General features: G+C 67.9%; 102 protein-coding genes, 1 tRNA gene, 1 pseudogene and 1 riboswitch (1 of these 105 running past the window's edge). Of the genes and pseudogenes, 41 read left to right on the top strand and 63 right to left on the bottom strand.

Annotation, left to right across the window (positions count from 1 at the left end; translation table 11 throughout):
- Positions 1-2166, bottom strand: the 5' portion of a protein-coding gene (locus tag RZE79_RS20460) for an FtsX-like permease family protein (RefSeq protein ID WP_319356422.1). 420 nt of this gene lie to the left of the window's left edge; only the first 2166 of its 2586 coding nucleotides appear in the window; the start codon lies at positions 2164-2166; its stop codon lies beyond the left edge, outside the window.
- A gap of 65 nt (positions 2167-2231) precedes the next feature.
- Here RZE79_RS20460 and RZE79_RS20455 point away from each other — a divergent pair, with 65 nt between their 5' ends.
- Positions 2232-3671 (top strand): serine hydrolase domain-containing protein, encoded by a 1440-nt coding sequence (locus tag RZE79_RS20455; RefSeq protein WP_319356420.1) that lies wholly within the window; start codon positions 2232-2234, stop codon positions 3669-3671.
- A gap of 3 nt (positions 3672-3674) precedes the next feature.
- On the opposite strand, the gene RZE79_RS20450 is transcribed toward RZE79_RS20455, so the two are convergent.
- The 5 genes from RZE79_RS20450 to RZE79_RS20430 all read right to left on the bottom strand — a co-directional run bounded on the left by RZE79_RS20450 (position 3675) and on the right by RZE79_RS20430 (position 8432).
- Entirely contained in the window at positions 3675-4931 is a 1257-nt protein-coding gene (locus RZE79_RS20450) for a DUF6596 domain-containing protein (RefSeq protein WP_319356418.1), read from the bottom strand.
- Positions 4928-5302 (bottom strand): YciI family protein, encoded by a 375-nt coding sequence (locus RZE79_RS20445; RefSeq protein ID WP_319356416.1) that lies wholly within the window; start codon positions 5300-5302, stop codon positions 4928-4930. The genes RZE79_RS20450 and RZE79_RS20445 overlap by 4 nt, the downstream gene beginning before the upstream one ends.
- A gap of 168 nt (positions 5303-5470) precedes the next feature.
- On the bottom strand, positions 5471-6832 hold the full coding sequence (locus RZE79_RS20440) for a Gfo/Idh/MocA family oxidoreductase (protein ID WP_319356414.1): 1362 nt from the start codon (positions 6830-6832) through the stop codon (positions 5471-5473).
- A 5-nt stretch (positions 6833-6837) separates the two neighbouring features.
- Positions 6838-7713 (bottom strand): phytanoyl-CoA dioxygenase family protein, encoded by an 876-nt coding sequence (locus tag RZE79_RS20435; protein WP_099790947.1) that lies wholly within the window; start codon positions 7711-7713, stop codon positions 6838-6840.
- A complete protein-coding gene (locus tag RZE79_RS20430) occupies positions 7710-8432 on the bottom strand; it encodes a GntR family transcriptional regulator (protein ID WP_319356410.1) in 723 nt (240 codons plus the stop codon). The genes RZE79_RS20435 and RZE79_RS20430 overlap by 4 nt, the downstream gene beginning before the upstream one ends.
- 115 nt (positions 8433-8547) lie before the next feature.
- On the opposite strand from RZE79_RS20430, the gene RZE79_RS20425 reads away from it, so the two are divergent.
- Positions 8548-9513, top strand: a complete 966-nt coding sequence (locus RZE79_RS20425) for a threo-3-hydroxy-L-aspartate ammonia-lyase (protein WP_319356409.1) — start codon at positions 8548-8550, stop codon at positions 9511-9513.
- 3 nt (positions 9514-9516) lie between these two features.
- Here the strand turns inward: RZE79_RS20425 and RZE79_RS20420 are convergent, their stop codons facing one another.
- The 4 genes from RZE79_RS20420 to RZE79_RS20405 all read right to left on the bottom strand — a co-directional run bounded on the left by RZE79_RS20420 (position 9517) and on the right by RZE79_RS20405 (position 12855).
- Positions 9517-10182, bottom strand: coding sequence for a hypothetical protein (locus tag RZE79_RS20420; protein ID WP_319356407.1), 666 nt, complete (start codon positions 10180-10182; stop codon positions 9517-9519).
- 42 nt (positions 10183-10224) lie between these two features.
- On the bottom strand, positions 10225-10875 hold the full coding sequence (locus RZE79_RS20415; RefSeq protein WP_319356405.1) for an ABC transporter ATP-binding protein: 651 nt from the start codon (positions 10873-10875) through the stop codon (positions 10225-10227).
- Positions 10872-11858: a tRNA (adenosine(37)-N6)-dimethylallyltransferase MiaA gene (gene miaA / locus RZE79_RS20410; protein WP_319356403.1), complete on the bottom strand. Its 987-nt coding sequence runs from the start codon at positions 11856-11858 to the stop codon at positions 10872-10874. The genes RZE79_RS20415 and miaA overlap by 4 nt, the downstream gene beginning before the upstream one ends.
- Before the next feature lie 64 nt (positions 11859-11922).
- On the bottom strand, positions 11923-12855 hold the full coding sequence (locus RZE79_RS20405) for an AraC family transcriptional regulator (RefSeq protein ID WP_319356401.1): 933 nt from the start codon (positions 12853-12855) through the stop codon (positions 11923-11925).
- 204 nt (positions 12856-13059) lie between these two features.
- Here RZE79_RS20405 and RZE79_RS20400 point away from each other — a divergent pair, with 204 nt between their 5' ends.
- The 3 genes from RZE79_RS20400 to RZE79_RS20390 are packed head-to-tail and all read left to right on the top strand — an operon-like array spanning position 13060 to position 16207.
- Positions 13060-13422, top strand: coding sequence for a c-type cytochrome (locus tag RZE79_RS20400; RefSeq protein ID WP_319356399.1), 363 nt, complete (start codon positions 13060-13062; stop codon positions 13420-13422).
- Positions 13423-13459: 37 nt separating this feature from the next.
- Positions 13460-13933: a (2Fe-2S)-binding protein gene (locus RZE79_RS20395; protein ID WP_101489744.1), complete on the top strand. Its 474-nt coding sequence runs from the start codon at positions 13460-13462 to the stop codon at positions 13931-13933.
- A gap of 9 nt (positions 13934-13942) precedes the next feature.
- Complete coding sequence (locus RZE79_RS20390) at positions 13943-16207, top strand: xanthine dehydrogenase family protein molybdopterin-binding subunit (protein WP_319356396.1); 2265 nt, start codon at positions 13943-13945, stop codon at positions 16205-16207.
- A 41-nt stretch (positions 16208-16248) separates the two neighbouring features.
- On the opposite strand, the gene RZE79_RS20385 is transcribed toward RZE79_RS20390, so the two are convergent.
- Positions 16249-17247 carry an alpha/beta fold hydrolase gene (locus RZE79_RS20385; RefSeq protein ID WP_319356394.1) on the bottom strand — a complete coding sequence of 333 codons (999 nt, stop codon included), beginning with the start codon at positions 17245-17247 and terminating at the stop codon, positions 16249-16251.
- Between the two features lie 215 nt (positions 17248-17462).
- Entirely contained in the window at positions 17463-18266 is an 804-nt protein-coding gene (locus RZE79_RS20380) for a helix-turn-helix transcriptional regulator (protein ID WP_319356392.1), read from the bottom strand.
- 103 nt (positions 18267-18369) lie between these two features.
- Here RZE79_RS20380 and RZE79_RS20375 point away from each other — a divergent pair, with 103 nt between their 5' ends.
- Entirely contained in the window at positions 18370-19935 is a 1566-nt protein-coding gene (locus tag RZE79_RS20375) for an MFS transporter (RefSeq protein WP_319356390.1), read from the top strand.
- A 3-nt stretch (positions 19936-19938) separates the two neighbouring features.
- Here RZE79_RS20375 and mutL read toward each other — a convergent pair whose 3' ends face one another.
- On the bottom strand, positions 19939-21834 hold the full coding sequence (mutL, locus tag RZE79_RS20370) for a DNA mismatch repair endonuclease MutL (RefSeq protein ID WP_319356388.1): 1896 nt from the start codon (positions 21832-21834) through the stop codon (positions 19939-19941).
- A gap of 260 nt (positions 21835-22094) precedes the next feature.
- On the opposite strand from mutL, the gene RZE79_RS20365 reads away from it, so the two are divergent.
- From RZE79_RS20365 to RZE79_RS20355, 3 genes are all read left to right on the top strand, one after another.
- Positions 22095-23885 carry an IlvD/Edd family dehydratase gene (locus RZE79_RS20365; protein WP_192192597.1) on the top strand — a complete coding sequence of 597 codons (1791 nt, stop codon included), beginning with the start codon at positions 22095-22097 and terminating at the stop codon, positions 23883-23885.
- Positions 23886-24203: 318 nt separating this feature from the next.
- The gene (locus RZE79_RS20360; RefSeq protein ID WP_319356385.1) at positions 24204-25025 is read left to right on the top strand and encodes a fumarylacetoacetate hydrolase family protein; all 822 of its coding nucleotides are present in this window, start codon (positions 24204-24206) and stop codon (positions 25023-25025) included.
- A gap of 46 nt (positions 25026-25071) precedes the next feature.
- A complete protein-coding gene (locus RZE79_RS20355) occupies positions 25072-26424 on the top strand; it encodes an MFS transporter (protein ID WP_153283103.1) in 1353 nt (450 codons plus the stop codon).
- 4 nt (positions 26425-26428) lie between these two features.
- Here RZE79_RS20355 and RZE79_RS20350 read toward each other — a convergent pair whose 3' ends face one another.
- Together RZE79_RS20350 and RZE79_RS20345 are read right to left on the bottom strand one after the other, a co-directional pair.
- Positions 26429-27370, bottom strand: coding sequence for a LysR family transcriptional regulator (locus RZE79_RS20350; protein WP_319356382.1), 942 nt, complete (start codon positions 27368-27370; stop codon positions 26429-26431).
- A complete protein-coding gene (locus RZE79_RS20345; protein WP_319356380.1) occupies positions 27367-27876 on the bottom strand; it encodes a GNAT family N-acetyltransferase in 510 nt (169 codons plus the stop codon). The genes RZE79_RS20350 and RZE79_RS20345 overlap by 4 nt, the downstream gene beginning before the upstream one ends.
- A 49-nt stretch (positions 27877-27925) precedes the next feature.
- Here RZE79_RS20345 and RZE79_RS20340 point away from each other — a divergent pair, with 49 nt between their 5' ends.
- Complete coding sequence (locus tag RZE79_RS20340; protein WP_319356378.1) at positions 27926-28591, top strand: DedA family protein; 666 nt, start codon at positions 27926-27928, stop codon at positions 28589-28591.
- Positions 28592-28662: 71 nt separating this feature from the next.
- Here RZE79_RS20340 and RZE79_RS20335 read toward each other — a convergent pair whose 3' ends face one another.
- Both RZE79_RS20335 and RZE79_RS20330 read right to left on the bottom strand, forming a co-directional pair.
- A complete protein-coding gene (locus RZE79_RS20335) occupies positions 28663-28962 on the bottom strand; it encodes a glycine zipper domain-containing protein (protein ID WP_319356376.1) in 300 nt (99 codons plus the stop codon).
- Positions 28963-29120: 158 nt separating this feature from the next.
- Positions 29121-29558 (bottom strand): helix-turn-helix domain-containing protein, encoded by a 438-nt coding sequence (locus RZE79_RS20330; protein ID WP_319356374.1) that lies wholly within the window; start codon positions 29556-29558, stop codon positions 29121-29123.
- An 84-nt stretch (positions 29559-29642) separates the two neighbouring features.
- Here RZE79_RS20330 and RZE79_RS20325 point away from each other — a divergent pair, with 84 nt between their 5' ends.
- Positions 29643-30515, top strand: coding sequence for a class I SAM-dependent methyltransferase (locus tag RZE79_RS20325; protein ID WP_319356373.1), 873 nt, complete (start codon positions 29643-29645; stop codon positions 30513-30515).
- Positions 30508-31008 carry a DUF2938 domain-containing protein gene (locus tag RZE79_RS20320; RefSeq protein WP_319356371.1) on the top strand — a complete coding sequence of 167 codons (501 nt, stop codon included), beginning with the start codon at positions 30508-30510 and terminating at the stop codon, positions 31006-31008. The genes RZE79_RS20325 and RZE79_RS20320 overlap by 8 nt, the downstream gene beginning before the upstream one ends.
- Before the next feature lies 1 nt (position 31009).
- Here the strand turns inward: RZE79_RS20320 and RZE79_RS20315 are convergent, their stop codons facing one another.
- Entirely contained in the window at positions 31010-32503 is a 1494-nt protein-coding gene (locus RZE79_RS20315) for an N-acetylmuramoyl-L-alanine amidase (protein WP_319356369.1), read from the bottom strand.
- The gene (gene tsaE / locus RZE79_RS20310) at positions 32500-32994 is read right to left on the bottom strand and encodes a tRNA (adenosine(37)-N6)-threonylcarbamoyltransferase complex ATPase subunit type 1 TsaE (RefSeq protein ID WP_153283109.1); all 495 of its coding nucleotides are present in this window, start codon (positions 32992-32994) and stop codon (positions 32500-32502) included. Before tsaE ends, RZE79_RS20315 begins: the two co-directional genes overlap by 4 nt.
- Here tsaE and queG point away from each other — a divergent pair.
- Positions 32980-34041: a tRNA epoxyqueuosine(34) reductase QueG gene (queG, locus tag RZE79_RS20305; RefSeq protein ID WP_319356366.1), complete on the top strand. Its 1062-nt coding sequence runs from the start codon at positions 32980-32982 to the stop codon at positions 34039-34041. The genes tsaE and queG overlap by 15 nt on opposite strands.
- A 4-nt stretch (positions 34042-34045) precedes the next feature.
- Here queG and arsC read toward each other — a convergent pair whose 3' ends face one another.
- From arsC to RZE79_RS20235, 14 genes are all read right to left on the bottom strand, one after another.
- On the bottom strand, positions 34046-34426 hold the full coding sequence (gene arsC / locus RZE79_RS20300) for an arsenate reductase (glutaredoxin) (RefSeq protein WP_319356364.1): 381 nt from the start codon (positions 34424-34426) through the stop codon (positions 34046-34048).
- A 24-nt stretch (positions 34427-34450) separates the two neighbouring features.
- Complete coding sequence (locus tag RZE79_RS20295; protein WP_319356362.1) at positions 34451-35149, bottom strand: glutathione S-transferase family protein; 699 nt, start codon at positions 35147-35149, stop codon at positions 34451-34453.
- Between the two features lie 44 nt (positions 35150-35193).
- Positions 35194-35706, bottom strand: coding sequence for a 6,7-dimethyl-8-ribityllumazine synthase (locus tag RZE79_RS20290; RefSeq protein ID WP_319356360.1), 513 nt, complete (start codon positions 35704-35706; stop codon positions 35194-35196).
- A 113-nt stretch (positions 35707-35819) separates the two neighbouring features.
- A riboswitch (FMN riboswitch) is annotated at positions 35820-35978 on the bottom strand.
- Between the two features lie 98 nt (positions 35979-36076).
- Positions 36077-38257, bottom strand: a complete 2181-nt coding sequence (locus RZE79_RS20285; protein ID WP_319356358.1) for a TonB-dependent siderophore receptor — start codon at positions 38255-38257, stop codon at positions 36077-36079.
- Positions 38258-38574: 317 nt separating this feature from the next.
- Positions 38575-39669, bottom strand: a complete 1095-nt coding sequence (locus RZE79_RS20280; RefSeq protein WP_319356355.1) for a DNA glycosylase AlkZ-like family protein — start codon at positions 39667-39669, stop codon at positions 38575-38577.
- A 313-nt stretch (positions 39670-39982) separates the two neighbouring features.
- On the bottom strand, positions 39983-40861 hold the full coding sequence (locus RZE79_RS20275) for a sugar phosphate isomerase/epimerase family protein (RefSeq protein ID WP_319356353.1): 879 nt from the start codon (positions 40859-40861) through the stop codon (positions 39983-39985).
- A gap of 8 nt (positions 40862-40869) precedes the next feature.
- The gene (locus RZE79_RS20270; protein ID WP_319356351.1) at positions 40870-42057 is read right to left on the bottom strand and encodes a dihydrodipicolinate synthase family protein; all 1188 of its coding nucleotides are present in this window, start codon (positions 42055-42057) and stop codon (positions 40870-40872) included.
- Between the two features lie 13 nt (positions 42058-42070).
- Complete coding sequence (locus RZE79_RS20265) at positions 42071-43234, bottom strand: Gfo/Idh/MocA family oxidoreductase (RefSeq protein WP_319356349.1); 1164 nt, start codon at positions 43232-43234, stop codon at positions 42071-42073.
- A 32-nt stretch (positions 43235-43266) separates the two neighbouring features.
- Positions 43267-44697 carry an enolase C-terminal domain-like protein gene (locus RZE79_RS20260; RefSeq protein WP_319356347.1) on the bottom strand — a complete coding sequence of 477 codons (1431 nt, stop codon included), beginning with the start codon at positions 44695-44697 and terminating at the stop codon, positions 43267-43269.
- A 9-nt stretch (positions 44698-44706) separates the two neighbouring features.
- The gene (locus RZE79_RS20255) at positions 44707-45486 is read right to left on the bottom strand and encodes an ABC transporter ATP-binding protein (RefSeq protein WP_319356344.1); all 780 of its coding nucleotides are present in this window, start codon (positions 45484-45486) and stop codon (positions 44707-44709) included.
- A 22-nt stretch (positions 45487-45508) separates the two neighbouring features.
- Positions 45509-46516: an ABC transporter substrate-binding protein gene (locus RZE79_RS20250; RefSeq protein WP_319356342.1), complete on the bottom strand. Its 1008-nt coding sequence runs from the start codon at positions 46514-46516 to the stop codon at positions 45509-45511.
- Positions 46517-46556: 40 nt separating this feature from the next.
- Positions 46557-47330 (bottom strand): ABC transporter permease, encoded by a 774-nt coding sequence (locus RZE79_RS20245; protein WP_319356339.1) that lies wholly within the window; start codon positions 47328-47330, stop codon positions 46557-46559.
- Positions 47331-47361: 31 nt separating this feature from the next.
- Positions 47362-48354: a tripartite tricarboxylate transporter substrate binding protein gene (locus tag RZE79_RS20240; protein ID WP_153283121.1), complete on the bottom strand. Its 993-nt coding sequence runs from the start codon at positions 48352-48354 to the stop codon at positions 47362-47364.
- A 174-nt stretch (positions 48355-48528) separates the two neighbouring features.
- The gene (locus tag RZE79_RS20235; protein WP_153283122.1) at positions 48529-49185 is read right to left on the bottom strand and encodes a TetR/AcrR family transcriptional regulator; all 657 of its coding nucleotides are present in this window, start codon (positions 49183-49185) and stop codon (positions 48529-48531) included.
- A gap of 95 nt (positions 49186-49280) precedes the next feature.
- Here RZE79_RS20235 and RZE79_RS20230 point away from each other — a divergent pair, with 95 nt between their 5' ends.
- A complete protein-coding gene (locus tag RZE79_RS20230; RefSeq protein WP_319356337.1) occupies positions 49281-51005 on the top strand; it encodes a thiamine pyrophosphate-binding protein in 1725 nt (574 codons plus the stop codon).
- Here RZE79_RS20230 and RZE79_RS20225 read toward each other — a convergent pair.
- Positions 50971-51264: a hypothetical protein gene (locus RZE79_RS20225; RefSeq protein ID WP_319356335.1), complete on the bottom strand. Its 294-nt coding sequence runs from the start codon at positions 51262-51264 to the stop codon at positions 50971-50973. The two genes, RZE79_RS20230 and RZE79_RS20225, sit on opposite strands and share 35 nt — an antisense overlap.
- A 223-nt stretch (positions 51265-51487) precedes the next feature.
- Here RZE79_RS20225 and RZE79_RS20220 point away from each other — a divergent pair, with 223 nt between their 5' ends.
- Positions 51488-51949 (top strand): AraC family transcriptional regulator, encoded by a 462-nt coding sequence (locus tag RZE79_RS20220; RefSeq protein ID WP_319356333.1) that lies wholly within the window; start codon positions 51488-51490, stop codon positions 51947-51949.
- A 40-nt stretch (positions 51950-51989) separates the two neighbouring features.
- On the opposite strand, the gene RZE79_RS20215 is transcribed toward RZE79_RS20220, so the two are convergent.
- Positions 51990-52439: an SWIB/MDM2 domain-containing protein gene (locus tag RZE79_RS20215; protein ID WP_153283126.1), complete on the bottom strand. Its 450-nt coding sequence runs from the start codon at positions 52437-52439 to the stop codon at positions 51990-51992.
- A gap of 155 nt (positions 52440-52594) precedes the next feature.
- Positions 52595-53524: a DMT family transporter gene (locus RZE79_RS20210; RefSeq protein ID WP_319356330.1), complete on the bottom strand. Its 930-nt coding sequence runs from the start codon at positions 53522-53524 to the stop codon at positions 52595-52597.
- A gap of 35 nt (positions 53525-53559) precedes the next feature.
- Between RZE79_RS20210 and RZE79_RS20205 the strand changes: the two genes are divergently transcribed.
- The 12 genes and pseudogenes from RZE79_RS20205 to RZE79_RS20150 all read left to right on the top strand — a co-directional run.
- The gene (locus RZE79_RS20205) at positions 53560-53982 is read left to right on the top strand and encodes a gamma-glutamylcyclotransferase family protein (RefSeq protein ID WP_319356328.1); all 423 of its coding nucleotides are present in this window, start codon (positions 53560-53562) and stop codon (positions 53980-53982) included.
- Between the two features lie 205 nt (positions 53983-54187).
- Positions 54188-55519, top strand: a complete 1332-nt coding sequence (aceA, locus tag RZE79_RS20200; RefSeq protein ID WP_153283129.1) for an isocitrate lyase — start codon at positions 54188-54190, stop codon at positions 55517-55519.
- Between the two features lie 329 nt (positions 55520-55848).
- Complete coding sequence (gene thrS / locus RZE79_RS20195; protein ID WP_319356325.1) at positions 55849-57756, top strand: threonine--tRNA ligase; 1908 nt, start codon at positions 55849-55851, stop codon at positions 57754-57756.
- Between the two features lie 101 nt (positions 57757-57857).
- Positions 57858-58481, top strand: a complete 624-nt coding sequence (gene infC, locus RZE79_RS20190) for a translation initiation factor IF-3 (protein WP_319361234.1) — start codon at positions 57858-57860, stop codon at positions 58479-58481.
- A 153-nt stretch (positions 58482-58634) separates the two neighbouring features.
- Positions 58635-58838, top strand: coding sequence for a 50S ribosomal protein L35 (gene rpmI, locus RZE79_RS20185; protein WP_007832497.1), 204 nt, complete (start codon positions 58635-58637; stop codon positions 58836-58838).
- A gap of 24 nt (positions 58839-58862) precedes the next feature.
- Positions 58863-59222 (top strand): 50S ribosomal protein L20, encoded by a 360-nt coding sequence (gene rplT / locus RZE79_RS20180; RefSeq protein WP_007832499.1) that lies wholly within the window; start codon positions 58863-58865, stop codon positions 59220-59222.
- A 112-nt stretch (positions 59223-59334) separates the two neighbouring features.
- The gene (gene pheS, locus RZE79_RS20175) at positions 59335-60411 is read left to right on the top strand and encodes a phenylalanine--tRNA ligase subunit alpha (RefSeq protein ID WP_056579739.1); all 1077 of its coding nucleotides are present in this window, start codon (positions 59335-59337) and stop codon (positions 60409-60411) included.
- Between the two features lie 45 nt (positions 60412-60456).
- Positions 60457-62898, top strand: coding sequence for a phenylalanine--tRNA ligase subunit beta (gene pheT, locus RZE79_RS20170; RefSeq protein WP_319356305.1), 2442 nt, complete (start codon positions 60457-60459; stop codon positions 62896-62898).
- Between the two features lie 2 nt (positions 62899-62900).
- On the top strand, positions 62901-63275 hold the full coding sequence (locus RZE79_RS20165; protein WP_319356303.1) for an integration host factor subunit alpha: 375 nt from the start codon (positions 62901-62903) through the stop codon (positions 63273-63275).
- A gap of 73 nt (positions 63276-63348) precedes the next feature.
- Positions 63349-63807: a MerR family transcriptional regulator gene (locus RZE79_RS20160; RefSeq protein WP_153286002.1), complete on the top strand. Its 459-nt coding sequence runs from the start codon at positions 63349-63351 to the stop codon at positions 63805-63807.
- Between the two features lie 26 nt (positions 63808-63833).
- Positions 63834-63910, top strand: a tRNA-Pro gene (locus RZE79_RS20155).
- 92 nt (positions 63911-64002) lie between these two features.
- Positions 64003-64441, top strand: a pseudogene (locus RZE79_RS20150) (NmrA family NAD(P)-binding protein); the annotation flags it as partial.
- 130 nt (positions 64442-64571) lie between these two features.
- Here the strand turns inward: RZE79_RS20150 and RZE79_RS20145 are convergent.
- Entirely contained in the window at positions 64572-65567 is a 996-nt protein-coding gene (locus tag RZE79_RS20145; RefSeq protein ID WP_319356301.1) for a LysR family transcriptional regulator, read from the bottom strand.
- A gap of 431 nt (positions 65568-65998) precedes the next feature.
- Between RZE79_RS20145 and RZE79_RS20140 the strand changes: the two genes are divergently transcribed.
- Entirely contained in the window at positions 65999-67213 is a 1215-nt protein-coding gene (locus tag RZE79_RS20140) for a fumarylacetoacetate hydrolase family protein (protein ID WP_319356299.1), read from the top strand.
- A 125-nt stretch (positions 67214-67338) separates the two neighbouring features.
- Positions 67339-70203: an endo-1,4-beta-xylanase gene (locus RZE79_RS20135; protein ID WP_319356297.1), complete on the top strand. Its 2865-nt coding sequence runs from the start codon at positions 67339-67341 to the stop codon at positions 70201-70203.
- A gap of 22 nt (positions 70204-70225) precedes the next feature.
- Here the strand turns inward: RZE79_RS20135 and rrtA are convergent, their stop codons facing one another.
- Positions 70226-70837, bottom strand: coding sequence for a rhombosortase (gene rrtA, locus RZE79_RS20130; protein ID WP_319356295.1), 612 nt, complete (start codon positions 70835-70837; stop codon positions 70226-70228).
- 446 nt (positions 70838-71283) lie between these two features.
- Here rrtA and RZE79_RS20125 point away from each other — a divergent pair, with 446 nt between their 5' ends.
- Positions 71284-73371 carry a TonB-dependent receptor domain-containing protein gene (locus RZE79_RS20125; protein WP_319356294.1) on the top strand — a complete coding sequence of 696 codons (2088 nt, stop codon included), beginning with the start codon at positions 71284-71286 and terminating at the stop codon, positions 73369-73371.
- 16 nt (positions 73372-73387) lie between these two features.
- Here RZE79_RS20125 and nikR read toward each other — a convergent pair whose 3' ends face one another.
- From nikR to RZE79_RS20100, 5 genes are all read right to left on the bottom strand, one after another.
- Positions 73388-73870 carry a nickel-responsive transcriptional regulator NikR gene (gene nikR, locus RZE79_RS20120; RefSeq protein ID WP_153283413.1) on the bottom strand — a complete coding sequence of 161 codons (483 nt, stop codon included), beginning with the start codon at positions 73868-73870 and terminating at the stop codon, positions 73388-73390.
- Between the two features lie 80 nt (positions 73871-73950).
- Positions 73951-75102: a HupE/UreJ family protein gene (locus RZE79_RS20115; protein WP_319356291.1), complete on the bottom strand. Its 1152-nt coding sequence runs from the start codon at positions 75100-75102 to the stop codon at positions 73951-73953.
- Between the two features lie 11 nt (positions 75103-75113).
- Complete coding sequence (locus RZE79_RS20110) at positions 75114-76307, bottom strand: tetratricopeptide repeat protein (protein WP_319356290.1); 1194 nt, start codon at positions 76305-76307, stop codon at positions 75114-75116.
- A 5-nt stretch (positions 76308-76312) separates the two neighbouring features.
- On the bottom strand, positions 76313-76612 hold the full coding sequence (locus RZE79_RS20105; protein ID WP_319356288.1) for a hypothetical protein: 300 nt from the start codon (positions 76610-76612) through the stop codon (positions 76313-76315).
- Positions 76613-76622: 10 nt separating this feature from the next.
- On the bottom strand, positions 76623-78107 hold the full coding sequence (locus RZE79_RS20100) for a DUF4331 domain-containing protein (protein ID WP_153283415.1): 1485 nt from the start codon (positions 78105-78107) through the stop codon (positions 76623-76625).
- A 243-nt stretch (positions 78108-78350) separates the two neighbouring features.
- Here RZE79_RS20100 and RZE79_RS20095 point away from each other — a divergent pair, with 243 nt between their 5' ends.
- From RZE79_RS20095 to RZE79_RS20080, 4 genes are all read left to right on the top strand, one after another.
- Positions 78351-79370, top strand: coding sequence for an AraC family transcriptional regulator (locus RZE79_RS20095; protein ID WP_153283416.1), 1020 nt, complete (start codon positions 78351-78353; stop codon positions 79368-79370).
- A 146-nt stretch (positions 79371-79516) separates the two neighbouring features.
- Positions 79517-80257, top strand: coding sequence for a nitroreductase (locus RZE79_RS20090; protein ID WP_319356286.1), 741 nt, complete (start codon positions 79517-79519; stop codon positions 80255-80257).
- Positions 80254-81906 carry an AMP-binding protein gene (locus RZE79_RS20085; protein WP_319356284.1) on the top strand — a complete coding sequence of 551 codons (1653 nt, stop codon included), beginning with the start codon at positions 80254-80256 and terminating at the stop codon, positions 81904-81906. The genes RZE79_RS20090 and RZE79_RS20085 overlap by 4 nt, the downstream gene beginning before the upstream one ends.
- Positions 81899-82345, top strand: a complete 447-nt coding sequence (locus RZE79_RS20080) for a MaoC family dehydratase (RefSeq protein WP_153283419.1) — start codon at positions 81899-81901, stop codon at positions 82343-82345. The genes RZE79_RS20085 and RZE79_RS20080 overlap by 8 nt, the downstream gene beginning before the upstream one ends.
- Before the next feature lie 72 nt (positions 82346-82417).
- On the opposite strand, the gene RZE79_RS20075 is transcribed toward RZE79_RS20080, so the two are convergent.
- Genes RZE79_RS20075 through RZE79_RS20045 form a run of 7 tightly spaced genes read right to left on the bottom strand, consistent with a single transcriptional unit; the run spans position 82418 to position 87831 of the window.
- Entirely contained in the window at positions 82418-82855 is a 438-nt protein-coding gene (locus RZE79_RS20075) for a nuclear transport factor 2 family protein (protein WP_319356281.1), read from the bottom strand.
- 41 nt (positions 82856-82896) lie between these two features.
- Entirely contained in the window at positions 82897-83451 is a 555-nt protein-coding gene (locus RZE79_RS20070) for a VOC family protein (protein ID WP_319356279.1), read from the bottom strand.
- A 32-nt stretch (positions 83452-83483) separates the two neighbouring features.
- A complete protein-coding gene (locus RZE79_RS20065) occupies positions 83484-84254 on the bottom strand; it encodes an SDR family NAD(P)-dependent oxidoreductase (RefSeq protein ID WP_319356277.1) in 771 nt (256 codons plus the stop codon).
- The gene (locus tag RZE79_RS20060) at positions 84247-85218 is read right to left on the bottom strand and encodes a tripartite tricarboxylate transporter substrate binding protein (RefSeq protein ID WP_319356274.1); all 972 of its coding nucleotides are present in this window, start codon (positions 85216-85218) and stop codon (positions 84247-84249) included. Before RZE79_RS20060 ends, RZE79_RS20065 begins: the two co-directional genes overlap by 8 nt.
- A gap of 38 nt (positions 85219-85256) precedes the next feature.
- Positions 85257-86039 carry a glucose 1-dehydrogenase gene (locus tag RZE79_RS20055; RefSeq protein WP_319356272.1) on the bottom strand — a complete coding sequence of 261 codons (783 nt, stop codon included), beginning with the start codon at positions 86037-86039 and terminating at the stop codon, positions 85257-85259.
- On the bottom strand, positions 86036-87097 hold the full coding sequence (locus RZE79_RS20050) for a substrate-binding domain-containing protein (protein ID WP_319356271.1): 1062 nt from the start codon (positions 87095-87097) through the stop codon (positions 86036-86038). The genes RZE79_RS20055 and RZE79_RS20050 overlap by 4 nt, the downstream gene beginning before the upstream one ends.
- Positions 87094-87831 (bottom strand): carboxymuconolactone decarboxylase family protein, encoded by a 738-nt coding sequence (locus tag RZE79_RS20045; RefSeq protein ID WP_319356269.1) that lies wholly within the window; start codon positions 87829-87831, stop codon positions 87094-87096. Before RZE79_RS20045 ends, RZE79_RS20050 begins: the two co-directional genes overlap by 4 nt.
- A 120-nt stretch (positions 87832-87951) precedes the next feature.
- Here RZE79_RS20045 and RZE79_RS20040 point away from each other — a divergent pair, with 120 nt between their 5' ends.
- A complete protein-coding gene (locus RZE79_RS20040; protein WP_319356267.1) occupies positions 87952-88335 on the top strand; it encodes a hypothetical protein in 384 nt (127 codons plus the stop codon).
- A 66-nt stretch (positions 88336-88401) separates the two neighbouring features.
- On the opposite strand, the gene RZE79_RS20035 is transcribed toward RZE79_RS20040, so the two are convergent.
- The 5 genes from RZE79_RS20035 to RZE79_RS20015 form a co-directional block, all read right to left on the bottom strand.
- The gene (locus RZE79_RS20035) at positions 88402-89868 is read right to left on the bottom strand and encodes an amidohydrolase family protein (protein ID WP_319356265.1); all 1467 of its coding nucleotides are present in this window, start codon (positions 89866-89868) and stop codon (positions 88402-88404) included.
- Positions 89869-89929: 61 nt separating this feature from the next.
- Complete coding sequence (locus RZE79_RS20030) at positions 89930-90691, bottom strand: sulfite exporter TauE/SafE family protein (RefSeq protein ID WP_319361233.1); 762 nt, start codon at positions 90689-90691, stop codon at positions 89930-89932.
- A 2-nt stretch (positions 90692-90693) separates the two neighbouring features.
- Positions 90694-91947 (bottom strand): MFS transporter, encoded by a 1254-nt coding sequence (locus RZE79_RS20025; RefSeq protein WP_319356263.1) that lies wholly within the window; start codon positions 91945-91947, stop codon positions 90694-90696.
- An 83-nt stretch (positions 91948-92030) separates the two neighbouring features.
- Positions 92031-92918 carry a polysaccharide deacetylase family protein gene (locus tag RZE79_RS20020; RefSeq protein ID WP_319356261.1) on the bottom strand — a complete coding sequence of 296 codons (888 nt, stop codon included), beginning with the start codon at positions 92916-92918 and terminating at the stop codon, positions 92031-92033.
- 28 nt (positions 92919-92946) lie between these two features.
- Entirely contained in the window at positions 92947-93666 is a 720-nt protein-coding gene (locus RZE79_RS20015; protein ID WP_319356260.1) for a fumarylacetoacetate hydrolase family protein, read from the bottom strand.
- A gap of 122 nt (positions 93667-93788) precedes the next feature.
- Here RZE79_RS20015 and RZE79_RS20010 point away from each other — a divergent pair, with 122 nt between their 5' ends.
- Positions 93789-94766, top strand: a complete 978-nt coding sequence (locus RZE79_RS20010) for an AraC family transcriptional regulator (RefSeq protein WP_319356258.1) — start codon at positions 93789-93791, stop codon at positions 94764-94766.
- Positions 94767-94909: 143 nt separating this feature from the next.
- Here RZE79_RS20010 and RZE79_RS20005 read toward each other — a convergent pair whose 3' ends face one another.
- Complete coding sequence (locus tag RZE79_RS20005) at positions 94910-95851, bottom strand: LysR family transcriptional regulator (protein WP_319356256.1); 942 nt, start codon at positions 95849-95851, stop codon at positions 94910-94912.
- A 136-nt stretch (positions 95852-95987) separates the two neighbouring features.
- On the opposite strand from RZE79_RS20005, the gene RZE79_RS20000 reads away from it, so the two are divergent.
- Genes RZE79_RS20000 through RZE79_RS19990 form a run of 3 tightly spaced genes read left to right on the top strand, consistent with a single transcriptional unit; the run spans position 95988 to position 101935 of the window.
- Entirely contained in the window at positions 95988-97466 is a 1479-nt protein-coding gene (locus RZE79_RS20000) for a TIGR00366 family protein (RefSeq protein ID WP_319356254.1), read from the top strand.
- Between the two features lie 16 nt (positions 97467-97482).
- The gene (locus RZE79_RS19995) at positions 97483-100950 is read left to right on the top strand and encodes a molybdopterin-dependent oxidoreductase (RefSeq protein WP_319356252.1); all 3468 of its coding nucleotides are present in this window, start codon (positions 97483-97485) and stop codon (positions 100948-100950) included.
- 40 nt (positions 100951-100990) lie between these two features.
- On the top strand, positions 100991-101935 hold the full coding sequence (locus RZE79_RS19990) for an ornithine cyclodeaminase family protein (RefSeq protein WP_319356250.1): 945 nt from the start codon (positions 100991-100993) through the stop codon (positions 101933-101935).
- 21 nt (positions 101936-101956) lie between these two features.
- Here the strand turns inward: RZE79_RS19990 and RZE79_RS19985 are convergent, their stop codons facing one another.
- On the bottom strand, positions 101957-102925 hold the full coding sequence (locus RZE79_RS19985) for a LysR family transcriptional regulator (protein ID WP_319356248.1): 969 nt from the start codon (positions 102923-102925) through the stop codon (positions 101957-101959).
- Between the two features lie 102 nt (positions 102926-103027).
- Here RZE79_RS19985 and RZE79_RS19980 point away from each other — a divergent pair, with 102 nt between their 5' ends.
- On the top strand, positions 103028-104023 hold the full coding sequence (locus tag RZE79_RS19980; RefSeq protein WP_319356246.1) for a tripartite tricarboxylate transporter substrate binding protein: 996 nt from the start codon (positions 103028-103030) through the stop codon (positions 104021-104023).
- A 24-nt stretch (positions 104024-104047) separates the two neighbouring features.
- Positions 104048-105679, top strand: a complete 1632-nt coding sequence (ggt, locus tag RZE79_RS19975; RefSeq protein WP_319356245.1) for a gamma-glutamyltransferase — start codon at positions 104048-104050, stop codon at positions 105677-105679.
- 34 nt (positions 105680-105713) lie between these two features.
- On the opposite strand, the gene RZE79_RS19970 is transcribed toward ggt, so the two are convergent.
- The 6 genes from RZE79_RS19970 to RZE79_RS19945 all read right to left on the bottom strand — a co-directional run bounded on the left by RZE79_RS19970 (position 105714) and on the right by RZE79_RS19945 (position 111957).
- Positions 105714-107078, bottom strand: coding sequence for an FAD-binding oxidoreductase (locus RZE79_RS19970; protein ID WP_319356243.1), 1365 nt, complete (start codon positions 107076-107078; stop codon positions 105714-105716).
- 8 nt (positions 107079-107086) lie between these two features.
- On the bottom strand, positions 107087-107905 hold the full coding sequence (locus tag RZE79_RS19965) for an ABC transporter permease (protein WP_319356241.1): 819 nt from the start codon (positions 107903-107905) through the stop codon (positions 107087-107089).
- Complete coding sequence (locus RZE79_RS19960) at positions 107902-108738, bottom strand: ABC transporter ATP-binding protein (protein WP_319356240.1); 837 nt, start codon at positions 108736-108738, stop codon at positions 107902-107904. Before RZE79_RS19960 ends, RZE79_RS19965 begins: the two co-directional genes overlap by 4 nt.
- 13 nt (positions 108739-108751) lie before the next feature.
- On the bottom strand, positions 108752-109738 hold the full coding sequence (locus tag RZE79_RS19955) for an ABC transporter substrate-binding protein (protein ID WP_153283455.1): 987 nt from the start codon (positions 109736-109738) through the stop codon (positions 108752-108754).
- Between the two features lie 61 nt (positions 109739-109799).
- Positions 109800-110666, bottom strand: a complete 867-nt coding sequence (locus tag RZE79_RS19950; RefSeq protein WP_153283456.1) for a creatininase family protein — start codon at positions 110664-110666, stop codon at positions 109800-109802.
- A gap of 19 nt (positions 110667-110685) precedes the next feature.
- A complete protein-coding gene (locus RZE79_RS19945) occupies positions 110686-111957 on the bottom strand; it encodes an amidohydrolase family protein (RefSeq protein ID WP_319361231.1) in 1272 nt (423 codons plus the stop codon).
- Between the last annotated feature and the right edge of the window lie 179 nt (positions 111958-112136).

Genomic DNA, 112136 nt, shown 5'->3' with positions numbered 1-112136 from the left:
GCGCAGCGAGGTCGCGCGGATCTGGCCGACGGACGCAAGCTCGACCGCGCCTTCGCGTGAGGTCCGCGATGCGAGTGCGCGCACGGCCGCTTGCACTTCTGCTTCGGACGCACCGGGCGCGAGCCACAGTGCCACGTCGCTCACGTCGTGCTCGCCGGTGATGCGCTCGAAGTCGCGCGCGTCCATCGCGATGGCGCCGAACTGCCGCGCGTAGTCGCGCCACACGCCGGCCACGAAGAACACCTGCGGCGTCGCCGTGCGCATCGCATCGGACAGCGGCGCGAACGCGGTGCCCGGCTTCGCGCCGTACAGCTCGACCATCGGCTCGCTCACGTAGATGCCGGTCTGCCCGGGCGGCACGGGCAGCGCCTCGCCGACCAGCGGCAGCCCGCGTACCACGCCGCCTTCGAGGCTGCGCGCAATCAGCGTCACGGCGGGCTGTGCGGGGTCGAGCTGCAACGATTGCGTGCGCAGCGTGCCGGTGCGCGCCACGCCGGGCAACTGCGCCAGCGCCTGCACGAAGGCTGGCGCGAAGGTCGCGGTGTCGGTGCTGCTGGTGCCGCCGCTGTTGCCGCTGCCGCGCCCGCCCGAGGTGGCGCGCACGTACAGGTCGGCCGGCAGCACCACGTCGAGCCAGTGCGTGACCGATTCGCGAAAGCTCGCGACCATCACCGTGAGCGCGACCGCGAGGCTCAGGCTCGCGACCACGCCGCTCACCGCCACGGCCGCCGTGCCGCGCATGCGGCGCGCGCGCTCGACGGCGAGCATCGGCAGCACGCGCCGCGCGAACGCGGGCGCCACGCGGTCGTACAGCAGCGCGATGAGCCAGGGCAGGGCGGTGATGCCGCCCACCAGCAGGCAGGCCACCGACAGGTACGCTGCCACCGGAATGCCGCCGATCGCCGGCAGGTTGGCCAGCGCTGCGCCCGCGGCGATGAGCCCGAGTGCGAGCCAGTGGTGGCGGCCTTGTGCGGGTGCGGCGCCCAGACCCTTGAGCGTCTGCGCCTCGGGCAGTGCTTGCGCGGCGCGCGCGGGCCACCAGCCGCCCACGAGTGCAGCGACCACGCCGAGCCCGCCGTACAGCAGCGCAGCGGCGCCGCTCCAATGCAGACGGGGTGCGACGCCTTCGAAGTAGCCGCCGCCCAGGTCGCCGCCCAGCACGCGCAGCGCGAAGGCCGCGAGCGCGGTGCCGAGTGCCAGGCCGGCCGCGCTGCCGATGATCCCGAGCACCAGCGATTCGGCCAGCACCAGCCGCAGCCGTTCGCGCGGCGTGAGGCCCAGCACGCCGAGCAGCGCGAACTGCTGCGCGCGCTTGGCCACGCTGAGCGCGAGCACCGAGAACACCAGGAACGCGCCCGTGAACAGCGCCACCAGCGCCAGCACCGTGAGGTTGACGCGGTAGGCGCGCGACAGGTTGCTCACGCGTTCGGCCGCATCGCCGGGCTCGGCGAACTTCAGGCCCGCGGGCCAGTCGGGCGACTTTTCGAGCGCGGCGACGAAGGCCGCGCGGTCGGTACCCGGCGCAAGCCGCAGGTCGATGCGGCTCAATTGGCCGAGCTGGCCGAACAGCTCCTGCGCGGCGGCGATGTCCATCACCGCCAGCGCCGCGCCGCCGGCCGTCACGTGGCCCGACACCGCGAGGCGCTGCCACGCGGCACCGCTGCGCAGCTGCAGGCTTTCGCCGGCCACGGGCTGCAGCGGTAGCTGCAGCGCCTGGCGCGCTGCCGCGTTGAGGAACACATGGCCGGGCGCGAACAGCGCGAAGCGCTCGGCGCCGGCGGCCGACTGCGGCATCAGCGCGGGCGCAATGGTGGGCAGCGCGAGCGCATCGACGCCGATCACGCGCAGCGGCAGCTGGCGGCCGTCGCCGCCCAGCGCGAGGCCCTGGAACTCGAGCACCGGGCTCGCCAGCGCCACCTCGGGCCGGCGTACGAGCCGGCCGAACACGGCCTCGTCGAAGCCGCCTTGCGCGGCGCGCACTTCGAGGTCGGGCTGGCCGTTCACCGAGCGCACCGCGCTGGAGAACTCGTCGAGTGCCGAGGCGTTGATGAGCTGCACCGAAAACGCCAGCGCCACGCCCAGCATCACGGCCAGCACGGCCGCCGCGTTGCGCCAGGGGTGGTGGCGCAGTTCCTGCCAGGAGAAAGTCGAAAGCAATGCACGCATGGGGTCATTGTGGCCGCCGTGGCAGGATGGCGGCTGTTCCGACTTCACGTCCGAGGATTCCGACGATGCGGCTTCTGCCCTCCGCCTGGTGCCGCCGTTGGCTGGCACCCTGGCTTCTCGCGCCCTGGCTGGCGGGCGCGGCGAGCGCGCAGCTCGTACCGCCGTCCGCACCCGCCGCACCGCTCTCGCTGGCCAGCGACCCGGCCGTGCTGGCCCGCACCGCGCTCGGCGCCGAACGCGGCACGCTGGTGGTCGGCGTGCTGCGCGGCGACAAGGCCGGCTACGGCATCGCCCACAACCCCGAGCCGCTGGTGGCACGCGCCATTGCGCCCGCCAGCGCGGAGCAGCCGATGTTCGAGATCGGTTCGGTCACCAAGGTCTTCACCGGCCTGCTGCTGGCGCAGGCCGTGGAGCGCGGCGATGTGGCGCTCGACGACAGCGTCGGCAAGCTGCTGGCCGGCCATGCCGGAGGCGTGCCGCCCGCCGTGGCCGCGATCACGCTCAAGCAGCTCGTCACGCACACCGGCTGCCTGCCCGTGATGGCCGACGGCGTCACCGGCGGTGCCGCGCTGGCCGAGCAGTTCCGCAGCTTCGACCTGCCGATGTTCTGGGCCGCGCTCGCGCGCATCCGACTCACCGCCGTCGCGGCGCCGTGCGAGGCGCGCTACAGCAACTTCGGCATGGCGCTGCTCGGGCAACTGCTGGCGCTGCGCTACGGCACCTCGTGGGGCGAGCTGGTGCGGGCGCGCATCACCGAACCGCTGGGCATGAACGACACCGTGATCCCGCTCGGCGACAAGGCCTCGCGCATGGCGCCGCCGTTCGCGGGCGACCAGCGCCAGCAGCGCTTCGACATGCATGCCTACGCGCCGGCCAGCGCACTGCGCTCGACCGCCGCCGACATGCTGGCCTTCAGCCGCGCGATCCTCGCGGGCGCCCAGGGCCCGCTGGGCCCGGCCGCCGCACGCCTGCTCACGCCGCTCGCGCGCTACGAAGGCGCCGAGATCGGCTATGCCGTCATGGTGCGCGGCCCCGAGACCGGCCGGCGCACCTACTACCACGCGGGCGTCACCGAGGGCTACCGCACGCTCTGGCTGCTGGCGCCCGACACCGGCGAAGCGCTCATCGTGCTCGCCAGCAACCAGCGCGCCCCGCTGCAGCCCGTGATGCTCGCCATCGGCAAGAGCCGCTACCCGGTGCCCACGGCGGAAGTGCCGATCGATCCGAAACGCCTGGCCGACTACGCGGGCGAGTTCCGCGTCGGCAAGGCGCAGGTGCTGGGTTTCACCGTGCGCGACGGGCGTTTGCTGGCACGTGAGTCGGGCAAGGGCTACAACGGGCTCACGCCGACCGGGCCTGACCGCTTTGCGGTGACGGCCATCGGCGCGCAGTTCGTGTTCCGGCGGGGGGATGCTGGCGAAGTGAATGGGGTCACGCTGACGCAAGGTGGCAGCCGGCTTGAAGGGCGGCGGGTCGGGGTTGCGGCCACGGCGCCGCAGGACTGAGCCTCAGGCCCGTTCCGACATCGCGTGCAGGTACGCCCGCACCGCCCCATTGCTGCTCAGCCCGATCGCCCGATCGTAGGCCTGCCGCGCCGCCACGCGCGCGCCACCGGCCGCGAGCAAGTGCGCGCGTGCCGCCCAGAACGGCTGGTAGCTCGCCACTTCATCCGACGGAATCGCATCGAGCGCGCGCAGCCCGGTCTCGGGTCCGCGCGCATTCGCCAACGCACACGCCAGGCTGACCTGCGCGCCGATGCTGGGCCGCAGCGCGAGCAGGCCTTCGTACAGCGACACCAGCACTTCGGGCGGCACCGGTGCGCCGGCGCGGCGTTCGCAGTGGGCCGACTGGATCGCGGCCTCGAGCTGGTACGGCCCGAGCGACTGCATGGCCGACGCGATGCGCAGATGGTGCTCGGCCTCGGCCAGCAGTGCGTGGTCCCAGCGCGTGATCTCCTGCTGGTCGAGCGGCACGTAGGCGCCGGTCTCGGTGCGGCGCGCGGCGGTGCGCGCCTCGCAGAACAGCATCAGCGCGAGCAGGCCCAGCGGCTCGGGTTCGGCGGGCATCAGGCGGCACAGGATGCGGCCGAGGTCGATGGCCTCGGTCGTCAGGCCGCGGGGCAGGGCGTCGGCGCCGTCGACGTCGTCCCAGCCGGTGCCGTAGGCGGCGTAGATGCCGTCGAGCACGTCGCGCAGCCGGTGCGGCAGGTCGCGCGCCTGCGGATACTCGAAAGAGATGCCGGCTGCGCGGATGCGGGCCTTGGCGCGCACCAGCCGCTGGCCCAGCGCGGAGGGCGAGGTGAGGAATGCGCCGGCCATGCGCGCGGCATCGAGCCCGAGCACGGTCTGCAGCATGAGCGGCGCGCGCGCGGCGGCGTCGATGGCCGGGTGCGCGCAGACGAAGAGCAGGCGCAGCCGTTCGTCGGGCACGGTGGCGGCATCGGGGTCGGCCTCGTCCATCTCGCCCGCGAGCAGCAGCAGCGTCTGCGTGGCGCCGTCCTGCACGCGGCTGTGGCGCCAGGCGTCGAGCTTGCGGTGCCGCGCGACGCTCAGCAGCCAGGCGTCGGGCTGCACCGGCACGCCGTCGGCGGGCCAGCGCTCGAGCGCGCGGGCGAAGGCGTCGGCCAGGGCGTCTTCGGAGGCCGCGATGTCGTGCGTGCGCGCGGACAGGATGGCGAGCAGCCGCCCGTACGACGCGCGTGCCGCGCGTTCGGCTGAAGTGTGTGCCGCGCGTTCGGCGGCGTCATATGCCGCCGGCGTGGTCACGTCTGGCTCGTGCCCGCCGCTGCGGTGGCGGTGAAGACGGGCCGCACTTCGACCCCGCCGCTGGCGGCGCAGGGCGCGCGCGCGGCCCATTCGAGCGCGGCGTCGAGGTCGGGCACGTCGACCACGAAGTAGCCGCCGAGCTGCTCCTTGGTGTCGGCGAAGGGGCCGTCCTGCACCTGGCGCTTGTCGCCGCGCACGCGCAGCGTGGTGCCGGTCATGGGCGGCAGCAGTCCGTGGCCGCCGAGCGCGACGCCCGACTGGCGCACCGCGTCGGCGTACGCGACCCAGCTGGCGCGGTAGGCCTGCGACGAGGCGTCGTTGCGTTGTTCGAATTCGGCCGCGGGTTGGTAGAACATCAACATGTACTGCATGGTGTTTCTCCGTGAAGGAAAAGCTTGCCGAGCAAGAGCGCTCACCACAATGACGGCCCGCAACCGGTCATTTCGACACCGGAGCGGTGCCGAGCAGAAGATTCTTGATCTGTTCGCCCTTTGGCGCAACGAGAGGCCCCGCGGCTGCGGGGCCCGTTCAGCCGGTGCTCAGGCGGCGCGGGCGTGCACCGCGGGCGTGAACAGCGTTTCCATTTCCTGGCGCAGCCGGTAGGCGGCGGTGCTGGTGTCCATTGCCACGTCGGCCCAGCTCAGGCTCTGGCCCTTCTTCACGGGGCGCACGAGCTTGACGTTGTGCGCCAGCCCGAGCGGCAGGCCGCCCAGGCGCAGCGAGCGCTCGGCCGGCAGCAGCTTGCCCCAGACGGTGTAGCCGCCTTCGCCGTCGAGCATCTCGCCCGCCGCGAGGTCGCGCTTGGCGGTGGCGACCACGTCGGCGTTCCAGCCGGTGGCCACGCCGGTGGGCTCGCCGCGCAGCGCCACGCTGGCGACCGACATGCCGACTTCGAGCCCGATCAGGTGCCAGCGCTTGTACAACGTGAAGTAGCGCCCGCTCGGGTCGGTGTGGGCGTTGTATTCCTCGAAGCAGTTCTTGATGTAGTCGGTCTCGGCCTCGACCGTGACCCACACGCCCATGCGGATGTCGTAGGGAATCTTGCGGCCGTCGGCCTCGAGCGACGAGATCACCTCGACCATGCCCTTGCGCTCCAGCACGCCGCCTTCGCTGCGCGGGCGGGTGACGAAGGGAATGTCTTCCACGCTCGCGGGCGGATAGAGCAGGCCGTCGGAAGGCACGCCCAGGCCGGTCGCGTTGGCCACGGCCGAGCTTTCGATCGAGGGCTTGGAGCCATCGAGGAAGCTGTTGAACATCTTCGGGTTGAGCCCGCCGCGCTTCGCCTGCTCGGGCGTGAGGCCGTAGTTGCCCCACACGGTTTCGGGCGTCGATTCGGTGAAGTGCGGCAGCCACTTATGGCCGCGCCCGGCCGCCACCACCGGAAAGCCGCAGGTGCGCGCCCAGTCGACCAGGTCGCAGATCAGCGCGGGCTGGTCACCGAAGGCCAGCGAATACACCACGCCGGCCTGCTGCGCCTTGTGCGCGAGCAGCGGGCCGCAGAAGGCGTCGGCCTCGACCGTCACGTTGACCACGTGCTTGCCGTGCGCAAACGCATCCAGGCAATGGTCGACCGCGGCAATCGGGTTGCCGGTGCACTCGACCACGATGTCGATGCTGGGCTCGCGCGTCACGGCCTGCCAGTCGTCGGTGATCCAGGTGGCGCCGGTCTTCAGCGCCTCGTGCACCGAGCCGGCGTTGCTGCGCTCGGCCAGCCAGCCCACGCGCTCGAGGTTGACGCGCGCGGCGGCGGGCGAGAGGTCGGCAATGGCGACCAGTTGCACGCCGGGCGTGCGCGGAATCTGCGCCAGGTACATGGCGCCGAACTTGCCGGCACCGATCAGGCCGATGCGGATGGGGCGGCCTTCGGCGGCGCGTTGTTGCAGGCGGGTGTGCAGGCTCATGGTGTTCAGGCTTCCACGGAATCGATGACGTCGAGCGAGGTGCGCAGCGCGCTCTCGGGCAGACCGTCTTTCCACGGCACGTCGACGGGGTAGGGCTGGCGCAGGCAGTCGTCGGGCAGCATCTCGATCGGCGTGAAGTCGCGATGCGCGATGTACTCGGGCCGCTTGTGGCGGCGGATGTGGTTGCTGACCGCGCACAGGCTCAGATACACGGCCACGCGGTTGAAGGGCGACAGGTTGCTGCCCGAGGCATGCACGAGGCAGCTGTGGAACAGGATCATCGAACCGGCCGGCCCCTTGGGCGAGACGATGCCGCCCTGCGTGCCGCCCGCGCGATCGACCAGCTGGCGGATCAGGTCGTTGTCGACCGTCCACAGCGGGTAGCTGGTGGTCGTGAGGTCATGCTTGGCATCGACCACGCCCTTGCGGTGGCTGCCCGGAATGAACATCAGCGGGCCGTTGTGCTCGGTCACTTCATCGAGAAAGATGGCCACGTTCATCGCGCGCTCGGTGGGCATCAGGTCGTCGTTGAGCCAGGTGCCGTAGTCCTGGTGCCACTGCCACACGTCGCCTTCGAAGGCCATCTTGCCGTTGATCTTGAACTGGTGCATGTAGACCGCTTCGTCGAACAGGTCCATCACCGGCCCGACCATGCGCGGGTGCCGCGCCAGCCGCGCGAAGGGCTCGCTGATGAGGTGCGCCGCGAAGTTCGTGCGCACGGCGTCGGAGCCCTTTTCGCGCACGTTGAAGGCTGCGCGCTTGCTGTACAGGTCGGGCACCGCCTCGGTCAGCACCTTCGTCTCTTCGGGTGAGAAGTGGCCGGGGAAGAACAGGTAGCCCTCGCGCTCGAACTGCGCGCGTTGCTCGGGGGTCAGCTTCATGCCTTGTCTCCTTTTTTGGTGGGGGTTGCAGATGCGGATGCGGATGCGGATGCCATGCGCGCCAGCTGCTGCGCGAGCCGTTCGGCCAGCGCGTCGCTGGCGCGCGAGACGTGCTCGTCGCTCAGGCGCGCGGCGCGTTCGACGTCGCCCGCTGCAATGGCGTCGGCAATGGCTTCGTGCTCGTCCCACAGCGACTCGCGCTGCGGCTCGGCCTGCAGCACCGCGCCCATCGCGCGGCGCAGGTGGCGCCAGTGCGGGTCGGCGCTCTGGCCGATCAGCGGGTTGCCCGAGGCGGCGTAGATGGCCTGGTGAAAAGCCACGTCGGCATCGATCATGGCTTCGACATTGCGCCCGCGCGCCGCGCGCCGGCCGCGTTCGATGAGCTTCGGGTCGATGCGAAAACGCTGCTGCGCCGCCAGCCGCGCGGCCAGCACGTCGAGCGCGCCGCGCACCTGGTAGACCTTGCGCATCGCCTCGGCCTCCAGCGGTGCCACCAACACACCGCGGCCGGGCGCGTCCTGCACGAAGCCGTCTTTCTTGAGCAGCCGCAGCGCCTGCAGCACCGGCTGGCGCGACACCGAAAGCCGCGCCGCAATGTCCTCCTGCGTGAGCCGCTCGCCCGGCGCGAGCGCGCCGCTGCTGATGGCGCCGAGCAGGGCGCGGTAGACCTGATCGACGAGGTCGGGAGCGACTTCGATGCTGAGCAACTGGGCGGGCATGGTGGGCCTTTTTTGAACTCTGTATACAGAGTACGGAGTTCCGGCGCCGGACGCATCCCCGGGTTTTTACCCATCGGGACTGTAAGGAAGGGGGCGCCGCCGCTAAGCTCGATGCATGCAACTCCCTACCTACGACGACGTCATCGCCGCGGCCGCGCGGCTCGAAGGCCATGCCCACCGCACGCCGGTGCTGCAATCGACCACCGCCAATGAACGCTGGGGCGCGCAGTTCTTCTTCAAGTGCGAGAACTTCCAGCGCATGGGCGCGTTCAAGTTCCGCGGTGCGTTCAATGCGCTGTCGAAGTTCGACGCGGCGCAGCGCAAGGGCGGCGTCATCGCGTTCTCGTCGGGCAACCACGCGCAGGCCATCGCGCTGTCGGCGCGGCTGCTGTCGATGCCGGCCGTGATCGTCATGCCCAAGGACGCGCCCGCCGCCAAGGTCGCGGCCACGAAGGGCTACGGCGCCGACGTGGTGATGTACGACCGCTTCACCGAAGACCGCGAGGCGCTGACGAAGCGGCTCGCGCAGGAACGCGGCATGACGATGATTCCGCCCTACGACCACCCCGATGTGCTGACGGGGCAGGGTACGGCGGTGAAGGAACTCATCGAAGAGACGGGCCCGCTCGATCACCTGTTCGTGTGCCTCGGCGGCGGTGGGCTGCTGTCGGGCTCGGCCCTGTCGGCGCGCGCACTGTCGCCCGAGTGCAAGGTCTACGGCGTGGAGCCCGAAGCCGGCAACGACGGCCAGCAGTCACTGCGCACAGGGAAGATCGTGCACATCGAAACGCCCAACACCATTGCCGACGGCGCGCAGACACAGCACCTGGGCGAATACACCTTCGGGATCATCCAACGCGATGTCGATGACATCTTCACGGTGACCGACGAGCAGCTCGTCGAGGCGATGCGCTTCTTCGCGGAGCGCATGAAGATGGTGGTGGAGCCGACGGGCTGCCTCGCGTTCGCGGGCGCCATTGCGGCTGCGAAGGCCATTGAAGGCCAGCGCGTGGGCATCGTGATCAGCGGCGGGAACGTCGACCTGTCTCGCTATGCCGCGTTGTTGAGCGGCACGGCCTGAGCCTTACGGCGTGCGCTGCCACACGACGCGGCGCGCGTTCTCGCCGCAGTCGAGCAGCTGACGGTAGCCGGCTGCATCGAAGTCCGGCAGCGCCAGCAGCCAGGCCTCGAGTTGTGTGAAGTTGTCGGCGAGCGTGCCGACCTCGGCAGCTGGGGCGTCGCGGTCGCTGTCGGCCCACAGCTCGATCCACACGTGCGGCAGGTTGTCGACCTTCGTGTGCGAGCGCACCGCGATCCGCTTGATGGCGTCCAGCGCGACGCGCACCTCAGGGCGTCGGTAGCGAATCAGTGAGAGATGGCCGTGGCGCAGCGTGACGCGCGCGCCATCGGGCGGTCCGCCGACGCGGCGCGATCGCTGGAAGGCCTTCAGGTTCTGGCTGCGGACGATGTAGAGCGTGCCCGCGGCGAAGAAGGCCGTCATGAGAGAAAGGTAGGCGAGCCTGGATGCCGAGACGCCGACTGCACCGTGCCGGGCAATGATCCACAGGGCGTACAAGCACGCGGCCGTGGCCACCGCGCTCGCGATGCCCCACAGCCCGGCCGCCCATGGGCTGCCACGCAGCGCCGCACGGAACACGAAGGCATAGACCAGGATGCGCACGCCGACCATGAGCGTGGGGCGTGTGGCGAGTTGCCACAGCTCGGTGGCCAGGTAGAGCACGGCGATCATCACCAACGCGCCCGGAACGGGTGTCGATGGGCGCTTCACCCGTCAGGCCCGGATACCGCTCACCGTCAGGTGCAGCAAGCGGTCCGCACGCGCCGCCGCGCTCTCCGAGTGCGTCACCAGCACCAGCGACGCGCCATGCTCGCGTGTCTGGCCGATCAGCAGGTCCATCACCTTCGCGGCGGTGGACGGGTCGAGGTTGCCGGTGGGCTCGTCGGCCAGCAGCAGCGCGGGCCGATGCACCAGCGCGCGTGCGATGGCCACGCGCTGCAGCTGACCGCCTGACAGTGTCTGCGGCAGCCGCGCGCCCATGCCGGGCAGGCCGACGGCGTCGAGCATGTGGGCTACGCGTGCGTCTTCGCGCGGACGGCCGAGCAACATCAGCGGCAGCGATACGTTCTGCGCCACGTCGAGGTGCGGCAGCACATGGAAGGCCTGGAACACGAAGCCCACATGCTGGCGGCGCCAGAGTGCGCGGGCTTCGCCGTCGAGCGCGCCGATGTCGGTGCCGTCGTGTGACACGCTGCCTTCGTCCCAGTTGTCGAGGCCGGCCATGCAGTTGAGCAAGGTCGACTTGCCCACGCCCGATTCGCCCACGATGGCGACGAACTCGCCGGGCTCGACCTGCAGGCTCACGTGTTCGAAGACGGGCGCGTCGCCGTAGTGCTTGCCGAGGTTGGAGAGGTGCAGGGTCATGCGGGCGTCGCCCCGCGTGCAATGTGCGCGATGTGCTGCACGGCGGTCTGCACCGCGTCGGGCGCATCGCAGGCGATGACGGTGCGTTGCGGCATGCTGCGCAGCCAGGTGATCTGCCGCTTGGCGAGCTGGCGCGTGGCGGCGATGCCGCGCTCGCGCAACTCGTTCAGGGCCTTGGCATCGGGCGGTGCGTCGCCGCAGGCGTCGAGCATCTCCCAGGCCTGGCGGTAGCCGACGCAGCGCATCGAGGGCAGGTCGGGCGACAGGTCGCCGCGCGCGCGCAGCGCCTTCACCTCGTCGAGAAAACCGCCTGCGAGCATGGCGTCGAAGCGTTCGGCAATGCGGCCGTGCAGCCAGGCGCGGTCATTGGGTTCGAGCGACACGAGTACGCCACCGTCGACGGCCTTGGCGGCCTTGGTGTCGCTCGCATGGAAGCTGGACAGCGGCTGACCGCTGCTTTCCCACACCTCGAGCGCGCGCTGGATGCGCTGGCTGTCTTGCGGCGCGAGCCGCGCGGCCGTGACGGGGTCGACCTGCGCGAGCCGCGCATGCATCGCGGGCCAGCCGAGCGCGGCGGCTTCGGCATCGAGGCGCGCGCGCACGGCGGGGTCGGCAGCGGGCATGGCGTCGATGCCGTCGAACAGCGCCTTGAAGTACAGCATGGTGCCGCCCACAAGCAGCGGCAGCGCGCCGCGCGCGCGGATGGCGTCGATAAGCCGTGTGGCGTCGGCCACGAAGGCGGCCGCGCTGTAGCTGTCGCGCGCATCGAGGATGTCGATCAGGTGGTGCGGCACGGCGGCCTGCTCGGCGGCGGTGGGCTTGGCGGTGCCGATGTCCATGCCGCGGTAGACCAGCGCCGAATCGACGCTGATGATCTCGACCGGCTGCAATTGCGCCACGGCCAGGGCCACGGCGGTCTTGCCGGACGCAGTGGGGCCGGCGAGCGCGATGTAGCGCGGGGGAACAGGGGAAGCGGGGGGCATGCGTCGAGGGTAGCAAATGGCGCGCGCCGGGCGGCAGCGCGGGGCTTGCTTGCGACGCAGTGCTTCAGGCGATGACGACGGTCGCGTCCCGCATCCGGCGGATGTCGCGCAGCGGTGGCGCCCCGAACAGGCGCGCGTACTCGCGGCTGAACTGCGAGGCGCTTTCATAGCCCACGCGCACGCCGGCCGTGCCCGCATCGATGTTCTGGTTCAGCATCAGCTGCCGCGCTTCCTGCAGGCGCAACTGCTTCAGGTACTGCATCGGGCTCATGCCGGTCACGGCGCGGAAGTGCTGGCGGTAGGTCGACGGGCTCATGTGCGCGGACGCGGCGAGGTCGTCGGCCAGCACGGGCTTGGTGAAGTTCATCTTGAGCCACGCCAGGCTCTGCGCCACCTGCTGGCTCGGCGAGCCGACGGTCACGAGGCGCTGCAGCTGCGGGCCGTGGCGGCCGGCAAGCAGGCGCACGATGATTTCCTTCTGCAGCAGCGGCGCGAGCTGGGGAACGAGCTGGGGCTCGGCCAGCAGCTCGACGAGCCGCGTCACCGTGCCCAGCAGTGTCGGGTCGAGTGCGCCCAGCGACAGGGCGCGGTGGTTGTGAGGCTCTCTGGACGGCGGCGGCAACGCCATCTCGGTCGCCACCTGCACGATGGCGCGCGCATCGAGCTTGAGCATGAGGCCCAGAAAGGGCTGCGCCGCGCTGGCGCGGGTGACGTGCGCCACCACGGGAAGGTCGGCCGTGATGAGCAGCGACTGGCCCGCGGCGTATTCATAGATCTCTTCGCCGAGCGCCGCGCGCTTCTGTCCGCCGACCGTGATGCCCAGGCCGAAGCCGTAGATGCAATGCACGGGCTCGGTCGCGGCGCTGCGACGGTGCAGCGAGAGTTCGGGAATGGCGGTGGCGTGGTCGCCGTCGTTTCGGGCAATGCGCCCGACGGCCGTGGCCAGGGCACCGAGGACGGCCGAGTCGTCTGGCTGCGTCGGCTGTAGCACTTCCATCTGAATCCTTTCGGCTGCTTGCGCAAAGTCTATCGGGCGCTTCTCATGCGACTGGCGTTTCCGGCGCAGTCTCGTTGTTTCAGGCAAGAACGCGCGCGGATTGGGCAAGTGGCCGTGGGCGCTTCATCGGACACTGGCCGCCGTGAAGTCCTGCCGCGCGCGGCGCGAGGACCGTGCTTCCCCTCCACGATGATGAAAAAAGAAATGACCCACGACGAACGAAACCCGCATCGCGGCATCGACCGCCGCATCACCGCCTCGCTCGTGGCCGCCCTGGCCACCGGCGCGAGCATCGCCTGGTCCGCACCCGCCGCCGCCAGCACCGCGCTGGCGCAGAAGTACGCGTGCATGGCCTGCCACCAGGCCGCCGTGAAGGTGGTGGGCCCTTCCTGGAAAGAGATCGGCGCGCGCTACGGCGACGGCAAGGGCACGGCCGCGCAGCTGGCCGCCAGCATCAAGGCCGGCAGCTCGGGCAAGTGGGGCGCGATGCCGATGCCCGCGCAACCCCAGGTGCCCGAGGCCGACCTGCAGGCGCTCGCGCAATGGGTGCTCGACGGCGCCAAGTGAATCGAATCCTTCAACTCAACCCACGGAGAACAACAACATGAGCGCGCTCCACGTCAACGGCCGTGACCACACGGTCGACGCCGACCCCGGCACCCCCATCCTCTGGGCCCTGCGCGACACGCTGGGCATGACCGGCACCAAGTTCGGCTGCGGCGCGGCGCTGTGCGGCGCCTGCACCGTGCACATGGACGGCCAGGCCATTCGCTCGTGCATCACGCCGATCTCGGCGGCCGAGGGCAAGAAGATCACCACCATCGAAGCCGTGACCGGCGGCAGCGACCGCGTGGGCGCTGCCGTGCATGCCGCGTGGGTCAAGCACGACGTCGCGCAGTGCGGCTACTGCCAGAGCGGCCAGATCATGAGTGCGACGGCCTTCCTGCAGTCACTGCCCAAGGGCAAGCAGCCCAGCACGGACGAGATCGACTCGGCCATGGCCGGCAACATCTGCCGCTGCGGCACCTACGCCCGCATCCGCGCCGCCGTGGCCGATGCGGCCAAGACCCTCGCCTAAGGAGCCGACATGCTGCCAAACATCGACTACAACGAACTGCCGCGCGCGCTGCAGCGCCTGATGGCCCGGCCTGAGACCGATGAAGCCGACGAGGTCGCCACGCTGCCCCGTCGCAGCTTCCTGAAGATGGCCGGCGCCGGTGGCTTCGTGCTCGGCGCCTTTCCCCACATGGCCATGGCGCAGGCCGACGGCCCGGCCAAGGCGGGCGGTGCGCTCAAGCCGACGCAACAGCCGTCGGCCTTCGTGCAGATCGCGCCGAATGGCGAGGTCACGGTGACCATCAACCGCCTCGAATTCGGCCAGGGCGTGCAGACCGGCCTCCCGATGATCCTGGCCGAAGAGCTCGATGCCGACTGGGCCCTGGTGCGCAGCCGCAACGGCACCAACGATGCCGCCTACGCCGACCCGTTGTTCGGCATGCACCTGACCGGCGGTTCCAACTCGATCAAGAACAGCTACACGCAGTACCGCGAACTCGGCGCGCGTGCGCGGGCCATGCTGCTGTCGGCAGCCGCGCAGCGCTGGAAGGTCGACGTGGCCACGCTGCGCACGCAGGCCGGCACCGTGTTCGGCCCGGGCGGCCGCAAGGCGACTTACGGCGAACTGGCCGAAGCGGCCATGGCGCTGCCCGTGCCCGAGAAGGTCACGCTGAAGAACCCGAAGGACTTCCGCATCATCGGACGCCCGACCACGCGCCTGGACGCACGCGCCAAGAGCAGCGGGCGGCAAGACTTCGGCATCGACGTGAAGCAGCCCGGCCAACTGTCGGCCGTGGTCGCGCATCCGCCGGTGTTCGGCGCGCGCTTGGCCTCTGTGGACGACAGCGCCGCGCGCGCCGTCAAGGGCGTGAAGGCCGTGCTGCGCATTCCGCTGGACCGCGGTGCCGAGGGCGTGGCCGTGGTGGCCGACGGTTACTGGCCGGCCAAGCTGGGCCGCGATGCGCTCAAGCTGCAGTGGGACACCGCCGCCGTCGAGAAGGTCGACAGCGAGAAGCAACTGGCGCAGTACCGTGAACTGGCCGGCCGCCCTGGCAATCGCAAGTTCGACGCCGACATGGCGCCGCTGGCCAATGCACCGCACAAGCTCGACGCCGAGTTCGTGTTTCCCTACCTGGCCCACGCGCCCATGGAGCCGGAGAACTGCACCGTGAAGCTGACGGACGGCCGCGCCGAGCTGTGGGTCGGCACGCAGTCGGCCGACCTCGACGGCCAGGCCGCGGCGCGCACGCTGAAGCTCAAGCCCGAGCAGGTGAAGGTGAATGTGCAGATGGCGGGCGGCGGCTTCGGCCGGCGCTTCGTGGGCTCGAGCGACTTCGTGGTCGAGGCCTGCGAAATCGCCAAGGCCGCGCGCACTGCCGGCCTCAAAGACGCCCCCGTGCGCCTGCTGTGGAGCCGCGAGGACGACATCAAGGGCGGCTACTACCGCCCCATGCACCTGCACCGCGCACGCATCGGTTTCGACGAACGCGGCAAGATCCTCGCGTGGGACCACGTGATCGTGGGCCAGTCGATCACCGGCGGCACGGTGTTCGCCGGCTCCATGGTGAAGGGCGGCATCGACGCCACGGCCGTCGAAGGCATGCGCGATCCGTACCCCGTGCCGATGCGCCTCACGGTGCATCACCCGCAGGTCAACGTGCCGGTGCTGTGGTGGCGCAGCGTGGGTTCCACGCACACCGCCTTCGTGATGGAAACGCTCATCGACGAGATCGCCCGCACCACCAAGCAAGACCCGGTGGCCTACCGCATGAACCTCTTCGGCGACAAGCACCCGCGCCATCGCGCCGCGCTGCAGCTGGCGGTCGACAAGAGCGGCTACGGCAAGAAGAAGCTGGCCGAAGGCCGCGCCTGGGGCGTGGCGGTGCACGAGTCCTTCGAGTCGGTGGTGGCCTATGTGGTCGAAGCGTCGGTGAAGGACGGCCAGCCCGTGCTGCACCGCGTGACCTCCGGCGTGCACTGCAATCTGGCAGTGAACCCGCGCAGCGTGGAAGCGCAGGTGCAGGGCGCAGCGGTGATGGGGCTGTCGACCTGTCTGCAGGGCAGCGCCATCACGTTGAAGGACGGCGTGGTGCAGCAGGGCAACTTCGGCGACTTCACCGTGGCGCGCATCACGCAGATGCCCGAGTTCGATGTGCACATCGTGCCGAGTGCCGATGCGCCCAAGGGCATGGGAGAACCGGGTCTGCCACCGCTGGCGCCTGCGTTCGCGAATGCCGTGGCGCGGTTGACGGGCAAGCCGTTGCGCCAGCTGCCGTTCGACCTGGCCTCGGCCTGAGGCGGGAACGGAACCGGCTGAAAAGCCGGTTTGGTTGTTAGTTAGATGGCAGCGGGGGCGGGCGGCGTGTGCGCCTGGCCCCGCACCTCTTGCGGCGACAGCGCGGCGGAGGGCAACGAAGAAGGCACCGCAGGCTGCGGCGATACCAGCCGCGGCTGCGGCCGGCTGTCCGCCACGGTGCTGCTGCCTTCGGGCTTCATGCGGAACAGTTGCGACAGCGCCGCGCGGTACTGCGTCGCGCCCACCGAGTTGGTGTTGTGGTGCGAACCGCCTTCGACCAGCACGAACATCTTCGGCACCGTGGCCGCCTCGTACAGCTTGCGCCCGAGCGTCGGGTTGATCAGGCTGTCGGCGGTGCCATGCACCACGAGCAGCGGTGCGCCGATGTCCTTGACGGTGCGAATCGCCTCGAAGCGCTGCGTGATGAACGGGCCGAAGGGCAGCCAGCCCCACTTGAAGCTGCTGGCCACGTCGGCGATGGAGGTGAAGGTGCTCTCGACGATGGTGCCGCTCTCGTCGCCCACCGTGGCCGCCAGATCGATGCCGATGGCACCGCCCAGCGAGTGGCCGAAGATGTAACGGTGCTGGCGCGGATGGCGCGCGGCGAGCCAGGTCCAGGCGGCGCGGGCGTCTTCGCGGGCCGAGGCTTCCGAGGGCAGGCCCTTGGAGCTCTTGCCGAAGCCGCGGTAGTCGATGGCCAGCACCGAGAAGCCCAGCTCGTGCATGCGCTGGATGCGCGGCGCCGAGCCGGCCACGTTGTAGCGCGCACCATGCAGGTACAGCAGCACGGGGGTGTCGGTGGTTTCGGGGGCGCCGCCGAGCCACAGGCCGTGCAGGCGCGCCGGTTCACCGGTGATGGACGATTGAAAGTCGATCCAGACGTCCTGCATGCCTTCGGTCATCTGGGCCGAGTTGCCCCAGCTGCGGTCGCTGGGCTGAAAGATCCACTCACGCTGCCGTTCGTCGAGGGTCGAACAGCCGGCGGCCAGAAGGGCACAGAGCGAAAAGATGGACGCGAGGAGGGGCCAGCGTTTGATCATTGCGTGGAGGGACAGCGAAAGTCGGCCGAAAGTTCATCTGCTTGCTTTCTGAAACGCGTCGGCATCGCGTGTCAGCCCTCCCTGTGCGGCGCTCGCCGGCGCTTCGCACGAGACCATGCAACGTGCGTGCCCGCGCTGCGGATGACGCGCAAAAACCCTCGAAAACCCTCAAAACGGGCGCTGACGGCGCTTATCTAGCGCGCCAGCGGCGGTGCTCAGCCCGGTGCCGGCTGCGCGAAATACACCACCATGCGCAGGTGCCGGTGCTCGTCGACCACCAACATTTCGTGGTGAAAGTCCAACGGCCCGGTGTCGGCCATCTGTATGCATCCGAGGCCGCGCCGGGCGGGCGCGCTGTCGGGGGTGTCCCACCAGCGGCGGAAGTCGGGCGAGAGTTCTTTCAGGTCCGCGACGAGGCCGAGCATGGCCGGATCGTCGGGCGCGATAGCGAAGTCGTAACGGAATTGCGCCAGCAGCCGGGGCGCATCGTCGCGCCAGGCGGGCAAGCGGCGCCGCAGTTCGGGGTCGGCGAACACCATGCGCAGCAGGTTGCGCACCTCGCGTTCGCGCCCGCTGAAGCCGAACAGCGCCTCGGCCGCCGCGTTCCAGGCCACGACATCCCAGCGCAGGTTGCACACGTAGGCGGGGCGGTTCGGCAGGTCGTCCATCAGCTGCTGGATGTGCGGCGTGACCGACACCTGCTGATGGGCCTCGGGCGGCGGAGGGCGCTTGTGGGCCAGCAGAAACAGGTGGCTGCATTCGGCGTCGTCGAGCTTCAAGGCGTGCGCCACGCCGAGCAAAAACTTCTGCGACACCTGGATCTCGCGCCCCTGCTCGAACCACGTGTACCAGGTGAGCCCCACGCCGGCCATCACCGCGACCTCTTCGCGCCGCAGGCCGGGCGTGCGGCGCCGGCCCTGGGAGGGCAGGCCGACATCGGCGGGCGTCAGCTTCCGGCGGTGCCGGGTCAGGAACTCCGACAGCTCGTTCTTGGTGCGGCTGAGGCTGCGTTCGATCACGGCTATTGTCTCCAGTAATAGGATAAACACTTAAATTGTAATGTGATTATCTTGTCCTGAAGATGGGGCTTCCGCAACCCGAACACGCACCCGGAGGCCCTTTTTGACAGCACCTTGCGACTCACTTTCCCTTGCCGAAAGGCCTCCCGCTGCGAGGCGCGAAGGCCGCGCAGGCGCCCGCGAATGGACCGGCCTCGCGCTGCTGGCGCTGCCGACCCTTTTGCTCGGCCTCGACCTCACGCTGCTGCACCTCGCGCTGCCCGCGCTGGCCCTCGACCTGCGCCCCACGAGCGCGCAGGCGCTGTGGATCGTCGATGCCTACGGCTTCATGATTGCCGGCTTCCTCGTCACGATGGGCACGCTGGGCGACCGTATCGGGCGGCGCAAGCTGCTCATGGTGGGGGCGGCGGCGTTCGGCGTGGCGTCGGTGATTGCGGCCTCTTCGACCAGCGCCAACCAGCTGATCGCCGCGCGTGCCGTGCTCGGCGTGGCGGGCGCGACGCTGATGCCGTCGACGCTGGCGCTGATCAGCAACATGTTTTTGCACCCGCACCAGCGCGCGCTGGCGATCGGACTGTGGGCGACCATGTTCGCGCTGGGCATGGCGGCGGGGCCGGTGGTGGGCGGCGTGCTGCTGGCGCACCAGGGCTGGGGCGCGGCCTTTCTCGTCGCGCTGCCGGTCGTCGGGCTGCTGCTGGTGGCCGCGCCGTTCCTGCTGCCGGAGTACCGCGCGCCGCAGCAAGGTCGGCTCGATCTGCCCAGCGTCGCGCTGTCGCTGCTCGCGTTGCTGCCGGTGGTCTACGGCATCAAGCAGGTCGCCAAGGACGGGATCGGCGTCGGTGCCGCGCTGGCACTCTTCGGCGGGTTGGCCTTTGCTCTGCTGTTCGTCCGGCGGCAGCGGCGGCTGCGCCATCCGCTGATCGACCTCGACCTGTTCGCCAGCCGGGCCTTCAGCGTCGCGCTGGTGGTGCTGCTGGTGGGGCTCGTCGGTGTCGGCGGCACGATGCTGCTGGTGACCCAGTACCTGCAACTGGTGGCGGGCCTGTCACCGCTCGCGGCGGGGCTGTGGATGGGGCCGCCAGCGCTGGCCATGCTGGTCGCTGGCATCACGGCGCCGCTGCTCGCGCGGCGCATCCGGCCGGGCCATGTGATGGCGGGCGCACTGGGGCTGTCCGTCGTGGGCTATCTGATGCTGAGCCAGCTCGATCGCACGCCGCATGGCATTGCGTTGGTGACCGCCTCGTTCTCGTTGGTGTACCTCGGCCTGGGCACCATCGCCGCGCTGGGCACCGACCTGGTGGTGGGCGCCGCGCCGCCCGAGAAGGCCGGGTCCGCCTCGGCCTTGTCCGAAACGGTGCAGGAGCTGGGCCTGGCCGTGGGCATCGCCACGCTGGGCAGCCTGACGACGGCGGTGTATCGCACGCGGATGGGCGAGCCGATCGACGGCATGGCCGTGGCCCTTCAGCGCGCGGTATCGGACAGCCTGGCCGGCGCCACCTCGGTGGCGCGCGAACTGCCTGCGGGTGTGCTGGAACAGGCACAAGCCGCCTTCCTCGCGGGGCTGAATGCAGCCGCGGCCACCAGCGCCGTCAGCATCGCGATCCTTGCGGTGCTGGCTGCCGTCACGCTGCAGCATGTCGGCGCAGCCGCCGATGACGCGAAACCTTGAGGCTCAGCGCCCGCGCATGAACAGCGAATCGAGCTCGCGGATCGACAGCTGGCGCCAGGTCGGCCGGCCGTGGTTGCACTGGTCGGAGCGCTCGGTGGCTTCCATCTGGCGCAGCAGGCCGTTCATCTCGTCGATCGTGAGCTTGCGGTTGGCGCGCACCGCGCCGTGGCAGGCCATGGTCGACAGCAGCTCGTTCTGCGCGCGCTGCACCACGGTGCTCGCGTCGTGCTGGCCCAGTTCGGCGAGCACGCTGCGCGCCAGCTCCACCGGGTCGCCGTCGGCCAGGGTGCCGGGCACGGCGCGCACCGCGAGCGTGCGGGCCGAGAAAGGCGTGATCTCCAGCCCCAGCGTGGGCAGCACCTCGGCGCAGGCCTCGGCCGTGGCCACTTCCTGCGGCGTGGCCGCGAAGGTGGCCGGAATCAGCAGCGGCTGGCTCGTGATGGCTGCGCCGTCGAGCTGGGTCTTGAGCCGCTCGTAGACGATGCGCTCGTGCGCCGCGTGCATGTCGACGATCACGAGGCCCTGGCTGTTCTCGGCCAGGATGTAGATGCCCTGCAGCTGGGCCAGCGCGCGGCCCAGCGGCCAGGCGTCCTGGTTCATGACAGGCGCGGGCGCTGGCGCGGGCGCTTCGGTGTCCGGCAATCCGACCGGCGCGCGGAACGACATCGCCGGCGCTTCCGTCTGCCACTGCGACGCGCCCGTGACCAACGCATGGCCTTGTTCCTCGGAGCGCCGCGGCCACATGGCCTCGAAGTCGCCGGTGCCGCGCTCGCGTGCCTGGAACGCAATCGCGGGCTGCGACCAGCTCGCGCTCGGCGGCAGCGGCGTCTGCTTGAAGAAAGGCTGCGGCGGTGCGTCGGCCGGTGCCAGCGCATCGCCGGCGCGCGGTGCGGCCAGGGCGTCCTCGATGGCATGGCGCACCGCCTGGTGCACCTCGCGTCCGTCGCGGAAGCGCACCTCGATTTTGGTCGGGTGCACGTTGACGTCGACGCGCGCGGGGTCGATCTCCAGGTACAGCACGTACACCGGCTGGCGCTGGCCGTGCAGCACGTCTTCGTAGGCGCTGCGCACCGCGTGCGACAGCACCTTGTCGCGCACGAAGCGCCCGTTGACGTAGAAGAACTGCTGGTCGTTGCGCGAGCGCGCTGCGTCGGGAATGCCGGCGCGGCCGACCACGCGCACCGGGCCGCCTTCGCGCAGCACAGAGACGCTCTGCGACACGAAGTCGTCGCTCAGCGCGTCGGCCAGCCGCTGTTCGGGCGTGGCGGCGGCGCGCCATTGTTCGATCAGCTTGCCGTCGTGCCACACCGCGAAGCCCACCTCGGGCCGCGCCAGCGCATGGCGGCGCACGGCCTCGATGCAGTGGGCCAGCTCGGTGGCGTCGGTCTTCAAAAATTTGCGCCGTGCGGGCGTGGCAAAGAACAGCTCGCGCACCTCGACCGTGGTGCCCACGGAGCGCGCCACGGGCCGCAGCTCGCCCGTGCCGCCGTCGAGCACGAAGGCGCTGTCGGCGCCGGTGAAGCGCGAGAGGATGCTGAGTTCGGCAATCGCGTTGATGGCCGCGAGCGCCTCGCCGCGAAAGCCCATGGTGCCGACCGTTTCGAGGTCGCTCAGGCTCGCGATCTTGCTGGTGGCGTGGCGGCGCAGGGCCACCGTGAGTTCTTCGCGCGGAATGCCCCCGCCGTCGTCTTCGACCGAGATCAGCCGCACGCCGCCCGAGGCCAGCCGCACGGTGATCTGGCGCGCGCCGGCGTCCAGCGCGTTGTCGAGCAGTTCGCGCACCACCGAGGCGGGGCGCTCGACCATTTCGCCGGCGGCGATCTGGCTGATCAGCTCGTCGGGGAGTTCACGGATCGGGCGGCGTTCGGCGGGGGGGAGGGAGGAGGGGAGGGCACTCACCGGAAACATTCTAAAAGCGGCGCCCGGGCGGGGCCGATGGCGGGGGTATCGGGGGTGTCCGGGCGGTGTATTTGGCGCGCTTATACCGATCCTCAACCGATCTCATTGGCTTTGGCGAAGGCGAAAACCTAAGCTCCCTCTCGCCAACGTATTCGCACAACAAGAACGCACCGGAGACACCCAGGACACCGCCATGGCACGCCGCCATGCCGCGCAGGGGGCCGCCGCGCGCGTTCGCCGACCCCCTGAAAGCCGATGCCATGACGACACCCCGCCCCCTGCGCTCCGCCGCCTGGTTCAACAACCCCGAACACAGCGAACTCTCGGTTTTGCACCTGGCCTGGTTCCTGAACTACGGCCTCACCCGCGAAGAGCTGCAATCGGGCAAGCCGATCATCGGCATCGCGCAAAGCGGCTCCGACCTCACGCCCTGCAACCGCCACCACCGCGAGCTGTCGCTGCGGGTGCGCGAAGGCATCCGCGAGATGGGCGGCATCGCGATGGAATTTCCGATGCACCCGATCCAGGAGAACGGCCGCCGCCCCACGGCCGCGCTCGACCGCAACCTGGCCTACCTGGGCCTCGTCGAAATCCTCACCGGCTACCCGATCGACGGCGTGGTGCTGACCACCGGCTGCGACAAGACCACGCCCGCCGCACTGATGGCCGCGGCCACCGCCAACATCCCCGCCATCGTGCTGTCGGGCGGCCCCATGCTCAACGGCTGGCACGAAGGCCAGCGCACCGGCACCGGCACCACGCTGTTCAAGGCGCGCGAGCTGTTCGCCAAGGGCAGCATCGACTTCCCCGGCTACATCGACCTCGTCGGCTCCACCGTGCCTTCGGCCGGCCACTGCAACGTGATGGGCACGGCCTCGACCATGAACGCCTTGGCCGAGGCGCTGGGCATGAGCCTGCCCGGCTGCGCGGCCATTCCCGCGCCGTACCGCGAGCGCGGCCAGATGGCCTACGAAACCGGCCGCCGCATCGTCGACATGGTGCGCGAAGACCTCAAGCCCTCGGACATCCTCACGCGCTCGGCCTTCGAGAACGCCATCGTCGTCAACTCGGCCATCGGCGGTTCGACCAACGCGCCGATCCACCTCATCGCCATCGCCAAGCATGCGGGCGTCGAGCTCAACATCCAGGACTGGGAAACGGTCGGCCTCGAGGTGCCGCTGCTGCTCGACATGCAGCCCGCCGGCAAGTACCTCGGCGAAGAGTTCTACCGCGCGGGCGGCGTGCCCGCCGTCGTGGCCGAGCTGCACCGCCACGGCCTGATCCGCACCGACGCGCGCACCGTCAACGGCCACACCTTGGCCGTCAACTGCGCCGACGCACCGGTGAAAGACGCCGACGTCATCCGCCCCTTCGAGCAGCCGCTGCGCGAGAACGCCGGCTTCCTCGTGATGTCGGGCAACCTGTTCGACAGCGCGATCATGAAGACCAGCGTCATCTCCGACGAGTTCCGCGCGCGCTACCTGAGCAAGGCCGGCGACCTCGACGCCTTCGTGGGCCGCGCCATCGTGTTCGACGGCCCGGAAGATTTCGAGGCCCGCATCGAAGACCCGTCGCTGGACATCGACGCGAGCTGCATCCTGTTCATGCGCGGCGTCGGCCCCATCGGCCACCCGGGCTCGTCGGAAGTGGTCAACATGCGCGCGCCCTCGCACCTGCTCAAGAGCGGCGTGTCGGCCTTGCCCTGCATCGGCGACGGCCGCCAGTCGGGCACCTCGGGCTCGCCGTCGATCCTCAACGCCTCGCCCGAAGCCGCCGCAGGCACAGGCCTGGCGCTGCTGCAGACCGGCGACAAGGTGCGCGTGGACCTGAAGGAGCGCACCGTCAACATGCTCGTCGACGACGAGGTGCTGCAAGCGCGCGCCCGCGACCTCGAGGCGAAGGGCGGCTACCCGATTCCCGCGAGCCAGACGCCATGGCAGGAGATCCAGCGCGCGATGGTGGACACGCTGTCCGAAGGCATGGTGCTGAAGCCGGCGACCAAGTACCAGCGCGTGGCGCAGACCGCCGGGATTCCGCGTCGGAATCATTGAGGACTGCTGTTGTTCAGGGCGACGCTCCCGCCGACGGGGAGCCTTGCTCCGCGAATGTCCCCCGGGGCTGCGCCCCTCCTCCTTGATTTCGCTGCGCAAGGCACCCCATCGACGTGAGCGTCATCAGCGCGGTCGTTGATCGGGCCAGCACAACGACAGCGCCCAGTGTGCTCAGGGCACTGGGTGCTTCCCGCAGCGAAATCAAGGAGGAGGGCGAAGCCCGGGGGACATTCGCGGAGGGAAGTACCCGGTGGCCTGAGCACACGCCCTGAACAAACCCGCACAAGGTTTTTTTCAAATCAAAAGAAGGAGTCAGACATGAAGTGGATGAGCGTTCAAACGCCCCAAGGCCCCCGCGTGGGCTACATCAAGGACGGCGCATTGCAGCCCGTCGATGCGGCCCGCATGCAGGACATCGTCGAAGGCAAGCCCTGGAACGATGCAGGCCAACCAATCCCGCTCGCCGACGTCAAGCCCACGCTGCCGTTCGCGCCGAGAAACATCATCTGCATCGGCGCGAACTACCGCGACCATTGCATCGAAACAGGGCTGGCCATCCCCGAGAAGCCCGTCGTGTTCGCCAAGTTCACCAACACGCTGGCGGCCGATGGCGACGCGATCACCTGGCCCGAAGGCTTCACCGAGAAGGTCGACTGGGAAGCTGAACTCGGCGTCGTCATCGGCAAACGCGCACAGGGCGTGAGCGAAGCGGATGCGCTCTCGCATGTGTTCGGCTACGTCGCCGCCAACGACGTGAGCGCGCGCGACGTGCAGCTGGGCGAGGCGCAATGGGTGCGCGGCAAGTCGCTCGACGGCTTTTGCCCACTCGCGTCCACCGTCGTCACGCGCGACGAAGTGGCCGACGTGCAATCGCTGGGCATCCGCTGCCTCGTCAACGGCGAGGCCGTGCAGTCGTCCAACACCAGCGAAATGATTTTCTCGGTCGCGTTCCTCGTGGCGTACCTCTCGCGCGCCATCACGCTGGAGCCCGGCGACCTGATCCTCACCGGCACGCCCGCCGGCGTCGGCCTGGGCCTCAAGCCGCCACGCTTCCTGAAGCGCGGCGACGTGGTCTCGGTCGAGATCGACGGGCTTGGTGCGGTGACCAACCCGGTCCACGGCGCGGTCGCACGCGGCTAGCCTTCACGGCTTTCAGACAGACATACCTATTCAGGAGACAACAACAATGACAACCACGAGTCCCTACGGCGAGCTGGTCACAGGCGCCATCCACAAGGCGCGCTGGCGCCTGCTGCCCATGCTCATCGTCATGTACATCATGTCGATTCTTGACCGCGTGAACGTTGGCTTCGCCAAGCAGGCGCTGCAGATCGACACCGGCCTGAGCAACAGCGCCTTCGCGCTCGGCGCCGGCATCTTCTTCGTGAGCTACGCGATCTTCGAAGTGCCGAGCAACGTGATCTTGTCGCGCGTCGGTCCGCGCATCTGGCTGTGCCGGATCATGGTCACCTGGGGGCTCGTGGCGTCGGCCATGATGTTCGCGACCACCGAGACCTCGTTCTACGTGCTGCGCTTTTTGCTCGGCATCGCGGAGGCGGGCTTCTACCCCGGCGTGCTGCTCACGCTGACCTACTGGTTCCCGGCGAAGGTGCGCGCGCAGGCCAACGGCATCCTGCTGTTCGGCTTTGCAGGCGCGCTCGTCATCGGCGGGCCGATCTCCGGTGCGCTGCTCGACATGAACGGCATCGGCGGCCTCAAGGGCTGGGAGTGGATGTTCCTCATCGAGGGCCTGATGGCCGTGGTGGTGGGCATCGTGGCCTTCTTCGTCATCGTCGACCGGCCGCACAACGCGCCCTGGCTCACGACCGCGCAGCAGAACGCGCTGCAGGCCGTGCTCGACCAGGAAGCGGCAGAAAAGTCGGCCGACAGCCCGCAGACCGTGTGGCAGACCCTGTGCAATCCGCGGGTCATGTTCTTCGCGCTGAACTTCTTCATCGTGCAGATCGCGGCCTACGGCCTCATCTTCTATCTCCCGACCCAGGTGGCGCAGATCCTGGGCCAGAAGATCGGCCTGCTGGTCGGCTTCGTCACCAGCATTCCGTGGCTGCTGGCGCTGTTCGTCGTGTACTTCGTCACGCGCTGGTCCGACCGTCACCACGACCGTCGCCGCGTCACCGTGGCCACGCTGTACACGATCTTCGGCGTGTGCGTGTGCCTGTCGGCGCATGGCTCGCCGGTCTTCGCGATCGCGGCGCTGTCGATCGGTGCGTCGACCTACCTGTCGGGCACGCCGATCTTCTATGCCTTCCTGTCGGAGCGGCTGTCGGGGCTGGGCATTGCCACGGGCATTGCGCTGGTCAACTCCATCGGCAACCTCGGCGGCTTCGTGGCGCCCAACCTGCGGACCTACGTGGAACAGAACCACGGCGGCTCGGCCGCGGGGCTGTACACGCTGGGCAGTGCAGCGCTGCTGGCCGCACTGATGCTGGCGCTCATGCCCAAGGGCTGGCGCGTGGCGAAGAAGAGCGGGGCGGCGGCAGCGCCTGCGGCCGTGCGCGACGGTCGGGCGCGCGCCTAGCTGATCAGAAGGCCTGTCGCCAGACGCGCGACAGTGCCTGCCACGCGCAGTCCACCTCCGGCCGCTTGAGCGCGCTGGCCAGGCAGACAAAGCGCAGATCGCAGCCGATGCTCACGCGGTCGGCAATGACCAGGCCGTCGCGCTGGCTGGCCTGCAGCGCCAGCGCATCGCGCGCCAGCGAAATGCCCACGCCGGCGCGCACCAGCGCCAGCATCGACATCTCCTGGTCGGCCTGCGCAGCCTTCTTCAGCACCAGCTTGTGGGCCTGCAGCACGGGCGCCAGCAGCCGCGAATGCGACGAGGTCGGCGGTGCCAGCACCCACGGCAGATACGCCAGCTCGGGCCACTCGCGGCCCAGCACCTGGGGCGCCCAGCCGCTCGGGCCGATCACCTGGTAGTTGAAGCGCGCCAGCACCTGCGAATGGAACAGCAGGCCGCCTTCCTGGCGGCGCGCGGCGGCGCTGGCCTGCGGCAGGTCGGTCGCCTCGGGGTCGCCGAGGTAGAAGCCGATGTCCAGTTCCTTGTTCAGCAGTTGGGCGAGCACGTCGCCGCTCGTGCCCTGGTGCAGCTCGGTCTCGAGCTCGGGCGCCAGCGCCACCAGCTCGGTGAGGAAGGGGCTGAGCCGCGTGAAGTCGGGGTCGAGGATGGTGCCGATGCGCAGCGAGCCGCGCACGCCGCCCTTGAGTCGCTCGGCCGCCACCGCGAAATCGTTCAGACCCTCGAGCGCATGCTCCGCATGGTTGAGCAGCGCCGCGCCGTCGCGCGTGAGCAGCAGGCCGGTGGGCGTGCGCTGGAACAGCTCCAGCTCGACCAGCGCGCCCAGCTCCTTGAGCTGCAGGCTCACGGCTGGCTGCGTGAGAAAGAGGCGCTGCGCGCCGCGCGACACCGAGCCCTCGCGGGCCACGGCCACGAAGGCCTGCAGGAGCCGGGGCTCGATCTTCTTCATGCCGCGCCGGGCAGAGGCTGCAACTGCTTGAACATGACGAAGGCATCCACGAAGCCACGCTGCGGATGCCGGAACGCGCCCGGCAGGGTGCCGACGATGGCGAAGCCCATGCGCTGCCAGAGCTGCACTGCGCGCGCGTTGGTCGACACGACGAAGTTGAACTGCATCGCCAGGAAGCCCATGCGCAAGGCCTGCTGCTGCGAGTGTTCGCACAGCGCCGAAGCCACGCCCAGGCCACGCGCGGCCTCGGACACCACATACGCGCAGTTGCTCACATGTGCGCCCTGGCCCGGCTGGTTGGGCCGGATCACATAGGTGCCCAGCACGGCGCTTTCGTCGTTGCAGGCCACGAAGGTCAGCGTGGGCACCTTCATCCACGAGTGGCGGGCCTCTTCTTCCGTGACATCGGGCGGGTAGGTGTAGGTGTCGCCGCGGCGGAACGTCGGTTCGAGGACGGCCCAGATAGCGGGCCAGTCGGCATCGAGGGCTTCGCGGATCTGGATCATGGGGTGATTCGGAAAGGGGGCAGCATGCCAACAAGGATAATCCGCGCCCATGGAAATCATCAGCTTTCTCGTCGACTTCATTCTTCACGTCGACAAACATCTCGAGGCCTTCGTGGTCGCCTACGGCCCCTGGGTCTATGCGCTGCTGTTCCTGATCGTGTTCGTCGAGACCGGTGCGGTGGTCATGCCGTTCTTGCCGGGCGACTCTCTGCTGTTCATCGTCGGCGCGCTGTGCGGCGTGGGGCTCATGAGCTTTCCGCTGGCGTGCGGCATCCTGATCGTGGCGGCCATCCTGGGCGACCAGTGCAACTACTCGATCGGGCGCTACTTCGGGCCCAAGGTGTTCCAGTGGGAGAACTCGCGCTTCTTCAACCGCAAGGCCTTCGACCAGGCCCACGGCTTCTACGAGCGCTACGGCGGCATCACCATCGTGCTCGCACGCTTCATGCCCTTCATTCGCACCTTTGCGCCCTTCGTGGCGGGCGTGGCCGAGATGAACCGCGCGAAGTTCACGGCCTACAACGTGGGCGGCGCGCTGCTCTGGGTGCTGGGCATTGCCACCGCGGGCTACTTCTTCGGCAACCTGCCGTTCGTGCGGCTGCACCTGGACAAGATCATCTGGGCGCTGATCTTCGTGCCCGGACTGCTGGCCATCTTCGGCGCGTGGCGCGCCTCGAAGGCCGAGAAGGCGCGGGCGGCGGCATCGCAGGCCTGAGTCGCTGCAAACTCACCCCACAAAAAAACGCGCCCGAGGGCGCGTTTTTCGTTGAGGGTGTGAATGAATGATCAGTAGCGGGGCCCGTTGTACGGGTAGTAGCCGCTGCCGCGCGGGTAGCGTTGCTGTTGCTGCTGCTCGTAGTAGTTGCGTTCGTCGACGCTGCGGCCCACCTGGTTGCCGATGACGCCGCCGATGGCTGCGCCGCCGAGCGTGGAGCCGGTGTTGCCACCGATTGCATGGCCCACCGCCGCGCCGCCGAGTGCGCCGATACCGGTGCCCAGGTTCTGGTTGGGACCGCTCGCACAACCCGCCAGCGTCATGACCGAAGTGGCAGCTGCAGCGGCGATCCAGAGACGTGTCTTCAACATGGTGTCCACCTTTCGAGGAGTGATGGCTCATCATGGTCAAAAGTACGCATTTCGCGGTGTAGGAGCCTGCCGCACGTGCCTGTGCGCAGGGTCGGGCCGCGCAGCGTGGGACAGGGCGCGTGTTGCCGGACGCAACGCCTGCAAGCAAACGCGTGGGGTCAGGCGGCGCGGGGCTTGGGCGGCTTCGGCGCTTTTTTCTTCGGGGCTTCCAGTGCACCCGACGACGCCGCCCGCAGGATGCGGCGGAACGTCGGGCATTCCATGTGGCTGGGCGCGGGGCAGACCGCGGCATGCCGCAGGCCGTCGCGCATCGCCGTGAGCTGGCGGATCGTGCGGTCCAGGTCCTGTGCCTTGTCGGCAAGCAGCTGCCGGTCGATGTGCGGCTTGCCTTCGGGCGAGAACATGCGGCCGATCTCCTCCAGCGAGAAACCGGCGGCGCGCCCCAGCGCGATGAGCGCCAGCCGCTCCAGCACGTCAGGCGCGAACACGCGGCGCAGGCCGTGACGGCCCGTCGATGCGATCAGCCCTTTTTCTTCATAGAAACGCAGCGTCGAGGCGGGAACGCCGGCGCGTTGCGCGACTTCCGAAATGTCCATGTGCTGCTCCCTCTTGACTTCAAGTCGACTTGAATTGGCACAGTCTAGCCTTCGCCGCTCGACGGCACCTGAAGGAAAACGATCATGGACGACGACACATCTCCCGCCAATGCAGAACAGGCCGCCTTGTGGAACGGCCGCGCCGGCAGCGCCTGGGTCCAGACGCAGGCCGTGCTCGACGCGATGTTCCAGCCGCTCGAAGCGCGGCTGACCGACGCGGTGCGCGCCGTGGGCGCCCGTCGCGTGCTCGACGTCGGCTGCGGCACCGGCCGCACGACGCTCGCAGTGGCGCGGCAGCTCGGCGCGACGGGGCAGTGCCTTGGCGTCGATATCTCGGCGCCGATGATCGAGGCGGCGAAGGCCCGCGCCGCGCGCGAGGCGCTGCCGTCGGCCCGCTTCGTCTGCGCCGACGTGCAGGGCCATGCCTTCGAGCCGGGCGCGTTCGATATGGTCATCTCGCGCCTGGGCGTGATGTTCTTCGACGATCCGGTGCAGGCCTTCGCGAACCTGCGGCGCGCTGCGACGGACGGTGCGGCCCTGCGCTGCATCGCCTGGCGCGGCGGGGCCGAGAACCCGTTCATGACGACCGCCGAGCGCGCCGCCGCACCGCTGTTGCCCGGCTTGCCGCCGCGCCGGCCGAACGCACCGGGCCAGTTCGCGTTTGCCGACCGCGCACGGGTCGCGGGCATCCTCGAGGCGAGCGGGTGGGGCGAGGTCGACATCCAGCCGTTCGAGGTCGAATGCGCGTTCCCTGCGACGGCGCTGGTCGACTACTTCACGCGGCTCGGGCCGGTCGGGCTGATCCTGCAGGAGACGGATGCACAGACGCGCGCGAAGGTCGTCGAGACCTTGCACGCCGCTTTTGCGCCCTATGTGCAGGGCGATGAGGTGCGCTTTGTCGCGGCCTGCTGGATGATCGCCGCGCGTGCCTCGGCGCAGGAGCGCGACCGTGTCTGAGGCCGTCGAGTTCGCGCTGCGCACGCTGTGGATCGGCGCTGGTGCGACGGTGGTGATGGACCTTTGGGCGGTGCTGCGTCGGCGCCTCTTCGGGATTCCTTCGCTCGACTACGCGCTCGTCGGCCGCTGGCTCGTGCACCTGACGCGGGGGCGCTTCTTTCACGACCCCATCGGCAAGTCGCCGCGCGTGGCCGGCGAAGGCGTCATCGGCTGGACCGCGCACTACCTGCTCGGCATCGCGTTCGCAGCCGTGCTGCTCGCGGGCTGGGGATTGGGTTGGGCGCGTCAGCCGACGCTCGCTCCTGCGTTGATCGTCGGCATCGGCACCGTGGTCCTGCCGTTCTGCGTGATGCAGCCCGCGATGGGCGCGGGCTTCGCGGCGCGCCGCACGCCGCGCCCAGCGATGGCGCGGTTCCAGAGCCTGGTCACGCACGCGGTCTTCGGTGCCGGCCTTTATGCGGCCGCGGGGGGCGCCCGCGTCGCGGGCTTTTAGGTCAGAGCTGCCGGCTGCGCGCGAGCGGCGGGTTCTGCGCGAAGTAGCGCTGGATGCCGCGCATCAGCGCGTCGGCCAGGTTCTCCTGGTAGTCGGCGCGGCGCAGGTTGGCTTCTTCCTCGGGGTTGCTGATGAAGGCCGTCTCGACCAGCACGCTCGGGATGTCGGGCGCCTTCAGCACCGCGAAGCCGGCCTGCTCGACCTGCGCCTTGTGCAGCCGCGCGCCGATGCCCTTGATCTCGCCGAGCATCGCGCCGCCGAGCTTCAGGCTGTCGTTGATCTGCGCCGTGGTGCTCATGTCGAGCAGCGCGCGCTGCACCTGCGCCTCGTGGTTGCCCACGTTCACGCCGCCGACCTTGTCGGCGTCGTTTTCCTTGTTGGCGAGCCAGCGCGCGGCGCTGCTCGAGGCGCCGCTCTGGCTCAGCGCGAACACGCTGGCGCCGCGCGCGGCGGGCGTGGTGAAGGCGTCGGCGTGGATGCTCACGAACAGGTCGGCCTGCACGCGCCGCGCCTTCTGCACGCGCACGCCCAGCGGCACGAAGAAGTCGGCGTCGCGCGTGAGAAAGGCGCGCATCGGGCTGCCGTTGACGCTGGCCGCGTTGATGCGGTCGCGCAGGCGGTGCGCCACCTGCAGCACGATGTCTTTTTCGCGCGTGCCGTTCGGGCCGATGGCGCCGGGGTCTTCACCGCCATGGCCGGGGTCGAGCGCGACGATGATGATGCGGTCGGTGCGGCTGGCCGTGGCGCGCGGCGTCGGGCCGGGCGGTGTCACGGGGCGCGCCGGCGGCGCTGCAGCCACGGCGGGCGGTGGTGCCGGTGGCATCGGCAGTGGCATGCCGCCGGGGGGCAGCGCCGGCGCGGGCGCCGACGGACCGGGGCGCATGGCCTGCTGCGCCATCAGGTCGCCCAGCGGGTCGACGGGCGGCACGCCGGGGCGCACGGGCGCCGGCGAGGGCGCGGCGGGCGGCGCGGTTGCGACAGCCGGGCCGTTGCTTGGCGCGGTGCTGCTGCCGTTCTTGGGCGCATCGCGCAGCCGCTCGGCAATCAGCGCTTCCATCGGGTCGATGGCCTGCTCGGGGTACAGGTCGAGCACCAGCCGGTGCTTGTAGGCGGCCACGGGCGCCAGCGAAAACACCTGCGGGCGCACGGTCTGCTTCAGGTCGAACACGATGCGCACCACCTTCGGTGCGTTCTGCCCGATGCGCAGGCCGTTGATGAACGGGTCGCCGGGCTTGATCTTGCCGACCAGGTCGCGCAGCTCGGTGTTGAGGTCGATGCCCTCGATGTCCACGGCCAGCCGGGGCGGGCTGCCGACCACCAGCTGCTGCGAGTTGAGGCGGGCGTCGGACTCGATGGTCACGCGGGTGTAGTCGGCGGCGGGCCACACGCGCACGGCGAGGATGCTGGCGCCGCGGGCGATCTGGTGCACGCCCAGCATCAGCGCGATGCTGCCGCCTTGCAGCAGCACGCGCCGTTTCAGGCCGGTCGCCTTCATGCGGCGAGGCACGCCAGCAGATCGCTGCCGCGAGGGGTGTTCGCAAGAAGGGTCACGCTGCGGGTGTCGTCGGTCATTGCTTCTATTTTAATAGCTAGGTCGGCAGGTGGGGTGCGCCCCGCGGCGTTTTCCGGCCACTCGGCCAGCTTGAGGCCCGGGCCCGCGAAGATGTCGCGAAAGCCCGCGTCGTCCCATTCGCGCGGATCGGCGAAGCGGTAGAAGTCGAAGTGGAAGATGGCCAGCCCATCGGGCGCCTCGTGCGGCTCGACCACCGCGTAGGTGGGGCTCTTGATGCGCCCGGTGATGCCGAGCGCGCGCAGCAGGTGGCGCACGAAGGTGGTCTTGCCGGCGCCCAGGTCGCCCTGCAGCGCGATGAACGCGTCGCGCAACGCGGGCGATGCGGCGAGCGCGCGCGCCAGTGCGTCGGTGTCGTCTTCGCCCTGCCAGCGCAGGGTGCGCGTTTCTACAATCGGCAAGTGATCGTCAGCCATCCACTCATTGCTCGTATTCAGGCCTTGGCCCGGGAACTCGGATTCTCCCAAATCGGAATCGCGGGCGTCGATCTGTCGAGCGCCGAGGACGGTCTGATGCAATGGCTGGCCCATGGGTTCCATGGCGAGATGCAATACATGGCAACACACGGCACCCGCCGCGCGCGACCCGCCGAGCTGGTGCCGGGCACGGTGAGCGTGATCACCGCGCGCATGGACTACCTGCCGCGCGCCACGCCGGGCGACTGGCAGGCCGTCGAGTTCGATCGCCTCACGCGGCCCGGCGAGGCCATCGTGTCGGTCTATGCGCGGGGCCGCGACTATCACAAGGTGCTGCGCAACCGCCTCGCCAAACTGGCCGAGAAGATCGCCGAAGAGGTCGGCCCCTTTGGTCACCGCGCCTTCACCGATTCGGCGCCGGTGCTCGAGGCCGAACTGGCCTCGCGCAGCGGCCAGGGCTGGCGCGGCAAGCACACGCTGGTGCTCGACCGCGACGCGGGCTCGATGTTCTTTCTCGGCGAAATCTACGTCGACATGGCGCTGCCGCCGAGCGAGCCCGTCAGCGCGCACTGCGGCAGCTGCAGCGCCTGCATCGATGTGTGCCCGACGCGCGCCATCGTCGCGCCGCAGCGGCTCGATGCGCGCCGCTGCATCTCGTACCTGACGATCGAGCACGCCGGCGCCATCCCGACGGAGCTGCGCCCGCTCATGGCCAACCGCATCTACGGCTGCGACGACTGCCAGCTGATCTGCCCCTGGAACAAGTTCGCGAAGAAGAGCACGCTGCCCGACTTCGACGCGCGCGAGGGGCTCACGGGCCGCACGCTGGCCGAGCTGTTCGCGTGGAGCGAGGAAGACTTTTTGCGCCGCACCGAAGGCAGCCCGATCCGCCGCATCGGCCACGAGCGCTGGCTGCGCAACATCGCGGTGGCGCTGGGCAATGCAGCGAGGTCAGGCGAGGCCGGCGCGAAGGAAGCGTTGGCCACGCGTGCCGAGCACCCGAGTGAACTGGTTCGCGAGCACGTCGCGTGGGCGCTCGCGCAGTAGAGCCTCAGGCTGGCAGGATCTCGCGCACGCACTCCCACGGCCGGCACATGAGCGTGCCGCGCGGCGACACGACGATCGGGCGTTGCAACAGGATCGGATGCGTCACGATCGCGTCGAACAGCTGGTCGTCGGTCAGCGTTTCGTCCGCCAGTTTCAGTTCTTCGTAAGGCGCTTCCTTCGTGCGCAACAGGTCGCGCGCCGTCAGGCCCATGGCCTTCGCCAGCTCGCGCAGCTTCTTTTTCGAGGGCGGCGTTTCCAGGTACAGGACGATCTCGGGCTCCACGCCGCTTTCGCGGATCAAGCCCAGCACGTTGCGCGACGTGCTGCAGTTGGGCTTGTGGTAGATCGTCATCGGGTAGGCGGTGGTCGGTGTGCGTGCGGTCATGGGGTCGATGATAGGAAACCGGGTTCAACCGCCCGGCGCGCTCGTGTCCAGCGAGAAGGGAAAGCGCGCCGCCCAGAATTCCGCCAGCCGCGGCTCGGCGTCTACGCGCCGCACCACGCGCGCCATGCGCGGCGCCACGCGGTAGAAGCGCCGGCGGGTCGGCGTCCAGCGCGACATCACGGTCACGTACAGGTCGAGCATGCTGATCTTTTCGCCGAGCAGGTAGGGCGCGGGCTCGTCGATCTGTGTGTCCATGAGGTGCCAGCACTGCGCGATGCGCTCGGCCGTGCGTTCGAGCATCGTCGCCTGCGCCGCGGGCTCGGGCGTGAGGCGCGTCGGTTCGTCGCGCACCCAGAACATCGAATAGATCGACGCCGGCAAATAGACCATCCAGCGCAGGTACCGCGTGCGCAGCGGATCGTCAGGCGCGGGGCAGAGCCCGGCCTCGGGGTAGCGGTCGCCGAGCCAGATGAGGATGGCCGCGCTCTCGGTCATCACCTCGCCCGAAGGCAGCACGAGCGCGGGCACCTGCTGCATCGGGTTGACGCCGGTCAGCCGCTCGCGCTCGGACTCGCCCTCCCAGGGAGCGACGTCGACCGTGTCGACCTGCGCGCCGATCAGCGTCAGCGCGGCATGGATGGGCGTGGCGCCCGAACCGGGCGCGCCATAGAGGGTGTAGCGGTCGGCAGCTGCTGCGGCCGCTGGAGCGGATGGAGAGGCCATCCGCGCAGGTTACTGCAGGCTTGCGCCGCTTGCCAACTGCGGGGTCAGGCGGCGAGCAGCGCGTCGACCTTGTCCAGCGCCTCGAGGGTCTTGAAGCAGGCCTCGGCCACTTCCGTGCCCTTGATCGCGAAGTGGCGGTGGAAGTACTTGCGGTGCTCCACGTGCTCGTGGAAATGGTGCGGCGTGAGCACGGCCGAGAAGATCGGCACGTCGGTCTCCAGTTGCAGCGACATCAGCGTGCTGACGACGGTGTTGGCGACGAACTCGTGGCGGTAGATGCCGCCGTCCACCACCAGCGCGCAGCCGATGATGGCCGCGTACTTGCCCGAGTTGGCGAGGCGCTTGGCGTGCAGCGGAATCTCGAAGGCGCCGGGCACATCGAAGATGTCGATGAGCTCGCGCGCCACGCCGAGCCGCGCCATCTCTTCGAGAAACGCGTCGCGTGCCTGGTGAACGATGTCGGAATGCCATTGCGCCTGCACGAATGCGATGCGCTGGCCGCGCGGCGAACCCGACGCGGTAACGGCAGAAAGGGGAAGGTCGTTGATCTGACTCATGGTGTGCCTCTAGAAAGCAGGTTTCCTGAATCAGGGCGCACGAAACCACAGGCCCGCTCGCGCGCCGGTATGCCCACAAAGAGCAAAGCAAGGCGCGCGGGCATGCCCGCATTTCGCGCTCTCTTTCATCCGGACTGTGACCGTCGGCTTCGGAATCGCACCGAAATCTGCTGACCCTCGAACCTGTGGCAGGTCCAAGGCGCTCGCGGGCTTGTGCGACTTTCGTCGCCATCACCGCCGGTGGGGAATTGCACCCCGCCCTGAGAACGCTTGCCGTCCGGCGAACCGGACGACGGCGCGATTCTAGAAGCCCCGTGCAGCGCGGGGTTGTCACGCGCGCGCCAGACCTTCGCCCGCGCGGGGATTTTCTTCAGAAGCGGTACGTGGCGCTGGCAGTCAGGGTACGGCGCTGGCCGTAGAAGCAGTCGCCGCGCGCCAGGCAGGTGGTGATCTGCACCTTGTCGGTCAGGTTGGCCACGTTGAGCGCCAGCCGCAGCGGGCCGTTGTCCCACGCGAACATCGCGTCGAACAGCGTGACCGCGGGCACGGGGTTGTTGTCCATGCCGTCGTACGACTTGCCCATGTAGCGCACGCCGCCGCCGGCCGAGAAGCCGTGCAGCCCGCCGATCGAGAAGCGCTTGGTCACCCAGGCCGAGGCCGTGTGCCTGGGCACGCCCGAGATGCGCTTGCCCAGGTCGGAGCCGTTGCTCTTCGACACGCGCGCGTCGGTGTACGCGTATGACGTGGTCCAGTCCCAGTCGCGCGCGATGCTGCCCTTGTACTCGAGCTCCAGGCCCTTCACGTGCACTTCGCCGAGCTGCACGCTGTTGAGCGGGTTGGTCGGGTCGGTGGTCTTGCGGTTGGTGTCGCGCAGGTCGTACACGGCCGCCATGAACGAGGTGCGCTGGCCCGCGGGCTCCCACTTCACGCCGGCTTCCCACTGCTTGCCGCGCTGCGGTTTGAAGGGATTGTTCGACGTGTCGACGCCGCCCAGCGGCAGGAACGATTCGGCATAGCTCAGGTACGGCGCCCAGCCGCCGTCGGCCAGGTAGACCAGGCCGGCGCGCTTGGTGGTGGCCTTGTCGTCGGCGGCCGCGGCGGGGCGGCCTTCGGTGTCGGTGGTGGCCTTGTCATGGCGCAGGCCCAGCAGGCCGATCCAGCGGCCGTACTTGACCTGGTCCTGCACGTACAGGCCCGCCTGCTTCTGCACCACCTCGGGTGCGCGCGTGTAGCTGGTGGGTGCCGTGTAGTTGCCGTACACCGGCGCGTACACGTCGAGCGCGCCTGCACGGCCGCGGCCCGACAGCTTGGAGGTGGTGTTGCGCTGGAAGTCGGCGCCCAGCAGCAACGTGTGCTCGACCTCGCCGGTCTTGAAGTGCGCTTCGGCCTGGTTGTCGAGCAGCAGCATCTTGCCGCCGTTGATGTCGCTGCTCAGGTCGCGCTCGATGGTGCGCTGGTCGGCGTTGAACACCGGGCGCGCCGGACGGCCCGTGAGGCGGTTGGCCGCGAAGCTGGTGTACGAGGTGTTGTACCAAACCTTGCTCTCCGTCGAGCGCAGGTTCTGGCGCACCGTCCAGGTGTCGTTGATGCGGTGGCTGAACAGGTAGCCGAGCGAGGTGCTGCGCGTGTCGAAGCGGTCGAAGCCCGGTTCGCCGGTGAAGGTCGAGGTCGGGATGCGGCCATACAGCGAGGGCAGCAGCGTGCCCTGCCACGGGAAGAAGCCGATCAGCGAGCCGCTCTTGTCCTTCTGGTACGACGCCTGCAGCGTGAGCGAGGTGTCGGTGTTCGGGCGCCAGGTGAGCGAGGGCGCGATCGCGATGCGGTCGTCCGACACGTGATCGACCTGCGTGCCGCTGTCGCGGTTCACGGCCACGAGACGGTACATCCACTTGCTTTCGGGATCGAGCGAGCCGGTGAAATCGGCCGCGATCTGCTTGCGCGAGTGGCTGCCCAGCTGCAGCTGCACCTCGCGCTGCGTCTCGGCCTGCGGGCGCTTCGACACGAGGTTGAGCACGCCGCCGATGCCGCCCTGGCCGTACAACACCGACGAGGGGCCGCGCAGCAGCTCCACGCGCTCCAGCATGTACGGCTCGGGCTTGCTGCTGTTGTAGACGCCGTAGGTGCGTTGCATGCCGTCCAGGTACTGGACGGCGTCACCGCCGCGCACTTTGAACGAGTCGCCGCGGCTGTCGAAGTAGCTCGACACCACGCCGGCCGTGTAGTTGGTGGTTTCGCGCAGCGTGAGTGCGCCTTGCGCTTCCATCTGGTCGCGCGTGACGACCGAGATGGCCTGCGGCGTTTCGATGAGCGGTGTGTCGGTCTTGGTGGCGGTGCTGCCGCGCCGCGCGACGAAGCCCGTCACGGGGCCGGTGGCGGTCTCGCCCGCGTCGCCCGAGACGGTGACGGTGGGCAGGGCTTGCCGTGTTTCGGTCGCGGCGGCTTCTTGCGCGTGGGCGTGGGCGCTGGCGGCGAGTGCCACGGCGGTGGCCGCGAACGCGGCATAGCCGCGCCGTGTGCGCGGCGTTCCGGGGCGATGGTTCTTGAATGTCATGTGCAGCTTCTCCTGTGTCCTGCGTCGGATGTGTCTAGGGCGGGCGAGTGGCTGCGGCGGGCGATCGGGCGCGCCATGGCTTCTCCGGTGCGATCAGAAAAACGAAACGAACGAACGCGTGCGTGCCGTGGCACTTTCCGAAAGGAAAGCGCACCGGCTGGTGTTGTGTGTCTACGGCGTCGTGGGGGCAGTGGCCGGGTGCGACGACCGGTGGTGTCGTCGCTCGGGCTGCTGCGTCTTCGTTCCTTCGAAGACGGCTGGCGGGCTCGCGGCGGGCGCGGGCGGCTGGCTGAGGCGGGCGATTATAAAAGGCCGCGTCAGCGGCCGGCGAGGAACTGCGTCATGCGGTGCAGTTCTTCGTCGAGGCTGGTGCGGAAGGCCGCGCCGTGCGGCTTCTTCGCATCGGCGTAGCCGAACGCCGGCTGCAACCGGCCTTCTGGCGCACTCACGTTGGCCCAGCCGATCACGCGGTCGTGCCACAGCATCGGCAGCGCGTAGTAGCCGAACTGCCGTTTCGGCGCCGGCGTGTAGGCCTCGAACTTGTACGTCCAGCCCCACAGCAACTCGAAGCGGCGGCGGTCCCACACGACCGGGTCGAAGGGCGCGAGCAGGCGCACCGCCTCGTCGGGCGCATGGCGCTTCGAGGCGGGATTTTCGTCGGCGGGCCAGTACCAGGTGGTGCCGTCGATGCGACAGCTCGCCAGTTCTTCGCGTGCCAGGCGCAGCGCCGCCTGCGTCTGCGCAGAAAGATGCGGCGCGCCGTAGCCGAGCAGGCGCACGAGGTAGGTGAGGCTGGCCGCGGGCAGCGGCGCGTACTTGCGCACGATCAGTTCGATGAGCGCGGCCGCGCGCCGCGCGCGTCCGGCGGGGCTGTCGTCGGCGGGCAGATGGTTCACCGCTTCATAGACCCGCGTGCCGCTGTCGCGCCGCACCACGCGCAGCATGCCGCGGTAGTGCATGCCGTCGAGCAGGTGCGTGGTCGCATTGCTCGAGCCGCCCCAGTAGTTCTGGATGCGGCCATGCGCAAAGTGCTGCTCGACCTGGCGCGGATGCACCGGCCCGTGTTCGCGCACATAGGCCAGCACGTCGGCGGCCTTGCGGCGCGTGTCGGCGTCCCAGGCCTGCTTGGCTTCGCGCGGATGCATGAGCGCCAGGTGCTCGCGCGGGAGGAAGCCGTAGTTGACGAGGCAGTCTTCCTCGATCGCGAGCCGCGCGTAGCGGCTTTCGAGATCGCCCGCGCGGTAGTCCTTCACGCGGTGGCGCAGCGTGAGGTCTTGCGCCCGCGCCGGCGCACGAATCGGGTCGGCCTGCACGAAGCCGAGCTTGCGGATCGCGGCGGGGAGCGTCGTGGGCGTGAAGAGGGTGCGTGCGACGGCGTAGCGGCGCAGGTCGTCGAGGGTCGGGTCAGCCATGGGGCGGATTGCAGCACAGGTCGCCGCTTCTCGCTTCGTGGCCAGTTGCAGTTCAGGCGTCGCTCCCGCCGACGAGGTACCTTGCTCCGCGAATGTCCCCCGGCCTGCGGCCTCCTCCTTGATTTCGCTGCGCAAGGCACCTCATCGACGTGAGCGGGTTCAGCGCGGTGGTTGTTCGGATGGCACAACGACAGCGCCCAGTGTACTCAGGACACTGGGTGCTTCCCGCAGCGAAATAAAGGAGGAGCGAAGCGGGGGACATTCGCGGAGGGAAGTACCCGGTGGCCTGGGCACGCGCCCTGAACAGCCGCGCTCAGACCGCCGTCTTGTGCCGCTCGATGCAAACGTCGAGCGTCTCCGCCCCAGGCCGTTGCCACCATTCCAGGTTCGAAAAAATCTCGACCTCGCTGAAACCCGCAAAGCCCGCATCCTCGACCCAGCCGCGAATCTTCTTCAGCTCGACCACGCCGTCACCCATCATCCCGCGATCGGAGAGCAGGTCGCGCGTCGGCGTGAGCCAGTCGCAGACGTGGTACGCCAGCAGCCGCTCGCGGCCGGCGCGGGCGATCTGCTGTTGCAGCTTCGGGTCCCACCACACGTGATAGATGTCGAGCGCCACGCCGAGCATGCCGGTCTTGCCTGCGTCGAGTTCGTCGCACAGGTCGAGTGCGTGTTCGAGCGTGTTGATGCAGGCGCGGTCGGCGGCCTGCATCGGGTGCAGGGGCTCGATGGCCAGCGGCATGCCGACTTCGCGGGCGTATTCGAGCGATGCGGCGATGCCGTCGCGCACCTCGCTGCGTGCGCGGGCGATGTCGGTGTACGCGGCCTTGCCGTCGAGCGCGCCGGGCAGGGCGCCGACGACGAGCACGAGGCAGGGCGCGTCGAGCGTCTTGGCTTCGTCGATGGCGCGGCGGTTGTCGTCGAGCGCGGCCTTCAGGCCCGCCGCATTGGGCGCCGGGAAGAACCCGCCGCGGCAGTAGCCCGAGAGGCCGATGCCATGCGCCTTCAGCTGCTTCGCCACCTTGTCGAGCCCGACGGCCGCGACCTGGTCGCGCCACGGGCTGATGGCGCGGATGCCGCGCTCGGCGCACTGGTCGATGAGGCGGTCGAGCGGCACCTCGGTGCCCGACTGCTTGCGGATGGTGGCCGTGTTGATCGACAGCCAGTCGTGGTTCTGCGAGAAATCACGCATGGCCCGGGTCAACCTTCCACGCCGTGCAAAGCCAGCAGCGTCTTCATGCGGCGCACCGCAAGCTCGGGTTGTTCCAAGAGATTGGCCGCATCCGCGAGACGGAACAGCTCGGCGAAGTGCTGCAGCGAACGCGTGCTCTGCTGGCCACCCACCATCGTGAAGTGCGTCTGGTGGCCGTTGAGCCAGGCCATGAACACCACGCCCGTCTTGTAGAAGCGCGTGGGCGCCGCGAAGATGTGGCGCGACAGCGGCACCGTCGGGCCGAGGATCGCGTGGAACTTCTCGGTGTTGCCTTGCGCCAGTGCGCCCAGTGCAGCGCTCGCAGCCGGCGCGATGGCGTCGAAGATGCCCAGCAGCGCATCGCTCTTGCCGTGCATCGGCTCGTCGCCGAAACCATCACCGGCAATCAGCTCGGCGTAGTTGAAGTCGTCGCCCGTGTACATGCGCACGCCCTTCGGCAGGCGGCGGCGCATGGCGATTTCCTTGTCCTTGTCGAGCAGCGAAATCTTGATGCCATCGACCTTGTCCGGATGCGCCGCGATGATGCCCACGGCGGTGTCCATGGCCGCATCGACGTCCTTCGTGCCCCAGTAGCCTGCCAGCGCCGGGTCGAACATGTCGCCCAGCCAGTGCAGCACCACGGGCTGCTTCGCCTGGCTCAGGATGCGGTCGTACACGCGCTCGTAGTCAGCAGGGCTCTTCGCCACGCGGGCCAGCGCACGGCTCGCCATCACGATCAGCTTGCCGCCCAGCGCTTCGATGGCGGCCATCTGATCTTCGTAGCCGCGGATCACGTCGTCGACGCTCTTCACGTCGTCGATGTTCAGGTGGTCGGTGCCGCAGCCGGAGGCGACGAGCGCACCGGGCACGTCTTTCGCCGCATCGAGCGAGCGGCGAATGAGTTCGAGCGACGTGGGCCAGTCCAGGCCCATGCCGCGTTGCGCGGTGTCCATTGCCTCGGCCACGCCCAGGCCCAGCGAGAACAGGTGACGGCGGTAGGCGATGGTGGTGTCCCAATCGACCGCCGCCTGCAGCCACGGATCGACGGCCGCGAGCGGATCGGCCACGACGTGCGCGGCCGAGTAGGCGATGCGGTTGAACTTGACGCCCGCTTCGGGCTTCACCGGCGCGGTGCCGCGCAGGGCGTAGGGCGCGAGCGATCCGCTCGCGGTGGGGAGGGTCAGCGACAGTGCCATGGCAGCTTCTTCTTCAGACCTTCAGCGTGGGCACATCGACCCAGCGGCGGTCCTTCCACGACTCGAGCGCGGCCTCGACCAGCTGCACGCCCTTGGCGCCTTCCGGCAGCGTCCACTTGTAGGGCTCGTTCTCGACCACGTGGCGAATGAAGTGCTCCCACTGGATCTTGAAGCCGTTGTCGTAGACCTGCGAATCCGGAATCTCCTGCCACTGGTCGAAGAAATTCATCATCTGCTTCTCGTCGGGGTTCCACACCGGCCGCGGCGTGGCGACGCGCGACTGGGCGCGGCAGCTCGACAGGCCGGCCACGGCCGAGCCGTCGGTGCCGTCGACGTGGAAGGTCACGAGGTCGTCGCGGCGCACGCGCGTGGCCCAGCTCATGTTGATCTGCGCGATCACCGGTTCGCCGTTGTGGCCCGTGAGTTCGCAGGTGGCGTAGGCCGCGTCGTCGGCGGTGGCTTCATACGGTTGGCCGGCTTCGTCCCAGCGCTTGGGGATGTGCGTGGCACCGATGCACGAGACAGACTTCACTTCGCCGAACAGGTTGTCCAGCACGTAGCGCCAGTGGCACATCATGTCCAGGATCATGCCGCCGCCGTCTTCCTTGCGGTAGTTCCAGCTCGGGCGTTGGATGGGCTGCAGGTCGCCCTCGAACACCCAGTAGCCGAACTCCAGGCGCACGCTGAGCATGCGGCCGAAGAAGCCAGCGCGGCGCAGCATGTCGAGCTTGCGCAGGCCGGGCAGGAAGAGCTTGTCCTGCACGGCGCCGTGCTTCAGGCCCGAGCCTTCGGCCAGGCGCGCGATTTCGACGGCTTCGTTCAGGTTGGTCGCGATCGGCTTCTCGCAGTACACGTGCTTGCCGGCGCGGATGGCTTTGGCCAGCAGCGTGGGGCGCATCTGCGTGGTGCCGGCGTCGAAGAAGATCGTGTCGTCCTTGTTCTCCAGCGCCTTGTCGAGGTCGGTGCCCCAGCGTGCGATGTTGTGGGTCTTGGCGAGCGCTTCCATCTTCTCGGCGTTGCGGCCGATGAGGATCGGGTCGGGCATGACCTTGTCGCCGTTCGACAGCGTGACGCCGCCTTGCGCGCGGATCGCGCAGATCGAGCGGATCAGGTGCTGGTTCATGCCCATGCGGCCGGTGACGCCGTGCATGATGATTCCGAGACGTTGGGTGGCCATCGTTTTCTTCCTTGGGATGCGAGAGGGGTGCTTCAGTAGACGGAACGCATGGCGTCCCACGAGATGCCGGCGCCGGGTTTGCCGGTGGCAAAGCCGGGCGCGGTGGCGAGCGAGGACAGGGACAACTGTCCTTCGCGCAAGGCGAGGCGCGTGGCGCCGTCGCTGGTTTCGTAGAGGCCGGGGTGCAGCTGCGACAGCGCCTGCTGCTCGGCCTCGGGAACGGCGGCGAGGCCGTTGACGTAGTGGTGGCCGTTGCGCTCGACATGCGAGAGGCCGAGCCAGCCGACGAGCGCGAGGTCTTGCTGCACGCCGATGCCGGCCTGCATGGTGAGGTCTTCGCCGGAGAGAAAGTAGCGCGGCTTGTCTTCTGCCGCGTTCCAGTGCGCGCAGCGCGCCGCGTTGACCACCGATTTGTAGAAGCCCTTGCAGCTCTTGCTCGACACGCCGGTGTAGCCGAGCGCGCGGGCCTGCACGAAGGCATCGATCGTGGCGTCGGATTCGTCGATGAGCAGCGGAATGCGCTTGCCGAGCGCCGACACGTCGCGCTGCAAGGCGGCATCGCGGCGAATCGGCTGCTCGACGAAGACGGTCTTCTGCGCGAGCTTCCACAGCACGGGCGTCGAGAGCATGCGGTCGAGAAAGACGGCGAAGTCGTCGGCATCGGCGTACTGCTCGTTGCCGTCGAGCGTCACGAGCTGTGCGTGGCCGTCGATCACGCGGGCGATGCGCTGGAGGCGGTCGATGTCCTGCGCGGTGTTGCCGCAGAGCTTGAGCTTGAAGTGCGTGAGGCCGTAGCGCTTCACGGCGGCGGAGAGCGTGGTGGGCAGGCCGTCGGTGGGGGCGTCGGGCAGCGCGTCGCTGTCGTCGATCGCATCGGCCAGGCCGACGGTGTGGCGTGCGGCGATGCTGGTGCGCGGCGATTGGCGGCCGAGGAAGGCGGGCATGTCGAAGGCCGCGAGATCGTCGGCGAGTCCGCTGCCTGCGATGTCGATGCCGCACAGGTTGGTGCTCATCGCCGCTGCGAAGCTCGTGCCGGTGTGCAGGCACAGCGCGTCCATCACGGCGCGGTCGATCAGCGCGGGGCCGTAGCTGGCGACCAGCGCCTGCAGTCCCTTGGCCTTCGCGCGGGCTTGCAGCGCAGCGTAGTTCGAGGCGAAGTGCGTCCACGCGGTCTGCGCGTCGTCTTCGGCGACGTAGGCGTCACGTGCATCGCGCAGCGCAAAGCGTAGCTGCTCGAAGTTCTGTTCGTTGGTCAGCGTCGGGTTCTTGTCGAACCACTTGGGCACCATCATCTCGGCGGCACAGCCTTCGGCCGTGCCGCCGTTCGCGAAGCGGATGCGGGCCCGCACGTAGACCTGCGGGCAGGCGGTGACGGTGGCCGCACCAAAGCGGAACGGCAGCCGGAGCGCCACGTCGCGCTCGGCGAAGCGGATCTCTTCGATGTGGAAACGGGGCGCGTCCATGGCTCGCGTTCAGTGGTCCAGGATGCCCTGCGAGAAGAAATGCGCGCGCACCAGCTTCGTGTACTGGCCGAACTCGGGCGAGGCCATCATGTCGAGCGTGCGCGGGCGCGGCAGGTCGATGTCATACACGGCGGCGATCGAGCCGGGGCGTTCGCTCATCACGATCACGCGGTCCGACAGGAAGATCGCCTCGGGGATGCTATGGGTGATGAGCATCACGGTCTTCTTCGACGCCATCCAGATGCGCTGCAGCTCGAGGTTCATCTTCTCGCGCGTCATCGCGTCGAGCGCGCCGAAGGGCTCGTCCATCAACAGCACCGACGGGTCGTGCAGCAGCGCGCGGCAGATCGATGCGCGTTGCTGCATGCCGCCCGAGAGCTGCCACGGGTACTTGCCTTCGAAGCCCTTGAGGCCGGCCATCTCCATCAGCTCGCGTGCCCGGGCCTGCGAGGCGGGCTTGGGCAGGTGGCGCATCTCGGCCTGCAGCAGGATGTTGTCTTCCACGCTGCGCCAGGGCAGCAGCACGGCGCTCTGGAACACGATGCCCACGTCCTTCTGCGGTCCCTGGATCGGCTTGCCGGCCAGCGTGAGTTCGCCGCCGCTGATCGGCAGCAGGCCCGCGACCATCTTGAGCAGCGTGCTCTTGCCGCAGCCCGACGGGCCGACGACGGAGACGAATTCGCCTTCCTCGATGGCGAAGTCCAGCGGCTTGAGCGACTCGACCGGGCCGTCCTTGCTTTGATAGGTCTTCGAGACGCCGCGCGCTTCGATCAGGTTGACTTGGGACATGGAATGCGTGAGGGGCAGGAAATCAGTTCGGCAGGAAGTCGAGGGTCACGTAGTCCTCGGGCTTGCCGCGCGTCGATGCATCCATGCCGCCGTACTGCACGAGCAGATCGAGCGAGTCGTTGACGTTCTTCATCGCCACGCGGAACGGCCGCTGGTTGGCCGTGTCCTTCGTGTGATACAGCGCCACGCTCTGCTTCATGCCGACGATGAGCGTGTCGCGCACGCCGGCCTTCGGGTTGGCCTTGAGCATCGCGTCCACGGCCGCCTCGGGGCTCTTCTCGGCGGCTTCAGCGGCCTTGGTGGAAGCGCGCATGAAGCGCTTCACGAGGTCGGGGTTTTCGGTCAGCAGGTTCTTGTGGGTGATGATCCCGGAGCTGATCTGGTTCACGCCCGAGTCGGCAAAGCGGATCGGCGTGACGGGCTTGCCGGTGGCGTCCTGCAGCTTGATGGCCTGGTCCATCACGTAGCCCAGAAGCAGGTCGGCCTGGCCGTTGGTCACCGCATTGAGCTTGGTCTGGCCGTCGCCCGAGACGATCTTCACCTGGTCGGCCTTGATGTTGTTGACCTTGAGGAACAGCGGCCACATCTGCGACATCGAATCGCCGGGCGTCACGGCCACGGTCTTGCCGATGATGTCCTTGGGCGTCTTGATGTTCTTCTCGCTGAAGCCCATGACCGACATCGGGCTCACCTGGAACAGCACGCCGGTCGACTTGAGCGGCGCGCCCTTGGCAGCAGCCTTGATCATCGTGGTGACGTCGATGTAGCCGAAGGTCGCCGACTTGGCGGCCACCGCCTGCGCGGTGACGGCGGAGCCGCGGCCTTCCTGGATGTCGAGCTCGATGCCTTCCTCGGCGTAGAAGCCTTTCTCCTTGCCCAAAAAGAAGGGCGCGTGCTCGCTGTACAGGTACCAGTTGAGCATCAGCGTGACCTTGTCCTTCGGCTTGTCGCCCTGCGCGTGGGCAGGTGCGATGGCGAAGGTGGCGAGCGCGGCTGCGGCGAGCAGCGAGGGAAGCAGCAGTTTCTTCATGGCGTTGTCTCCGGGGGTTTTCTAGGTATGGCGAAGGAACTCATTGCACGTGGCGCTGCGAGGCATGCCACGGAATCATCACGCGCTCGACCAGGTCGACGGCGACGAAAAGGATCACGCCGATGCTCGACAGCACGACGAGCGCGGCGAACATCAAGGGCAGGTCGAAGTTGCCGTTGGCCACCTGCAGCACGTAGCCGATGCCCGAGTTGGAGCCGACGAATTCACCGACCACCGCGCCCACCACGGCCAGCGTGACCGACACCTTCAGGCCGCTGAAGATCGCGGGCAACGCTTGCGGCAGGCTGATCTTGAAGAAGGTCTGCAGGCGGCTCGCGCCCATCGAGCGGGCCAGGTCGAGCATGTCGGGCTCGACCGACTTGAAGCCCATCACGGTCGACACCACCACCGGGAAGAAGCCCAGCAGAAAAGCGCTGATCACCTTGGGCAGGATGCCGAAGCCGAACCACACCACGAACAGCGGCGCAATCGCGACCTTCGGAATGCTCTGCGAGAACACCAGCAGCGGGTACACGTACGACTCGACCAGGCGCGAGTAGGCGATGACCATCGCGATCGGAATGCCGATGACGATCGTCAGCCCGAAGCCGCCCAGCGTGGCGAGCGTGGTCTTCCAGGCTTCGGTGAGCAGGCGCGGCCATTCGGCCACGAGCTGCTTCACGACCTCCCACGGCGGGGGAATGAGGTAGGCCGGAATCTTGAAGAGGCGGATCGTCAGGTCCCACAGCACCAGCAGCAACAGGATCAGGAAGAACGGGCGCAGGGCCGGGGAGAGCAGGAGCTTGCGGAACATGGCGATGACGACGGCAGCCTCTTGTGTCGGACTACGGCTGGACCGACAGGCCGGCGGCCTTCACGAGCTGCGCGTTGCTCGCGATCTCGTCCTTGATGTAGGCATCGAACTGCTCGGGCTTGAGCGTCCAGGCGTCGGCGCCCAGCTTGAGGAAGCGCTCCTTCACCTCGGGCGTGGCCAGCGCCTTGACCACCTCGTCGTGCAGGCGGTTGACGACGTCGCGCGGCGTCTTGGCGGGCGCCATCATGCCGATCCAGAAGTTGAACTCGGAGCCGGGCACGCCGGCCTCGGTGGTGGTGGGCACGTCGGGCAGGGCGGCGGCGCGCTTGGGCGAGCCCACGGCCAGTGCCAGCAGCTGGCCGTCCTTGATCTGGCCGATGACGGGCGCGATGGGCGAGAAGTAGTAGTCGACGCGGCCCGAGAGCACTTCGGTGACGGCTTCGCCCGATCCCTTGAACGGGATGTTGGTCGCGTCGATCTTCGCGGCCATCTTGAACTTCTCGGCGTTCAGGTGCGTGGCGCTGCCCTGGCCGGCCGAAGCGAAGTTCATGCTGCCGGGCTTGGCGCGCGCGGCGGCCAGCAGCTGCGGCAGGGTCTTGATGTTCTTGCTGGGCGAGATGACCAGCGCGTTGGGCAGCGACGAAATGGGCGTAACGCCCGCGAAGTCGTGCAGCGTGTCGAACGGCAGCTTGGCGAAGGTCGAAGGGCTGACCGTGTGCGACGACGAATGGATCATGACCGTGTAGCCGTCGGGCGCGGCCGTGGCCACCGCCTGCTGGCCGATGGTGCCGCTGGCGCCGCCGCGGTTGTCGATGACCAGCGTCTGGCCCATGCTGGTGCTCATCTTGTCGGCGATGGCGCGGGCAATGATGTCCGTCGTGCTGCCGGCGGCGAAGGGAACGATCACGCGGATCGGCTTGGTGGGGTAGCCGTTCTGCGCTGCGGCCAAGCCCGGCAACAGGGCGGCGATGCAGGTCAGCGAGGCAAGGACGGTGGTGCGTGCAGTGCTGGCAAGGGGCTTCAAGGTGTGTCTCCGCGCGGTCGGGCCGCATTCTTGGATCGATCAATTCACCAACGAGTGAATTGCCGATTTTAGGAACGGCTGCGCCGCAGCGTCAACGGCGGCTGCCTAGTGATTACCCGGAGAACGAGGGAGAGGGGTGGGCGCGCCCGCAGCGGGGCGCGCCCCCGATGCCGGTCAGTGCAGGACGTAGCCCAGCACGAGGTCGGTCATGTGCGAGAGGCGTTGCGCCATCGCCTTGGGGGCACGCAGGTCACGCCCGAAGATGGCCGACAGCGTGTGGTTGTTCGAGAGGTAGAAGTAGCACAGCGATGCGATGGAGATGTACAGCTGCACCGGGTCGACGCCGGCACGAAAGAGGTTGTCTTTCTTGCCGCGCTCCAGCACGGTGGCGAGCAGCTGCACCAGCGGCGAGTTCATCTCCTGGATGCGGTCGGAGCGCTTCAGGTGCGAGGCGCCGTGCAGGTTCTCGCTGTTGAGCAGCGTGATGAACTCGGGGTGCTCCAGGTAGTAGTGCCAGGTGAACGACACCAGCTGGCGGATCGCCTCGACGGGCTCGATCTCGTCGAGATGCAGGCGCTGTTCGGCGGCGCGGATGTCGGCGTACACGCGCTCGAGCACGGCCAGGAACAGGTCGTCCTTGCTGCCGAAGTAGTAGTAGATGAGGCGCTTGTTCAGGCCTGCGCGCTCGGCGATGCTGTCCATGCGCGCACCGGCCAGCCCGCGCGCGGCGAACTCGTCGCGCGCCGACGCGAGGATGGCCAGCTGCGAGCGGTCGGCGTCGCGCGAGCGCGGCTCGAGCGTTTCGGGCAAAGAGTCCTTGGGGGCCTTCATGACGCGAATTTAACCAATTGGGGAATTAAGACAAGGCGTGGAAGGCGGGCGCACATAATTGCCGGAGACATTTGCAACTGAGGTTCGAATTTTTCATGAGTACATCACAACCCGCCGGCCACCTGATCGTCGAGTGCCTGGTCGAACAGGGCATGCAGGTCGCCTTCGGTGTGCCGGGCGAAAGTTTCCTGGCGGTGCTCGACGGCTTTCATGCGTACGGTGAGCGCGCACGCTTCGTGGTGAACCGGCAGGAGGGCGGCGCGGCCTTCATGGCCGAGGCGCACGGCAAGCTCACCGGAAGGCCGGGCGTGTGCTTCGTGACCCGCGGACCGGGCGCGACCAATGCCTCGATCGGCGTGCACAACGCGTTCCAGGATTCGACGCCGATGGTGCTGTTCGTGGGTGACGTCGGCAGCGACTTCCGCGACCGCGAGGCCTTCCAGGAAGTGGACTACGCCAGCTTCTTCGGCCCGAGCACCAAGGGTTTTGCCAAGCGCGTGGAGCGCATCGACGACGCCGACCGCATTCCCGAATACATCGCGCGTGCTTTCTCCACTGCCATGAACGGCCGGCCGGGCCCGGTCGTGCTGGTGCTGCCCGAAGACATGCTGCGCACCGAGACGGCCGCGCGGCCGCTGGCACGCGTGGAGGCGGTCCAGCCGTGGAGCGACCCCGGCGCGTTGCGCACGCTGCGCGAGCTGCTGCTGAAGTCGCAGCGCCCGCTGGTGATTGCCGGCGGTGGCGGCTGGACGACGCAGGCCGCGCAGGCGCTGCAGCGCTTCGCCGAGAACTGGCGCCTGCCGGTCACGAACGCCTTCCGCTTCCAGGACACCTTCGACAACCACCATCCGCTGTACGCGGGTGACGTGGGCATCGCCATCAACCCGAAGCTCGCGCAGCACGTGAAGGACGCCGACCTGATCCTGGCCATCGGCCCGCGACTGGGCGAGATGACGACCGGAGGCTACACGCTGCTCGAAGCGCCGAAGGCCAGGCAGACGCTGGTGCACATCCACGCGAGCGCCGAGGAGCTGAACCGTGTCTACCAGGCCGACCTGGCGATCAACGCCGGCATGAGCGCCGCCGCGCGCAGCCTCGAGGTGCTGAGCGCGCCGCCTTCGCTGCCGTGGGAAGACTGGACGCAGCAGCTGCATGCCGACTACGAAGCCTGGCTCGAGCCGCAGGCGCTCACCGGCATGCCGGCCGAGACGCCGCGCGGCGCGGTCGACATGGCGGCCGTGGTGGCGCTGTTGCAGAAGCACCTGCCGGCGGATGCGGCCATCACCAATGGCGCCGGCAACTTCGCGAGCTGGGTGCACCGCTACTTCCGCTACCACGGGCTCGCCAAGGGTGCGAAGACGCAGCTGGCGCCGACCAGCGGCGCGATGGGCTACGGCGTGCCGGCCGGCATTGCCGCGAGCATTGCGACCGGGCGCGTGGCCTTCACCATTGCGGGCGACGGCGACTTTCTGATGAACGGGCAGGAGCTGGCGACGGCCTCGCAGCACGGCGGCAAGAGCATCGTCGTGCTGCTCAACAACGGCATGTTCGGCACGATCCGCATGCACCAGGAGCGCGAGTACCCCGAACGCACCAGCGGCACCGCGCTGCGCAACCCGGACTTCTGCGGGCTGGCGCGCGCGTATGGCTACGCGGCCGAGCGCGTCACCGAGACGGCGCAGTTCGAAGCCGCGCTGCTGCGCGCGCTGGCGGCCGACACGGGCACGCTGATCGAGATTCCGCTCGACCCCGAAGTGATCACCACGCGCGGCACGCTGGCGTCGATCACGCGTGCGGCGAAGCAGCAGGCGCAGGGCTGAGCGTGGCGCGATGACGGGCCACCTCGTCGCGCAACGCGGGCGAGCGCAGTTCGAAGACGTCGAACAGGCCCAGCGCATCGAGCGTGGGGACGAGCGACAGCAGGTCGTCGCGGGCGATGCGGCGTGCGTCGGCTGGCGCATTGGCGTCTTCGAGCACGCGCGCATTCGCCAGGAAAGCGCCGACCGAGCCCTTGCGGACGGTGTGGCCGTCGATGACGGCGAAGTCCTGCCCATCGGGAATGATGTCTTGCGCTTTCATGGCGGTTCCTTGGTGGAGATGCGTCCGATGCTAGGCAGCGGGGCGCTGCTCGGCTTGCGGCGCGGGGCCAATCGATACCGCCCGCTGCGCCCATGCCGCGCAGAGCTTCGGTGCCACGTCGGGATGGAGCCTGCACATCGACGCATCGATTGCGGCGGCGCTGCCGGACGGGCCTCACGTCTTTGCCGCCACGCCGTTGGTGCGGGAGCTGCTGGCGCGGTTGATGTCGTTGGAGGCGTCCGATGCACTGCTGGAGCCCCGCCGCGCGCGCTTGGTGGGTGTGCTGATCGACGAGCTGGCCGCCGGTGGGCGCGAGTCGCTCCACTTGCCGATGCCGCAGGACCCGCGGTTGGTGGCGATGGCGAGCGCACTGGCGAACGATCCGGCGCTGGCCGACGGCCTCGACGAGTGGGCCGATCGCATCGGCATGGCCCGCCGCACGCTCACGCGACGCTTCGCCGCCGAGACGGGATGGAGCTTTGCGCAATGGCGCCAGCAGGCGCGCTTGCTGAAGGCGGTGGAGTTGCTGAGCCTGGGCGGGTCGGTGACGGCCGTGGCGCTGACGGTGGGCTACAGCTCGGTGAGCGCCTTCATCGAGGCCTTCCGCAAGCACTTCGGCTGCACGCCCGCGCGCTTCTTCGAGGCGGGTGGCGGCTTGCTGCAGGCGAAAAAAAAGCCCGCATGACGCGGGCTTTTTGACTCAGGAGCATGAGGCCCCCGAACGCTTACTTGACGTGCTTGCCAATCAGCGCTGCCAGTTCGAACATCGAAACCTGGGCCTTGCCGAAGATTTCCTTCAGCTTGGCGTCGGCGTTGATGTTGCGCTTGTTGGCCTTGTCTTGCAGGTTGTTCTTCTTGATGTAGTCCCACAGCTTGCTCACCACAGCGGTGCGCGGCAGAGGCGTCGAACCGACCACAGCGGCCAGTGCCGGGCTGGGGGTCAGGGCCTTCATGAACGCAGCGTTGGGGGTGCGCTTCTTGGCGGGAGCAGCCTTCTTTGCAGGAGCAGCCTTCTTCGCCGGTGCAGCCTTCTTTGCAGGAGCTGCTGCCTTCTTGGCGGGTGCCGCTGCCTTCTTGGCCGGAGCGGCCTTCTTTGCAGGAGCCGCAGCCTTCTTTGCGGGAGCGGCCTTCTTTGCCGGAGCTTTCTTGGCCGGAGCCTTCTTTGCAGTTGCCATGGTTGATTTCCTTTTTTGGTTGAACGTTCACCAATGAAAAACTTGCGTCTCCAGTGGCAGTGCGGATGCTAAATGAGAAAAAACGCGTTTCCAAGGGAAAAAGCGCTTTTTTCATTGGGAGCTGTTGTTTTTTCAGAGGGGAGAAGGGGCGTTGTTCACGTTCGTCGCCCAGGCCACGTCGCCAGCACCACGCCCACGAGCGCGATCGCGAACGCAATCAGCTGCGGCGAAGTGAGGTTTTCCCCGAGCACGAGCACGCCCACGAGCGCCGCGCTGACGGGCAGCAAGACAGTGAAGACGCCCGCTTGTGCCGCTGGTACGTGGCGAAGTCCGGTCATCCACAGCCACACGGTCCAGATGCTGGCGGCCAGTGCGTAGGCCACGAGCAGCGCCCAGGTGCCGAAGCGCACGGCGGTGAAGTCGAACTGCAGCGCGAACCAGATGCCGAAGGGCATCGACAGCACGAAGCCCCACAGGTTGATGAGCGAGGCGATGCGCTTGGGGCCCAGCTTGCCGGTGAGCGACTTGCCGATCACTGCGTAGGCGGCTTCGCAGAGCACCGCGCAGAAGACGAGCAGGTTGCCCAGCCACGGCATCGACGGCGCTGCGACCCCACTGCCGGTGGCGGCCGGCGCATGCGCAGGCGTGAACGCGAGCAGGCCGATGCCGAGCGCGGCGCAGCCGATGGCCAGGCCGATGCGCACCGTGATGCGCTCGCGCAGGAAGAGCCAGCTCGCCACCGCGACTGCCGCGGGGATCGACGCCATGATCACGCCCGCCGACACGGCACTGGTGAGGCTCACGCCGAACAGCATGCAGATCGAGAACAGGAAGTTGCCGAGGAACGATTCGAGGAAGACGAGCCCGCGCGTGCGTGCGCTCATGGGCGGCTCGTCGGGCGTGGGCTGGAGCCAATGCGGCATGGCGAGGGCCGCGATGCCGAAGCGCAGCCAGGCCAGCAGCAGCACCGGGAAGGCGGCCACCAGCGGCTTGGAGAGGGCGACGTAGATGCCGACGAGCGACATGCTCAAGGCCAGGCAGCCGTAGGCCACGAGGCGGCCGGAGGTGGAAGCGGCGGGGTTCAATAGACTGGGCGCTGGTTGTTGATCGGATGGATTCGATGATGCCCCACGTTCTTGTCTACGGCACGCTGCGGCGCGGCGGGCGCAACGACATCGCGCGCTACCGGCCGGCGCCGGTGTTTGTCGGCGAGGCCGTCATTGCGGGCACGCTGTACGACCTGGGTGCGTACCCGGGCGTGGTGCTCGGCGGGGCAGGGCGCGTGAAGGGCGAGGTCTACCGCATCGCGCCGGAGGTCGAGCGCGAACTCGACCGGCTCGAAGAAGTGGCCGACGACGATTCGGGCGAGTACATCCGGCGCAGCGTGCGCGTGGCGGTGGGCGCGCAATCGGTCGAGTGCCTGGTCTACGAGATCCATCCGACGCGCATCGCGGGCCGTCGCGTGATCCGCAGCGGCGACTGGATCGCGCATGCGGCGGAAACCGAAGGCGAAGCGCGCTCGTTTTCACAACCGAAAGAGTGATTCCGTATCGCGAAAAATCGTACTGCTGCGCCGCAATATTTTTTCTCGATATGAGAAAAATAATTTCTCATTGAGAAATATCTCTGTAAGTTGTTGATTTTGTTGATTCAAAAATATGTCTTCTATAAGACATAAGAGTCCGCAATCGGATTACAGTAACTTCACGGCCGCAACGCCAACCTTCAATCAACCTCACGGAGTGACCATGCCCCAGACCCTGAACGAACAACTGAGCCGCGAACAGCAAATTGCCGCCCTCGAAAAGGACTGGGCCACCAACCCGCGCTGGAAGGGCGTGAAGCGCGGCTACAGCGCCGCCGACGTGGTTCGCCTGCGCGGTTCGCTCCCCATCGAGCACACGCTGGCCAAGCGCGGTGCTGAAAAGCTCTGGGCCAAGATCAACGGCGGCGCCAAGAAGGGCTACGTGAACGCCTTCGGCGCGATCTCCGCCGGCCAGGCCATGCAGCAAGCCAAGGCTGGCCTGGAAGCCGTGTACCTGTCGGGCTGGCAAGTCGCCGCCGACGGCAACACCTCGGAAACGATGTACCCCGACCAGTCGCTGTACGCCTACGACTCGGTGCCGACGATGGTCCGTCGCATCAACAACACCTTCAAGCGCGCCGACGAAATCCAGTGGGGCCGCGGCATCAACCCGGGCGACAAGGAATTCATCGACTACTTCCTGCCGATCGTGGCCGACGCTGAAGCCGGCTTCGGCGGCGTGCTGAACGCTTTCGAGTTGATGAAGAACATGATCGCGTCGGGCGCTGCCGGCGTGCACTTCGAAGACCAGCTGGCCGCCGTCAAGAAGTGCGGCCACATGGGTGGCAAGGTGCTCGTGCCGACGCAGGAAGCCTGCGAGAAGCTGATCTCGGCCCGCTTCGCTGCCGACGTCATGGGTGTGTCGACCATCGTTCTGGCCCGCACCGACGCGGAAGCCGCGAACCTGATCACGTCCGACCACGACGCCAACGACAAGGCGTTCCTGACGGGCGAGCGCACGCAAGAAGGCTTCTACCGCGTCAAGAACGGCCTGGAGCAAGCCATCAGCCGCGGCGTCGCCTACGCGCCGTACGCCGACCTGGTGTGGTGCGAAACCGGCGTGCCAGACATCGGCTTCGCCCGTGAATTCGCGCAAGCCGTGCATGCCGCCTGCCCCGGCAAGCTGCTGTCGTACAACTGCTCGCCGTCGTTCAACTGGAAGAAGAACCTGGACGACAAGCAGATCGCCTCGTTCCAGGAAGACCTGTCGGAGCTGGGCTACAAGTACCAGTTCATCACGCTGGCCGGCATCCACATCAACTGGTTCAACACCTTCCAGTTCGCCCACGCGTATGCCAACGGCGAAGGCATGAAGCACTACGTGAACATGGTGCAGGAACCCGAGTTCGCCGCGCGCGACAAGGGCTACACCTTCGTGTCGCACCAGCAGGAAGTCGGCGCCGGCTACTTCGACGACGTGACCACCGTGATCCAGGGCGGCTCGTCCAGCGTGAAGGCGCTGACCGGTTCGACCGAAGAAGAGCAGTTCCACTGAGCTGCCTTCGCTGATCGCTGAGTGACGGCGCGTTGCGCTGTCGCCCCAAAGCCCGGCCCCGTGCCGGGCTTTTTTGTGGGCATTTCGACGAATGGGCGCGGCCTCACGGCCCAGGCAGGCAGCGGCTAGAATCGCCGACTCTGCACTCAACAAGAGCGAGAAAGGCACCTTGGTTATGACACCGCGAACTACCCCGCAAGGATTCAGCGGCTTTTTCTTCTTCGAAGGAAAGGGCCGGTAGCCCCGCGCTCGCTGGTTTTTCCAGCGCACCAACCAAGCAAAGCGCGGCATCCACCGCGCTTTTTTGTTTTTCTCCCCGAGGTTTTCACATGATCCAGATCACGCTCCCCGACAACTCGCGCCGCGAGTTCCCCGGCCCGGTTTCGGTGGCCGAAGTGGCCCAGTCCATCGGCCCCGGCCTCGCCAAGATGACGGTGGCCGGCAAGATCGACGGCAAGCTCGTCGATGCCAGCGACGTCATCGACCGTGACGCCAAGCTCCAGATCATCACGCCCAAGGACGACGAGGGCCTGGAGATCATTCGCCACTCGACGGCCCACCTGGTCGGCCATGCGGTGAAGCAGCTGTACCCGACGGCCAAGATGGTGATCGGGCCGGTGATCGACGAAGGCTTCTACTACGACATCTCGTTCGAGCGCCCGTTCACGCCCGAGGACATGGCCGCTATCGAGGCGCGCATGCGCGAGCTGATCGCGCAGGACTACGACGTCGTCAAGAAGATGACGCCGCGCGCGGAAGTCATTGAGGTCTTCAAGTCGCGCGGCGAGGATTACAAGCTACGCCTCGTCGAAGACATGCCTGACGAGCAGGCCATGGGCCTGTACTACCACCAGGAATACGTCGACATGTGCCGCGGCCCTCACGTGCCGAACACGCGCTTCCTGAAGGTCTTCAAGCTCACGAAGCTGGCCGGCGCCTACTGGCGCGGCGACGCCAAGAACGAGCAGCTGCAGCGCATCTACGGCACGGCCTGGGCCGACAAGAAGCAGCTCGACCAGTACATCCAGCGCATCGAGGAGGCCGAGAAGCGCGACCACCGCAAGCTGGGCAAGGAACTCGACCTGTTCCACATCGACGAAGTGGCGCCGGGCGTGGTGTTCTGGCATCCCAAGGGCTGGGCGCTCTGGCAGCAGGTCGAGCAGTACATGCGCGGCATCTACCGCGACACGGGCTACTGGGAAGTGAAGGGTCCGCAGATTCTCGACAAGAGCCTGTGGGAGAAAACGGGCCATTGGCAGAACTACCGCGACAACATGTTCACGACGGAATCGGAGAAGCGCGAGTACGCGCTGAAGCCGATGAACTGCCCGGGCCACGTGCTGATCTTCAAGAGCGATCTGCGCAGCTACCGCGATCTGCCGCTGCGCTACGGCGAGTTCGGCCAGTGCCACCGCAACGAGCCCAGCGGGGCACTGCACGGCATCATGCGCGTGCGCGGCTTCACGCAGGACGACGGCCACATCTTCTGCACGGAAGACCAGATCCTCGACGAATGCATCGCCTACACGGCACAGCTGCAGAAGGTCTACGCCGACTTCGGCTTCACGGACATCCTCTACAAGGTGGCGACGCGGCCCGAGAACCGCGTCGGCTCCGACGAGCTGTGGGACAAGGCCGAGCATGCGGTGATGGAGTCGCTGCGCCGCTCGGGCGTGGACTTCATCATCTCGCCCGGCGATGGCGCCTTCTACGGCCCGAAGATCGAGTACACGCTGCGCGACGCCATCGGCCGCCAGTGGCAGTGCGGCACGATGCAGGTCGACTTCAACACGGCCGAGCGACTGGGCGGCGAGTACGTCACGGAATCGAGTGGCCGCGCCCACCCTGTGATGCTGCACCGCGCCATCGTCGGCAGTCTCGAGCGCTTCATCGGCATGCTCATCGAACACCACTCCGGCGCGATGCCCGCATGGCTCGCTCCGGTGCAGGTAGCGGTGCTCAATATCAGCGAAGGGCAGGCCGATTACGCTGCGCAAGTTGCGAAAACGCTGCAAAATCAAGGGCTTAGAGTTCAGCTTGATCTGCACAACGAAAAGATTACGTATAAAATACGGAAGCATTCGTTGCAAAAGCTCCCTTACATCCTCGTCGTGGGTGACAAGGAAAAGGAAGCAGGTGCCGTCGCAGTGCGCGCCCGGGGCAATCAAGACCTCGGTGCAATGTCCCTCGAATCGTTCACGCAACGGCTCGTCCAGGACGTTGCTGACAAGCGTTGATTTGTCTCTGAAACACCCCATATGTTTCTCTGCCAAGTCGTGCCGCCTGTCCGCGAAGACTGAGCGGCGATCGCTACAGATTTTGTAGCAAACTTTGAAGGATTCTGACCATCGCTACTGCATTTCGCGACCGCCGCCACCGCGAGGAACGCCAACACCGCCTGAACCGGGAAATCATGGCCCCGGAAGTCCGCCTGGTCGGCCCGGAAAACGAGCCATTGGGTGTCATGAGCCTTTCCGAAGCCTTGCGCCTTGCGGGTGAGGCCGACGTGGATCTGGTGGAGGTCGTTGCTGCGGCCAATCCGCCCGTGTGCCGCCTGATCGAGTACGGAAAGTTCAAGTACCACGAGCAGAAGAAGGCAGCCGAGGCGAAGTCGAAGCAGAAGGTCATCGAGGTCAAGGAAATCAAGTTCCGGCCCGGTACCGACGATGGCGACTACAACATCAAGATGCGCAACATCAAGCGCTTTCTTGAAGAGGGCGACAAATGCAAGATCACGCTGCGCTTCCGCGGCCGCGAGATCACGCACCAGGAGCTCGGTCTGGCACTCTTGCAGCGCATTCGCGACGAACTGGGCGACACGATCATGGTCGAGCAGTTCCCGAAGCTGGAAGGCCGTCAGATGATCATGATGATCGCGCCGGGCCGCAAGAAGGTTGGCAGCGCGGCGCCGAAGCCGGCAGCAGATGCTGCGCCGACGGCGGCGCCCACGGCAACCGCCTGAGGCATTTGCAGTAGACGGGTTTTGAAGGGATTTCGCCTTGGCCCGCATTTCGAAAGAAGTGCAGGCGGGGGCGAGATAAAGAAGTGTCTCGGGGCCAACAAGTCCGTGGAGTATCCGCGGCGCCTCACGAGCACAAACTAAAGGAGCATTCATATGCCCAAAATGAAGACCAAGAGCAGCGCGAAAAAACGTTTCCGCGTTCGTCCCGGTGGCACCGTCAAGCGCGGTCAAGCCTTCAAGCGTCACATCTTGACGAAGAAGACCACCAAGAACAAGCGTCACCTCCGTGGTGCAGTCGCAGTGCATGAAACCAACATGGTTTCTGTCGCCGCCATGCTGCCCGGCCGTGGCATTTAATTCAGACGAACAAGGAGTAAACACATGCCTCGCGTCAAACGTGGTGTAACGGCTCGCGCCCGCCACAAAAAAGTTCTCGCACTCGCCAAGGGTTTTCGCGGTCGCCGCGGTAATGTCTTCCGCGTCGCCAAACAGGCGGTGATGAAGGCTGGGCAATACGCCTACCGTGACCGTCGTACCAAGAAGCGCGTGTTCCGTCAGCTGTGGATTGCGCGTATCAACGCCGCCTCGCGTGAACTGGGCCTGACCTACAGCCAGTTCGCCAACGGCATCCGCAAGGCGGGTATCGAGATCGACCGCAAGATGCTTGCGGACATCGCCGTGCACGACAAGGCCGCTTTTGCCGGCATCGTGGAGCAGGTCAAGGCCAAGCTGGCTGCTTGATTTTGCACAGCAGGTCGCCGTCTCCGGACGGCTTCTTGCGCCCACGGCTCAAGGGCTGGCGCTTGAAAAGGCTCCAGCTCTTTTTTATTTCCCCTCGAAGATTTTTGTTGCTATGAACGAGTTGGACTCCCTGGTCGACACCGCACGCGCCGCCTTCGCTGAAGCGAAAACGCCCGCAGAGCTCGAAAACGCCAAGGCCCAGTTCCTTGGCAAGTCGGGCCGCATCACCGAGCTGATGAAGGGCATGGCGGCGCTGAGTGTCGAAGAGAAGAAGTCCCGCGGCGCCGCGATCAACGTCGGCAAGCAGGCCATCGAGGCCGCACTGACCGACCGTCGCCAGCAACTCGCCGACGAAGAACTCTCGTTGCAATTGCGCGCCGAAGCGCTCGACGTGAGCCTGCCCGGCCGCCACCGCGCCGGCGGCGGACTGCACCCCGTGAGCCGCACGCTGGAGCGCATCGAAGAAATCTTCTCGAGCATGGGCTTCGACGTTGCCGACGGCCCCGAGATCGAGAGCGACTGGCACAGCTTCACCTCGCTGAACAACCCGCCGAACCACCCGGCGCGTTCGATGCAGGACACCTTCTACGTCGACCTCAAGGGCGACGACGGCATTCCTTACAACCTGCGTCCGCACACCAGCCCGATGCAGGTGCGCTACGCCCACCAGCACACCAAGAAGTACGCGGCTGAGTTCGCCGCTGCTGCCGCCGACACCACCGGCACCGTGAAGGCGCCCGAGATCCGCGTGATCGCACCGGGCCGCACCTACCGCGTCGACAGCGACGCCACCCACTCGCCCATGTTCCACCAGTGCGAAGGCCTGTGGCTCGGCGAGAACGTGAGCTTCAAGGACCTGAAGGTCGTCTTCACCGACTTCTGCCGCACCTTCTTCGAGCGCGACGACCTCGTGCTGCGCTTCCGCCCGAGCTTCTTCCCGTTCACCGAGCCGAGCGCCGAGATCGACATCCAGTTCGCGAGCGGCCCGCTGGCCGGCCGCTGGCTCGAAGTCGCCGGCTCGGGTCAGGTGCACCCGAACGTCGTGCGCAACATGGGCCTGGACCCCGAGCGCTACATCGGCTTCGCCTTCGGCATGGGCCCCGACCGGCTCACCATGCTGCGCTACGGCGTGAACGACCTGCGCCTCTTCTTCGACGGCGACCTGCGTTTTCTCTCGCAGTTCCAGTAAGCACGCCCCCTCCACAGATAGAAAAACCAGATCGAGATCGAAGAGATGCAATTCCCGGAATCCTGGCTGCGCGAGTTCTGCAACCCGCCCCTCGACAGCGCCGCACTGGCCGAAACGCTCACCATGGGCGGCTTCGAGGTTGAAGAGCGCCGTCCGGTGGCGCCGCCTTTCACGCGCATCGTGGTCGGCGAAATCAAGGAAGCCGAGCAGCACCCGAACGCCGATCGCTTGCGCGTGTGCCAAGTCGATGTGGGGCAGGGCGCGTTGCTGAACATCGTGTGCGGTGCGCCCAATGCGCGCGTCGGCATCAAGGTGCCGTGCGCCCTCGTCGGCGCCGAACTGCCGCCGGGTGAAGACGGCAAGCCCTTCCTCATCAAGCTGGGCAAGCTGCGCGGCGTCGAGAGCCAGGGCATGCTGTGCTCGGCACGCGAACTGAAGCTGAGCGAAGACCACGGCGGCCTGCTCGAACTCGACGCCGATGCACCCGTCGGCGCCGACGTGCGCGACGTGCTCAAGCTCGACGACGCACTGCTCACCCTCAAGCTCACGCCCAACCTGGCACACGGCCTCAGCGTGTACGGCGTGGCGCGCGAACTCGCAGCGCTCACCGGCGCACCGCTGAAGACGCCGGCCATCGTGCCCGTGGCCGCGTCGTTCGCCGACGTGCTGCCGGTCAAGGTCGAAGCGCCTGACCTGTGCGGTCGTTTCTCCGGTCGCATCGTGCGCGGCGTGAACACCAAGGTCGCCACGCCTACCTGGATGGTCGAGCGCCTCGCGCGATGCGGCCAGCGCAGCGTGACGCCGCTGGTCGACATCTCGAACTACGTGATGTTCGAGTACGGCCAGCCCAGCCACATCTTCGACCTCGACAAGATCCATGGCGGCCTCACGGTGCGCTGGGGCAAGGCGGGCGAACAGCTCAAGCTGCTCAACGGCACGACGATCACCGTCGACGAAAAAGTCGGTGTGATCTCCGACGACCGCGAAGTCGAATCGCTCGCCGGCATCATGGGCGGCGACGCCACCTCGGTGTCCGACGACACGCGCAACATCTACGTCGAGGCCGCCTTCTGGTGGCCCGAGGCCGTGCAAGGCCGTTCGCGCCGCTTCAACTTCTCGACCGATGCCGGCCATCGCTACGAGCGCGGTGTCGACCCGAGCCGCACGGTGCAGATCATCGAGCGCATCACGCAACTGATCGTCGAGATCTGCGGCGGTGAAGCGGGCCAGATGGACGACCAGACCTTGCGCCTGCCCGAAGCCGCGCCCGTCACGCTGCGCGTGGCCCGCGCGGCGCGCGTCATCGGCATGCCGCTGACGCAGGCGCAATGCGCCGACGCGCTCAACCGCCTTGGCTTCGCCCTCGTCGAAGGCGAAGGCACGTTGACCGTCACGCCGCCGCCGCACCGCTTCGACCTGCTGATCGAAGAAGACCTGATCGAAGAAGTGGCGCGCCTGATCGGCTTCAACAACCTGCCGACCACCGCACCGCTCGCGCCCATCACCGCCCGCGTGCGGCCCGAAGCGCAGCGCAGCCGCTTCGCGGTGCGTCGCAGCATTGCAGCGCTGGGCTACCAGGAAACCATCAACTTCAGCTTCGTCGAAGCGCATTGGGAGCAGGACCTCGCGGGCAATGCCAACCCGGTCAAGCTGCTGAACCCCATTGCGAGCCAGATGAGCGTCATGCGCTCGTCGCTGCTCGGTTCGCTGCTGCAGGTGCTCAAGTTCAACCTCGACCGCAAGGCACCGCGCGTGCGCGTGTTCGAACTGGGCCGCGTGTTCCTGCGCGACGACACCGTCGTCACCACCGACAGCACCGTGCGCGGTGTGAACCAGCCCATGCGCGTGGCCGGTCTCGCCTGGGGCGATGCCGAAGCGTCGCGCTGGGACGGCAAGCCGCAGCGCGCCGACTTCTACGACGTCAAGGGCGACGTCGAAGCGCTGCTCGCGCCGCGCGTGCCGACCTTCGAGGCGGCCGAGCATCCGGCGCTGCACCCCGGCCGTTCGGCCCGTGTGCTGCTGGACGGCCAGGCCGTCGGCTTTATCGGCGAGCTGCACCCGCGCTGGCGCCAGAAGTGGGACTTCACCCAGGCGCCCGTGCTGTTTGAGCTGGACCTCGACGCCGTCACGGCGCGGGCCGTGCCCGTGGCGCAGCCGGTGCCCAAGCTCCAGGCTGTCGAGCGCGACATCGCGGTCGTCGTGGCCGAAGCGGTGTCGCACGATGCGCTGATGCAGGCCATCCGTGCGGGCGCGTCCGCCTCGGGCCTGCTGCGCGATGCGACGCTGTTCGACATCTACCGTCCGCAGCCCTTGCGTGAAGGCGCAGTCGCCGCGCCGGGTGCGTTGGCACCGGGCGAGAAGAGCATGGCCGTGCGCCTGACCTTCCAGAGCGATGCCGCCACGCTGACGGACGAGCAGGTCGAACCTGCTGTCCGTGCAATCGTCGAACAACTGGGCGCCACCCTGGGCGGCCGCTTGAGGGGATGAAGATGAACGCCGCCGAATTCACGCTCGAAGCCCTCGAAACGCCGGCGCTCACCAAGGCGCACCTGGCCGACCTGCTGTTCGAGCAGATCGGCCTGAACAAGCGTGAGTCGAAGGACATGGTGGAGGCGTTCTTCGAGCTCGTCGCCAGCAGCCTGATCGAGGGCACGGACGTGAAGATCTCGGGCTTCGGCAACTTCCAGATCCGCGTGAAGGCGCCGCGTCCGGGGCGCAACCCGCGCACCGGTGAGGCCATTCCGATCGGCGAACGCCGCGTGGCGACCTTCCATGCGAGCGCGAAGCTCAAGGAGCAGATCCAGGGCAGCATCGAGCCGCAGGACGGCACTTCCGAAGTCGAGTGGAGCCTGGGCGCGGAATAGTGCTTGGTGCTGTGCTGCCGCGTAGAGTAATCTATGAGGTTTCCCGCGCACAGTCTTGATTTCAATGGAAATAATGGAGAAAGCGCTCCCGCCGATTCCAGTCAAACGCTACTTCACCATCGGTGAGGTCGGCGAGCTTTGCGGTGTGAAGCCGCACGTGCTGCGCTATTGGGAGCAGGAGTTCACGCAGCTTCGCCCGATGAAGCGGCGCGGCAATCGTCGCTACTACCAGCACCATGAAGTGCTGATGATCCGCCGCATCCGCGACCTGCTCTACGACCAGGGCTTCACCATCAGCGGTGCGCGCAACAAGCTGCAGGAACTCACGCAGGGCGAGCGCGATCGCCGCAAGGCAGGCGAAGTGCCGCTCGAAGGCCTGGAGGCCATCGAGATCGGTCAGGAGGAATTCGACGCTGCCGTGCAGGACGAGCCCGGGGCTGCAGCGACCACGCAGACCGTCGACCTGTCGCAGTTGTTGCACCTTCGCCGCGAGCTTTTTGAAATTCGTGAGCTGCTGACTGTCGGACACTGAATTTAGCCCGCTATAATCGAGAGCTTCGGTGTGTGGCGCAGCCTGGTAGCGCACTTGCATGGGGTGCAAGGGGTCGAAGGTTCGAATCCTTTCACACCGACCAACAAAACGTCCAAGGGCGTCCGGTTTCATCAACCGGACGCCCTTTTTCATTGGAGCGCTGGGCCAGATGTTCGTGGCCGTACACGTGAGCAAGGCAAGCGCCAGGACATCGCGGAGCTCCGGGAACTTGGCATCGAGATCGTCGCGGGCGATCTCGTGAAGAGAGCCATCGACGAGCTCGCCGAGGTGTTCGCGCGCGATATGACGCGGTGATCGGTTGCGCGGGCTATGCAGCCGGAATCGACACGCCAATGAAGTTGGCGCGGGCCGCATCGCAGGCGCGAATCCCGAGGTACTTCCCATGGCAGTTCGGCGTCGATTTCGACGTGATCGGTCGGGGCAGTCCGCAGGATATCTTCGACGCACAGCTGGACGTGCGCGAACTGCTGCGCAGCCAGCACCAGACGGAGTGGGTCGTCATCTCGACGGGCATGTTCATGAGCTACCTGTTCGAGCCGGACTTCGGTGTCGTTGACCTGCAAATGACACAGTCCACGCCCTCGGCAGCCTCGACACCGCTGTGACGCTGACGAGGTCGGGGTGTTGCATGGGAAACAAGCCGCATCGACGACATCTCCTCGCTGGCTTCGCGGCGCTGGGCCCTGGCTTGTTCCCTTGGCCGCCGCATGCGGCTCACAACCAGCCGGGTTTCGACCGCCGGCTCAACAGCGCGAAGACGTGCGACCCCGTGGCTTGGGCCTGGCACCGGGCGTCGTTCGTTCGGCCAATGCCGCTTCGGCCTCGCGGTCCGCCATGTGGCGGATCACGTCCATGAACGCCAACACGGGCGTGCTGGGGGGCTCGCCTTGCAGGGTGATCAGGCCGAAGTCGGGGACGCGGTTGGGGAGCTCGGCCGCGATGCGCGTCAGCAGGCCGCGCCTTACATACTTGTCCACCAGCGCGGCGGGCTGCAGCGACAGCATGGTCGTGCTCTGCATCAGCTCCAGCGCGAACAGAAACGACGGCGTCTCGACGATGCCCGAGGTGAGCGACAGGCCTGTGCTGCGGAAGATGTCATCCGACACCTTGCGCAGCGCCGTGGATGTCGGATAAAGAATCCACGGCCAGTTCGACAGTTCCCTCAGTCCAGGGGCCTTCGGTCCGCGCAGCGGATGGTGCACGCCTGCGGTGATCTGCAACCCTTCACCGGTCAGGTTTTCGTAGTGGAACTGGTCGCGTTGAGACTCGTCGGTGAAGCGGCCGATCATCACGTCGATCTTGCGTTCGGCCAGCCACACGATCAGCTGATCGCTGCTCTGTTCCAGCACCTTCACCACCAGCAGCGGCCGCAGGCGCTGCAGCTCGGCCACCGCGGCAATCAGCAGATGCGCTGCCGCACCCGAGATGGCGCCGATCGACAGATGGCCGTGCCCTCCGAGTTTCAGGTTGCTGAACTCGTCCACGAACTTGCGGTGGCCGTCCAGTGCCGAGTGCGCATAACGCAGGGTGAAGAGTCCCAGCTCGTTCGGTTGCATGTCGCGCGGCAGGCGATCGAAGAGGCGCGCTTCCAGCATCTCCTCGATGTCCATCAGCACCTTGGTGGCCGCCGACTGCGTGATGTACATCTGCTCGGCGGTCAGGCGCAGATTGCGCGTCTTGCCCAGGATGTCGAGGAACTGCAGGTGCCGAAAACGCAGACGCGAGACTTGCGCCAGCATCAGGGGTTTGTCAGAGGTCTTGCCTGAACTCATCAGCATTTGGAATGGATGCTAGCGAAAAAGTCAGTGGACCGGCAGAGGGCCGTCACCTAGCCTTCGGGTCCATCAAGCATGGCTTCGCAGAGAGCCGGCGACGCGCGGCAAGGCCGTTGCACCCCGCACATTCCATTCCGGAGACATCATGAAAATCACATCGTTGGCTCTGGCGACTGCACTGCCGGCCGCAGGGGCCGGCCCCGCTTCGCGCAGCAGGCGGTGGGCTGCGCTGGCTGCACGCCGGTGACGTGATTCGCGTCGATCGCAAGGCCGGTCGTCGCGACTTGCCTGCGCTGCAGATGCCGCCCAGCCCATCCCCTTGCGAGGCCATGTGCCGCCGCATCGCCGAAGGCACGCCGCACCACAACCATTGATCAAGCCCCGAGGAAATCTGAATGACTGCAACAACGACGGCCATGCCGGTGCGCACCGATGGCCTGCACCAGGCGCTGCCGCAGGACGGCCTGGCCGGAACGCTGGTCGGTCGCGTCTGGCGTGTCGGCACGCCCGCAGGCCCGGCCGTGGTGGTGCTGCGCCCCGACGGCGTGTTCGATCTGAGCCGGCACTTCCCCACCATGAGCACGCTGCTGGAGACCGACCAGCCGGCGCAAGCCGTGCGTGCGGTGGCCGGCGAGTACCTGTGCAGTGTCGATGCGCTGCTCGACAACAGCCAGGCGGAAGGCCAGGACCCCGCCGTTCCCTGGCTGCTGGCGCCCTGCGACCTGCAGGTGGTCAAGGCCGCTGGCGTGACCTTTGCCGGCAGCATGATCGAACGCGTGATCGAGGAGCAGGCCGGCGGCGACGCCAGTCGTGCGCTCGCGCTGCGCAGCCAGATCACGGCGTTGATCGGCACCAGCCTGTCCGACATCCGTCCCGGCTCGGCCGAAGCGCTGGCGCTGAAGAGCCTGCTGCAGCAGCAGAAGCTGTGGTCGCAATACCTGGAGGTCGGCATCGGTCCCGATGCCGAGGTCTTCACCAAGGCGCCGGTGCTGGCATCGGTGGGACATGGCCAGGACATCGGCATTCGCTCGGAATCGACCTGGAACAACCCCGAGCCCGAGGTGGTGCTGGCCGTCAACAGCCGCGGTGACATCGTCGGCGCCGCGCTGGGCAACGACGTCAACCTGCGCGACATCGAAGGCCGCAGCGCGCTGCTGCTCGGCAAGGCCAAGGACAACAACGCGTCCTGCGCCATCGGCCCCTTCATCCGCCTGTTCGATGGCCACTTCGGCCTCGACCAGCTGCGCCGCGAGACCGTGCACCTGCACGTGACCGGCGACGACGGCTACATGCTGCGAGGCATCAACACCATGGCCAGCATCAGCCGCGACCCGGTCGACCTGGTGGCGCAGACACTGGCCTGTCACCAGTATCCCGACGGCTTCATGCTGTTCCTGGGCACGCTGTTCGCGCCCACCGAAGACCGCGACGAGCCCGGCGGCGGCTTCACCCACAAGCTGGGCGACGTGGTCAGCATCCACAGCCCCTGGCTGGGCTGCCTGAGGAACCGGGTGACGCATTGCGAGGCCGCACCGCCCTGGCGCTTCGGCCTGCGGGCCTTCATCGGCAACCTGGCCGAGCGCGGCCTGCTGCAGGGAGCGCGGCTGTGACGGCCGGGCGCCTCATGGGGACCCCGCACTCGCCGTGAGGGAGGTGCCGGTGTTCGGCGATGTCCATTGAAGTCCGGAGCGCGTTCCCGCCCGGGAGTGATTCCTTTCAACCCAAGGAGACAAGCATGCATCTGACCATCGAACGTCGATCTGCGATATGCGCAAAGGCGTCTGCCGCAGAGCCACCCAACGAGAACGCTCCGGTCGTCGGAATCATGAGGAGGATCGGGACCAGGTTCAGCAGACTCGACTTCCAGCGTCTTTTGATGGCGCTGCCCACCGGACTTGTGATCGCGAACGCCGCCCTGGCGGCCGAGCGGCCTGCGAACCCTGCCGACTGGCCGGCGCTGAAGGAGGTGTACAAGAACCACTTCCTCATCGGCAGCACCAATCTCGACGCGCGCAACTTCGGCTCCGACGTGGTGCCGGGTGAAGACTCGGTCGCCGCCATGACCCTGAAACACTTCAACGCGGTGACGCCCAGCAACGCGATGAAGCCCGATTTCTGGAACGGGGGGATGAGCAATCCCACCCCCAATTTCCTGACCAACCTGACCTCGGGCATCAACGCCGACATCAGCGCGGCCAATGCGCGCGGCGTCAAGGTCACAGGGCACGTGCTGCTCTGGCACAACCAGTCGGCCCAGTGGCCCGCCCCCAACGTCCTGATGCCGAGTGGCGGATGGGAAACGTCGTGGGACTACGCAACGGCGAAGACGAATCTGGAACATTACGTCCGGACCGTGGCCGGCCATTTCGATCGGGAACCCTTCAAGGCCTACGCCTGGGACGTCGTCAACGAAGCGTTCAAGGACAACCCCGACAACCCCGCCGACTGGAGGAACGCCCTGCGAACCGGCTACAGCCCCGAAGAGCGGCCGGCCCGATGGGCCCAGGCCTATGCCAAGGGTGGGAAAAGCTGGGACTACATGTACGACGCGTTCTATTACGCGCGCCAGAACACGACGGCCATCCTGAACTACAACGACTTCAACGACAACGAGCGCGCCTCGAAGGCCACGGCGATCGCCGCGATGGTCAAGGAATTCAATGAACGGTACGCGGCTGAATCGGCCGCAGGCAAAGGGCGGGTACTTCTGGACGCCAAGGGAAAGCCCAGGCCGCTGATCGACGTCATCGGCACGCAGGGCCACTGGGACATGAGGCTCAACCTGGACGCCTTCGAGCGGACCCTCAAGACCTATCTCGAAACCGGAGCGAACGTCGATCTGACCGAGCTCGATCTCGCGCCGACCCTGGGCCTGGACAAAGGCCTGCGGATCCAGAATGGCCCTGAAATGGAGGCCCTGTTCATGGAGCAGGGCATCCAGTACGCGAAACTTTTCAGCCTGCTCAAGGAATACGCTGCCGGCCCGGGAGGCCGTCACCCCGAGTACAAGGGAGGCGTGCACCGGGTCACGTGGTGGGGGATGACGGACCCGGGCTATCACACCAACGGGTATCCATGGTCCGGCGTCGGCCGACCGAAGGAGGCGTACTGGGCCACGACGAACCCGGAGCAGTACCTCATCGATGCGGGCTTGCCGCCGAACGGCGTCACCGCGACTTTCAGCTATGGCGGCGAATCCTTCAAAGCCCGGACCTGGGGCGGCAAGAACGCCCAGGCGATGCTCGACATCAACGTGCCGGCCGACACGAAGAACGTCGTCTTCACCGCTGCCAACGTCTCCCTGCCCTCGGGGTTTGCCGTTGAAAGCATGAAGTTCAACCCGCCCGACTGCGCGGTGGTTCCCGGCAAGCCCTGCCATGTCACGGTGACCGCGAGGGGGCCCGCACCGGCAACGGCCTCTGCGCAGAACACGGCGACGTTCGTCCTGTCCTTTGGAAAGATGACCGTCGGGTGGATGGATGCCGCCAACGCCCTGGAGGCACCCTTGTCCTATGCGGACGTTCGCTTCAGCGACGGCGTGACGCCCTTCAAACAGTACAAGACCACCTACGGGAGCGACGGCATGGCGAGAGCGTCCGGCGTTGTCGAAACGAAGACGGTGCCGAAACATGGTCGCAACACGCTCGTCCTGTCATCGCAGGACCCGGTCGCCAACCCCTTCGGACTGCGGTTGCACAGGCATGCGGCGACGGAAAAAGCCTGGCGGCTCGTCACGAGAATCGAACCCGGAAGGACCTACATGGTCGTGTCCGGCGAGTCGGAATTCAACGGACAGACACAGGCCGCTGCGTTGACCAACCGAACCAAGCCCGCGACGACGGCCTCGCCGGAATCGCTGTCGCGCACGCCCGTCATCGTCCGTGGCGACATGCTTCTGCCATTGGCCAATGTGAATGCGCCCGCGAGCGAGCCCGCCCTGGCGCAGGACAACCTCAAGTTCGTCTTCGAAGAAGCGAAGAGTCCTGCCGCAGGACCTTACGCCGCCCAGGAAGGGCACACGATGCAGAGCTTCATCCATGGCAGCAATGCCTACCCGCATGTCGTGTTCAGAGGCAATGGCGCGAGTGGCACCGTCGTGGCGGGGCGGCATTCGCTGATCACGCGACAGACGAACGGCCAGGAGGGTTCGCAGATCGCGGAGAGAGCGCTGGACCAGGCGGTCTGGTTCAACACGCCCATCGACCCGAAGACCGGCGAGATGAAGATGTTTTTGTACACCGAGAAGGACGGTGTCAAACAACACTATGTTCTGAAGGAAGTGGTCGATGGCGAGACGCCGAACAGGGACGCCGGGAACGCCATCAGCCAGCGGCAGGGGTCCGTTGGCGGGTTCGTCGCCATGCAGGCGGAGAGTCCCAAGGAGGGGACGAGTGTCAAGCTCTATGCCTACGACATCGAGCCCTACGGGTCGAACAACGAGCCGCCGCCGACAACGCCGCCGACGACGGAGCCCCCGCCGCCGGTGATGCCGATCGCCTTCCCGTTCAGCAGGCGCGGCGGATCGCTCGGCGCGGGCGACCTCGCCCTGGTGCTGGCCGGCCTCGCGGCGCTTGCGCTCGTCCGCCGCCGCCGGTCCTGACGCGGTGAAGCCGGCGCCGAGGTCAGGCCTCGGTGCCGGCTCGGGCCCGCCGCAAGCGCGGCCACGCAGCCTGCCAGAGGCACAGCGCCAGTGCGCACAGCGCGCCGTACAGGTGAGCCTCGACCATCACCTCGCCACCGATCAGCGCACGCTGCGCATCCGAAGGCGGATGGAACATCTGCCAGCTGATGCGTGCGATGACGGCGACCAGGACGATCCAGGCCACGCGATCGCCGCGCCAGGCACGTGGTGCCAGCACCCAGATGAACAGCCCGTAGAGCACGCCCGAGAGGCCCGCGTAGTTCGTGGCCTCGGGCGATGCGGCCACCAGCAGCATCCCCACGCCGAGGGCCAGCGCGACGATCGCGACGGCCCAGGCACGCCCGGTGCGGCTGCCTGCCGCGAGCGCGGCGCACAGCACCAGCCCGCCGGCGTTCATCAGGCAGTGCGCCCAGCCCAGATGCACCGCATGCGCCGAAAGCAGGCGCCAGTACTGCCCGCCGAGCACGGCCGCGCGTTCGTAGCGCAGCGCTTCGTACACCGGCTCACCGCCCGCCTGCAAGGCCAGCACGAGGCAGGCGAGCGCGATGGGAACCAGCCAGTTGGCGAAGGAGCGCAGTGGGAGAGGTTGCACGGGGCGCGGCCCATTCAGAGATGGGGGGCAATTTGCCGCGAGGCAGGTTGGAAGGTACTCGGTGAATGCCTTGTGATGGCGGAATTGTGCCGTTGGCTTGCACCGGCTGCCAGCGCACCAGTTGAACGCTCGACGGCAGGCGAGCTGCGCTGCAACACGCCGGCCAAGTTCACGGCGTGGATGCGTGCGTGAGGGTTGTCCCGCAATCCGAATCCAGTCCCGCAAAGTCCCCGTATTGACTCAAGCCGGTGCGCGTCGGGTCGGCAACAACCCATTGGAATCTCACCCATGAACAGACGCCATTCACGCGGTCGACAAGCTTCTCCTTCCCAGGCAAGACCCAAGGCACAGCGCCCTGGGCGCCATCCCGTGGCGTCCCGGCCCGCCGCGGCTTCGTGAGTCGCGAGTTCCGGCCGGCAGTTTCTTCCTCATCTTCAGGAGCGGCAATGCCGAAGTTTTCGACGGGATTTCATCGCGTCTGGTTCGGCGTTTTCTTCGGCAGCGCCGCCGTCTGTGCGCAGCAAAGCCATCTCCCCGAGATCGAGGTGCGCGGTCCGCGGGATGCAGGTGTGGGTTCGGCTGACAGCGCGAGCGAAGGCGCGGCGCAGCGCGAGTCGTTTCAGACGCGGCCCAAGCTGCGGCCCGGCGACATCGTCGAGGCCGTACCCGGCGTGGTCGCCACGCAGCACTCGGGCGACGGCAAGGCCAACCAGTACTTCCTGCGCGGCTTCAACCTCGACCATGGCACCGATTTCTCGGTGACGGTCGACGGCATGCCCGTGAACATGCCCACGCATGGACACGGCCAGGGCTATGCCGACCTGAACTTCCTGATTCCCGAGCTCGTGTCGGGTGTGCGCTACCGCAAGGGGCCTTACTTCGCCGAGAGCGGCGACTTCTCTCTGGCGGGCAGTGCATCGCTCGACTACCTCAGCGTGCTGGACGCGCCCTTTGCCGAAGTCACGCTCGGCGCCAACAATTTCAAGCGCCTGCTGGCCGCGGGCTCGCGCACCCGCGAGGACCAGACCTGGCTGGGCGCCATCGAGCTCGAGGGAAACGACGGGCCGTGGGACGTGCCGGAGAACCTGCGCAAGGTGAGCGCCGCGGTGCGCTACTCGCAAGGCTCGCCCACGCGCGGTGTCAGCCTCACCGGCATGGCCTATAAGAGCCGCTGGACCTCGACCGACCAGGTTCCGCAACGCCTGGTCGACAGCGGCCAGCTGTCGCGCTTCGGTTCACTCAATGCCACCGACGGCGGCAACACGCAGCGGGTGAGCCTGTCAGGCAAGTGGTTCGGCAAGGGCGCGGCGGGCGACACGACGACGGTCAGCGCCTACGCGATCGACTACCGCTTCGACCTGTTTTCCGATTTCACCTATTTCCTGAACGACCCGGTCAACGGCGACCAGTTCGAGCAGACCGACCGCCGGCGCATCTTCGGCGCGCAGGCGGCGCGCACGATGCCGACCCGGTTCGGCGGGCTGGATGGCATCCTGAGCTTCGGCGCAAGCTGGCGCGGCGACCGGATCTCGGAAGTGGGCCTCTACGCCACGCAGGCCCGCGAGCGGCTCTCGACGGTGCGCAACGACAAGGTGTCGCAAGACCTGTTCTCCGTGTACGGCCAGCAGCTGGTTTATTTCACCGACCGGCTGCGCGGCTACGCGGGCGTGCGCGGCGACATGCTGCGCTACCGGGTCGACGGGCGGGAGCCCGTGCATGGCGCGGCCAACAGCGGCAGCGGTCGCGATTCGATCGCCAGCCCCAAGGCCGGCCTCGCCTTCGCGCTGACGCCGCAGCACGAGATCTACCTGAACGCCGGCGTCGGCTTTCACAGCAACGACGTGCGCGGCGCAACCATCGCCATCGATCCCGCGAGCGGCACCGCCGCCGACCGCGTGCCGGCGCTGGCCAAGGGCCGGGGCGCGGAGGTGGGTTGGCGCTTCCAGCCCGACGAGAACTTCACGGCGACGGTGGCGTTGTGGCAGCTCAAGCTCGACTCCGAGCTGGTCTACGTCGGCGATGCCGGGTCGACCGAGCCGGGGCGCGCGAGCAGCCGCCGCGGTATCGAGGCGACGATGCGCTGGAAGCTCGACCGCGCCTGGCGCGTGGAGCTCGACGGCGCGGTGTCGCGTGCGCGCTTCAGGGGGTTCGCGTCCGAAGGCGAAGGCAACCACGTCGACAACGCCGTCGAGCGCGTCTTTGCCGCGGGCCTCACGTACATCGACGGTCCGCTGACGGCATCGCTGCGGCTGCGCTACCTGGGGCCGCGCGCGCTGGATACGACCAACAGCACGCGTTCGCGCTCGGCCACGCTGCTGAATTTCGGTGCGCGCTATGCCGTCCACAGGCACCTGACGCTGGGGCTCGACGTGTTCAACCTGGCCGGCAAGAAGGGCAACGACATCGAGTACGCCTATGCATCGTGCGCGGCGGGTGAGGTGGTGTCCGGCGCGTGCAACGGCGGCGTGAACGACCGGCATGTGCATCCGATGGAGCCGCGCAGCGCACGTGTCAGCGCGCGCTGGACGTTCTGAGCGATGCCATCCGGCATCAGTTCAACGGCGTGAGGTGCGAATGCGGGGGGGCCGATGAATGCGTGTGGACGTGCGGTGCCGCATCGTCCGCCAGCGCCACCACGTTCGCCTGGCCATGGCGAACGCCGCGCAGCGACATCAGCTGATCCGCCACGTCGTGCACGGCGGCAATCGGGCCGCGCAGCACCACGCACTCCAGGCAACTGCCATGGTCAAGCGGCGTCTGGTTGCAAGCGGTCACCATGCCGTGGTTCTCATGGCGCAGCGCCTGCAGCCGTGCCGCGAGGGCAACCTCGCGCGTGTCGTACACGTAGCTGACGCTCGCGATGCACGCCGACACCACGGCATCGAACTGCATGCCCCGGAGCCCGGCGCGACCCAGCCCGTAGCGAATCAGGTCGCGCACGGCCTCGGAGCGGCTCGTGTAGCGTTTCTGCGCGATGAGCATCTCGAACTGGCGCGCGAGCTGCTCGTCGAGTGAAATGGTGAAGCGGTTCATCGGGGTATGCAGCGGGTACGCGATCCGCCGCCGGTCGGATTCAGCGCGTGTGCCTTCCCTTGGCACCGTCTCCCATGTGCTCAGGAGAACGGCAGCACCTTGACGTCGAGCACGCGCTCGCACAGCCACACCGTGGCGACGACCACCGCCGCCATCGAGCCGCCGTGCAGCACCAGTGGCGGATAGCGCCGCCAGTTGCGCAGCGCCAGCAGCACCAGGAGCGCGACGGCCACCACCGCCAGTTGTGCGGCCTCCACCCCCAGGTTGAATTGCAGCAGCGCAAGCACGAACTGGCGCGTCGGCAGCTCGATTTCACCGAGGGCGCCGGCGAAGCCGAAGCCGTGGATCAGTCCGAACAGGAAGCTGAAGAGCCTGCGGCGTCCGCGCAGCACGGGCCGGATGTTGTCCAGCGCCGCGACGATGATGGTGATGGCGATCGCCGGCTCGATGAGGTGCGGCGAGATCGTCACGATCTTCAGCCCCGCCAGCGCCAGCGTGATCGAGTGCGCGATGGTGAACATCGTCACGATGCCCAGCATCGGCCAGGCGGCGTCCTTCCAGGCGAGCACCGGTGTCCACACGCCGTGCTTGCGCTGGAGCACGGCAGGCAGCAGCAGGCAGATCAGAAACAGGATGTGGTCGTAGCCGATCAGGATGTGGTGGATGCCGTCGGCGAAGAAGCGGGCAGGCGGCGATGCCTCCGGGGTGTCCGCCCATTCGATGGAGACGGGGCCGGCCGAGGGGTCCAGCGAGCGCAGCATCGGTGCGGCGGCGCTTGGGGTCTGCGCGCGCAGCAGGCCGCGGTGGGTCGGGTCCACGTCCTGGAAGAGCCGGTAGTCGATGGACAAAGCGGCCGCCGCACTGCAGGGCGCCTGCATCTGCAGCACGAGGTAGGTGCCATCGATGCGGTTGTCGATCGCAGGCGGTCGGGTGTCGGCAGGCACGCATTGGCCCCCCTGAAGCCGCAGCCGCCCCAGCGCATAGGCCTGGATGTCGCCCAGGCGTGTGCGCACCTCGCCCCAGGAGAGTTTCTGGTCGGCGTTGGCGTCGAGGTCGAGCACCGCATCGAGGTCGCGCAGCGCGATGTCCCAGCGCAGGTCGATGCGGTCGCCATCGCGCGAAAGCTGCAGGTAGGCATCGCTGGCCTTGTGCGCATGCGCCGGAAGCACGGCGAAGGCGAGCATCCAGACGAACAGCGCGGCCAGCAGCGAGCGACAGGTGCGTGGGGTCATGGCATGGCGTTTCAAAGCAGCGCATCGACGCGCGCATCGCGCAGGCCGATCTGCCGCACCAGCGCCCTGACTTCGGCACGCGCCGGCTCGTCCTTGGCCGCGACGGCCGCGCGTGCGAACAGCAGCAGGTCGATGGGTTCGCGCTGCAGTTGCACGTTGAGCCTGGCGAGGTCGAGTGCGCGCCTTGCGTCGCCCTCGACGTCGAGCGCGAACATCGCTTCTTCGCGCGCATGGACTGCGTCGGTGCCGGGCCGCTCGGCCGCCGCGTCGAAGCGGGCCTTGAGTTCGGCCGCGGCCGTGGCCGTGCGTGCACCCTCGAGGCCGCGCGCGGCGATGGCCATGCGCAGCAGCACCGCATCGCTGCGCGCCTCGGTGTCGAGCAGGGCGGGAATCTCCCGGGACCGGCCGGCGCGCTGCAGGTAGTCGCTGTAGGCAAGCAGCAGATAGCCCGAGCGCTCGGCTCGCAGGGCGAGGCGATACGCGACGCCGGCCTCGGCGGGGCGCCCGGCGAGCTCCTCGATTTCGGCCAGGCTGGTGAGCAGCCACTGGCGCGTGCCCGCCTGTTCGCGGGCCTGGAGGCTGGGCGCTTCCAGCAGCGTCTTCAATGCGTCGCGTGCTTCGCCGTGGTTGCCGCGCAGCCCCGCGTTCTCCGCCATGCAGGCCAGGCCGTAGAGCGCCGGGCCGACGCGACCGAGCGCGCGGCACGCCGCGTCCGAGTCGTCGTAGCGGCCGCGCACGCGGTAGATGGTGGCCAGCGTGATCAGTGCCTGGGCATTGGACGGCTGCCGCGCGAGCGCGGCCTTCAGCAGCATTTCCGCACCGTCGAAGTCATGCAGGAACTGCGCGATGGTGGCGCGCATCACCAGCACGGCCGGCGGTGTCCCGGAGGGCGGGAGGGCAGCCCAGTGGGCGAGGGCGCCCATGGCATGGCCGGCGTAGCGTGCATCGCCCTGCGAGCGCGCCAGCTCGAGATAGCGGGCGGCCGCGGCAATGGCCACGGCCGCGTCCGTCGGGCGTTGCTGCAGTTCGCGGCGCATCGCACGCGCCTCGCGCGACCATCCGGCGACCGTCGGCAGCGATTCGACCACCTCGTTGTCGTCGGCGGGCACGCGCGGGGCGGCGCCGGCAGACGCCATCGCGGCAGCCATGGCGAGGACGGCGGCACCTGCCCGCCATGCGGACGCGGGCAGCAGGTGTCGTCGCACGGTCATCACTCGGTGGAAACCGGGTCCTTCGTTTCGGAGGTCGGCGGCGAGTCGAACACCGCCACGTCGGCGGCTTCGGCCGTGTCGAGCCCGCCGCCGTTCACCAACGCCTTCACGTAGGCAATGAAGGTGTCGTACGCATCCGCCTGCGGCGGGGGCGTCGTGGGCGGCGGCTGTTGTCCCTGTGTGCCGGGCGGGAACGGATAGAAGCTGAAACCTCCGCCGCCCCCACCGCCGCCGCCGCAGCCCGCGAGCGTGGCGACGACCAGGAGCGGGCCGGCGATGCGATAGAACGTGTGGTTCATGGCGTTGTCCTTACTGCGCGCCCGGCAGCGGCGTGTTCAGGTAGGGGAAGGTTTCCGGGAACTGCGCCGCGCTCTGCATCGCGCCGTCGGTGATCGCCGCGGCGCCTGCGGGCGCGTCGGACGGCTTGCAGCCGACCTTGAGCGTGTCGGTGGCGCCGGTGGCCACGCACAGCACGCCCATCGCGACACGCAACTCGGCATCGACCACGTCGTCGCCCGGACGGCGGCCGTTCGGAAAGCCGGCCGTGTCGCCCCCGAGCACGCCCAGGTTGTTCTGGCCTGCCTTGGGTGTCGGCGCAATGCCGGTGTTCAGGCGCAGCATTTCCGAGGCGGTCACGTTGGCGGGCTTGTTGACGCCCTCGACGCCCGTCAGGAAGGCCGCCACGAGGTCGGTGCGCGGAAAGTTCGTCGGCGCCGGTGCCGAGGGGAACAGCGTCTGCACCAGCGCAGGCAGCGTCGGGTTGGTCACGTAGTCGGCGAACTGGCCGTCGTCCTTCGGCCTGGAGCTGTTGAAGCGGTCCTTGTCCTTCAGGCCGATGACGACCTCGTTGACCAGCGGCATGCCCAGGCGCGAGACCTGTGCCCAGGCGCCGCCGGCCAGCGTGGTGGTGCCGTGGCCGCGCTTGGGCGGGCTGGCGACGAGCTGCCCCTGGCGCACGCTCGCGGTGGTCCAGCCGCCGATGATCGGCTTGCCGGCGGTGGTGACGCAGGCAATGGGCACTTCGAGCGCCATGGTGGTGACGTTCTTGCCGGCCAGCGCGTCGGGGTTGCCGTTCGGCGCACCCAGCGGGTTCAGGTTGATCAGGTCGAAGACCTGGCCCAGCGCCACGCTGAACGGGTCCTTGCGCTGCCCGACGAACACGCGGCCTGGCGCCGCGCAGCCCGGGATGTTGACGTTGTACAGGTGCTGCGCCGCATAGGCGGCATAACCCGAGGGGCCGCCGAAGGTCTTGTCGCCGATGTTGTCGGTGGGCTTGTCGAATTCCCGGGTGCCGCCGGCCGCGGTGACGGCCTCGCTGGCGCCGGTGCGGCGGTCGCCGCGCACGATGTTCAGCGTGAAGGTCTCGCGCAGGTTGCTGGTGGCCTGGTTCGGGCCCGTGATGCCGCCGGCCTGCACGAGCGGAATGGAGACCTGCTTGCCCGCGATCGGCAGCTGGATGTCGCGCAGCGTGTTCTTGAAGCGGAACTGGAAAGTGATGTTCTCGACCGCATCGCCGTCGGTGTCCAGGTGAATCTCGTACAGCGCGTTGGGGTCCATCGTGAAGTAGTTCGGGCCGCCGTACGGGCTCTGGTCGGGCTGGTAGTTGGCGATGAGCGTCACGTAGTCCTGGCGGCCGGTTTCGTAGCTGCGGAACATGTAGAAATCGGTGGCGTCCACCTTCGGCATGCCGGCAATCGAGGGCGCCTCGCGGTGGCTGGAGGCAAAAGCGCCGGATGCCGTCATCGCGCATGCCGCGAGAACGCAGGCATGCAGAGGAATTCGAACGAAGTTCATTGCTGTCACCCTCGGTAGGAGCTGGTTGTGGAAGAGGCCCACCTTGGATACGGAGGCTGCGGGCGACCGGTTTGTCGGACAGCGACCCGGGAATTTCATACGAAAGCGCCATCGATTCATACGCGGCGGCTGCTCTTCGGCCCCGGCGCCCTGGACCCGCGGGCTCCTCGAGGCCGCATCCCGTGCGCGCGAAACGCGCTTATAAAAGGGCTTGTCCCCTCACTGATTCTTGAGCGAGTTCATATGAAGTCTGCAGGCTTGAAGGGAACCGTGTCCATTGAACTGGTGCACGAGGCGATCCATGCCGCGGCGCTGCGGAACATGGACATCCGCAGCGTCCTCGAAAGCGCCAAGATCGATCGCGAACTGTTGAACGCGCCGCGTGCGCGCGTCTCGGCGGCGGCGTACTCGCAGATGTGGGTGGCGCTGGCCGACCTGATGGACGACGAGTTCTTCGGCCTGGACAGCCACGGTCTTCGCCGCGGCGGCTATGCGCTCATGACGCGCGCGGCAGTCAACGCCGACAACCTGGCGCATGCCCTGCGCCGCATCCTGAGGTTCCTTCACGCCACGTTGGACGACTTTCGCGGCGAGCTGGTCTGCGAGGGCGACGAGGCGCGCGTCGTGCTGCATGACGGCGGCGTGCTGCGCCGGCTGTTCGGCTACGGCACCTGGTTCATCCTGGTCCACGGCCTGGCGTGCTGGCTCGTGCACCGGCGCATTCCCCTGCGCGAAATGCAGTTCCGGTGCCCGCCGCCCGCCGACGACAGCCACTACCGCACGCGCTTCTGCGAGAACGTGAAGTTCAACGGCCAGACCACGCACATCAGCTTCGCCAGCGACCTGCTGGACCTGAAGATCGCGGAGTCGCCGGCCACGGTCGACAACTTCCTGCGGAAAGCGCCGGCCAACCTGCTGGTCAAGTACCGCAACGACGCCAGCACCAGCGCCCAGGTGCGCCACCGGCTGCGCAGCCAGATGCCCGAGGCGTGGCCCGAACTCGAAAAGCTCGCGCAGGAACTCTGCGTTTCCGGCACCACGCTGCAACGCCGCCTGCAGCAGGAGGGCGTGAGCTACCAGCGCGTGAAAGACGACCTGCGGCGCGACATCGCCATCGACCTGCTGTCGAGCGCCTCGCTGACGGTGGCCGAAGTCGCGGCCCGCACCGGCTTCCAGGAAACCAGCGCCTTCCATCGCGCCTTCAAGAAATGGACGGGCGTGAGCCCCGGCGCCTATCGCTCGTCTGCGCCCACCTCGGGATAAGCCAAAGCTCCCGGCGTTTGCCGGGGCGCGGGATGTCCGAACGCCCCATCCAGATCGGGACGCGCGGGCATGGAAGCGCGGCGCGTGCAGAACTAACCTTCCTTCGACACCGCATCTCGCGACAGTCAGAACGAAAGGAAACCGGAATGAACCGAACGATGGCGTCGCCGCTGGAGGCACAGGCGCTGCGGGGCGCGGTCGACTGGGCCATTGCCACCCGGCGCAGCGTCAGGGCGTTCCTGCCCCGGCCGGTGCCCAGGGACGAGGTCGAGGCGATCCTTTCGACCGCGCGCTACAGCGCTTCCGGCATGAACATGCAGCCCTGGCATGTGCATGTGCTGACGGGGCCCACCAAGGCCCGCCTGTCGGCTGCGATTGCCGCGCTCGACGACGATCCCGGCCGGTCGGGCGAGCTGCTCGAACCCTACGACTACTACCCGCGCGAATGGTTTTCGCCGTACCTGGAGCGGCGCCGCAAGGTCGGCTGGGACCTCTACGGATTGCTCGGCATCGCCAAGGGCGACAAGCAGCGCATGCACCTGCAGCACGGGCGCAACTACCGCTTCTTCGATGCGCCCGTGGGCCTGTTCTTCACGGTGGACCGCGAACTCCAGGAAGGCAGCCTGCTGGACTACGGCATGTTCCTGCAGAGCGTGATGGTGGCCGCGCGCGGCCGCAACCTCCACACCTGCCCGCAAGCCGCGTTCCTGAAATTCCATCGCCAGATCGCGGACCTGCTGGACATTCCCGCCGGCCAGATGCTGGTCTGCGGCATGAGCCTGGGCTATGCCGACCCAGCGTCGGTCGAGAACTCGCTGGTCACCGAGCGCGAGCCCGTGTCCGCCTTCACGACCTTCCACGACACCACCAAGGAGACCACCGCATGAGCGCGCCATCCTATGCACGGGGCCTCGAACGCTGCGCGGCGAACCATGTGCCGCTCACGCCGCTGGGCTTTCTCGACCGCGCGGCGCTCGCGCATCCGAACCGCGTGGCGGTGGTGCACGGCGATCTGACGCGAACCTGGGCGCAGACGCGCGAGCGCTGCCACCGCCTGGCGTCCGCGCTGACGATGCGAGGCATCGCGCCGGGCGACACGGTGTCGGTGCTCGCGCCCAACACGCCGGCCATGCTCGAGGCCCACTTCGGCGTTCCGCTGGCCGGCGCGGTGCTCAACGCGATCAACCATCGCCTGGACGCCGAAGGCATCGCGTTCATCCTGCGCCACGGCGAATGCAAGCTGCTGCTGGTCGACCGCGAGTTCGCCGCCACGGTGGCCGCTGCGTTGAAGCTGCTCGACCGCGCGCCCGCGGTCATCGACATCAACGACCACCTCGCACCACCCGGCGAACCCATCGGCGAGACCGACTACGAATCGCTGCTGGCGAGCGGGGACGCCGACTTCTCCGGCAGGTGGCCCGGCGACGAGTGGCAACCCATTGCGCTGAACTACACCTCCGGCACCACCGGAGACCCCAAGGGCGTGGTCGCCAGCCACCGCGGCACCTACCTCATGAGCCTGCTGCAGATCACGAACTGGGCGATGCCCCGCGCGCCGACGTATCTGTGGACCCTGCCCATGTTCCACGCGAACGGATGGTGCTTCACCTGGGCCGTGACGGCGGCCGCGGGCACCCATGTCTGCCTGCGCCGGGTGTCCGCCGACGCGGTGCTGGAGGCCATCGAGCGGCACCCGATCGATCACCTCTGCGCAGCGCCCGTCGTGATGGCGATGCTCGCGGACGCGGCGAAAGACACCCGCCTGCCGCGCCCCGTGCGCGTGCTCACGGCCGGCTCGCCGCCGCCCCTCGCCGTGCTGAATGCAGTGCTGGCGATGGGCTTCGACGTGGAGCACGTCTTCGGCATCACGGAAGTGTCGGGCACGCCGGTGAGTTGCGTGTGGCAGGACGGCTGGGACGATCTGGCGCCCGCCGAGCAGGGCGCGCTGCGCGTGCGCCAGGGCGTGCGCGCCGCCATGTTCGAAGGCCTCATGGTCGGCGACGCCGACACGCTCGCGCCCGTCGTGCCCGACGGTAAATCGGCGGGCGAGCTCATGCTGCGCGGCCACACCGTGATGATGGGCTACTTCAAGAACGAGGCGGCCACGCGCAAGGCGCTCGCCGACGGCTGGTTCCGCACCGGCGACGTCGCCGTCCTGCATGCCAACGGGTATGCGCAGATCACCGACCGGTCGAAGGACGTGATCATCTCGGGCGGCGAGAACATCTCGTCGGTCGAAATCGAGGACGTGGTCCATGGACACCCGGCGGTGCTGCATGCCGCCGTGGTGGCGCAGCCCGACCCCAAGTGGGGCGAGGTGCCGTGCGTGTTCATCGAACTGAAGACCGGTGCCGCCGCGCCCACCGAGCAGGAGATCATTGCGTTCTGCCGCGAACGGCTGGCGCACTTCAAGTGCCCGCGCCGCGTGATCTTCACGCCTTTGCCGAAGACGGCCACGGGAAAGATCCAGAAGTTCCGCCTGCGCCAGCAGGCCGGAAGCCAGGACGCCATCACCCGGCTCGCCAGCCATGGCTGAGTGCGAAGCCGCCGCAGCCCTGGCGCCGGTCGCGCCCGGCTACCGCTTCTCGCGACCCCACACCTTCGACGAAGCGCAGGTGCGTGCCTTCGCGTTGGCGGCGGGAGACGAGAACCCGCTGCACCACGATGCGGCGTTTGCACAGGGCACGCGCTTCGGCGGCCTGATCGCCAGCGCGACCCACACCACCTCGCTGCTCATGGGGCTGACCGCCAGCCACTTCGCCACGAAAGGGAAGGTGCTGGGCATGAACTTCTCGGTCGACCTGCTGCGTCCCGTGCGGGCGAGCGAGACCGTGCTCATCGAGTGGTGCGTGACGTCGATGGCCGCGCATGCGAAGGGCGGCTGCGTCCTCGAATTGCAAGGTGCGATCAAGAGCGCGGACGACCGGACCAGCGTGCTCGCGCAAGGGACGGTGCTTTTCACGCCCGCCGCCTGAGCGCGTTGCGCGCCAGCGCCTCGTGCGGCGGCAGCCCGGCCCCTGCGAAATGCGGCCGGGCCTCGCGCTGTTTCAGATCAACCCCAGCGCTCGCAGCTTCGCATCGGCCGCGGAGTAGGGCCGCTCGCACACGATCTTGTCGCTGCCCGGTGCGAACTCGAAGGTCGCGGCCATGCGGATGCGGAATTTCCGGCCGGTCGCGTCGAACACGTTGCCGTTGGCATGCAGCGGGCCGAGGTGCGTTCCGCTGAGCCAGAACTCGACCAGCACGGTGTCCTGGTCGGCGGCGATGGCGATGATCTCGTTGGCCAGGTCGGGAAACGGCGTGCGCGAGCTGCTGAAATAGCCGCGCACTTCCTCCTCGCCGTCGAACACCACGCCGCTTCCGTGCATCTCGTAGCGCGGATGCTGGAACGTGTCGATCACCGCATCCCACTCCTGCGTGCATTCGAGCGCCATGTGGTCGCGCACGGTCTGGATGCGTGCCGCCTGAAGCGTTGCTGTGTCCACGGGGTCTCCTGCTGTTTGTCGAATGGGTTGAACCGCGACCGTCATGGCGTGGGCGCGGCGGCGTTTGCGCCCATGCGGCGGATCGGGTCCTTGCCGTCCCATCCCTGGGCTGCGCGCCGGATCTCGCGGAAGTACTCACCCTTGCCGCCGGCCATCTCGGAGATTTCGAACATGCCGCCGGGCAGGTCGGGATGGACGAAGTAGGCGAAGCGTCCCCGCATCCCCATGCGGCCGCTGTGGCCCTCGACGTAGCCCATCGACAGCAGGTGCTGCACGGCCGGGTCGAAGCCGTCGTCGGTCCAGTAGGCCAGGTGCTGGGCGCCTTCGCCGCCGCGGCGCAGTGAATCGAGGTAGAGCGACGGCGCGTCGTCGCGCTGCTGGATCAGTTCGATCTGCAGGTCGCCGGAATTGGCCAGCGCAATGGACAGCCGGGGCAGGCGCGAGGGCTTGCCGTAGTAATTGAACTCGGTCGTGCCGACTTCTTCCTTGTAGAACCACGGCCCCACGCCCAGCGTGCGGGACCAGTGGGCCATGGCCTTCTCGATGTCGTGGACGACATAGCCGACCTGGCGTGCGCTGCCGAACAGCATGCTCATTGAATGGACTCCTTGGTGCCTTGGTGGTGCGCTCAGCGCATGTACGCGCCGCCGTTGACGTCGAGCGTGGCGCCCGTCATGAAGGACGACAGGTCGGACGCCAGGTAAAGGCATGCGCCCGCAATGTCTTCGGGCTGGCCGACCCGGGCCAGCGGGAATGTCTTGCCCAGCGCGTGCTTGTTGTCGTCGGAGTTCGCGCCGCGCGAGAAGTCCGTCATGATCAAGCCGGGCGCGATGGCGTTGGCGCGCACGCCCTGCGGGCCCAGCTCCTTGGCGATGGCGCGCATGAAGCCCAGCACGCCGGCCTTGGCGGCGCAGTAGTGGCTGCCGCCGAACACGCCGCCGCCTTGCTGCGCAGACATCGACGAGATGCAGATGATCGAGCCGCTGCGCTGCGCGACCATGGTGGGGATCACGCACTGCGCCATCTGCAGCGTGCCGCGCAGGGCGATCGACACGACCTGCTCGAAGTCCTCGGCGCTCACTTCCAGCACGCTGCGCTTTTGCGTGATGGCGGCGTTGTTCACCAGCACATCGATGCGGCCGGCCCATTGCAGGACGCGCGCCACCGCGGACGCGCAGGCGCCGGCATCGCGCACGTCGCAGCCGATCCCGATGTGCGCCGGCCCGATCGACTCGGCCGCTGCCTGTGCCTCGTCTTCGTCCAGGTCGAGCAGCGCCACCCGGGCACCGTGCCGGGCGAACAGCCGCGCCGTCGCCAGGCCGATGCCGCGCGGGCGCGAGGCGCCGGTGATCAGGGCGACGCGACCCTGCAGCAGGGGGAGGAGGGCGGCGTCACTCATTGCTGATGTTCGCGGCCTTGGCGATCTGCTTCCAGCCCTCGATGTCCGCGGCGGTCATGGTGCGCAGCTCGTCGCCGCCGACGAAGGCGGCGGTGATGCCCAGGTCGAGCAGGCGGGTCTTCACGTCGGGCATCTCGAGCACCTGCTTGAGCGCGGCGGACAGCTTGCTCACGATGGGCTTGGGCGTGCCCGCCGGTGCGTACAGCGCCCAGCGCAATGCGCCCATGCGCTTGCCCGCGAAATCGATGCCCTCGTCGTCGTAGCTCGACACGTCGGGCAGGCTGGGCGAGCGCGAGGTGCAGGCGGTGATCGCCTTCACCTTGCCGGACTTGACCATCGGCGAGCCCGACGCCATGTCCACGTAGGCCAGCTTGACGTGGCCGCCCAGCATGTCGGTCTGGATCTGCACCACCGACTTGTAGGGGATGTGGCTCATCTGCGCCTGCGTGCGCAGGTTGAACAGCTCCCCACAGAAATGGCCGGTCGAGGCGATTCCCCAGCTGGCGTACTGCACGCTGCCCGGCGACTTTTTGGCCAGCGCGATGAGCTCCTTGGCGTTGTTCGCCGGAAAGTCGTTGGTCGCGATGAGCAGGATCGAGGCGGTGCCGACCTGCCCGATGGGCGCGAAGTCCTTGACCGAGTCGTACGAGAGCTTGGGGTTGCTCGCGGGCAGCAGCACGTGCGTGGTCGCGCCGCCGATGCCGATCGTGTAGCCGTCGGCCGGCGCCTTGGCGACGAAGTCGGTGGCGATGGCGCCGCTGGCGCCCGGCTTGTTGTCCATCACGAAGACGCCCTTGACGAGCGGCGCCATCTTGTCGGCCAGCAGCCGGCCGAGCGCGTCGCCGCCGCTGCCCGCCGCCGAGATCAGGACGAAGCGGATCGGCCGCGTCGGATAGTCCGCGGGCGTTTCGGCATGGGCGGCGAACGCGAGGCCCGCGAGCGCTGCAATCCACAGTTTGCGCATGGTGTTGTCTCCTTCTTTGGGATGGTTCGGATACCGACCTACAGGGACAGGCCGCCGTCGACCACCAGCTCCAGGCCCGTCACGTAGCTGGATTCATCGGAGGCGAGGAACAGCGCCGCATGGGCCACGTCCCACGCCGTGCCCTGGCGGCCCATGGGGCAGCGCGCGTTGCGCATCTCGCGGCCCGCCTGCGCCTCCTTCTCGTCCTTGAAGAGGGCGGCGGCATGCGGGGTGTCGATCAGGCCCGGCACGATCACGTTGCAGCGCACCTGGTGCTGCGCGTACTGGCGGGCCACGACCCGCGTCATGTGGTTCAGCGCCGCCTTGGAGGTGCTGTACGACAGGAACTGCATCGGGCTCCACTTGCGGCTGGCGATGGAGGAGATGTTGATGATGGAGCCGCCGCCCTGGCGGATCATGTGCGGCACCACCTCGCGCGCCGTGAGCATGGGGCCCTTGAGGTTGATGGCGTGCACGCGGTCCCAGGACTCTTCCGTGACCTCGATCAACTCGCCGAACTCCTCGATGCCGACGTTGTGGTGCAGCACGTCGATGCGGCCGAAGCGCGCGATGCAGTGCGCCACCATCTGCCGGATCTGCTCGCTGCTGCGCACATCGGCCTCGAAGGCTTGGGCGATGCCGCCGATGGCCTCGATGCGGCGCACTGACGCCGCCGCCGCTTCCGGCGAACGGTCCGCGCAGATCACCGTCGCGCCTTCGCGTGCGAACGTGACGGCGCAGGCCGCGCCGTTGCTGATGTCGCCGCCGATGGAGCCGGCGCCGACCACGAGGACCACCTTGTCCTTCAGGCGCTGCGTCATGGGGCGGTTCTCGTTGTCTTGCGGGCAGCGACGGCACCGGTGGCTGCCTTGGCGACCGGGCCGCAGGATTCGCGCAGCACCATCTGCGTGGTCAGAAGAATGCGTTCCTGCTCGAGTGGTGCCGTGCTGTCCAGTCGCCGCAGCAGCAGTTCGGCCACCGCGGTGCCGACCGCTTCCAGGTCCCAGGTCAGCGAGGTGATCGCCGGACTGAAAAGCTGCGACAGGTCGGTGTCGCCGATGCTGACGACGCTGACGTCATCGGGCGCCAGGCGGCCCGAGTGGCGCAGCGCCTGCAGCACGCCCGACAGGATGCGGGTGCCCAGGCAGAGGAAGGCCGTGGGCGCCGCGGGCGAGCCCAGCAGCGAGAGGGCCTCGCTGAAGGCGAAGTCCATCGCCGATTTCTCCGCGCGGATCAGCTTGGGGTCGGGCTGCAGGCCGCGCTCCGCGAAGGCGTCCCGGTAGCCCACGATGCGCTCGCGGCCCGGGCGCAGCACGCTGCCGGGCGTGAGCAGCGCGATGCGCGTGTGGCCCAGGTTCAGCAGGTAGCGCGTGGCTTGAAGGGCGCCGTGGCAGTGGTCGACGTGCACGCCCGCGTTGTCGCCCTGGAAGTCGCGGTCCAGCGCGATCACCGGGCCGTCCGCCGCCAGCTGGTCGAGGTACGCCGGGGTTTCCTCTTGGCAGGGGCCGAGGATGAGCCCGTCGACGCGCCGGCGCCGGAACAGGTCGACCAGCGTCTTCTCCCGCTGGCCGTCGTTGTGGGTGCTGGCCACCAGCAGTGCATAGCCGGCCGTCAGCAGCCGCGATTCGACCGCCGTGATGATCCGCGCATACAGCGGATTGGCCAGGTCCGACACCAGCAGCCCGACCACGCCCGTGGAGCGGGTCCGCATGCTCTGCGCCACCGCGTCGGGGGTGTAGCCGAGGTCGCGTGCCGCCTTGGTGACCGCGGCGATGGCCTGTTCGCTGACACGCCCCGTGCGGTTCAGCGCGCGCGACGCGGTGCCGATGGCCACGCCGGCGGCCTTGGCCACTTCGCGGATGGTGACCTTGGCCTTCATGCCGCCACCTTCGCTTGCGCAAGCGGGGCAGAAAAGCGCTCCGCGCCTGGCTCCAGCGGCACGGCGGCGCTGTTCAGAAAAAAGGCAGCCATGTGATAGAAGCTCGACGCGAAGATGAGCTCGATCACCTGCGCCTGCGGCCAGCCCGCGCAAAGCGACTGCCAGGTCTGATCGGAGACCGTGGAATGGCGGTGCAGCTCGTCCACCATCCGGACGATCAGGCGTTCCTTGTCGGTCCATCGCGTCGGCGACAGCGCGTGCCAGTCGTCGCTTTCGGTGAGCTCGCGGACCTGCACGGCATCGAGCCCGCATTTCTCTGCGTAGATGCTGACATGCATCCCCCACTCGTACTCGGACCGCGTGAGCGCGCCGGTGCGGATGATCGCGATCTCGCGGTCGCGCTCGGGCAGCGCGCACTGGAACAGCACCACATGCGCCATGGCCTGGAAGGCCGGACCGAGCTTGCTGTGATTCGCGAGCGCCAGCCGAAGGTTCAGCGGCGACAGGCCTTTGAACGCGGTGCTTTGTATCGCCGCCGCGACCTCGGGTTCGTAGGGCGGTGGCCGCAACGGCAGCCGTGCGGAAGGTGCAGGAGAGAGGAATGCGGCGCCGGTCATGGCCCAAGTTTGAAGCGGGCGTGGAAACGTTTCTACAGTGATAACCCTGAAGAGTTGCGGATACAGAGCGCGCTCAGGAATCGAATCAAAAACGAAAAAGAGAAAACGGTTCCACACCGGGCGATGGGCCGATGGTGTGACATTTGGGAACGTTCTTCACCGTGGCGATGTACGCGGCGCCGTGCAGCCGGGCGTTGGTGACGCATCGGGGCTATTTCTTGCCCCCAAGGAGTTGAAATGACTTTTCCCAGAGCCGCTCTCAAGTTGGCTGCCGCAGGTCTCGTGGCTGCCGGCGCCTTGTTGACCGTTGCATCCGCCAACGCGGGCACCAGCTGGTCCATCGGCGTGAACCTGCCCGGCGTGGTCGTGGGTGAGCCCGCACCGGTCTATTACGAGCCGGCGCCTGTCTACTCGCGGCCGGCCCCGACCTATTACCAGCCCGCACAGCCGGTCTACTCCGTTCCGGCACCGGTCTACTACGAGCCCAACGCTCGTTGGGAGGAGCGCCGCGCGCAACGGTGGGAAGAGCGCCGCGCGCAACGTTGGGAAGAGCGCCGTGAATGGCGTCGCCGGCAATGGGAGCGCGAGCAGCACCGCCGTTACTACGAGGATCGCGATTGACGTTGTCGGCAGCCTCGGTCCGCGCGAGTCTGCCGCGAAGCCGCTGCAGCAAGCGCGGCTCGGGCTTCAGGACGTGAGGGTTTCCTTCGCCGCGGCGCGAATCCGGTCTGCCGATTGCCGCGCGCGCCCCATGATGCCGCGCGTGTCGTAGGCCAGCAGCCGCCCGTTGCGCTTCACGATGCGGCCGTCGACCATCACGGTGTCGACGTTGGCCGCACTGCCGCTTTGCACGATGGCGGTCTCGACGTTGCCGACCGGGCCCATGTTCAGGTCCTGCGTGCGCACCAGGATGAGGTCGGCGCGCTTGCCTTCGGTGATCGAGCCGGTGACGTCGCCCAGCCCCATGGCGATGGCGCCGTTGAGGGTCGCCATCTCGATCGCCTCGGGCACGCCGATCGCCTTCGACTGCGCGCTGGGCGTGCCGGCCCACGGCACGCCCAGGTTCCAGGTGAAGCGCATGGCCTCGAACATGTCCGGCGGTGCGATGGAGGTCGCATCGCTCGACAACGAAATGGTCAGGCCCGCGTTGCGCATCGCGAAGAGCGCGGCACGCGCATCGCCGGTGCCGCTGAGCCGCAACTCGGAGTGCGTGGCAAAGGACAGCGGCGTTTTCGTGCGCGCCATGGCCGCCAGGTCGGCGGTGCTGGCGGGCACGTAGTGCGCGAGCATGAAATCCGGGCCGAGGTAGCCGCGCCGTTCGTAGTCGACCGCATCGACGTTGTTCGGTGCCTCCTGCGGTGCGTGGATCGCAACGGGCAAGCCGCTGGCCTTGGCGGCCTTCATCTCTTCGTGGAACACGGCGTCGGTGCTCTGCTGCGGGCCGCGCAGGTTCAGCCCCAGGTGCACCAGCCCGTCGAACGGCGAGCGCTCGCCGAACCACTCGCGCCGCACGCGCGCCAGGTCGTCGTAGCGGTTGAGTTCGTCGGCGGGCATCTTGTCGACGTGGCCGTAGGCGTAGCGGGCGCGCAGCAGCGCGTGCTGGTGCGCACGCAGCTCGGCATCGGCATGGGCCGGGGAGCGGGTGTTGTGCGACCAGTTGTGCACGGTGGTGGTGCCGCCGTTCGCCAGCTCGGCGCAGCCCAGCATCACGCTGTTGTAGAAGTCGTCGGGCGTGTACAGGGTCGAGGTCGCGTTCTTGGCGGGGTAGTAAGAGAAGCCGCCGTCGCGCGCGGTGAAGCTGCGGCCGATGGCGCTCCACATGTGATAGTGCGAATTGACGAAGCCCGGCATGACGATCATGTCGGTCGCATCGATGATCTCCGCGCCGGCCGGTGCGCTCAGGCCCCGCCCGATCTTCTCGATCACGCCGTTGCGGACCCACACGTCGGCACGCGGCAGCACACCCTTGGCGCGGTCGACCGTGATGACCGCGCCGTTGCGGATCAGGTAGCTGCCACGGCGGATGCTGGGCGATGCGGGCGCACGCGCGGTGCGGGCCGACACCGACGCCGAGCCGACGAGCGCTGGCGCACCGGTGGCGGCGACCATCAGGGCGCCTACAAAACGGGTGAAGTCTCTTTTGGTTGTTTGCATGTCCAGACCCAGTAGTTGCCAGTGATTGAAGTGATGGAAAGAAGAGGAAACGAAAGCCCGCTCAATACGCCTTGAGAAGAAACGCCGCGGTCATCGCCAACCCCGTCAACACGACGAAGCCGCGCACCACCTCGGGCTTCAGTCGCCGTGCGAGCATGCCGCCGGCATAGCCACCCACCGTGGCACCGAGGGCCATCCACAGCGCGTAGGTCCAGACGATCGCGCCACTGGCCGCGTAGATCGCGACGGCGATCAGCGTCAGGATCGCGGAGACGAAGTTCTTGATGCCGTTCATGCGGCCCATGTCGGTGTGCCCCAGCGCGCCGAGCATGGCGAGCAGCAGGATGCCGAGGCCGCCGTTGAAGTAGCCGCCATAGACCGCGACCGCGAAGATGCCCAGGTCGGCGAGCCAACGGCCCCGGGGCTTGTGGCTGTTGTCGGCGGTGGCGATCCTGCGACGCACGAGGCCGGGTCCGATCGCGAAGAGCAGCGTCGCGGCCAGCAGCAGCCACGGCACGATGCGGGCAAAGGCATGGTTCGAGGTCGACAGCAGCAGCGCCGCACCGGCCGCGCCGCCGAGCACCGACAGCACACCCAACCGCAGGAGCGAAGGCGACATCGGGCCCGACAGTTCCTTGCGCAATGCCCAGGCACCGGCCAGGTAGCCCGGCAGCAGCGCGGCGGTTCCGGTGGCGTTGGCCGACACCAGCGGCACGCCGACCATCGCCAGCGCCGGCAGCGTCAGAAAACTGCCGCCGCCCGCCACGGCGTTGAGCGCACCGGCCAGGGCCGCGGCGCCGCCGAGCAGCGCCCCGTCGAGCAGCATCACGGCTTGCGCGCCGGCAGCGACATGCGGTCGGTGTGCAGCAGCAGCGTGAGCCCCACGCCGAGCGCTGCCAGCAGCGTGATCTGCACCAGCCCGGCCGTGCTCCAGCCGAAGCGCGAAGCGATGCCGCCGATGACGAAGCCCGCGACCGCACCCGCGCCGTACAGCGTGGTGACGAACACGCCCGTGGCGCGGCTCGTGAGCGAGGCATGCACCGCCTTGATGTGATACCCCGCCAGGTTCACGTACAGCACGCCGCTCACGACGAAGCCCCACGCGAAGGACAACGCCGACTGCACCACCATGTCGGTCGGTCCCGAGAACATCAGGAAGCCCAGCAGGCCGGTGCCCACGAAGCTTGCGGAGAGCACGAGCTTGGGATGGAAGCGGTCGCCCAGCCAGCCGCCGAAGATCGATGCGAACACACCGAAACCGAAGGTGCTCATCACGCGGCCGGTGTCCGAAGGCGTGTAGTGCAGGTGCTCGCGCAGGAAGGTCGGGTACATGCCCAGGTAGCCGTAGATGCAGAGCCCGCCGATGACGCTCATGCCGGTCAGCAGGGCCGTGTTGCGGTTCCACAGCGTGGTGGCGCCGCGCTGGTCGGTGCGCCCGCCGGTGGCCGCCACGTTCTCGGTCATGCGCTTGCTCACGGTGAGCGCGATGATCGCCATGGCCGCGAAGCCCGCGACGCCGAACACGATGAGCGGCAGGCGCCAGTCGCGCTCGACGCCGATCAGCTGGCCGCCGAGCAGCGGCCCCAGGATCGCGCCGATGCCGAAGGAGAAGTTAATGGCCCCCACGGCGGTGGCCCGGTAGCGCGCGAAGTAGCTCGCGGCAATGGCGATCACCACCGTCAGCTGCATCGCCTCGCCGATGCCGGTCACGGCGCGGTAGACGATCATGTCGGCAAAGCCGTGCGAGTAGGCCGCCAGCAGCGTGCCCAGCGAGAAGATCGCAATGCCGATCTGCAGCACCGTCTTGCGCGACAGCCGCGCCAGCAGGTAGCCCGTGGGAACGCCGGCCACCGCCATGCCCAGCGTGAAGATGGTCGACAGCAGGCCGGTGTCGGCCAGGCTGAAGCCGAACTCCTTGCGCACGTCCGCGGCAATGAGCGGAAAGATCTGCCGGTCCATCGCGTTGAGCGCGTACGAGGCGAGCAGCACCAGGAACATGCCGATCTCCAGCGCAGTGATGGGCGCCTCGCGGCGCGCGCCACCGGCGGCTGGGGAAATGACCGAGGTTGAGGAATGCACGTGTCGTCTCCTTCTCGTCGAGCGAGAAATCTGTTTGTTGTTCGTTCGTTGCACGGGGTCGCCGGCGCTGTGCCGGCGAAGGGTCAGGCCGCGGTGGCTGCGGTGCTTGCCGCGCCGTACCAGTCGAGGATCTGCTCGCCGGTCAGGAAGGCCACGTCGTCGTGTTGCTGGATGTGCGCCAGCGCCTCGCGGAAGTAACGCAGGCGGTGCGGTGCGCCCATGATGTACGGGTGCACCACCAGCGCCATGACGCGGGCCGAATCTTTCGCGTCGGCGTAGAGCTGTTCGAACTGGTCGATGGCGCGGTCGCGGTACTCGCTGGCCTTGTGGTGCTGGATCAGCATCATCGCCACGTCGTTGCATTCCTGCGTGTAGGGCACGTTCACGATCGAGCCGCCGTCGCGCGTCTTCAGCCGCACGGGCTGGTCGTCGAGCACCCAGTCGCACACGTACTCGTAGCCCTGCTCGGCCAGGATGTCGGGGGTGTGCCAGGTCTCGGTGAGCCCCGGGCCGAGCCAGCCGCGCGGGCGCTTGCCGGTGTAGGCGCGGATGGCCTCGGTGGTCTTGGCGATGTCCTCGACCTCGTCGGGCACCTTCTGCATGTTGCGCTGCCCGAAGCCATGGCCGATGAACTCCCACTGGCGTTCCTTTGCCGCCCTGGCGATGGGCTCGTAGGCGCCGATGGCCGAACCGTTGATGGCGAGCGTGGCGTTGATGCCGAGCGCGTCGATCACTTCCAGCATGCGCCAGAAGCCGACGCGGTTGCCGTACTCGTGCCAGGCCCAGTTCGGGATGTCGGGCATCGGCGAGCCGCCGGCTGGTGGCGTCAGCACGGTGCGGGGCATGGTCTCGTCGATGTTCCATTCCTCGACGTTGACGATCACCCAGACGGCCAGCCGCTTGCCGCCGGGCAGCTTCAAGGCGGGGCGGTCCGCGATGGACGAGTACGAGATGCGTTCGAGTGGTTTCATGGGGTCTCCGTGTGCTGCTGTTGCGGGCTCAGACGATCTCGACCTGCAGGGGCGCGAGCCCGTCGATGCGGCCGGTGAGCTTGTCGCCGCGTTGCACCGGGCCGACCCCTTCGGGCGTGCCGGTGAAGATCAGGTCGCCGGGCAGCAGGCGGTATTGCTTCGAGAGCTCGCTGACGATTTCATGAACGTTCCAGATCATCTTTTCGAGCACCGAGTCTTGCCGCACCGCGCCGTTCACCGAGAGGTTCAGCGTTCCCGAACGGATGTGCCCGACCTTCGCCACCGGATGGATCGGGCCGCAGGGCGCCGAGTGGTCGAACGACTTGCCCTGTTCCCACGGCAGGCCGCGCTTGTTGCATTCGCGCTGGCGGTCACGCCGGGTCATGTCCAGGCCCGCGGCGTAGCCGAACACGTGGTCCAGCGCGTCTTCGGGCGACACGTTCGATGCGTCGCTGCCGATGGCCACGACGAGTTCGAACTCGAACTGGAAGTCGTCCGTCAGCGAGGGGTAGGGCACGCGCCCGTCGGTCACCACCGAGTCGGACGGCTTCTGGAAGAAGAACGGCGGATCGCGCTCGTCGCCTTCCTTCATCTCCCGGATGTGGGCCAGGTAGTTGCGGCCCACGCAGTAGACGCGGCGCACCGGAAAGCGCTGGTCGCTGTCCACGATGTCGATGGAGATGGGCTGGACTTGAAGGGCGTCGCTACGGCTATCGGTCGCGCGCTCGGCCGTCGGTTGAGGGGACATGGGTTTGTCTCTCTGGATGGTTTGGAAAGGAGTGGCTAGAGTCTAGGAACGAGGCCTTCTCACCTCAACGCGCAGGCTTGCGCAAAGATATGCAATCCTTGCGATCTTGAGATCCGCTCTTCATGCCACCCACGCCTTCCCCCGACGAATTCGCGCCGCCGCCCCGCGCCGGTGCCGCGCGTGCCGCCATCAGCAACTACACGATGGCGGCGCGGGCACAGCGCGCCTATTTCGGCATCCACGACCAGAGCAACTGCCTGCCGAATCCGGTGCCGCACCGGCACGAGTACTTCCAGATCTACGTCAACACGCGGGGCGAAACCACACACTACATCGGCGGCAGCCAGCGCGCCATCGGCGCCGGCACGGTGAGCTTCGTGCTGCCGTTCCTGGTGCACTACATCCCGAACGCGGCCGACGGCGTGTTCCACGTGATCAACATCAGCAAGGAGTATTTGCTGCCGTCGCTGGACCTCGATGTGTTCGAGCTGTCGGAGGTGCCGTTGTCACGCGCGCCCGAGCTCGCGCCTTTCCGGTTCCAGCATTGCCTGGATTTCCGCTTTGATGACACCGAGACCCAGCAGCTGCAGGCGCTGTGCGAACGCATGGCACAGGAAGCGCAGCGGCCGCCGGGCGAAGACACCGCCAGCCACCTGCTCATTCGCAGCCATCTGCTCCACCTGATCGGCATGGTGTGGCGCCGCTACGGCGAGCAGTTTCGCAACTGCGAGGCGCAGGGGCTGGCCCTGCAGTCGTACCGGCCGGCGGTGCTGCGCTGCATCCGCTACATCAGCCGCAACCTCGCGCAGGAGCTGAACCTGGCGGACGCGGCGCATGCGAGCCATGTGTCGCCCACGCACCTGGCCCACCTGCTGAAGAGCGAAACGGGCAAGACCTTCCTGGAGCTGGTGACCGAACGCCGGATCGAGCGCGCCAAGACGCTGCTGGTCTTCACTGGCGCCTCCGCCGCGGAGATCGGCGAGAGCACCGGCTTCGGCGAGCCCACGCAGTTCGCGCGCCGCTTCGGACAGATCGTGGGGGCGACGCCTTCTGCGTACCGGCGGCAATTTCAGCGAGGTGGGAATCGGACGTGGGACTGACGGGGGCCGTGCTTCCTGGCCTGCTCTCCGGCAGGCGATCGCATCGCCTCCCTGTTCGACAAGTCGATGTCGACGCATGAAGTTCTTGCCGCATAGGACTTGGGTCCCATGCGCGCGCGCGGCGGACCGCCGCGGCGAGAAAGCTACTGCGGCTCGTCGTCCATGCGCGGCTGTGACTCTCTCGTGAGTGTCTTGGCCAGCAACCGCAAGGTGCTCGCAGAGGCCGCCGTGGCCTCGGACAGAACGGCCCCGCGCCGGTAGGCCAGACCCAGGTCCATCGAGGGCACCGCGCTCGACACCACCGTCCTGCGAATGCGCCCACCGTCGTGCGACCACGGGCGAAACACCAGATCCGACAAGATCGTTACGCCCACGTTCTGTGCAACGAGGCTGCGCACGGCCTCGATCGATTTGGTGCGGAACACGACCTTGGGCTTGAGCTTCATCGCGCTCCAGTAGCGGCTCACGGTGTCCACGTGCTCGTCCATGTCCAGCAGCACAAAGGGCATCTGCGCGATCTCGCGCAGCGACACCGACTTCTGCGTCACCAGCGGATGGTCGAACGACGTCCACAGGCGGCGTTCCGACTTCAGCAGGTTCTCGCGACGGATGTCCGGCGCGCGCGAGAGGTTCGACACCAGGACCACGGCCAGGTCGAATTCGCCGCTGCGCAGGCCGTTCTCGATCTCGAGCCGGTTGCGCTCCACAGGCTCGAACTCGACCAGCGGCAGTTGCCTGCGCATCGCGCCGATGATCTTCGGCAGCATGTACTCGGACACGGTGTCGGTGATGGCGATCTGCACCCGTCCCTCGACCGCGGACACCGAGTTGCGCGTTTCCTCCACCGCCGCATCGAGCGTGTGCAGCATGTGCTCCGCATGCCGAAGAAAGCCCTCGCCCTGCACCGTGAGCCGCAGCCCGTCGGAGTGCCGCGTAAAGAGCTGCACCTTCAGCGTCGACTCCAGGTTCTTGAGCGACGTGGTCAGCGACGGCTGGCTCACATAGCAGCGCTGGGCTGCGCGGGACACCTGCCCCGTGTGCGCTGCAGCGACGAAGTGTTGCAGCTGCTTGATCGTTATCGACATAGACACATCCTATATCGCTCTATTGAAAATAGAAATTATGAATTGTCGATGGCAATTCCTAACATCCGGGCAGCACGCCATGTCAGGCGTGTGACGAGGACGTCCACCGTTCCAGAAGCAGCAGCAGGAGACCCCCATGCCATCGACATCACACACTTCCGCCGGCCCCGGCGCCCATCCTCCGGTACCCCACGAGGCCTCTGCCGATGCCGGGCTGTTGAGCCGCTTGGGCCTGCGCTTCACCGCCTGGGCCGAACGCTGGTTTCCCGACGCCTTCGTGTTCGCGGCCATCGCCGTGGTGGTGGTCGCGGGTGCCGCGCTGCTGAACGGATCGAGCCCGCAGGCGGTGGCCAAGTCTTTCGGCGACGGCTTCTGGAGCCTCATTGTTTTCACGATGCAGATGGCGCTGGTGGCCATCGGCGGCTACGTGGTGGCGACCTCGCCGCCGGCCGCGCGACTCATCCGCAAGCTGGCCGCACTGCCCGTGTCGGGGCGCCAGGCCGTCGCGTACGTGGCGGCGATCAGCATGATTTTTTCGCTCTTCAACTGGGGCATTTCGCTGATCTTCAGCGCGCTCTATGTGCGCGCGCTGGCCGGCCGGCTCGACCTGCGCATGGACTACCGCGCCGGCGGTGCGGCGGCCTATCTCGGCATGGGCGCGACCTGGGCGTTGGGGCTCAGTTCGTCGGCCGCGCAGCTGCAGGCCAACGCCAGCAGCCTGCCCAAGAGCATTCTCGACATCACCGGCGTGATCCCGTTCAGCCAGACCATCTTCCTGTGGCAGTCGGTCGCCATGGCGCTGGTGTTGATGGTCGTGTCGGTGGCCATCGCACTGTGGTCGGCGCCGGACGCGAAGCACGCGGTCACGGCGCAGGACCTGGGCGTGGACCTCACGGAAGCCAAGCCCGCTTCCGCCGAGCCCGCCGAGCGCCGCCCCGGCGAGTGGTTCGAGCGCAGCCCGCTGCTCACGCTGCTCCTGTGCGCGCTGGGCTTCGGCTGGCTGGCGCAGGAGTTCATGGCCAAGAGCCCGCTGATCGCGATCTCGGGCCTCAACACCTACAACCTGCTGTTCCTCATGATCGGGCTGCTGCTGCATTGGCGCCCGCGCAGCTTTCTCGATGCGGTGTCGCGTGCGGTGCCGTCGACGGCGGGCGTGATCATCCAGTTCCCTCTGTACGGTGCCATCGCGGCCATGCTGACCGGCGCCAAGGGCGACGCAGGCATCACGCTGTCGGACCGCATCGCGCACCTGTTCGTGAGCATTTCCAGCGTCGACAGTTTCGCCGTGGTGATGGGCGCGTATTCCGCCGTGCTGGGCTTCTTCATTCCCTCGGGCGGCGGCAAGTGGATCATCGAGGCGCCCTACGTCATGCAGGCGGCCAACGACCTGAAGGTGCACCTGGGCTGGGCCGTGCAGGTCTACAACGCGGCCGAGGCGCTGCCCAACCTGATCAATCCGTTCTGGATGCTGCCGCTGCTGGGCGTGCTGTCGCTGAAGGCACGCGACATCGTGGGCTTTACCTTCCTGCAACTGCTGGTTCATGCGCCGCTGGTGCTCTTCATGCTCTGGGCCTTCGGCCGCACGCTGAGCTATGTCGCGCCGGTGATGCCTTGAGCCGCCCAGATTCCGCATGAAAGTGATGACGACGACGGCGCCCACGCAAACCAAACAGGGCTACTGCACGCTCTGCCGTTCGCGCTGCGGCACGCTCAACGAGGTGCAGGGCGACATGCTGGTGTCGGTGCGGCCCGACGCCTCGCACCCCACCGGCCAGGCGATGTGCATGAAGGGCAAGGCCGCGCCCGAGCTTGTGCACAGCCCGCACCGCCTGCGCTACCCGATGCGCCGCACCCGGCCCAAGACCGACGCGGACCCGGGCTGGGTGCGCATCGGCTGGGACGAGGCACTGGCCGAGACCGCGCAGCGCCTGGGCGCCATCAAGGCCGAGAGCGGCGCCGAGTCGGTGGTGTTCGCCGTGACCACGCCCAGCGGCACGCCATTGACGGACAGCATCGACTGGATCGAGCGCTTCGTGCGCCTCTTCGGCAGTCCCAACATCTGCTACGCGACCGAGGTCTGCAACTGGCACAAGGACTTCGCGCACGCCTTCACCTTCGGCTGCGGCATGCCTGCGGCCGACTACGCGCAGGCCGATCTGATCGTGCTGTGGGGTCACAACCCCGCGAACACCTGGCTGGCTCAAGCCAACGCCATCGGCCGGGGCCGCGCGAACGGCGCGAAGATGGTGGTGATCGACCCGCGCCCCACGGCGCTCGCGCGGCAGGCCGACACCTGGCTGCCCGTGCGGCCCGGCACCGATGCGGCACTGGCGCTGGGGCTGATCCACCTGCTGATCGCGGACGCGCGCTTCGACGAAGGTTTCGTGCGCGCGTGGACCAATGCCCCGTTGTTGGTGCGCGGCGACAACGGACACTTCCTGCGCGAGCAGGACCTGTGGCCCGATGCCCAGGGCAATCGCTTCATGGCGTGGAACGACGCGCAGGGCTGCGCGGTGCCCTATGACACCGAGCAGGCGGCGCAAGCCCAGGACGGAGCCCACTTTCGCCTGCGCGGCGCGGTCGAGATCGACGTGGGCGCACATCGCTTGTCGTGCGCGCCCGCCTTCGAACTGCTGGCCCAGGGCTGCGCCGCCTACACGCCGCCGAATGTCGAACGCATCACCGGCGTTGCGCAAGCCTCGCTGCGCGCGGTCGCTGAGCTTTTCGGCACGTGCCGCCGCGTGGCCTATCACGCCTGGACTGGCATCGGCCAGCACACCAACGCGACGCAAGCCGAACGCGCGGTCGCCACGCTGTATGCGCTGTGCGGCAGCTTCGATCGCATCGGCGCGAACCGCGTTCGCGTCGGTCCACGCGTCAACGCCGTCAACGCGCTCTCACTGCTGCCCGACACGCAGCGCGCCAAGGCGCTCGGTCTGGCTGAGCGACCGATCGGCCCTCCCGCACACGGGTGGGTGACGGCGCGCGACACCTACCGCGCGATGCTCGAAGGCGAGCCCTACAAGGTGCGCGCGATGATGGCCTTTGGCACCAACCTGCCCGTGTCGCAGGCCGACACCGCGCTCGCGCACCAGGCGCTGTCGCAGCTCGAATTCCACGTGCACTGCGACTTGTTCGAAACACCTGCCGCCCGGTACGCCGACATCCTGCTGCCGGTCAACACACCCTGGGAGCGCGAAGGCCTGCGCATCGGCTTCGAGATCGACGACCGCGCGGCCGGCTGGGTGCAGTTGCGCCAGCGCATGGTGACGCCGCGCGGCGAATCGCGATCCGACAACGACGTGCTGTTCGATCTGGCCGTCCGCCTGGGCATGGGGGACGACTTCTTCGGCGGCAGCCTCGACGCGGGCTGGAACCACATGCTCGAGCCGCTCGGCCTCACGGTCGACCAGTTGCGCGCCCGGCCCGAAGGCATGGCCTGCGCCATCGATGCGAGCGAACAGAAGTACGCCCGCGCCACGCCCACCGGCGTGCGCGGCTTCGACACCCCGACGCGCCGCGTCGAGCTCTATTCCGAAACCCTGCTGCGCCACGGCCAGCCGCCGGTCGCCACCTTTGTCGAACCGGCCGACACGCCGCGCGATGCGAAGGCCACGCGCCAGGGCCGCTTTCCGTATGTGCTGAGCTCGGCCAAGAACGGCTTCTATTGCCACAGCCAGCACCGCAGCCTGCCTTCGCTGCGCAAGCGCGCGCCCGATCCGGTGGCCGAACTGAGCCCCGCGCTGGCGGCCGCCAAAGGCATCGTGGACGGCGACTGGATGCGCATCCGCACGCGCGTGGGCGAGGCCCGCTTCGTCGCACGCATCACGCCGCAACTGGCGGACGACGTCATCGTGGCCGAGTTCGGCTGGTGGCAGAGCTGCCCCGAGCTCGACCGCGACGGCCTGCCAATCGAAGGCGCATTGGGCAGCAACTTCAACGCGCTGATCTCCGCTGACAGCTGCGACCCGGTGAGTGGTTCGGTGCCGCATCGCTCCTTTCTCTGCGACATCGAACGCGACCCGGCCACAGAGATGCGGCAGCGCAAGTGGCCCGGCTACCGCCCCTTCCGCATCAGCGCGCTGCGGTCCGAGGCCGACGGCGTGCTGGGCATCCACTTCGAAGCGGTCGACGGCGGCGAACTGCCCGACTACCGACCCGGTCAGCACCTCGAGATGCAATTGCATCTGGACGACGGCACGCAGGTCACGCGTGCCTACTCGCTCACAGGCGCGGCCGAGGTGCCGGGCCGGCGCAGCTACAGCGTGGCCGTGCGCCACCAGCGCGGCCGCTCGGCCGACGGCACGCCGCACGAGGGGCGCGTGTCGAGCCATCTGCATCGCGCGCTGAAGGTCGGCGACACCCTCGCGCTGCGGGCGCCCTCCGGCGGCTTCGTGCTGCCGCGCCACTCGCCGCAACCGCTGGTCTTCTTCGCGGGAGGCATCGGCATCACGCCCTTCATCAGCCTGCTCGAATCGCTGCCCGACGGCGCGCCGGGGCCGACCATCTGGCTTTACTACGCCAACCAGAACGGCACGACCCACGCGTTTCGCGAGCGCATTGCGCAGCACCGCGCGCGGCTGCCGCAGTTGCAGGTCGTCGACCACTACAACGCACCACGGCGGCAGGAGCGTCAGGGCATCGACTACCAGTCGGCCCGCTTCATCGACGCGGGCGTGGTGGACGACGCGGTGATCGCGCAGCGCGCCCGCTTCTACCTGTGCGGACCGCCGGCCATGATGGACGCGGTGACCACCGGACTGGTGGCGCGGGGCGTTCCGCGCTTCGACATCTTCAGCGAGGTGTTCCGCTCGCCCGCCACGCCGCCCACCGACGGCGACCAGCACTTCACCGTCAGCTTCGCGCGCTCGGGCCACGCTCCCGCGACGTGGACGCCCCGGCAGGGCACGTTGCTGAGCTTCGGCGAATCGCTCGGCGTGCAGATGGCCAGCGGCTGCCGCGTGGGCCAGTGCGAGAGCTGCGCCGTGCGCCTGCTGAGCGGCAAGGTGCGCCATCTGCACGGCAGCGAACCGGAAGACCCGGCCGTGTGCCTGGCCTGCCAGGCCATCCCGCTCGAAGACGTGGTGCTCGAGGCCTGACGGCCGGCACCTCCATTCACCTGATTCCATCCGCGACCCCATGAAAATCATCGATACCGAAAGCACCCGCCGTGCATTGCCCTTCGACCGCCTGATCCCGGCCCTTCGGGAGATGTTCATCGCCGGCTGCGAAGTGCCCTTGCGGCACACGCATTCGCTCCAGGCCGGGACGGATGCTTCGCCCCGCACCGTGTTGGTCATGCCGGCGTGGCAGCACGACCGCTACCTGGGCATCAAGACCGTGACCATCTTCCCGGACAACGCGCGGCGCGGCCTGCCCGGACTGTTCTCGACCTATGTGCTGTACGACGCACGCACGGGCGAGCCGCTGGCGCAGATCGACGGCAACGAGATCACGTCGCGCCGCACCGCTGCCGCCTCGGCCCTGGCCGCGTCCTACCTCGCGCCAGCCGACGCGCGCAGGCTGCTGGTCGTCGGCTGCGGGCGTGTCGGCAGTCTCATTCCCGAGGCCTACCGCGCCGTGCGTCCCATCGAACGCGTGGTGGTGTGGGACCGTGACGAATCTGCGGCGAAGGCACTCGCTGCGCGGCTGTGCGCGCAGAACATCGAGGCGGCCGTTGCGCCGGACCTTGCCAAGGCGGTGAACGACGTCGACATCGTGAGCTGCGCCACGCTCGCCACGCAGCCGGTGGTGCAGGGCGCGTGGCTGCGGCCTCGCAGCCACCTCGACCTGATCGGCAGTTTCACGCCGCAAATGCGCGAAGCCGACGATGCCTGCTTTGCGGGCGCACGTCTGTTTGTCGATACGCAAGAAGCGTTGCAAAAGAGCGGCGAACTGCTCGGACCGATGTCGCGCGGCGTGTTCACCGCCGACGATGTAGCGGGGGAGTTGGCCGATCTGGCTGCGGGCCGGATTCAGGGACGCGCCGATCGTGATGGGCGAACCGTCTTCAAGGCCGTAGGCACCGCCTTGGAGGACCTGGCCGCGGCAGTGGTGGTCTACGAGGCTTCCGAATCGAACTGAGGCACTTGCCTTCGCGGGCCGCTAAGCGCCGGGCGCCTCCTGCACGTGTGCGGCAGGCAAGCCTCGCGCATGCGCCTTCAGGCAGTCAATGAAGTCCATGAGCGTGGCTGAAACATGCTCGCGGTTCCACACCACGGTGATCGGGCCGAAGCGGATGTTCGAATCAGTGGCGACCTTCCGGAACAGCCCCAGCGAGGCCATGTAGTCCGCCATGGATTCCGCACACACGCCGACATAGTCGCCCTTGTGCAGCAGGGCCTGCATCATGGCCAGCGAGGCGGTTTCTGCCTTGGGCACCAGCCACGAGGCCTGTTGCTCGATGAGGTAGGCATCCATCTGGATGCGAGTGAGCGTGCCAAGGGGCGGCATCACCCATTGCTCGCGCAACACGTCGGCAAAGCCCAGCGGCTGGTGGCTGTTCCAGTGCTTGCTGCCCTGGCCGATGACGATGCTCACCTGGTCGTCGAAGAGCACGTGGTGCGCCAGCTGCGGCTGGTGCGCCCTGGCATCCAGCACGCCGATCACGGCGTCCATGGCACGCGTGTCCAGGCCCTTGAGCAGGTCGTCGAACAGCCCGTCGTGAATCGACACGGCCACGTCGGCATGGCGCTGCTGGAACGCGGTCACGGCTTCGGGCAGGCCGCCGGCGATGCCGGCCCAGACGCTGCCCACGTTCAGGCGCGGCACGCGTCCCGCGGCCACCGCATGCATCTCGCGGCCGGTGCGGACGATGTCGCCCAGCACGGTGATGGCCAGCCGCTTGAGCAGATGCCCCGCGGGCGTCAGCTGCACCTTGCGCCCGCGCACCACCAGCGGCGTGCCCGCCACGCGTTCCAGTTCTGCCAGCCAGTGCGACATGGCAGATTGCGTCATGTGCAGCCGCGCCGCCGCCTCGGTCAGCGTGCCCGCCTCGTCCAGCACCAGAAAGGATTCCAGATGCCGGACCTTGATGCCCCGCGCCCAGGAGAGGCCTTCTGAACGCTCGATCATGAGTAAACCTTCATGGTTCCATTTTGCATTTTCACTAGGTGGATGGCGGCGTTGTCATGAAAATTACTTCATCTTTTATGTAAGACCCTCAGAGGAATTCCTGTGCCTGAAGCAATCACGAACGTCTACAAGATCCTGATGGGTGTCGCGGTCGCGGCAGTCACAGCCACCACGGCCACCACCGTGTTCGCGCAAGCCTCCTACCCCAGCCGGCCTGTGCGCCTGGTCGTATCGCAGGCGCCGGGCGGCAGCAGCGACACGATCGCGCGCCTGTGGGCCGAGCACGCTGGCAGGGCCATCGGCGCCACCATCGTGGTGGAGAACAAGCCCGGTGCGGGCGGCATCATTGCTGCACAGACCGCGCTGAATGCGCCCGCCGATGGCTACACGCTGCTGTTGGGCAGCGTGTCGCTGATGGTGCTCAACCAGTTCACCTACAAGCCGCTGCCCTACAACCCCGAGAAGGATTTTGTGGGCGTGACCATGCTGACCACGGTGCCGTTCGTGCTGTCGGCCAATCCGGCCACGGGCATCAAGACGCTCAAGGACCTGACGGACAAAGCCAAGGCGGCGCCGGGCAAGCTGAACTTCGCGTCCGCCGGCCTGGGCAACTCCACCCATCTGGCAGTCGAGTTGGTGAGCAATGCCCTGGGCATTTCGATGACCCACATCCCTTACAAGGGCGAGGCCGACGGCATCCTGGCCACCATCGGTGGGCAGACCGAAGTGATGGCACCGGTGTATGGCACGGCGCTGCCCCACATCAAGAACCACAAGCTCAATCCGCTGGCCGTGTTGTCGCCACAGCGCACCCCCGAACTGCCCGATGTGCCCACGCTGGGCGAGCTGGGCGTGAAGGGCTTCGACAACATGGGCTGGAGTGCCGTGGTGGCACGCGCCGGCACGCCGCCCGACATCGTGGAAAAGCTCAACAAGGCGACTGCCGCCTTCCACAAGAGTCCCGACGTGCAGGCCAAGCTCAAGAGCATGGGCGTGATTGCCATGTCGGGCCCTTCCGCGCTGGTCATGGAAACGGCGGCGCGTGACACCAAGGCCTGGGGCCCCACGCTCGGGGCGCTGAACCTCAGCGCCAAGTAAGCCGGCGATCGCGAAACACAAGTCATGAAAAAAGAAGCAATGGTGGTCTGCCCGCAGCCGGAGGCCGCCGAATCCGGCATCGACATCCTGCGCGCAGGCGGCAACGCGGTGGACGCCGCCGTGGCCACCGCGCTGGCGCAGACCGTGGTCGATCCGCTGATGTGCGGCATCGCAGGGTTTGGCACCGCCGCCGTGTACCTGCCCGGCGCGCAGGTGCATGAGTATTTCGACTTCCACTCGCCCGCGCCGCTGGCGGCCAGGGAAGACATGTGGGAGCACCTGCTGGAGGGCGAGACCAAGGACGGTTTCGGCTTCATCCTCAAGGGCCGCGTCAACGACATCGGCCCGCAGTCCATCGGCACGCCGGCCACGCTCAAGGGCCTGGAGGCCATGCATCAGGCGCACGGCCGACTGCCGTGGCAGCAGGTGGTGGAGCCCGCCATCCGCTGGGCCGCGGACGGCTACTTTGTGCGCCCCGGCATGCACGCCTTCTGGACCGACGAGCCCACCATGGGCCGCGTCGGCAACCTGGAGCGCCTGCAGTACTGCGAAGACAGCCGCCAGCTGTACTGCCGCCCCGACGGCCGCCCCAAGCCCATCGGTGCGCCGCTGCGCAACGAAGGCATGGCCGCCGTGCTGCGCCAGATTGCCGACGAAGGCGCGCGCCCGTTCTACCAGGGCGACCTGGCGCACAAGATGGTGACGCACCTGCAGTCGCTGGGCGCGCTGATCACGCACGACGACCTGGCCCGCTACCAGGTGCAGCGCAACGCGCCGCTGGTGGGCCGCTACCGCGACCGCACCATCACCACCAACCAGCCCCCGGGCGGCGGCGCCATGCTGCTGGAGATGCTCAACATCCTCGAGCACTTCGATCTGGCAGGCCTGGAGCACAACAGCCCCGCCTACCTGCAGACGGTGTGCGAGGCCATGAAGAAGGCGACGATCGACAAGGACCAGAACATCGGCGACCCGAAGTTCTTCGACGTGCCGCTCGATCAGTTGCTGTCCAAGGACATGGCCCGCGACGTGGCCAGGCAGATCCGCGCGGGCCATCGCTTCAGCGTGGAGCGCGTGAACCCCGGCGCGCCCGTGCCGCGCGACACCACCCACCTGAGCGTGGTCGACGCCGACGGCAACGCCGTCTCGCTGACCCACTCGCTGGCCATGCCCTCGGGCATCATCACGCCGGGCATGGGCTTCCTCTACAACGGCTGCATGGGCGTGTTCGACCCGCGCCCGGGCCGCGCCGGCAGCATCCAGCCGGGCAAGAGCCGCTTCACTTCGTCATGCCCCACCATGACCTTCAAGGACGGCGAACTCGACGTGGTGCTCGGCGCGCCCGGCGGCACGCAGATCGCCATGGGCGTGCTGCAGGTGCTGCTCAACGTGATCGACCACGGCATGGAAATGCAGGCAGCCGTGTCGGCGCCGCGCTTCTCGTCCACCAGCAATTCCATCGACGTGTGCAACCGCATTCCGCGGTCCACCACGCGCGCGCTGGAAGCACAGGGCTACGCCATTGGCCGCAACCCGTACAACTACACCATCGGCTGGGTGCACGGTGTGCAGGTCCAGGCCGATGGCCTGCACGGCGGCGCCGACCCCGGCCGCGATGGCGTGGCGTACCGGCTGCGCATGGACGCGGCGAACTGATCGGCAGCGAGGCCGGTCCCGCCGGCTGATTGGCTCAACCCGCGACAGGCACCGGCCAGTCGCGCAGCTTGCCCGGGTTGAGCAGCCCCATCGGATCGAAGCGCTTCTTCACCTCGATCACTTCGGGTGGCAGCGGCCCGCCGGCCTTGCCGTCTTCCACGATGTTCACGTGCGGGTTGTTGATGTGCACGTGGCGGGCGCGATGGATGTCGATGATCTCGTTCAGCCGCTCCTCGGTGCTGAAGCGCACGAGTTGCAGCCCGCTGCAGGTCAGCAGGCCCGCCACGTTGCGCAGGAACTCGACGTGCATCAGGACCTCGCCGCCCAGCAGCTTTTCCATCTCGATGATCTGCTCGACATGTTTGCCGGGAATGAACCCGCTCTGCAGGTAGGTCAGCGTCGGGTCGATCTTCAGCGCGTGCAGCGTGGTGTGGTTCCAGGTGAACTCCATGAGCGTGCGGTTGCTCTTCTGCACCTCGGCCGCGGTCTTGCGGTAGCCGACGGTGCCGCCGTGTGCTTCCACCAGCAGCATCATCGCGGGCTCGTTCGACTCGGCCACCAGCGACAGCACGGTGTGGCAACCCTTGGGCAGGTGCGCGGCCAGTTGCGCGAGGTGGTCGGCGACGGGCGCGGCGAAGAAGGTCACGCCACGCTTGATGATGCCCGGTGCGTTCGCGAGCTTGTCGGCGAAGTTCAGCGCGTTCTCGAAGCTGTCGAAGGTCACCAGCGTTTCGAGCCACGGATGGGCGGGTGCCAGCGCAATCTCCAGTTCGAGCACGAGGCCGTTGGTGCCCCACAGGTGGTGCATGCGCATGGCGTCGGGGCCGCGCAGCTCGACCACCTGCGGCTCGGGCTCGATGGTCATCGCGCGGATGCCGATCACGTTGCCCGGCGCGCTCAGCGGCCCGTAGTTGATCGAGCCCACGCCGCCGAAGCCGCCGCCGAAGAGGCCCCCCAAGGTCGCGCTGCGGTAGGTGGACGGCACGCAGCGCAGCTCCTGGCCGGTGGGCTTGGTCTGCTTCTCGAGCTCGCCCAGGCGGATGCCGGCCTGCGCGCGCGCCACGCCGGGCTGCACCCACAGGCAGGCGTTGTAGCCGGTCATGTCGAGCACGACGCCGCCTGCGAGCGGCGTGGTCTGGCCGTAGTTGCCGGTGCCGCTGCCGCGGATGGTGATGGGCACGCTGCGGCGCGCGCAGGCGCCGACCACGGCGCGGATTTCGTCTTCGGTGCGGGGGCGAACCACGACGTCGGCGCGCTTGTCTTTCAGCTGGCGCGTGAGCACCGGGCTGAACCACGAGAAGTCTTGCGACAGGCGCGTGACGCGGCCTTCGTCGGTGATCCAGTCGAGGTCGGGGAGTTCGAGCAGCAGTTGTTCGATGGCGGAAGCGGGAGCGTTCATGGTCAATGTCAATCCTGGGAAAGTTCGCTCGCATGCCACGAGCCCAGCGCCACCTTGGTGAGCCAGGCCATCAGCACGAAGAGCGCGACGCCGGTAAGAGAGATGAGCAGCAGGGCCGCGAACATGCGCGGAATGTTCAGCTGGAAGCCCGCCTGCAGGATCTGGTAGGCCAGCCCCGCGCCCGAGCCGCCCGTGCCCGCGACGAACTCCGCCACCACCGCGCCGATGAGCGCCAGGCCGCTGGAGATGCGCAGCCCACCGAAGAAGTAGGGCAGCGCGCTCGGAATGCGCAGGCGCACCAGCTGCTGCCAGCGCGTGGCGCGGTTCAGCTTGAAGTAGCTCTGCAGGTCGGGGTCGATGCTGCGCAGGCCGAGCGTGGTGTTGCTGATGATCGGGAACAGCGCCACCAGCGCCGCGCACACCGTCATGGCCGCCACCGGGTTTTTCACCCAGATGATGATCAGCGGCGCCACGGCCACGATGGGCGTCACCTGCAGCAGCACTGCGTACGGAAAGAGCGCGGTCTCGATGCGCTTGCTCTGCACGAACAGGAACGAGATGAGCACGCCCGCCACCGTCGCCAGCGCGAACGACAGCACCGTGATCTTCAGCGTGACCAGCAGCGCGCTGCCCAGCGGCGCCCAGTCGGTCACCAGCGTCTGCATCATGAGGTAGGGCGAGGGCACGAGGTAGGGCGGCAGCTCCATCGCGACCACCATCCATTGCCACAGCGCCACCAGCAGCACGCCGATGAGCACCGGGTAGAGCACGCGCTGCACGCGCGGCTGGCTCAGCAGCGGCACCGTGGGTTGGGTCGCTGTCTTCATGGCGCGGCCTCTTCTTCGGTGGTGCTGGCGCGCAGCAGGCTGTCCTGCAACTGCTTCGCGTAGCGCGCGAACCCGGGCGTGACCATGAAGTCGGCCTTGCGCGGATACGATTCGTCGATCTGGAACTGCTCGACCACGCGGCCCGGCCGTGCGGCCATCATCACCACGCGGCTCGACAGGAACACCGCCTCGTGGATCGAGTGCGTCACGAAGATCACCGTGAGCTTCTTCTTGCGCCACAGGTCGAGCAGGTCGGCGTCGAGCTTGTGGCGCGTGATCTCGTCGAGCGCGCCGAAGGGCTCGTCCATCAGCAGCAGATCGGGCTGCGTGACCAGGCCGCGCGCAATCGACACGCGCATCTGCATGCCGCCCGACAGCGCACGCGGCAAGGCGTCGGCGAACTTCTCCAGGCCCACCAGCGCGAGCGACTCCGCAACGCGCGCATCGGCTTCCTTGCGCGGCACGCCGGCCAGGTCCAGCGGCAGGCGCACGTTGGTCTGCACGCTGGCCCACGGCATCAGCGTGGCCGACTGGAACACGAACGACATCTTTCGCGTGCTGTCATGCAGCTGGCTCACGGGCTTGCGCCACACCAGCAAGCGGCCGTCGCTGGGCTCGAGCATGCCCGCCACCATCTTCAGCAGCGTGCTCTTGCCGCAGCCCGAGGGGCCGAGCAGCGTGACGAACTCGCCCTCGGCAATCGACAGGTCCACGGGCAGCAGCGCCTGCGTGCCGTTGGGGTAGGTCTTCTCGGCCGAGAGGATTTCGACGGCGGGCACCGGCGATGCGAGATCGGCCGGTGGCGCCAGGGTGTGGGGTTCGATGCGGTTCATAGCGCGGCGAGGTTCAGGGCAAGACCTTGGCTTCTTTCACGAACTCGGTCGTGTAGGTCTTGGCCAGATCGACCTTGGCCGGGTCGAGCAGCTTGGAAGCCACCAGGAAGTCGTAGCTCGCCTTGGCGCGCGCATCGGTGATCACGCCGATGCCGAGCTTGGCCGCGTCGCCGCCCGTGACCATGCCCATCTCCTTCAGCTTGGCCACGCTGTAGGCGAGCTGGTCGTCGGTCATGTTGGGGTTGTCTTTCTTGATGAGCGCGTTGGCCGGTGCCGGGTCGGCCAGGTAGCTCTTCCAGCCTTCGGCCGAGGCCTTCACGAAGGCGGCGACCTGCTTGCTGCGCTCCTTCACCGTCTTGTCCATGCACGACACGGTGACGGCGTACGAGGGATAGCCGTGGTCGCTGAACATGAGCACGGTGCTTTTCACGCCGGCCTTCTGGATGGCGTAGGGCTCGGAGGTCAGGTAACCCTGCTGCGCGGTGTTCGCGTCGGCCACGAAGGGCTGGATGTTGAAGGTATAGGGGCGCGTCTGTTCGTCCTTCAGGCCGAACCGGGCCTTGAGCCACGGCCAGTAGCCGCGGTTGGCCTGCGCGCCGATGAGCAGCGTCTTGCCCTTCAGGTCTTCGAACTTCTTGACGTCATCGTGCGCGATGAGCACCTGCGGGTCCTTCTGGAAGAAGGCCGCCACGTTGACGACCGGCACGCCGCCTTCGCGCACTTGCATCATCTGGATGTCGCTCGAACCCATGATGCAGTCGGCCTGTCCCGCGGCCATCATCTGCGTGATGTTGACCTGCGGGCCGCCCATCTTGATGGTCACGTCCAGGCCGTGCTTCTTGTAGATGCCCTGCGCCACCGCCTGGTAGAAGCCGCCGTGCTCGGCCTGCGCATACCAGTTGGTCATGTAGGTGAACTTGTCCTGGGCCTGCGCGGGCGCAGCGGCCGTGAGGAGCGACAGCGCGGCGGCGCCGGCCAGGGAAAGAGCGAAGGAACGCATGGTGGAGACCTTTCGAAGGCGGGATGAAAAAGAAGAAGAAAGCCGACGCAAGACGCGCGCCTCAGGCCGCGGCAACGAACGACTGCTGGATGAAGCCCTGCTGGTGGCCGCGCTCCCAGGTGGGCTCGTCGCGCACCACCCAGCGCAGCGCATGCAGCTCGGTCAGCGCCTGCGCCCAGCTGTCGGAGAGCGTCTCGAGAATCTCGATGCCCTGTTCGCGCGTGGCGCTGGTCGGGTCGCCGATGACGCCGCTCGGGCCGAAGTCGCGCGCGGTCCATGCGCAGGCGGGGCGGCCATCGGCCGACAGCAGCTTGATCGGGAAGGGCGGCGGAAAGTTGGCCGCCGCACGTTCCATGCGCACCGTGTCGGGCGCGAGCGCGAGCATCAGCGCGGTCTCTGAATGGCCGGCGTGCATGGACAGGCGCTTTTCCTGTTCGCTGATCTGCTTGCTCGATGCGTTCGGCAGGCGCGACACGCCATGCGGCACCACCACGAAGTCGCCATGCCGCAGCCGCAATTCGCGCGCCGCCATCTCCAGCACCTGCGGCTGGCCGCCGTGGCCGTTGGCGAACAGCAGCTTGCGAAAGCCCGCGCGGTAGACCGACTCGCCGATCTCCGTCACGGTCGAGAGCAGCGTGGTGCCGGTGAGCGTCATCGTGCCGGGGAAGTGCAGGTGCTCTTCCGACTTGCCGTAGGTGATGGTCGGCAGCGCGAAGGCGCGCACCTCGGCCGGCAGCTTCTCGAGCGCCCTGCCCATCACGCCCGAGGCGATCACGCTGTCGACCGAGCACGGCAGGTGCGGGCCGTGCTGCTCGATGGCGCCGCAGGGCAGCACGATGACCGTGTTCTCGCGATCGGGCAGCGCGGCGATTTCGGTCCAGCTCAGGTAGGGCAGGAAGCGGTGGGGCGGGATGTAGCCGTGGAGCATGGGTGTCCTTGTTCTTTGCTTACTTGGGGAGGAAGGGCGTGGCGTCGCCGTGCGTCACGCGGCCGTCGCGCAGCACCACGCGGGTGGCGGTGCGCGAGGGCCAGCCGTGGCGGTCGGCCTGGGTGAAGAGCACCAGGTCGGCCTTCGCGCCGACCAGCGTGGGCGCCGCCGTGGCGGGCGTGCGCTGCAGCCAGTCGCCGCGGCACAGCGCCTGCGACCAGATGTCGAAGGGTTCGTCCAGCTGCGCCACCAGCGCGGCCGTGCCCAGCGCCTCGACCGGGTCGAAGCTGCCGAGGCGGCAAAAAGGGTCTTGCACGTTGTCGCTCGCGAACAGCAGCGGAATGCCGCGCTCGCGCGCTTCCTTCACCAGCGTGATGCCGCGCAGCCGCGGCGTGCGGCCCGTCACCGCGTCCTGCAGCAGCAGGTTGGTGGCGGGCAGCGAGATCACGGTGATCGGCGCACGCGCCACCGCATCGAGCGTGGCAAGGGCCTGCGATTCAGGCTGCACCGCGAGCGCGCAGATGTGGCCGCAGACCACGCGGCCTTCGAAGCCGATCTCGCGGAGGATGCGCGCGGTGGTTTGCAGGCCGACTGCCGCTGCATTGAGTTCTTCATCGACGTGCAGGTCGATGTCCAGGTCGCAGGCCTGCGCTGCATGGAGCAGATTGCGCAGCGCGTTCTCGCTCCAGTTGGTCGAATGCACGAAGCCGCCGAGCAGCCCATGCGGTCCGGTGGCCTTCACCTGTTTCGCGAGGCGCAGCGCCTGCGCCGCGTCTTCGAACAGCGGCAGCTTGATGAGCGCGACCTGCTCCAGCCGCACCCGGCCGGCCCATTCCTGCGCCAGCTCGGCCATCACCGGCCAGGCCAGCGGCACCGCGTCGGGCTCCCACCAGTCGACGTGCGTGCGCACGTGTGTGGTGCCGCATTCCCAGGCCCACTGCAGGCCGCGCGATGCGCGCTCGCGCACATCGGCGGACGTCCACCGCACGCGGTCGGCCAGCATCGCGTCGATCGCGCCGAGCAGGCCGGGCTGCACCTTTTGCATGCGGGGGAGCGTGAAGGCCTTGTCCAGGTGCGTGTGGGCGTCGACGAAGCCGGGCAGGGCGAGCGTGCCGGCGAGGTCCCAACCGGACCCGGGCGTGCCGATGTCCGTCGCGGGCCGCACCGACCGGACGCGGCCTGCCTCGATGGCGACGCGTGTGAGTTCGGGCACGCCGTCGCGCTGCGGCCAGTCGGCGGGCAGCAGCCAGCGCGGCAGTCGCGCGTTGTCGAGCAGCACGGGCGCGTTCATGCCGTTCATGCCGTTCATAGGAAACGCGCCCCCGCCGGGTGCACGGGGGCGCTGGTTTCCATCAAAAAGGAGCGGGCGACGCACGGCTGCATGAATTTGACCAATTAATCAGAGCAAGTGGTCAGGTTATGCAAACGGCGTGCCAGTCCGGGTGCACCGGCTTGGGGCTCGCGCGGGCG

The sequence above is a fragment of the Variovorax sp. EBFNA2 genome (assembly GCF_033802765.1).
GTDB classification, from domain to species: domain Bacteria; phylum Pseudomonadota; class Gammaproteobacteria; order Burkholderiales; family Burkholderiaceae_C; genus Variovorax; species Variovorax paradoxus_H.
This window is presented reverse-complemented; position numbering and strand designations above follow the sequence as displayed.

Excerpts from the sequence above, each read along its gene's own strand:
- rpmI (WP_007832497.1), top strand. The coding sequence starts at position 58,635 with ATGCCCAAAATGAAGACCAAGAGCAGCGCGAAAAAACGTTTCCGCGTT.
- RZE79_RS20330 (WP_319356374.1), bottom strand. The coding sequence starts at position 29,558 with ATGGACATTTCGGAAGTCGCGCAACGCGCCGGCGTTCCCGCCTCGACG.
- RZE79_RS20405 (WP_319356401.1), bottom strand. The coding sequence starts at position 12,855 with ATGGAAGTGCTACAGCCGACGCAGCCAGACGACTCGGCCGTCCTCGGT.
- RZE79_RS20325 (WP_319356373.1), top strand. The coding sequence starts at position 29,643 with ATGGACGACGACACATCTCCCGCCAATGCAGAACAGGCCGCCTTGTGG.
- RZE79_RS20215 (WP_153283126.1), bottom strand. The coding sequence starts at position 52,439 with ATGGCAACTGCAAAGAAGGCTCCGGCCAAGAAAGCTCCGGCAAAGAAG.
- RZE79_RS20415 (WP_319356405.1), bottom strand. The coding sequence starts at position 10,875 with ATGACCCTGCACCTCTCCAACCTCGGCAAGCACTACGGCGACGCGCCC.
- RZE79_RS20275 (WP_319356353.1), bottom strand. The coding sequence starts at position 40,861 with ATGCGTGATTTCTCGCAGAACCACGACTGGCTGTCGATCAACACGGCC.
- RZE79_RS19995 (WP_319356252.1), top strand. The coding sequence starts at position 97,483 with ATGAAAGTGATGACGACGACGGCGCCCACGCAAACCAAACAGGGCTAC.
- RZE79_RS20270 (WP_319356351.1), bottom strand. The coding sequence starts at position 42,057 with ATGGCACTGTCGCTGACCCTCCCCACCGCGAGCGGATCGCTCGCGCCC.
- RZE79_RS20105 (WP_319356288.1), bottom strand. The coding sequence starts at position 76,612 with ATGAACCACACGTTCTATCGCATCGCCGGCCCGCTCCTGGTCGTCGCC.
- RZE79_RS20000 (WP_319356254.1), top strand. The coding sequence starts at position 95,988 with ATGCCATCGACATCACACACTTCCGCCGGCCCCGGCGCCCATCCTCCG.
- RZE79_RS20430 (WP_319356410.1), bottom strand. The coding sequence starts at position 8,432 with ATGCCCGCCCAGTTGCTCAGCATCGAAGTCGCTCCCGACCTCGTCGAT.
- RZE79_RS20100 (WP_153283415.1), bottom strand. The coding sequence starts at position 78,107 with ATGAACTTCGTTCGAATTCCTCTGCATGCCTGCGTTCTCGCGGCATGC.
- RZE79_RS20230 (WP_319356337.1), top strand. The coding sequence starts at position 49,281 with ATGAGTACATCACAACCCGCCGGCCACCTGATCGTCGAGTGCCTGGTC.
- RZE79_RS20435 (WP_099790947.1), bottom strand. The coding sequence starts at position 7,713 with ATGAAGCTGACCCCCGAGCAACGCGCGCAGTTCGAGCGCGAGGGCTAC.
- RZE79_RS20400 (WP_319356399.1), top strand. The coding sequence starts at position 13,060 with ATGACCCACGACGAACGAAACCCGCATCGCGGCATCGACCGCCGCATC.
- RZE79_RS20290 (WP_319356360.1), bottom strand. The coding sequence starts at position 35,706 with ATGAGTCAGATCAACGACCTTCCCCTTTCTGCCGTTACCGCGTCGGGT.
- RZE79_RS20245 (WP_319356339.1), bottom strand. The coding sequence starts at position 47,330 with ATGTTCCGCAAGCTCCTGCTCTCCCCGGCCCTGCGCCCGTTCTTCCTG.
- RZE79_RS19950 (WP_153283456.1), bottom strand. The coding sequence starts at position 110,666 with ATGCTCCACGGCTACATCCCGCCCCACCGCTTCCTGCCCTACCTGAGC.
- RZE79_RS20145 (WP_319356301.1), bottom strand. The coding sequence starts at position 65,567 with ATGCTGGCGCAAGTCTCGCGTCTGCGTTTTCGGCACCTGCAGTTCCTC.
- RZE79_RS20260 (WP_319356347.1), bottom strand. The coding sequence starts at position 44,697 with ATGGACGCGCCCCGTTTCCACATCGAAGAGATCCGCTTCGCCGAGCGC.
- RZE79_RS20355 (WP_153283103.1), top strand. The coding sequence starts at position 25,072 with ATGACAACCACGAGTCCCTACGGCGAGCTGGTCACAGGCGCCATCCAC.
- RZE79_RS20265 (WP_319356349.1), bottom strand. The coding sequence starts at position 43,234 with ATGGCCACCCAACGTCTCGGAATCATCATGCACGGCGTCACCGGCCGC.
- RZE79_RS20445 (WP_319356416.1), bottom strand. The coding sequence starts at position 5,302 with ATGCAGTACATGTTGATGTTCTACCAACCCGCGGCCGAATTCGAACAA.
- thrS (WP_319356325.1), top strand. The coding sequence starts at position 55,849 with ATGATCCAGATCACGCTCCCCGACAACTCGCGCCGCGAGTTCCCCGGC.
- pheT (WP_319356305.1), top strand. The coding sequence starts at position 60,457 with ATGCAATTCCCGGAATCCTGGCTGCGCGAGTTCTGCAACCCGCCCCTC.
- tsaE (WP_153283109.1), bottom strand. The coding sequence starts at position 32,994 with ATGGCTGACGATCACTTGCCGATTGTAGAAACGCGCACCCTGCGCTGG.
- RZE79_RS20255 (WP_319356344.1), bottom strand. The coding sequence starts at position 45,486 with ATGTCCCAAGTCAACCTGATCGAAGCGCGCGGCGTCTCGAAGACCTAT.
- RZE79_RS20015 (WP_319356260.1), bottom strand. The coding sequence starts at position 93,666 with ATGTCCCCTCAACCGACGGCCGAGCGCGCGACCGATAGCCGTAGCGAC.
- RZE79_RS20125 (WP_319356294.1), top strand. The coding sequence starts at position 71,284 with ATGCCGAAGTTTTCGACGGGATTTCATCGCGTCTGGTTCGGCGTTTTC.
- RZE79_RS20035 (WP_319356265.1), bottom strand. The coding sequence starts at position 89,868 with ATGCAAACAACCAAAAGAGACTTCACCCGTTTTGTAGGCGCCCTGATG.
- RZE79_RS19960 (WP_319356240.1), bottom strand. The coding sequence starts at position 108,738 with ATGAACCGCATCGAACCCCACACCCTGGCGCCACCGGCCGATCTCGCA.
- rplT (WP_007832499.1), top strand. The coding sequence starts at position 58,863 with ATGCCTCGCGTCAAACGTGGTGTAACGGCTCGCGCCCGCCACAAAAAA.
- RZE79_RS20135 (WP_319356297.1), top strand. The coding sequence starts at position 67,339 with ATGCATCTGACCATCGAACGTCGATCTGCGATATGCGCAAAGGCGTCT.
- RZE79_RS20220 (WP_319356333.1), top strand. The coding sequence starts at position 51,488 with ATGTCGTTGGAGGCGTCCGATGCACTGCTGGAGCCCCGCCGCGCGCGC.
- RZE79_RS19985 (WP_319356248.1), bottom strand. The coding sequence starts at position 102,925 with ATGATCGAGCGTTCAGAAGGCCTCTCCTGGGCGCGGGGCATCAAGGTC.
- RZE79_RS20390 (WP_319356396.1), top strand. The coding sequence starts at position 13,943 with ATGCTGCCAAACATCGACTACAACGAACTGCCGCGCGCGCTGCAGCGC.
- arsC (WP_319356364.1), bottom strand. The coding sequence starts at position 34,426 with ATGACCGCACGCACACCGACCACCGCCTACCCGATGACGATCTACCAC.
- RZE79_RS20365 (WP_192192597.1), top strand. The coding sequence starts at position 22,095 with ATGACGACACCCCGCCCCCTGCGCTCCGCCGCCTGGTTCAACAACCCC.
- RZE79_RS20060 (WP_319356274.1), bottom strand. The coding sequence starts at position 85,218 with ATGCGCAAACTGTGGATTGCAGCGCTCGCGGGCCTCGCGTTCGCCGCC.
- RZE79_RS19970 (WP_319356243.1), bottom strand. The coding sequence starts at position 107,078 with ATGAACGCTCCCGCTTCCGCCATCGAACAACTGCTGCTCGAACTCCCC.
- miaA (WP_319356403.1), bottom strand. The coding sequence starts at position 11,858 with ATGCCCCCCGCTTCCCCTGTTCCCCCGCGCTACATCGCGCTCGCCGGC.
- RZE79_RS19945 (WP_319361231.1), bottom strand. The coding sequence starts at position 111,957 with ATGAACGCGCCCGTGCTGCTCGACAACGCGCGACTGCCGCGCTGGCTG.
- RZE79_RS20095 (WP_153283416.1), top strand. The coding sequence starts at position 78,351 with ATGAAGTCTGCAGGCTTGAAGGGAACCGTGTCCATTGAACTGGTGCAC.
- RZE79_RS20115 (WP_319356291.1), bottom strand. The coding sequence starts at position 75,102 with ATGACCCCACGCACCTGTCGCTCGCTGCTGGCCGCGCTGTTCGTCTGG.
- RZE79_RS20335 (WP_319356376.1), bottom strand. The coding sequence starts at position 28,962 with ATGTTGAAGACACGTCTCTGGATCGCCGCTGCAGCTGCCACTTCGGTC.
- RZE79_RS20225 (WP_319356335.1), bottom strand. The coding sequence starts at position 51,264 with ATGAAAGCGCAAGACATCATTCCCGATGGGCAGGACTTCGCCGTCATC.
- RZE79_RS20010 (WP_319356258.1), top strand. The coding sequence starts at position 93,789 with ATGCCACCCACGCCTTCCCCCGACGAATTCGCGCCGCCGCCCCGCGCC.
- RZE79_RS20050 (WP_319356271.1), bottom strand. The coding sequence starts at position 87,097 with ATGAAGGCCAAGGTCACCATCCGCGAAGTGGCCAAGGCCGCCGGCGTG.
- RZE79_RS20085 (WP_319356284.1), top strand. The coding sequence starts at position 80,254 with ATGAGCGCGCCATCCTATGCACGGGGCCTCGAACGCTGCGCGGCGAAC.
- nikR (WP_153283413.1), bottom strand. The coding sequence starts at position 73,870 with ATGAACCGCTTCACCATTTCACTCGACGAGCAGCTCGCGCGCCAGTTC.
- RZE79_RS20395 (WP_101489744.1), top strand. The coding sequence starts at position 13,460 with ATGAGCGCGCTCCACGTCAACGGCCGTGACCACACGGTCGACGCCGAC.
- aceA (WP_153283129.1), top strand. The coding sequence starts at position 54,188 with ATGCCCCAGACCCTGAACGAACAACTGAGCCGCGAACAGCAAATTGCC.
- RZE79_RS20020 (WP_319356261.1), bottom strand. The coding sequence starts at position 92,918 with ATGAAACCACTCGAACGCATCTCGTACTCGTCCATCGCGGACCGCCCC.
- RZE79_RS20250 (WP_319356342.1), bottom strand. The coding sequence starts at position 46,516 with ATGAAGAAACTGCTGCTTCCCTCGCTGCTCGCCGCAGCCGCGCTCGCC.
- RZE79_RS20285 (WP_319356358.1), bottom strand. The coding sequence starts at position 38,257 with ATGACATTCAAGAACCATCGCCCCGGAACGCCGCGCACACGGCGCGGC.
- pheS (WP_056579739.1), top strand. The coding sequence starts at position 59,335 with ATGAACGAGTTGGACTCCCTGGTCGACACCGCACGCGCCGCCTTCGCT.
- RZE79_RS20385 (WP_319356394.1), bottom strand. The coding sequence starts at position 17,247 with ATGATCAAACGCTGGCCCCTCCTCGCGTCCATCTTTTCGCTCTGTGCC.
- RZE79_RS20425 (WP_319356409.1), top strand. The coding sequence starts at position 8,548 with ATGCAACTCCCTACCTACGACGACGTCATCGCCGCGGCCGCGCGGCTC.
- RZE79_RS20360 (WP_319356385.1), top strand. The coding sequence starts at position 24,204 with ATGAAGTGGATGAGCGTTCAAACGCCCCAAGGCCCCCGCGTGGGCTAC.
- RZE79_RS20165 (WP_319356303.1), top strand. The coding sequence starts at position 62,901 with ATGAACGCCGCCGAATTCACGCTCGAAGCCCTCGAAACGCCGGCGCTC.
- RZE79_RS20350 (WP_319356382.1), bottom strand. The coding sequence starts at position 27,370 with ATGAAGAAGATCGAGCCCCGGCTCCTGCAGGCCTTCGTGGCCGTGGCC.
- RZE79_RS20005 (WP_319356256.1), bottom strand. The coding sequence starts at position 95,851 with ATGTCGATAACGATCAAGCAGCTGCAACACTTCGTCGCTGCAGCGCAC.
- RZE79_RS20420 (WP_319356407.1), bottom strand. The coding sequence starts at position 10,182 with ATGATCGCCGTGCTCTACCTGGCCACCGAGCTGTGGCAACTCGCCACA.
- RZE79_RS20090 (WP_319356286.1), top strand. The coding sequence starts at position 79,517 with ATGAACCGAACGATGGCGTCGCCGCTGGAGGCACAGGCGCTGCGGGGC.
- RZE79_RS19990 (WP_319356250.1), top strand. The coding sequence starts at position 100,991 with ATGAAAATCATCGATACCGAAAGCACCCGCCGTGCATTGCCCTTCGAC.
- RZE79_RS20340 (WP_319356378.1), top strand. The coding sequence starts at position 27,926 with ATGGAAATCATCAGCTTTCTCGTCGACTTCATTCTTCACGTCGACAAA.
- RZE79_RS20040 (WP_319356267.1), top strand. The coding sequence starts at position 87,952 with ATGACTTTTCCCAGAGCCGCTCTCAAGTTGGCTGCCGCAGGTCTCGTG.
- RZE79_RS20080 (WP_153283419.1), top strand. The coding sequence starts at position 81,899 with ATGGCTGAGTGCGAAGCCGCCGCAGCCCTGGCGCCGGTCGCGCCCGGC.
- RZE79_RS20455 (WP_319356420.1), top strand. The coding sequence starts at position 2,232 with ATGCGGCTTCTGCCCTCCGCCTGGTGCCGCCGTTGGCTGGCACCCTGG.
- RZE79_RS19965 (WP_319356241.1), bottom strand. The coding sequence starts at position 107,905 with ATGAAGACAGCGACCCAACCCACGGTGCCGCTGCTGAGCCAGCCGCGC.
- RZE79_RS20235 (WP_153283122.1), bottom strand. The coding sequence starts at position 49,185 with ATGAAGGCCCCCAAGGACTCTTTGCCCGAAACGCTCGAGCCGCGCTCG.
- RZE79_RS20315 (WP_319356369.1), bottom strand. The coding sequence starts at position 32,503 with ATGAAGGCGACCGGCCTGAAACGGCGCGTGCTGCTGCAAGGCGGCAGC.
- RZE79_RS20065 (WP_319356277.1), bottom strand. The coding sequence starts at position 84,254 with ATGAGTGACGCCGCCCTCCTCCCCCTGCTGCAGGGTCGCGTCGCCCTG.
- RZE79_RS20070 (WP_319356279.1), bottom strand. The coding sequence starts at position 83,451 with ATGAGCATGCTGTTCGGCAGCGCACGCCAGGTCGGCTATGTCGTCCAC.
- RZE79_RS20160 (WP_153286002.1), top strand. The coding sequence starts at position 63,349 with ATGGAGAAAGCGCTCCCGCCGATTCCAGTCAAACGCTACTTCACCATC.
- ggt (WP_319356245.1), top strand. The coding sequence starts at position 104,048 with ATGAAAAAAGAAGCAATGGTGGTCTGCCCGCAGCCGGAGGCCGCCGAA.
- RZE79_RS19955 (WP_153283455.1), bottom strand. The coding sequence starts at position 109,738 with ATGCGTTCCTTCGCTCTTTCCCTGGCCGGCGCCGCCGCGCTGTCGCTC.
- RZE79_RS20205 (WP_319356328.1), top strand. The coding sequence starts at position 53,560 with ATGATGCCCCACGTTCTTGTCTACGGCACGCTGCGGCGCGGCGGGCGC.
- RZE79_RS20295 (WP_319356362.1), bottom strand. The coding sequence starts at position 35,149 with ATGGCCTCTCCATCCGCTCCAGCGGCCGCAGCAGCTGCCGACCGCTAC.
- RZE79_RS20345 (WP_319356380.1), bottom strand. The coding sequence starts at position 27,876 with ATGATCCAGATCCGCGAAGCCCTCGATGCCGACTGGCCCGCTATCTGG.
- RZE79_RS20280 (WP_319356355.1), bottom strand. The coding sequence starts at position 39,669 with ATGGCTGACCCGACCCTCGACGACCTGCGCCGCTACGCCGTCGCACGC.
- RZE79_RS20440 (WP_319356414.1), bottom strand. The coding sequence starts at position 6,832 with ATGAGCCTGCACACCCGCCTGCAACAACGCGCCGCCGAAGGCCGCCCC.
- RZE79_RS20140 (WP_319356299.1), top strand. The coding sequence starts at position 65,999 with ATGACTGCAACAACGACGGCCATGCCGGTGCGCACCGATGGCCTGCAC.
- RZE79_RS20055 (WP_319356272.1), bottom strand. The coding sequence starts at position 86,039 with ATGACGCAGCGCCTGAAGGACAAGGTGGTCCTCGTGGTCGGCGCCGGC.